This window comes from Epilithonimonas lactis (genome assembly GCF_900110605.1).
Taxonomy (GTDB): Bacteria; Bacteroidota; Bacteroidia; order Flavobacteriales; family Weeksellaceae; genus Epilithonimonas; species Epilithonimonas lactis.
This window is the reverse complement of the sequence record NZ_FOFI01000001.1, coordinates 1-115,343: the sequence shown is the minus strand read 5'-3', so window position 1 is coordinate 115,343 and position 115,343 is coordinate 1. Positions and strand designations below refer to the sequence as shown.

The 115,343-nt window shown below is 36.5% G+C and carries 100 protein-coding genes, 1 rRNA gene and 1 other RNA gene (1 of these 102 running past the window's edge); 43 read left to right on the top strand and 59 right to left on the bottom strand.

Going from position 1 to position 115,343, the window contains the following annotated elements:
- The 4 genes in view from BMW39_RS00520 to BMW39_RS00505 are tightly spaced (at most 15 nt apart) and all read left to right on the top strand, a layout consistent with a single transcriptional unit that may run on beyond the window.
- Window positions 1-958: the 3' portion of a glycosyltransferase family 2 protein gene (locus BMW39_RS00520; protein ID WP_034976358.1), read on the top strand. The gene continues 107 nt to the left of window position 1, outside the view; 958 of the gene's 1,065 nt are visible here — the last part of the coding sequence; the start codon falls outside the window, past its left edge; it ends in the stop codon at window positions 956-958.
- A 15-nt stretch (window positions 959-973) separates the two neighbouring features.
- Window positions 974-1,951, top strand: a complete 978-nt coding sequence (locus BMW39_RS00515) for a hypothetical protein (RefSeq protein WP_034976356.1) — start codon at window positions 974-976, stop codon at window positions 1,949-1,951.
- Window positions 1,952-1,963: 12 nt separating this feature from the next.
- Window positions 1,964-2,974: a hypothetical protein gene (locus BMW39_RS00510; RefSeq protein WP_131474325.1), complete on the top strand. Its 1,011-nt coding sequence runs from the start codon at window positions 1,964-1,966 to the stop codon at window positions 2,972-2,974.
- Between the two features lie 15 nt (window positions 2,975-2,989).
- The gene (locus BMW39_RS00505) at window positions 2,990-3,952 is read left to right on the top strand and encodes a glycosyltransferase family 2 protein (RefSeq protein WP_034976353.1); all 963 of its coding nucleotides are present in this window, start codon (window positions 2,990-2,992) and stop codon (window positions 3,950-3,952) included.
- 63 nt (window positions 3,953-4,015) lie between these two features.
- On the opposite strand, the gene BMW39_RS00500 is transcribed toward BMW39_RS00505, so the two are convergent.
- Window positions 4,016-4,360 (bottom strand): phosphomannose isomerase type II C-terminal cupin domain, encoded by a 345-nt coding sequence (locus tag BMW39_RS00500; protein WP_034976352.1) that lies wholly within the window; start codon window positions 4,358-4,360, stop codon window positions 4,016-4,018.
- A 104-nt stretch (window positions 4,361-4,464) separates the two neighbouring features.
- Here BMW39_RS00500 and gltX point away from each other — a divergent pair, with 104 nt between their 5' ends.
- Together gltX and BMW39_RS00490 are read left to right on the top strand one after the other, a co-directional pair.
- Window positions 4,465-5,973, top strand: coding sequence for a glutamate--tRNA ligase (gene gltX / locus BMW39_RS00495; RefSeq protein WP_034976351.1), 1,509 nt, complete (start codon window positions 4,465-4,467; stop codon window positions 5,971-5,973).
- Window positions 5,974-6,203: 230 nt separating this feature from the next.
- Complete coding sequence (locus tag BMW39_RS00490) at window positions 6,204-7,160, top strand: acetyl-CoA carboxylase carboxyltransferase subunit alpha (RefSeq protein WP_034969728.1); 957 nt, start codon at window positions 6,204-6,206, stop codon at window positions 7,158-7,160.
- Between the two features lie 331 nt (window positions 7,161-7,491).
- Here BMW39_RS00490 and rpsB read toward each other — a convergent pair whose 3' ends face one another.
- From rpsB to rplM, 3 genes are all read right to left on the bottom strand, one after another.
- On the bottom strand, window positions 7,492-8,253 hold the full coding sequence (gene rpsB, locus BMW39_RS00485; RefSeq protein ID WP_028121230.1) for a 30S ribosomal protein S2: 762 nt from the start codon (window positions 8,251-8,253) through the stop codon (window positions 7,492-7,494).
- Between the two features lie 179 nt (window positions 8,254-8,432).
- On the bottom strand, window positions 8,433-8,819 hold the full coding sequence (rpsI, locus tag BMW39_RS00480; protein ID WP_034969720.1) for a 30S ribosomal protein S9: 387 nt from the start codon (window positions 8,817-8,819) through the stop codon (window positions 8,433-8,435).
- 5 nt (window positions 8,820-8,824) lie between these two features.
- Window positions 8,825-9,280, bottom strand: a complete 456-nt coding sequence (rplM, locus tag BMW39_RS00475; protein WP_034969716.1) for a 50S ribosomal protein L13 — start codon at window positions 9,278-9,280, stop codon at window positions 8,825-8,827.
- Between the two features lie 214 nt (window positions 9,281-9,494).
- On the opposite strand from rplM, the gene BMW39_RS00470 reads away from it, so the two are divergent.
- Window positions 9,495-10,541 carry a DUF3667 domain-containing protein gene (locus BMW39_RS00470; protein WP_034976350.1) on the top strand — a complete coding sequence of 349 codons (1,047 nt, stop codon included), beginning with the start codon at window positions 9,495-9,497 and terminating at the stop codon, window positions 10,539-10,541.
- 96 nt (window positions 10,542-10,637) lie between these two features.
- Here the strand turns inward: BMW39_RS00470 and BMW39_RS00465 are convergent, their stop codons facing one another.
- Window positions 10,638-10,970, bottom strand: a complete 333-nt coding sequence (locus BMW39_RS00465; protein WP_034976349.1) for a hypothetical protein — start codon at window positions 10,968-10,970, stop codon at window positions 10,638-10,640.
- A gap of 260 nt (window positions 10,971-11,230) precedes the next feature.
- Between BMW39_RS00465 and pncB the strand changes: the two genes are divergently transcribed.
- The 7 genes from pncB to BMW39_RS00425 all read left to right on the top strand — a co-directional run bounded on the left by pncB (window position 11,231) and on the right by BMW39_RS00425 (window position 20,423).
- Window positions 11,231-12,406 carry a nicotinate phosphoribosyltransferase gene (gene pncB / locus BMW39_RS00455; protein ID WP_034976347.1) on the top strand — a complete coding sequence of 392 codons (1,176 nt, stop codon included), beginning with the start codon at window positions 11,231-11,233 and terminating at the stop codon, window positions 12,404-12,406.
- Window positions 12,407-12,421: 15 nt separating this feature from the next.
- Window positions 12,422-13,150 carry a DUF4304 domain-containing protein gene (locus BMW39_RS00450; protein ID WP_034976345.1) on the top strand — a complete coding sequence of 243 codons (729 nt, stop codon included), beginning with the start codon at window positions 12,422-12,424 and terminating at the stop codon, window positions 13,148-13,150.
- A gap of 180 nt (window positions 13,151-13,330) precedes the next feature.
- The gene (locus tag BMW39_RS00445) at window positions 13,331-13,822 is read left to right on the top strand and encodes a T9SS type A sorting domain-containing protein (protein WP_074719273.1); all 492 of its coding nucleotides are present in this window, start codon (window positions 13,331-13,333) and stop codon (window positions 13,820-13,822) included.
- Window positions 13,819-16,455 carry a carbohydrate-binding domain-containing protein gene (locus BMW39_RS00440; RefSeq protein WP_083391856.1) on the top strand — a complete coding sequence of 879 codons (2,637 nt, stop codon included), beginning with the start codon at window positions 13,819-13,821 and terminating at the stop codon, window positions 16,453-16,455. The genes BMW39_RS00445 and BMW39_RS00440 overlap by 4 nt, the downstream gene beginning before the upstream one ends.
- A gap of 234 nt (window positions 16,456-16,689) precedes the next feature.
- A complete protein-coding gene (locus BMW39_RS00435) occupies window positions 16,690-17,169 on the top strand; it encodes a BON domain-containing protein (protein WP_034976341.1) in 480 nt (159 codons plus the stop codon).
- A gap of 2 nt (window positions 17,170-17,171) precedes the next feature.
- Window positions 17,172-17,588: an SH3 domain-containing protein gene (locus BMW39_RS00430; RefSeq protein ID WP_034976339.1), complete on the top strand. Its 417-nt coding sequence runs from the start codon at window positions 17,172-17,174 to the stop codon at window positions 17,586-17,588.
- A 123-nt stretch (window positions 17,589-17,711) separates the two neighbouring features.
- Complete coding sequence (locus BMW39_RS00425; protein WP_034976336.1) at window positions 17,712-20,423, top strand: TonB-dependent receptor; 2,712 nt, start codon at window positions 17,712-17,714, stop codon at window positions 20,421-20,423.
- A 123-nt stretch (window positions 20,424-20,546) separates the two neighbouring features.
- Here BMW39_RS00425 and BMW39_RS00420 read toward each other — a convergent pair whose 3' ends face one another.
- Both BMW39_RS00420 and BMW39_RS00415 read right to left on the bottom strand, forming a co-directional pair.
- Window positions 20,547-21,515 (bottom strand): glycosyltransferase family protein, encoded by a 969-nt coding sequence (locus tag BMW39_RS00420; protein ID WP_034977744.1) that lies wholly within the window; start codon window positions 21,513-21,515, stop codon window positions 20,547-20,549.
- A gap of 123 nt (window positions 21,516-21,638) precedes the next feature.
- Complete coding sequence (locus BMW39_RS00415) at window positions 21,639-22,463, bottom strand: UDP-2,3-diacylglucosamine diphosphatase (RefSeq protein WP_034977742.1); 825 nt, start codon at window positions 22,461-22,463, stop codon at window positions 21,639-21,641.
- A gap of 482 nt (window positions 22,464-22,945) precedes the next feature.
- Between BMW39_RS00415 and BMW39_RS00410 the strand changes: the two genes are divergently transcribed.
- From BMW39_RS00410 to BMW39_RS00390, 5 genes are all read left to right on the top strand, one after another.
- Window positions 22,946-24,181, top strand: a complete 1,236-nt coding sequence (locus tag BMW39_RS00410) for a dicarboxylate/amino acid:cation symporter (RefSeq protein ID WP_034976332.1) — start codon at window positions 22,946-22,948, stop codon at window positions 24,179-24,181.
- 11 nt (window positions 24,182-24,192) lie between these two features.
- Window positions 24,193-25,131: a hypothetical protein gene (locus tag BMW39_RS00405; protein WP_131474324.1), complete on the top strand. Its 939-nt coding sequence runs from the start codon at window positions 24,193-24,195 to the stop codon at window positions 25,129-25,131.
- Window positions 25,132-25,638: 507 nt separating this feature from the next.
- On the top strand, window positions 25,639-27,087 hold the full coding sequence (locus BMW39_RS00400) for a serine hydrolase (RefSeq protein ID WP_051879956.1): 1,449 nt from the start codon (window positions 25,639-25,641) through the stop codon (window positions 27,085-27,087).
- Window positions 27,088-27,576: 489 nt separating this feature from the next.
- Window positions 27,577-28,683 carry an Mrp/NBP35 family ATP-binding protein gene (locus BMW39_RS00395; RefSeq protein WP_034976324.1) on the top strand — a complete coding sequence of 369 codons (1,107 nt, stop codon included), beginning with the start codon at window positions 27,577-27,579 and terminating at the stop codon, window positions 28,681-28,683.
- A gap of 30 nt (window positions 28,684-28,713) precedes the next feature.
- On the top strand, window positions 28,714-28,965 hold the full coding sequence (locus tag BMW39_RS00390; RefSeq protein ID WP_034969612.1) for a NifU family protein: 252 nt from the start codon (window positions 28,714-28,716) through the stop codon (window positions 28,963-28,965).
- 39 nt (window positions 28,966-29,004) lie between these two features.
- Here BMW39_RS00390 and BMW39_RS00385 read toward each other — a convergent pair whose 3' ends face one another.
- On the bottom strand, window positions 29,005-29,343 hold the full coding sequence (locus BMW39_RS00385; protein ID WP_034969609.1) for a YkvA family protein: 339 nt from the start codon (window positions 29,341-29,343) through the stop codon (window positions 29,005-29,007).
- 102 nt (window positions 29,344-29,445) lie between these two features.
- Window positions 29,446-30,462: an NAD(P)H-dependent glycerol-3-phosphate dehydrogenase gene (locus tag BMW39_RS00380; RefSeq protein ID WP_034976322.1), complete on the bottom strand. Its 1,017-nt coding sequence runs from the start codon at window positions 30,460-30,462 to the stop codon at window positions 29,446-29,448.
- Between the two features lie 209 nt (window positions 30,463-30,671).
- Between BMW39_RS00380 and BMW39_RS00375 the strand changes: the two genes are divergently transcribed.
- The gene (locus BMW39_RS00375) at window positions 30,672-31,559 is read left to right on the top strand and encodes a M23 family metallopeptidase (RefSeq protein WP_034976320.1); all 888 of its coding nucleotides are present in this window, start codon (window positions 30,672-30,674) and stop codon (window positions 31,557-31,559) included.
- A gap of 12 nt (window positions 31,560-31,571) precedes the next feature.
- Window positions 31,572-32,087 (top strand): DUF4269 domain-containing protein, encoded by a 516-nt coding sequence (locus BMW39_RS00370; protein ID WP_034976317.1) that lies wholly within the window; start codon window positions 31,572-31,574, stop codon window positions 32,085-32,087.
- Window positions 32,088-32,144: 57 nt separating this feature from the next.
- Here the strand turns inward: BMW39_RS00370 and BMW39_RS00365 are convergent, their stop codons facing one another.
- From BMW39_RS00365 to BMW39_RS00335, 7 genes are all read right to left on the bottom strand, one after another.
- Entirely contained in the window at window positions 32,145-33,479 is a 1,335-nt protein-coding gene (locus tag BMW39_RS00365) for a trigger factor (RefSeq protein WP_034976314.1), read from the bottom strand.
- 158 nt (window positions 33,480-33,637) lie between these two features.
- A complete protein-coding gene (locus BMW39_RS00360) occupies window positions 33,638-34,195 on the bottom strand; it encodes a hypothetical protein (protein ID WP_034976310.1) in 558 nt (185 codons plus the stop codon).
- A gap of 24 nt (window positions 34,196-34,219) precedes the next feature.
- Window positions 34,220-36,604 carry a TonB-dependent receptor gene (locus tag BMW39_RS00355; RefSeq protein WP_175459316.1) on the bottom strand — a complete coding sequence of 795 codons (2,385 nt, stop codon included), beginning with the start codon at window positions 36,602-36,604 and terminating at the stop codon, window positions 34,220-34,222.
- A 431-nt stretch (window positions 36,605-37,035) separates the two neighbouring features.
- Window positions 37,036-37,395: a hypothetical protein gene (locus tag BMW39_RS00350; protein WP_034976309.1), complete on the bottom strand. Its 360-nt coding sequence runs from the start codon at window positions 37,393-37,395 to the stop codon at window positions 37,036-37,038.
- Window positions 37,396-37,446: 51 nt separating this feature from the next.
- Entirely contained in the window at window positions 37,447-38,475 is a 1,029-nt protein-coding gene (locus BMW39_RS00345; protein ID WP_034977733.1) for a nucleoid-associated protein, read from the bottom strand.
- Between the two features lie 55 nt (window positions 38,476-38,530).
- Window positions 38,531-39,199: a response regulator transcription factor gene (locus BMW39_RS00340; protein ID WP_051879955.1), complete on the bottom strand. Its 669-nt coding sequence runs from the start codon at window positions 39,197-39,199 to the stop codon at window positions 38,531-38,533.
- Between the two features lie 221 nt (window positions 39,200-39,420).
- The gene (locus BMW39_RS00335; protein WP_221406041.1) at window positions 39,421-39,900 is read right to left on the bottom strand and encodes a cupin domain-containing protein; all 480 of its coding nucleotides are present in this window, start codon (window positions 39,898-39,900) and stop codon (window positions 39,421-39,423) included.
- 123 nt (window positions 39,901-40,023) lie between these two features.
- Here BMW39_RS00335 and BMW39_RS00330 point away from each other — a divergent pair, with 123 nt between their 5' ends.
- Window positions 40,024-40,338, top strand: a complete 315-nt coding sequence (locus BMW39_RS00330; RefSeq protein ID WP_131474323.1) for a hypothetical protein — start codon at window positions 40,024-40,026, stop codon at window positions 40,336-40,338.
- A 29-nt stretch (window positions 40,339-40,367) separates the two neighbouring features.
- Here the strand turns inward: BMW39_RS00330 and BMW39_RS00325 are convergent, their stop codons facing one another.
- The 14 genes from BMW39_RS00325 to BMW39_RS00260 all read right to left on the bottom strand — a co-directional run bounded on the left by BMW39_RS00325 (window position 40,368) and on the right by BMW39_RS00260 (window position 64,276).
- Entirely contained in the window at window positions 40,368-40,871 is a 504-nt protein-coding gene (locus BMW39_RS00325) for an SgcJ/EcaC family oxidoreductase (RefSeq protein WP_034976306.1), read from the bottom strand.
- Window positions 40,872-40,965: 94 nt separating this feature from the next.
- Window positions 40,966-41,481 (bottom strand): thioredoxin family protein, encoded by a 516-nt coding sequence (locus BMW39_RS00320; protein WP_034976304.1) that lies wholly within the window; start codon window positions 41,479-41,481, stop codon window positions 40,966-40,968.
- Between the two features lie 276 nt (window positions 41,482-41,757).
- Window positions 41,758-42,756, bottom strand: a complete 999-nt coding sequence (locus BMW39_RS00315; protein WP_034976302.1) for a nucleotidyl transferase AbiEii/AbiGii toxin family protein — start codon at window positions 42,754-42,756, stop codon at window positions 41,758-41,760.
- Window position 42,757: 1 nt separating this feature from the next.
- Window positions 42,758-43,357: a DUF6088 family protein gene (locus BMW39_RS00310; RefSeq protein ID WP_034976299.1), complete on the bottom strand. Its 600-nt coding sequence runs from the start codon at window positions 43,355-43,357 to the stop codon at window positions 42,758-42,760.
- A gap of 156 nt (window positions 43,358-43,513) precedes the next feature.
- On the bottom strand, window positions 43,514-44,452 hold the full coding sequence (gene cap12 / locus BMW39_RS00305) for a CBASS system CD-NTase-associated NAD(+) hydrolase Cap12 (RefSeq protein WP_034976296.1): 939 nt from the start codon (window positions 44,450-44,452) through the stop codon (window positions 43,514-43,516).
- Window positions 44,452-45,531, bottom strand: coding sequence for a nucleotidyltransferase domain-containing protein (locus tag BMW39_RS00300; protein ID WP_034976293.1), 1,080 nt, complete (start codon window positions 45,529-45,531; stop codon window positions 44,452-44,454). The genes cap12 and BMW39_RS00300 overlap by 1 nt, the downstream gene beginning before the upstream one ends.
- 290 nt (window positions 45,532-45,821) lie before the next feature.
- The gene (locus BMW39_RS00295) at window positions 45,822-49,304 is read right to left on the bottom strand and encodes a DEAD/DEAH box helicase family protein (protein ID WP_034976290.1); all 3,483 of its coding nucleotides are present in this window, start codon (window positions 49,302-49,304) and stop codon (window positions 45,822-45,824) included.
- Between the two features lie 323 nt (window positions 49,305-49,627).
- Complete coding sequence (locus BMW39_RS00290) at window positions 49,628-50,755, bottom strand: restriction endonuclease subunit S (protein ID WP_051879954.1); 1,128 nt, start codon at window positions 50,753-50,755, stop codon at window positions 49,628-49,630.
- 2 nt (window positions 50,756-50,757) lie between these two features.
- Window positions 50,758-52,392: a type I restriction-modification system subunit M gene (locus BMW39_RS00285; RefSeq protein ID WP_034976287.1), complete on the bottom strand. Its 1,635-nt coding sequence runs from the start codon at window positions 52,390-52,392 to the stop codon at window positions 50,758-50,760.
- A 255-nt stretch (window positions 52,393-52,647) separates the two neighbouring features.
- On the bottom strand, window positions 52,648-53,754 hold the full coding sequence (locus tag BMW39_RS00280; protein WP_051879953.1) for a DUF2130 domain-containing protein: 1,107 nt from the start codon (window positions 53,752-53,754) through the stop codon (window positions 52,648-52,650).
- An 81-nt stretch (window positions 53,755-53,835) separates the two neighbouring features.
- Window positions 53,836-59,688: a DEAD/DEAH box helicase gene (locus tag BMW39_RS00275; RefSeq protein ID WP_034976286.1), complete on the bottom strand. Its 5,853-nt coding sequence runs from the start codon at window positions 59,686-59,688 to the stop codon at window positions 53,836-53,838.
- A 4-nt stretch (window positions 59,689-59,692) separates the two neighbouring features.
- Window positions 59,693-62,716 carry a hypothetical protein gene (locus tag BMW39_RS00270; protein ID WP_034976284.1) on the bottom strand — a complete coding sequence of 1,008 codons (3,024 nt, stop codon included), beginning with the start codon at window positions 62,714-62,716 and terminating at the stop codon, window positions 59,693-59,695.
- 46 nt (window positions 62,717-62,762) lie between these two features.
- Window positions 62,763-63,752, bottom strand: a complete 990-nt coding sequence (locus tag BMW39_RS00265) for a helix-turn-helix transcriptional regulator (RefSeq protein WP_034976282.1) — start codon at window positions 63,750-63,752, stop codon at window positions 62,763-62,765.
- A gap of 287 nt (window positions 63,753-64,039) precedes the next feature.
- A complete protein-coding gene (locus BMW39_RS00260) occupies window positions 64,040-64,276 on the bottom strand; it encodes a helix-turn-helix transcriptional regulator (RefSeq protein ID WP_034976278.1) in 237 nt (78 codons plus the stop codon).
- A gap of 364 nt (window positions 64,277-64,640) precedes the next feature.
- On the opposite strand from BMW39_RS00260, the gene BMW39_RS00255 reads away from it, so the two are divergent.
- Together BMW39_RS00255 and BMW39_RS00250 are read left to right on the top strand one after the other, a co-directional pair.
- Window positions 64,641-65,456 (top strand): RNA polymerase sigma factor, encoded by an 816-nt coding sequence (locus BMW39_RS00255; protein WP_051879952.1) that lies wholly within the window; start codon window positions 64,641-64,643, stop codon window positions 65,454-65,456.
- Between the two features lies 1 nt (window position 65,457).
- A complete protein-coding gene (locus BMW39_RS00250) occupies window positions 65,458-66,552 on the top strand; it encodes a hypothetical protein (RefSeq protein ID WP_034976275.1) in 1,095 nt (364 codons plus the stop codon).
- Window positions 66,553-66,898: 346 nt separating this feature from the next.
- On the opposite strand, the gene BMW39_RS00245 is transcribed toward BMW39_RS00250, so the two are convergent.
- The 12 genes from BMW39_RS00245 to BMW39_RS00190 all read right to left on the bottom strand — a co-directional run bounded on the left by BMW39_RS00245 (window position 66,899) and on the right by BMW39_RS00190 (window position 79,509).
- Complete coding sequence (locus tag BMW39_RS00245) at window positions 66,899-68,002, bottom strand: Fic family protein (protein WP_074719272.1); 1,104 nt, start codon at window positions 68,000-68,002, stop codon at window positions 66,899-66,901.
- A gap of 157 nt (window positions 68,003-68,159) precedes the next feature.
- Complete coding sequence (locus BMW39_RS00240) at window positions 68,160-68,771, bottom strand: hypothetical protein (protein WP_034976270.1); 612 nt, start codon at window positions 68,769-68,771, stop codon at window positions 68,160-68,162.
- 18 nt (window positions 68,772-68,789) lie between these two features.
- A complete protein-coding gene (locus BMW39_RS00235; protein ID WP_074719271.1) occupies window positions 68,790-69,938 on the bottom strand; it encodes a relaxase/mobilization nuclease domain-containing protein in 1,149 nt (382 codons plus the stop codon).
- A complete protein-coding gene (locus BMW39_RS00230; RefSeq protein WP_034976268.1) occupies window positions 69,931-70,380 on the bottom strand; it encodes a plasmid mobilization protein in 450 nt (149 codons plus the stop codon). Before BMW39_RS00230 ends, BMW39_RS00235 begins: the two co-directional genes overlap by 8 nt.
- 218 nt (window positions 70,381-70,598) lie before the next feature.
- Window positions 70,599-71,477 carry a toprim domain-containing protein gene (locus BMW39_RS00225; protein WP_051879951.1) on the bottom strand — a complete coding sequence of 293 codons (879 nt, stop codon included), beginning with the start codon at window positions 71,475-71,477 and terminating at the stop codon, window positions 70,599-70,601.
- 221 nt (window positions 71,478-71,698) lie between these two features.
- Complete coding sequence (locus BMW39_RS00220) at window positions 71,699-72,928, bottom strand: primase-helicase family protein (RefSeq protein ID WP_034980150.1); 1,230 nt, start codon at window positions 72,926-72,928, stop codon at window positions 71,699-71,701.
- Window positions 72,925-73,302, bottom strand: a complete 378-nt coding sequence (locus BMW39_RS00215; protein ID WP_034980153.1) for a helix-turn-helix domain-containing protein — start codon at window positions 73,300-73,302, stop codon at window positions 72,925-72,927. The genes BMW39_RS00220 and BMW39_RS00215 overlap by 4 nt, the downstream gene beginning before the upstream one ends.
- Before the next feature lie 112 nt (window positions 73,303-73,414).
- Entirely contained in the window at window positions 73,415-74,206 is a 792-nt protein-coding gene (locus tag BMW39_RS00210) for a DUF2214 family protein (RefSeq protein WP_034980156.1), read from the bottom strand.
- A 1-nt stretch (window position 74,207) separates the two neighbouring features.
- A complete protein-coding gene (locus tag BMW39_RS00205) occupies window positions 74,208-75,449 on the bottom strand; it encodes a site-specific integrase (protein WP_074719270.1) in 1,242 nt (413 codons plus the stop codon).
- Window positions 75,446-76,015 carry a helix-turn-helix transcriptional regulator gene (locus BMW39_RS00200; protein ID WP_034979888.1) on the bottom strand — a complete coding sequence of 190 codons (570 nt, stop codon included), beginning with the start codon at window positions 76,013-76,015 and terminating at the stop codon, window positions 75,446-75,448. The genes BMW39_RS00205 and BMW39_RS00200 overlap by 4 nt, the downstream gene beginning before the upstream one ends.
- Before the next feature lie 230 nt (window positions 76,016-76,245).
- The gene (gene dnaK / locus BMW39_RS00195) at window positions 76,246-78,135 is read right to left on the bottom strand and encodes a molecular chaperone DnaK (RefSeq protein WP_034979885.1); all 1,890 of its coding nucleotides are present in this window, start codon (window positions 78,133-78,135) and stop codon (window positions 76,246-76,248) included.
- 147 nt (window positions 78,136-78,282) lie between these two features.
- Window positions 78,283-79,509 carry a M43 family zinc metalloprotease gene (locus BMW39_RS00190; RefSeq protein WP_051880105.1) on the bottom strand — a complete coding sequence of 409 codons (1,227 nt, stop codon included), beginning with the start codon at window positions 79,507-79,509 and terminating at the stop codon, window positions 78,283-78,285.
- Between the two features lie 234 nt (window positions 79,510-79,743).
- Here BMW39_RS00190 and ppk1 point away from each other — a divergent pair, with 234 nt between their 5' ends.
- The 5 genes from ppk1 (at window position 79,744) to BMW39_RS00165 (ending at window position 88,327) form a co-directional block, all read left to right on the top strand.
- The gene (gene ppk1, locus BMW39_RS00185; RefSeq protein ID WP_034979907.1) at window positions 79,744-81,813 is read left to right on the top strand and encodes a polyphosphate kinase 1; all 2,070 of its coding nucleotides are present in this window, start codon (window positions 79,744-79,746) and stop codon (window positions 81,811-81,813) included.
- A gap of 40 nt (window positions 81,814-81,853) precedes the next feature.
- Complete coding sequence (locus tag BMW39_RS00180) at window positions 81,854-82,738, top strand: Ppx/GppA phosphatase family protein (RefSeq protein ID WP_034979882.1); 885 nt, start codon at window positions 81,854-81,856, stop codon at window positions 82,736-82,738.
- A gap of 190 nt (window positions 82,739-82,928) precedes the next feature.
- Window positions 82,929-85,982, top strand: coding sequence for a choice-of-anchor I family protein (locus BMW39_RS00175; protein ID WP_034979879.1), 3,054 nt, complete (start codon window positions 82,929-82,931; stop codon window positions 85,980-85,982).
- A 170-nt stretch (window positions 85,983-86,152) separates the two neighbouring features.
- Window positions 86,153-87,241: an acyltransferase family protein gene (locus tag BMW39_RS00170; RefSeq protein WP_034979876.1), complete on the top strand. Its 1,089-nt coding sequence runs from the start codon at window positions 86,153-86,155 to the stop codon at window positions 87,239-87,241.
- Between the two features lie 66 nt (window positions 87,242-87,307).
- Window positions 87,308-88,327 (top strand): LLM class flavin-dependent oxidoreductase, encoded by a 1,020-nt coding sequence (locus BMW39_RS00165; protein WP_034979874.1) that lies wholly within the window; start codon window positions 87,308-87,310, stop codon window positions 88,325-88,327.
- A 139-nt stretch (window positions 88,328-88,466) separates the two neighbouring features.
- Here BMW39_RS00165 and BMW39_RS00160 read toward each other — a convergent pair whose 3' ends face one another.
- The 5 genes from BMW39_RS00160 to lpxB all read right to left on the bottom strand — a co-directional run bounded on the left by BMW39_RS00160 (window position 88,467) and on the right by lpxB (window position 94,115).
- Window positions 88,467-90,014, bottom strand: coding sequence for a flotillin family protein (locus BMW39_RS00160; RefSeq protein WP_375600498.1), 1,548 nt, complete (start codon window positions 90,012-90,014; stop codon window positions 88,467-88,469).
- 14 nt (window positions 90,015-90,028) lie between these two features.
- A complete protein-coding gene (locus tag BMW39_RS00155) occupies window positions 90,029-90,595 on the bottom strand; it encodes an NfeD family protein (RefSeq protein WP_034979872.1) in 567 nt (188 codons plus the stop codon).
- 72 nt (window positions 90,596-90,667) lie between these two features.
- On the bottom strand, window positions 90,668-92,461 hold the full coding sequence (locus BMW39_RS00150; protein WP_034979870.1) for a ComEC/Rec2 family competence protein: 1,794 nt from the start codon (window positions 92,459-92,461) through the stop codon (window positions 90,668-90,670).
- 92 nt (window positions 92,462-92,553) lie between these two features.
- A complete protein-coding gene (locus tag BMW39_RS00145) occupies window positions 92,554-93,009 on the bottom strand; it encodes a DUF1569 domain-containing protein (protein WP_034979869.1) in 456 nt (151 codons plus the stop codon).
- A complete protein-coding gene (gene lpxB, locus BMW39_RS00140; RefSeq protein WP_034979868.1) occupies window positions 93,009-94,115 on the bottom strand; it encodes a lipid-A-disaccharide synthase in 1,107 nt (368 codons plus the stop codon). Before lpxB ends, BMW39_RS00145 begins: the two co-directional genes overlap by 1 nt.
- 285 nt (window positions 94,116-94,400) lie before the next feature.
- Between lpxB and BMW39_RS00135 the strand changes: the two genes are divergently transcribed.
- The 3 genes from BMW39_RS00135 to BMW39_RS00125 are packed head-to-tail and all read left to right on the top strand — an operon-like array spanning window position 94,401 to window position 96,877.
- Window positions 94,401-94,910 (top strand): DUF2480 family protein, encoded by a 510-nt coding sequence (locus tag BMW39_RS00135; protein WP_034979867.1) that lies wholly within the window; start codon window positions 94,401-94,403, stop codon window positions 94,908-94,910.
- Between the two features lie 6 nt (window positions 94,911-94,916).
- Complete coding sequence (locus BMW39_RS00130) at window positions 94,917-96,185, top strand: ArnT family glycosyltransferase (protein WP_034979866.1); 1,269 nt, start codon at window positions 94,917-94,919, stop codon at window positions 96,183-96,185.
- Window positions 96,186-96,226: 41 nt separating this feature from the next.
- Window positions 96,227-96,877: a DUF937 domain-containing protein gene (locus tag BMW39_RS00125; RefSeq protein WP_034979864.1), complete on the top strand. Its 651-nt coding sequence runs from the start codon at window positions 96,227-96,229 to the stop codon at window positions 96,875-96,877.
- A gap of 53 nt (window positions 96,878-96,930) precedes the next feature.
- On the opposite strand, the gene BMW39_RS00120 is transcribed toward BMW39_RS00125, so the two are convergent.
- Window positions 96,931-97,116, bottom strand: a complete 186-nt coding sequence (locus BMW39_RS00120) for a 30S ribosomal protein THX (RefSeq protein WP_034979863.1) — start codon at window positions 97,114-97,116, stop codon at window positions 96,931-96,933.
- A gap of 353 nt (window positions 97,117-97,469) precedes the next feature.
- Between BMW39_RS00120 and aspS the strand changes: the two genes are divergently transcribed.
- The 3 genes from aspS to BMW39_RS00105 are packed head-to-tail and all read left to right on the top strand — an operon-like array spanning window position 97,470 to window position 99,882.
- Window positions 97,470-99,224, top strand: coding sequence for an aspartate--tRNA ligase (gene aspS, locus BMW39_RS00115; protein WP_034979860.1), 1,755 nt, complete (start codon window positions 97,470-97,472; stop codon window positions 99,222-99,224).
- 58 nt (window positions 99,225-99,282) lie between these two features.
- The gene (locus tag BMW39_RS00110; RefSeq protein WP_245750430.1) at window positions 99,283-99,525 is read left to right on the top strand and encodes a type II toxin-antitoxin system HigB family toxin; all 243 of its coding nucleotides are present in this window, start codon (window positions 99,283-99,285) and stop codon (window positions 99,523-99,525) included.
- 3 nt (window positions 99,526-99,528) lie between these two features.
- Window positions 99,529-99,882 (top strand): helix-turn-helix domain-containing protein, encoded by a 354-nt coding sequence (locus BMW39_RS00105; RefSeq protein WP_034979856.1) that lies wholly within the window; start codon window positions 99,529-99,531, stop codon window positions 99,880-99,882.
- 3 nt (window positions 99,883-99,885) lie between these two features.
- On the opposite strand, the gene BMW39_RS00100 is transcribed toward BMW39_RS00105, so the two are convergent.
- The 3 genes from BMW39_RS00100 to BMW39_RS00090 form a co-directional block, all read right to left on the bottom strand.
- On the bottom strand, window positions 99,886-100,590 hold the full coding sequence (locus tag BMW39_RS00100) for a LytR/AlgR family response regulator transcription factor (RefSeq protein WP_034979853.1): 705 nt from the start codon (window positions 100,588-100,590) through the stop codon (window positions 99,886-99,888).
- Window positions 100,590-101,753 (bottom strand): sensor histidine kinase, encoded by a 1,164-nt coding sequence (locus BMW39_RS00095; protein ID WP_175459315.1) that lies wholly within the window; start codon window positions 101,751-101,753, stop codon window positions 100,590-100,592. Before BMW39_RS00095 ends, BMW39_RS00100 begins: the two co-directional genes overlap by 1 nt.
- A 62-nt stretch (window positions 101,754-101,815) precedes the next feature.
- A complete protein-coding gene (locus BMW39_RS00090; RefSeq protein WP_034979851.1) occupies window positions 101,816-102,553 on the bottom strand; it encodes a CPBP family intramembrane glutamic endopeptidase in 738 nt (245 codons plus the stop codon).
- Between the two features lie 150 nt (window positions 102,554-102,703).
- Here BMW39_RS00090 and recQ point away from each other — a divergent pair, with 150 nt between their 5' ends.
- The 3 genes from recQ to BMW39_RS00075 all read left to right on the top strand — a co-directional run bounded on the left by recQ (window position 102,704) and on the right by BMW39_RS00075 (window position 106,612).
- Window positions 102,704-104,878, top strand: a complete 2,175-nt coding sequence (gene recQ, locus BMW39_RS00085) for a DNA helicase RecQ (protein WP_034979849.1) — start codon at window positions 102,704-102,706, stop codon at window positions 104,876-104,878.
- Window positions 104,879-104,953: 75 nt separating this feature from the next.
- The gene (locus tag BMW39_RS00080) at window positions 104,954-105,436 is read left to right on the top strand and encodes a hypothetical protein (RefSeq protein ID WP_034979847.1); all 483 of its coding nucleotides are present in this window, start codon (window positions 104,954-104,956) and stop codon (window positions 105,434-105,436) included.
- Between the two features lie 117 nt (window positions 105,437-105,553).
- Window positions 105,554-106,612, top strand: coding sequence for an acyltransferase family protein (locus tag BMW39_RS00075; protein WP_083391855.1), 1,059 nt, complete (start codon window positions 105,554-105,556; stop codon window positions 106,610-106,612).
- Here BMW39_RS00075 and BMW39_RS00070 read toward each other — a convergent pair.
- Both BMW39_RS00070 and BMW39_RS00065 read right to left on the bottom strand, forming a co-directional pair.
- Entirely contained in the window at window positions 106,609-107,520 is a 912-nt protein-coding gene (locus tag BMW39_RS00070; RefSeq protein WP_051880101.1) for a cupin-like domain-containing protein, read from the bottom strand. The two genes, BMW39_RS00075 and BMW39_RS00070, sit on opposite strands and share 4 nt — an antisense overlap.
- 74 nt (window positions 107,521-107,594) lie before the next feature.
- Window positions 107,595-108,323, bottom strand: a complete 729-nt coding sequence (locus BMW39_RS00065; RefSeq protein ID WP_034979893.1) for an SDR family NAD(P)-dependent oxidoreductase — start codon at window positions 108,321-108,323, stop codon at window positions 107,595-107,597.
- 149 nt (window positions 108,324-108,472) lie between these two features.
- Here BMW39_RS00065 and aroC point away from each other — a divergent pair, with 149 nt between their 5' ends.
- The 4 genes from aroC to BMW39_RS00045 all read left to right on the top strand — a co-directional run bounded on the left by aroC (window position 108,473) and on the right by BMW39_RS00045 (window position 111,099).
- Window positions 108,473-109,534, top strand: a complete 1,062-nt coding sequence (aroC, locus tag BMW39_RS00060; protein ID WP_034979845.1) for a chorismate synthase — start codon at window positions 108,473-108,475, stop codon at window positions 109,532-109,534.
- A gap of 6 nt (window positions 109,535-109,540) precedes the next feature.
- A complete protein-coding gene (locus BMW39_RS00055) occupies window positions 109,541-109,816 on the top strand; it encodes a hypothetical protein (protein ID WP_034979843.1) in 276 nt (91 codons plus the stop codon).
- Window positions 109,817-109,819: 3 nt separating this feature from the next.
- Window positions 109,820-110,386: a thioredoxin family protein gene (locus tag BMW39_RS00050; protein ID WP_034979842.1), complete on the top strand. Its 567-nt coding sequence runs from the start codon at window positions 109,820-109,822 to the stop codon at window positions 110,384-110,386.
- A 155-nt stretch (window positions 110,387-110,541) separates the two neighbouring features.
- The gene (locus BMW39_RS00045; protein ID WP_034979840.1) at window positions 110,542-111,099 is read left to right on the top strand and encodes a TlpA family protein disulfide reductase; all 558 of its coding nucleotides are present in this window, start codon (window positions 110,542-110,544) and stop codon (window positions 111,097-111,099) included.
- A gap of 94 nt (window positions 111,100-111,193) precedes the next feature.
- Here the strand turns inward: BMW39_RS00045 and yajC are convergent, their stop codons facing one another.
- The 5 genes from yajC to BMW39_RS00020 form a co-directional block, all read right to left on the bottom strand.
- Complete coding sequence (gene yajC, locus BMW39_RS00040; protein ID WP_034979838.1) at window positions 111,194-111,523, bottom strand: preprotein translocase subunit YajC; 330 nt, start codon at window positions 111,521-111,523, stop codon at window positions 111,194-111,196.
- An 8-nt stretch (window positions 111,524-111,531) separates the two neighbouring features.
- Window positions 111,532-112,035 carry a DUF1573 domain-containing protein gene (locus BMW39_RS00035; protein WP_034979836.1) on the bottom strand — a complete coding sequence of 168 codons (504 nt, stop codon included), beginning with the start codon at window positions 112,033-112,035 and terminating at the stop codon, window positions 111,532-111,534.
- Between the two features lie 22 nt (window positions 112,036-112,057).
- Window positions 112,058-112,963: a transcription antitermination protein NusB gene (locus BMW39_RS00030; protein WP_034979833.1), complete on the bottom strand. Its 906-nt coding sequence runs from the start codon at window positions 112,961-112,963 to the stop codon at window positions 112,058-112,060.
- An 81-nt stretch (window positions 112,964-113,044) separates the two neighbouring features.
- Window positions 113,045-113,728, bottom strand: a complete 684-nt coding sequence (locus BMW39_RS00025; protein WP_034979831.1) for a hypothetical protein — start codon at window positions 113,726-113,728, stop codon at window positions 113,045-113,047.
- A complete protein-coding gene (locus BMW39_RS00020) occupies window positions 113,721-114,215 on the bottom strand; it encodes an RNA polymerase sigma factor (RefSeq protein ID WP_034979829.1) in 495 nt (164 codons plus the stop codon). The genes BMW39_RS00025 and BMW39_RS00020 overlap by 8 nt, the downstream gene beginning before the upstream one ends.
- 234 nt (window positions 114,216-114,449) lie before the next feature.
- On the opposite strand from BMW39_RS00020, the gene rnpB reads away from it, so the two are divergent.
- Window positions 114,450-114,745: RNase P RNA component class A (rnpB, locus tag BMW39_RS00015), an RNA gene on the top strand.
- A gap of 308 nt (window positions 114,746-115,053) precedes the next feature.
- On the opposite strand, the gene rrf is transcribed toward rnpB, so the two are convergent.
- A 5S ribosomal RNA gene (gene rrf, locus BMW39_RS00005) occupies window positions 115,054-115,161 on the bottom strand.
- Window positions 115,162-115,343 lie beyond the last annotated feature (182 nt).

Sequence of the window (115,343 nt, the reverse complement as noted above, 5' to 3'; positions counted from 1 at the left end):
CTGGGAATGTGTGTTGATAAACGATGGTAGCAAGGACAAAACTTTGGAGATCCTGGAAGAAGTTTCCTCGGGAGACCATCGTTTCAAGGTGCTTTCTCAGGAAAATCAGGGACTTTCTGCAACCCGCAATTTGGGCATCGAAAATGCAAAAGGCGATTATTTGTTCTTCCTCGATTCCGATGATCTCATCGCCGAAAATGCATTACAACTATTTATAGATGAACTTGATACAGAATCTGAAATTCTTACGGGAATTACATTAACTGTGAATGGGGAAAATCTTGAGAAGATCTCGCAACTGAAACATCCAAAAGAAGGAGATATTTTATTTGGGAATAATAAACAGGAAGTTCTCCTCCGAACCATGGAATCTGGTTTGGCTCCTGTTGCACAAAACCGTTTGTACAGTCGGTTGTTTCTGGAAAAATTTAATTTAAAATTTAAAGACGGAATTCTTCACGAAGATGAATTATGGTTCTTTGAAACGATGTTTCTGGCGACAAATGTGAAATTCATTGATCAGGAAACTTATCTTTACCGGACAGATAATGCGGAGTCGATTACCAAAAATATTGGCGAGAGAAATCTAAATTCTTACTTAGAGATTCTCGAAGTTGTTTTCCAAAAATACTATCAGAACAATTCAGATCCTTATAAAAAAGCGGTGGTCGAAAGATATTTGCAATATTTAAAAAAATTGATCATCGATTTTTCCATTCGAGAAAAAAGCAAACTTGGTCATGCTGCTCGACTAAGATTGGAAGGAACTTTGAAAAAGATCCATACCCATTCTGACGAATTTAAATTGCTTTCTGATAAAAATGAAAATTACTATAAAGCTTTGAACAAATTGTCATTGTTTTCTTTTGATATCATCGAAAAACATTTTTTCAAAAACCCGGTCAACAGTATTAGAAAACGTTATAAACTTTTTAAAATCAAATATTTACTCAAATAAAATTTCAGTAAAAATATGCGGAACGAAACATTTCTTTTGATGATGCCCGATTACTCCGATTTCCCTGATCTGTTTTTGGAAAATCTGAAGAAGGAAGGTTTTTCGCCACTTTTGATCACTGACAATCCTTCAAAATTTAAGTACCGAGCCAACGAAAAGTTCATCAACTTTATTCAGAAGACTTTTTTTAAAAATAAAAATTACAAGAGGGAACTTGTTGATAATCATAAGCTCCGAGAATACTATAAAAGAATATCGGAATTTGAAATGTTGGATTATGCTTTGGTGATCCGCCCCGATCTCTTTCCAATCGAGGTCATCCAGGAACTCAAGAAAAAAACCAAAAAACTAATTGCATATCAGTGGGATGGCATTGAAAAATTCCCAAAAGTAAAAGATTATTTTTCTTTATTCGATTCCTTTTTCTGTTTTGATTATGAAGATGAAAAGAATAATATAAAACCAATCACCAACTTTTATTTTGACTGCTTACCACCTGTTTACAAATCATATAATGTTCAAAGACCAAGGTTGTACTTTGTAGGATTGTATTGGGAAAATAGAGAAATGAAAATTGACCGTTTCATTGAAGAGATGTCTTCAAAAAATGTGGAATTATCCATATTCATTCAATATTACAATCAATCAGAAATCAAAAATCCGAAAATCAAATATATCAAAGAGAGAGTTACTTTTCGTGAAAATTTGAAAAATGTAGAAGACGCTGATATTCTTTTGGATTTTGTTGATCCAGTACATAACGGACTTTCCATCAGGTTTTTCGAAGCGCTTTATTATAAGAAAAAAGTGATCACTGATAATATAATGGTGAAAAATTACGATTTTTATCATCCAAACAATATATTTGCGTTAGAAAACGACAATTACAATGATATTGATGTTTTTTTACGAAGGTCTTACCACGAAATTTCGGAAGATATCGTAAAGAAATATGGATTCAGCAGTTGGATAAGGAAAATCATTACACATTAAACCAAACACCTTTTGAAGAAAACAATCATCTTGGTAATGCCTCATCATTTCAAGATCTATGAGGGTTTTAAGAAAAACTTAGAAAATCTGGATTTCGATATTAAATTGCTCTTTACCAGTGATAGCGAATTCCAATACGATCACGCCGCTCAGAAGATCACTAATTTTTTTAGAAAACTGGTGGGCGACAAAAATTACAAGAACACGCTTAAGGATCAATACAATGACAAATCATTGCGAAAAGCACTGTCTTCAATCAACCAAAAGGTAGAATATGCATTGGTGATCCGTCCGGATTATTTTTCAAAAGAGACGCTGGAAATCCTAAAGCAAAAAACAAATCAACTCATTGCTTATCAATGGGATGGATTGGACCGATATCCAAAAGCGAAGGAACTGATCAACATCTTTGACCGCTTTTTCCTTTTTGATGTGGATGATTATGAAAAGTATAAATCACAGTACGCCAACGTATTTCCGATAACTAATTTTTACTTTGATTTTGATTCTGAGATTGATCCGCACAAAACTGGAGAAGATCCAAAAGAAATATTTTTCATTGGAAGTTTTATAGAGAAAAGAATCGATGACATCAAATATCTAACCCGCATCTTTACAGAGCTGAAAATGAAAACCAATATCAATCTGCTCTACTTTGATGAAAGAACACCTTTGCTTCATCAACAGAATGGCATCAATTTTATTGAAAAACCCTTAACTTATCTTGAAACCTTGGAAATGGTGAAAAAAGCTGATATAGTTTTGGACGTTGCAGATCCGGTTCATAATGGTTTATCGTTCAGAATTTTCGAAACACTACACTACTCGAAAAAATTGATCACGACAAATCCGCTGGTCAAAGATTATGACTTTTATTCTCCAGACAATATTTTGGTTTGGGATAAAAGCGTTGATAAAAACAACATAAAAGATTTCCTTTCTAAGGATCATATCAAAATAGATGATGAGATCAGAAAAAATTACTCATTTACCAACTGGATCTGGACTATTTTGAAAAATTAAATTGAATAAGAATATATGAAAACGTCAGTTGCAATTTGCACCTATAATGGAGAAAGATTTTTAAAACAACAATTGGATTCTATTCTGAATCAATCACACCCAGTTGACGAGATTATCGTTTGTGACGATCGATCCACAGATTCTACGGTTTCCATCTTGAATGTCTACGCGGAAAAGCATCCTGGGATTTTTAAGATTCATATCAACGAACAAAATCTTCAAAGCGTCAAAAACTTTGAAAAAGCCATTTCACTTTGTGAGAACGAGATCATCTTTTTATGCGACCAAGATGATATTTGGGTTCCAAATAAAGTTGAAAGAATTCTCAAAACCTTCGAAGAAAACAAAGAAATCTCTGTAATATGCACCAATGGCTACGGAATCGATGCGGAAAATAAGGAACTGGACATTATAAGTCTTTGGGACATTCCAAAATCTGTGCGCGCAAAAGGATACCGATTTGATTATTTTAATATCCTTAATTTAATTGACAATTTTTGTACTGGCGCTACAATGGCAATCAAAAAAGATATTAAAAAAGACATCATGCCTTTTCCGATCATAGACAATGTGCATCACGATGGCTGGATTGCGCTGGTAGCTGTTTTGCAGGACAAACTTTTCTTCCTGGACGAAAAACTGATCTACTACAGAAGGCACGACTCGCAACAAGTAGGCAATGTATTTTTTAAAAATACAGAGAAAGAAAAAAAGGATATCACCAACTACTTTAGTATTGATAGAGAGGTAAAATCTTTCAAAGAATACAAAAGGTTCCTCAAGCGCTTTGCTATAAAGTATAAAGAAAACCTTATTCTATCAGAAAAATTACCACTTCAAAGCGCATATTTTGATGCTAATTTGAAAGAATTAAAAAAGAGGTTTGATAACAACTACAATGAAATGACATCTAAATTCCCTGTGAGATCGTTCTTTTTAGAAATTGCAGATTTTATCCTTAGAAAAAGAAAAATATAGAATATCAATTAAAAATGGCAGCTTAAAAATTAGGCTGCCATTATTTTATATAGAGTTGATGATCTATGCTCGTTCGTATTCATCCTCGATTCGCACGATATCATCTTCACCAAAGTAAGTTCCAGTTTGAACTTCGATAAAAACAACTGGCTGCTCCGATAGATTCATGATGCGATGTTTTGCACCTTGCGGGATAAAGATACTTTCGCCGTAAGAAAGCGGAATTTCCTTGTCGTCTAAAACTACAATGGCGTTGCCTGCCACGATGGTCCACTGTTCCTGTCTTTTGTAATGGAATTGATAAGACAATTTGTGTCCTGGATTCACCTCAATTCTTTTCAATTTATAATGTGGTTCATCTGCCAAAACATAATACGTTCCCCAAGGTCTTTCCCCTATTTCTAACATAACCATTATTTTAATTAACAAAAGTACTATTTCGGAAAAGATTAACCAAATTCAAAAGGCAAAACGCTCAGAATTTCTTAATTTTGCACCACAATTTTTTAGACATGGAAAAAGTAAGAGTGCGATTTGCACCCAGCCCAACAGGCGCTTTACATTTAGGTGGCGTACGTACTGCTTTGTATGATTATCTGTTTGCCAAAAATCAAGGTGGAGAATTTGTTCTTAGGATAGAAGATACAGACACCGCAAGATATGTGGAAGGTGCAGAGGATTACATCATGAATTCTTTGGAATGGTGCGGCATCATCCCAGACGAAAGTCCTAGAGTTGGTGGTCCATACGCTCCTTACAGACAATCTGAAAGAAGAGACATCTACGACAGATACAAAGAGCAAATCCTGAAAACAGATTATGCTTATTTGGCTTTTGATACACCGGAAGAATTGGATGCGATCCGTAAAGATTTCGAAGCTAAAGGCGACGTTTTCTCTTACAATCATCAGACAAGACAACAACTTAAAAATAGCATTTCCCTTTCTCAGGAAGAAGTTCAGAAATTATTGGATGCGAGCGTTCCGTATGTTGTTCGTTTCAAAATGCCGGTTGACAGAACTTTGAATCTTCAAGACATCATCAGAGGAAATTTTTCTGTCAACACAAATACTTTGGATGACAAGGTTTTGATCAAAAATGACGGAATGCCAACTTATCATTTCGCCAATGTGGTTGATGATTTTGAAATGAAGATCTCTCACGTGATCCGTGGTGAAGAGTGGTTGCCATCTATGCCTTTGCATGTTTTGCTTTATGAAGCAATGAATTGGGATGCACCTGAGTTCGCCCATTTATCATTGATTCTAAAACCAGAAGGCAAAGGAAAATTAAGCAAAAGAGATGGTGCAAAATTCGGTTTTCCGGTTTTCCCAATGAATTTCAAAGATCCTGAAAGTGATGAGATCTGGAAAGGTTATAAGGAATCAGGCTATTTCCCGGAAGCGTTCATTAATATGACTGCATTGCTAGGTTGGACGCCTGCAAACGATAAAGAAATTGTTTCTATGGACGAAATGATTGCGGAATTTGACCTTCATAAAGTTCATAAAGCGGGCGCAAGATTTGATCCGCAGAAAGCAAAATGGTTCAATCAGGAATATTTGAAGACCAAATCTAATGAAGAAGTTTTAGAATTATTGAAAGAAGTGGATGAAGTAAAAGCTTTTGATCTTTCTGATGACAAATTATTGAAAATCGTTTCGTTGATGAAAGAAAGAGCGACTTTCGTGGTTGATATTTACAACGATGGAAAATTCTTCTTCGAAGCGCCAACATCTTACGACGAAAAAGCCTTGAAGAAAGCCTGGAACGACACAACTTCTGCCATTTTAAAAGACTTTTCTACCAAACTCGAAACTGAAAACTTTGAATCGGAAACTCTCAAGGAAGCCATCCATCATTTTGCTGAAGAACATTCTTTGGGAATGGGAAAAGTGATGATGCCACTTCGATTGGCTTTAGTTGGTGAATTGAAAGGTCCTGATGTTCCTGATATTATGAACATTATCGGCAAAGAAAAAACTCTTGCAAGAATTGAAAAAGCAATTAGTATAAATTAATATTTTAAACGCAAAGTTTTAAAGAAAAACTGGTTTTTTTTAGCAAGCAAAGATTTCGACCTTGTCGATGAAGAAGCGTTTGAGTCAATATTCAAGCTTCCTCAGATCAATTTCAATTGATCAAAAACTTTGCTCTCTTAATAACCAGAATGAAAAAATAAACCTTTGCGATTAAATAAAAACCAATTCAAAAAAAAACATTATTTTTGAGGGTTTAATCCAAACAAAACATGGAATATTTAGAATTTGAACAACCTGTAAAGGAATTGATAGATCAGTACGAAAAATGTGTACAATTGGGTACAGAAAGCGGCATTGATGTGGATGAATCCTGCAAAAAGATCAAAACCAAAATAGAAGAAACTAAGAAAAAAATATACGAAAATCTGACGCCTTGGCAGAGAGTTCAGTTATCGAGACATCCGGACAGACCTTACACGCTTGATTACATCAACGGTTTGGCAGACGAAGGAAGTTTTGTGGAACTGCACGGTGACAGAAACTTCGGTGATGACCCTGCGATGATCGGCGGAATTGCCAGCATCAGCGGAAATACAGTTATGCTCATCGGAACCCAGAAAGGTAGAACGACCAAAGAACGTCAGCACAGACGTTTCGGAATGTCAAATCCTGAAGGTTACAGAAAGGCTCTTAGATTGATGAAACTGGCAGAGAAATTCAACATTCCTGTGGTAACTTTGATCGATACGCCAGGCGCTTATCCAGGATTGGAAGCTGAAGAACGTGGGCAAGGTGAAGCGATTGCTAGAAACATCTTCGAAATGTGCTCTCTAAAAGTGCCAATCATCACCATCATCATCGGTGAAGGTGCAAGTGGCGGTGCATTGGGAATTGGTGTTGGAAACAAGGTCTACATGATGGAAAACACTTGGTATTCTGTAATCTCTCCAGAAAACTGTTCTGCAATCCTTTGGAGAAGCTGGGAATATAAAGAAACCGCTGCAACGACAATGAAACTGACAGCAGAAGATATGCTAAAACAGGAATTGATCGACGGCATCATTCCAGAGCCTTTAGGAGGCGCGCATTATGATTCTGCGACTACGTTTGAGAATGTGAAGAAAGTCCTTTTAAAAGACATTAAAACGTTGTCTAAGCAAGCTTCTGAGAAATTGGTGAACGACCGTCAGGAGAAATTCATTGCGATGGGAGAATTCAAAGGGTAAGATTTTGTTTTTGGCAATTTGCTTTTGGCTTTACACCCTTTAACCTAATAAAATATAACCCTTTCAGAGTTTAAAACTTTGGAAGGGTTTTTTGTTTGTCTGAATTTCATTGTATGGCAAATCGTGAATTAATCGACAAAATTTCAATCTTGCGAAGCTGCAGCCCGACTTGAGTGGAGCTCTTTTTTGGATTGGGAAAAGCCTTGGCAAAAAAAGCGGGAACGGAAGGCGGAAAAGCTGCTCAAATAACTATAACGTAGAAATATTACAACAAAAAAAAGCGGTCTCAAATGTTTGAAACCGCTTTTCTATTTTTAGATAAATCCTTCGATTATTCAGCATCGAAATCAGCATCCGCGTCTGCAGAAACTTTTTCGCCTTCTTCTTTAGATTTTTCTTTGTCTGCTTTTCTTTGAGATAAACCTTCTTTGATAGATTCTGAAACTACGCTCAACAACATATCAATAGATTTTGAAGCATCATCATTTCCCGGGATCACGAAATCCACTTTTCTTGGATCTGAGTTAGTATCTACGATACCGAAAACAGGGATACCCAATTTTTTAGCTTCTGTTACTGCGATGTGCTCTCTCATAATGTCAACTACGAAAATAGCTGAAGGAAGACGAACCATGTCTGAGATAGAACCTAAGTTTTTCTCAAGATTTGCTCTTTGACGATCAACTTGTAGTCTTTCTTTTTTAGATAAAGTTTCGAAAGTACCGTCTTTCTTCATTTTATCGATAGAGTTCATTTTCTTCACAGCTTTTCTGATAGTTACAAAGTTTGTAAGCATACCACCTGGCCATCTTTCTGTAATATAAGGCATGTTAAGTTCAGCAGCGTGTTTTGCTACTACTTCTTTCGCTTGCTTTTTAGTTGCTACGAAAAGAACTTTTTTACCTGCAGAAGTTAATTTTTCCAAAGCTACGCAAGCCTCGTCCAATTTAACAGCTGTTTTATGTAAATCTACGATGTGAATACCGTTTTTCTCCATGAAAATGTATGGAGCCATATTTGGATTCCACTTTCTAGTCATGTGACCGAAGTGTACGCCAGCCTCTAAAAGGTCTTTTACATTTGCTTTTGCCATGTTTTCTTGTTTTTTGTTAGTTTACTTTCCGCTTTTCCGCAATCAACTTTACTTTAGATGGGAGTAAAGTTTGGATGCTAAACGTAACGGGCAATATTTAAGTGAGATTAAAAGACTTAAAGATTCGAGATATGAGATCAATGATCTCCCAACTCTTGTCTCTCCATCTCTTGTCTGGATTAACGTTTTGAGAACTGGAATCTCTTTCTTGCTTTTTTCTGACCGAATTTCTTTCTCTCAACCATTCTTGCATCTCTAGTAAGCAATCCGTGTGGCTTAAGAACCAAACGATATTCCTCATTGATAGCGCATAATGCTCTAGAAACTCCTAGTCTGATAGCCTCAGCTTGTCCAGTAATCCCTCCTCCGAAAACATTCACTTTAAGATCATATTGATCAACAGTTTCTGTCAACAAAAATGGCTGATTCACTTTATAAACCAAAACATCCGTACAGAAATAAGTTTTAGCATCTTTACCGTTTATGCTAATAACGCCAGTTCCTGGCTTAACAAAAACTCTTGCAACAGAAGTTTTTCTTCTTCCGATTTTGTGTACTGTAGACATATTAATTATTTGAATTCGTTAACATTGATTACTTTAGGCTGCTGAGCTTCGTGTTTGTGTTCTGTTCCTTCATATAAATAAAGGTTTTTGAACAAAGCAGAACCTAGTCTGTTTTTAGGAAGCATCCCTTTGATGGATCTTTCCAAAACTTTCAGTTCGTCTTTTTTCTTAAGCTCGTCTGCAGTCATAAACTTCTGACCACCAGGATATCCTGTATGCCAGATGTAAGTTTTATCTGCCCACTTGTTTCCGGAAAGTGTAACTTTCCCAGCGTTCAAAACGATCACATTGTCTCCGCAATCTGCGTGAGGTGTGAAGTTCGTTTTGTGCTTACCTCTCAAAATCTTTGCAACGGTAGAAGCTAATCTTCCCAACGGTTGCCCAGCAGCATCTACAACAACCCATTCTTTATTTGCTGTAGCCTTGTTTGCCGATACTGTTTTGTAACTTAATGTATTCACAATTTATCGTTTACGATTAAACATAATTTTCCCTTACGGGTGTGCAAAGGTAGCAAAATTTTTTCGCCTGAAAAATTAATCCGCAAAAAAGATTTTAAATTTCTAACTATTAATGAGTTATTAATTCGAATTCTTCTCGCACTGTTCAAAATTAATTAATATTAAGGCAATTATATAAGAGTGCTTTTTTATATTTTTGGTGAAAATTCTAAAAATGAGCCACGGAAAACTGAGAGAAGAAAAAGACTGTCTGAATTGCGGACATACGGTTGAGGAAAAATATTGTCCTAATTGTGGACAGCAAAACATCCAGACAAGACAGCCTTTCCATTATCTCTTCACTCATTTTGTAGAGGATTTCACACATTACGATGGACAATTCTGGGGAACTTTGAAAAATCTGTTCTTCAAACCAGGGAAACTTACGAGCACTTATCTTGAAGGAAAGCGACAAACTTTTGTCCCTCCTGTGAAGCTTTACATTTTTGTAAGTTTCGTTACATTTTTCCTGTTCGCTATATTTCCACCTTTCAATATCAATTTTGAGGGAAAGGGGAAATCAAAATTATTTTCTCAAAAGGACAAAATCTCCGAAATACAAAAAGCGCTTAACGATGCTAAAGCCAAAGAAAAGTGGACGAAAGAAGACAGCATAATTATTGCCAAGTACACTCCTATTATTACAGACTCTTCAAAAATCGACGAAATTGAACAGACGTTCGATATGGACAAGAAACTAGACGAGGATGAAATTACAATTTCTGATAATAATTTCTTTAATCGACCAATCCATAACAAACTAGCCGAATTACAGAAAAAAGGCTACAAAAAGAGTGAGATTTTAACAGGATTTATAGAGACGACCATTCATAATCTTCCAAAAGCACTTTTCATTTATCTCCCAATTTTCGCATTTATTTTATGGCTGTTTCATAACAAAAAGAGATGGTGGTATTTCGACCACGGTATTTTCACATTACATTACTTTTCATTTCTATTGTTGTCTTTATTACTTTCATTACTATTATACAAAGTTTCAGAATACTGCAGCGTACCATTTATCAACAAAATATTGTACTTAGGGATTTTCTGTATTTTCTTTTATGATATCATCTACTTTTTCATTGCCCACAAACGCGTTTATAATACTAAAAAAAGAGTCAGCATACTCATTGGATTTTTAACACTTTGGTTCAACTTCTTTGCTTTTACTTTTTTAATCATTGGATTAGCACTCATAAGTTTTCTGATGATTCATTAAACAAAATAAAAAAGCCAGATTTCCCAAGAAGTCTGGCTTTTTAATATATTATAAAGAACCGAAGCAAATTGACAAAAGCCAAATGCTATCAGCCAACTAATATCTCAACGATTTGCTTTCTCTAAAACTTGCTATCATATAATAAGCTACGAATACGGTCGAAAATTTCAGAATAGAAGAAACAGCAACTTCGAAGTCAAAACATAGCAAGCCTAAAACCACGAGGAAAATAATTCCTATAAACGAAATCCCCATTTTCTTTGGTAAAGGCCAATCAGGATGGTCAACGAAATAAGCCAATCCCCAACCAATCCCAAAAGCTGAAGCCACATAAAGTTCCACCCAGAAATCTACCGGACTTCCTGTAAGACGTCTCAAGAAAAAACTAATTAACGTTCCGACCACAAAATACATCAGCGCTTTTACCATTTCAAATCATTTTTGCAAAAGTAAGAATTGTAAATTTTATGATGTTTAAAAAAATAACACAAGGACACAAGGAGTTATTTTCTCTTCTTAATGCTTTAAGGCACAAGAAAATCTTTGATTTTTTTGTTTTTAATGACATTAAAACTTTGTGTCTTACAACAGAGCATTTTAAAAATAAATCCTTTGTGCCTTTGTGTTATTTTTTTCTTCATCAAAATCTCCTCAACAAAATTCCTTAGATTTGTGTAAACGATATTTTTATGCGCGAGGTTCGGCTGAATTCTATTCTGGATAATGACTTTTATAAAATCACAATGCAAAATGCAGTCGTGAAATTATTTACCAACGAAATTGTAAAATACGAATTCATCAACCGTGGCAAACACGAGTTTCCGGAAGGTTTTGCAGACGAACTCAGAAAATCTGTCAACGCAATGGCAGAACTGAAACTCACCAAAGACGAAAAAAAATATCTGAAAGTCACCTGTCCTTATCTCGCCCTTCCCTACCTCGATTTTCTGGAAGGTTTTCATTACGACCCATCTGAAGTGAAAATTGAGCAAATCGGGAACGAGCTTAAAGTTTCCGTCGAAGGACTTTGGTACAGAACAATTCTTTGGGAAGTTCCTTTGCTGGCGCTCATTAGTGAACTTCATTATGAAATGAATCATCTGGAAAGACAAACCAATGAAGAAGTCATTGACAAAACCGTTGAAAAAGCAGTTCATTTGACAGAACTCGGTGTTCCGTTTGCAGAGTTTGGGACGAGAAGAAGACATTCTTACAAAGTTCACAGATTGGTGATGGACGCTTTGATTCAGGATAAGAAATCCACTTTCACTGGAACTTCGAATGTTCATCTAGCGATGCTTTACAATGTAAAACCAATTGGGACACACGCGCACGAATGGTTTATGTTCCACGCGGCGGAATTTGGTTTCAAGATGGCGAATTCTATCGCGTTGGAAAATTGGGTGGATGTTTATCGCGGTGATTTGGGCGTTGCACTTTCCGACACTTACACGACGGAAGTGTTCTTCCAGCAGTTTGACAAGAAATTTGCAAAGTTGTTTGACGGCGTTCGTCACGACAGCGGCGACCCGTTGGAATTTGCGGACAAAACGATTGCGCATTATCAGAAGCAAGGCATCAATCCTTTGTTCAAATATATTATTTTCTCAGACGGTTTGAATCTTGAAAAAGTGGAGGAAATCACCAATTACTGCAAAGGAAGAATCGGAATTTCTTTCGGAATCGGGACTAATCTGACAAATGATGTTGGACTGAAACCAATGAACATCGTTATGAAACTCATCAGTGTAAAAGGCATTAATAATGAATGGATTCCAACCGTAAAACTCTCCGACGAAAAAGGGAAATACACCGGCGACCCGAAAATGATTGAGTTGGCGAAGGAGTTTTTGAGGATAAAATGAGAAATCGCTTGAATTATGTTTCAGTTTTTATTTAAAAAAAAGAATAAGGTTGAACGGAACCTGCAATTAGAGTTCAATGAAATATTGAAAAATATTGTCTATCCATTTTTTAAAGAGTTAGAATTTAGAAAAAATGGAAATGGTTTTAATAAAAATATAAGCGAATTAACTCAAGTTGTAAATATCCAAAAAAGTAGATGGAATCATCAAGATAATGTTTCATTTACTTTCAACATTGGTTTTTTTGCGACGGAAATCTATACCGAGAATGGGAATAATGAAATCCCTAAATTTATTCGTGAATACGATTGTCAAATAAGCACTAGACTTGGACAATTAGTCAAAGGAAATGATTACTGGTATGAATTACACAAAAATACAACAAAAGAAAATTTAGAGATGGAGATTCATTCTCACCTCAATGATTACTTAAGACCATTTCTAGAAAAAAACATTGATTTAATATCATTAAAAGATTTAATCCTTAATGATGAAAATATTAATTTAACAACTAGTGAGATTTCTAAGATTCAAATATTAATAAAGGTTGGAGAAATTGAAAGAGCAAAAGAATTACTCAATACAGCTTTCTCAAATGCTTTGAATCCCAAAGATTACGTATCAAAAATAGTGTATCCTGACGGCACAGAAGAAATACAAACATCTACGGCAAAAATTAATACTGAATATGTTGAAAGATTAAAAAGGATTGGAAAAGAAAACAGCATCACAATCAAATATTAATTTCCTTAATAAAGATTTTGCTTAGCATATTAAAATTCTGTGATTCAAAATATCATTATACAACCATTTCCTCACTAATATTATCAATTACTCCAAAAACCGACACATTTTCCTAATTCTCCGCATTTATTTTCATCATTAATATAGTAAAGATATTTTTGTTCATTAAAATAATTAAAAATGAACAATAACTATCACTTTTTCAGTAAAGTGTCTTTTATTTTTCTAATGTTTGCCGGCGTTTTTGGATTCGCACAGACAGGCGTTAAAATAAAATATTACACGGGAACTGAGCAAGGCTTCAATGTTTCGGCATCGGGAAAACTTTATTTTTCGGGAGACAATCTCTTGGTTAAATCTGAAGCCAATTCTACGGAAACAAGTATTCCTGTTAGCATTATCCAGAAAATTATTTTTACTGATGAAGTTTTGGCAACTCAGAATGTCGGTCTTAATAAAAGCAATCTTCAACTTTATCCAAATCCTTCCACAGATTACATCAGAATCAAATCTGAGGCAAAATCTCTGGATGTCAAAATCTATAATCTCGAAGGGAAATTGGTGGTTTCAGGAACCTACAAATCTGATGAAGACATCAATGTTTCTAAACTGAACGCTGGTGTTTATTTGGTTCAGGCGAATGGTGTAACGATTAAATTTATTAAGAAATGAGAAAGTCTATCTTATTAATAGTAGTGCTACTTTTCTCTTTTTCGATGAAAGCTCAGCAAAAAGTGGTCATTCATAATTCCGGCAATACGATGTACGCGTCACCAATTGCTTCGGTGGACAGCATCAAATTGGACAATACCTATTCGAAATTCAAACTGAGTGGGCAGACCAACACTTTGGATATCAGAAAAAATGTGATTGACAGTTTGACATTCACCAATAACGCCGTCAATCTTGACAAAATCTACATCATCTACAACGGAACGGATAACGCAACGATTATCAATCCTTATTCTGCAAGCGGCGTAACCATCACTGCGACTGGCGGAACGGTAGCTGTAACCTCAACTTCTACGACAAGCAATTTAGAATACAATCTTTTGGGAGCAAGCACGAGCGGAAGTCTGACAATGAGTTCTACTTCACCCGCAAAATTTGTTCTTAATAATCTTAATCTGACGAATGCGGCAGGACCAGCAATTATCGTAACTGGCGCACAGACGAATACTTTTTCTTTGCAAGCTGGAACAACAAGTTCATTAACTGACGGTTCTACAAATACCAAGAACGGCGCTTTACAAACCGATGGAAAAATCATTTTCACCGGAACAGGAAATCTGAATATTAATGGCGTCAAAAAACACGGCGTTTCCACCTCAAAAGATATCGAAATTCAAAATGGAACAATCACAATAACTGGCGCAGCTTCTGACGGGCTGCACTCCGAAGGTTTCACGATGAGCAACGGAACTTTGATAATTACAGCAGTTGGCGACGCGGTTGACGCAGGCGATGCAGCAGTTTCGATTTCAGGCGGTTCGATAACCTCAACTTTGGCTTCGCCTGATGTGAAGGGAATCAAAACCGGAAGTAACACCATTAATATTTCCAGCGGAACCATTAATCTAATTTTAACTGGAGCGCAATCCAAAGCAATCAGCGCAAAAGGGAATATCACAATCAGTGGCGGAAATATTACGGCAAATCTTTCCGGAGCGGCAGTTCTTACGGCTTCAGGAACTGGATTTGACCCTTCCTACTCTACTGCAATTAAAACTGATGGCGTTTTGACTGTGAGCGACGCGACCATTAATTTAACTTTGGCTTCAACAGCAAACGGCGGAAAAGGAATTTCGACAGGTAAAGAAATTAACATCAACAGCGGAAGCATCACGATTTCAACGGCTGGAAACGGAGCAGCCTACACCAATACAACGGGCGTTGCAGATTCTTACTCATCTTCTGCGATTTCTTCTGACACTGATATCAACATTCTTGGCGGAACATTAATCTTAACCAATTCCGGAACTGCAAGCAAAGGCATCAAAGCGGATGGAAACGTAACCATCTCCGGCGGAAACACGACTGTGAATCTTTCAGGGGCCACCTTGCTTAATGCTTCTGGAAGCGGATTCGACCCATCTTACCCAACAGGAATCAAAGCAGATGGAAAAGTTACAATCTCAAGCGGAACTGTTACAGTGACCGGAACTACGACCGCGACCGGAACAAAAGGAATTTCTGCAGATGCTGATATCGAAATTTCTGGTGGAACAATTAATATCACTACAGCTGGAGCTGGTGCAAAATATACGAACGCAACCGGAGCAACAGATTCTTATTCTTCTGCTGCAATTTCGGGCGATGCAAACGTCATTATCAGCGGTGGCTCATTAACTACAAACAGTTCAGGAATTGCTGGTAAAGGAATTAAGTCTGACGGCCAAGTCACCATCGGAACAGCAACCGGAAATCCAACTTTGAAGATTACAACAACTGGCGCAAGATTATTGGTTTCCGGAACAGATTATTCTCACCCGAAAACTTTGGTTGCCGCAAAAGCGATTGTCATTAATAATGGAAACAACACGTTCACTTCTACGGATGACGGCATTCATTCTGATGTTTCTGTAACGATTAATGGCGGAACAAACACTGTTTCTGCAATCTCCGCAACTTCCGGCGTTGGAGAAGGTGTTGAAGCACCTTTGATTACTTTCGCTGGTGGCGTCAACAATATTACCGCATCAAACGACGGCATCAATGCGACTTACGGAACAGTTTCTGGCGGAACTGAAGGAAATGACGGAAGTCACTTATACATCACAGGCGGAATCAATATTGTGACAGGAAGCGATGCGATTGACAGCAATGGAAACATTACAATTTCCGGCGGAACAACCATCGTCAACGGACCTACAAGTCAGCCTGAGGAGGGCATTGATTACAACGGAACTTTTCTGATGAACGGCGGAACATTGATTTCTGCTGGTTCAAACGCCAATATGACCAAAGCAATGGGAACAGCTTCCAGCCAAGTGAGTATGTACATCAAATCTTCGGCGCAGTTGGCAGCTACTTCTTTGTTACACATCGAAAATGCAGCGGGAACAGAAATGGTGACCTTCAAACCGAAAAATGCCGTTTACTATTTCCACTTCTCAAGTCCGAATTTAGCCAAATCAACGCAGTATAAAATCTATTTCGGTGGAAGTTACACAGGTGGAAGTTTCGTAGGCGGCGCAACCGCTTGGGGATTGTACACTGGCGGAACCTATTCTACAACCGGAGCAACTTTGAAAAGCACGACTACAACGTCTGCTTCTGCAACAGTGAACACGATTTCTTTCTAATAACTTAACTACTTTTTATACAGATGGGAATGCAATTCATTTTGCGTTCTCATTTTTATTTTAAAAATCTTGTCCTCATAAAACTGTTAATTTTATTTAAAATTAATTTCCGTATCGAAAAAAAAATTAATTTTACAATAAGTGAAAGTTTAAAATTTAAATGACCGAAAAATCAACACAAATCCTTTTGGCATTAATTTTACTGCTTAAAAAACATAAATTAATTTAATCACTATGAGAAAAACAATTAAAATCGCTGCTCTTGCCCTGATGGTCTCAATGACGGCTGTTTCTTGTAAAAAGAAAGTCTCTGATGCAGAGTTGACATCACAGGCAACCACAACACTTACCGCTTACCCAGGAACTTCTGTGGAAGTGAAGGAAGGCAAAGCACACTTGAGCGGTGTTTTCGCAACCGAAGCTGACAAACAAGCTGCTATCGACGCTTTGAAAAAAGTAGAAGGTGTGAAAGATGTTCACGATATGGCAACTGTAGCTCCTGTAGCTGCGCCAGTAGAAGTAAACGTGGTGGACGCTGCGGTTCTAACAAAAGTAAACACAGCACTGAAAGACATCCCTGGCGTGAAAGCTGAAGATGTTGCAGGAACTTTGACATTGACAGGAACTACCACTGCTGCTAACGCAAGAAAAGTGAAAGAGTCTGTAGATGCTTTGAAAATTGGTAAATACGATAACAAAATAACAGTTAAATAATTATGAGCTTACAAGATAAATACGCAAGCGTAGTTTCTGCAGCTCAGTCTGCTGGACTTTCTGACCTTTCTGTACAAGAGCAGGATGGCGTTTTGTACATCACAGGAAAAGCGGCCAACAGCGCTTCAAAAGATTCAGTTTGGAATGCTTTAGGCGCTATCGACTCTTCTTATACGGCAACCGATATCAACATCGATGTTCAGGTTTCTGGATTGGCTGCTGGTGCGACTTTGACTGTTGCAACAGATGATTCTAACTTGAACATCCGTCAAGAGCCTTCAACTGACGCTTCTATTGTTGGAAAAGCTGCAAAAGGTGAAACCGTAACTTTGGTAGAGCAATCTTCCGATGACTGGTGGAAAATCAAAACAGCTGACGGCGAAGAAGGTTATGCTTATGCAAGATATTTGAAAGCTTAATTTTCAAAACGATTTAAAATCATATTAAAACCTCTGAATTTCAGGGGTTTTTTCTATTTTTAGCAATTGGCATTTAACATTGGTCTAATTTCCAATCTAACTTCTAACCATTAAAAACTATTGATGAGAAAATTCCTTTTCCTTTTGATTCTGATTTGCCTGAGGCTAAACGCCCAAACTTACAACGTAAGCGGAAAAGTGACCGACGACAATAACGCGCCATTGGAAAACGCGACGGTTTCAATCATCAAACAAAAAGATTCTTCCATCATCAATTTTACAGGAACCAATAAAAACGGGAATTTCAACTTTAAAGTTCCAACTCAAAACGAACCTTCATTTTTACAGATTACGGGCGATAAACTAAAAACTTATTCTAAAAAATTCGAGGTCATTAATAAAGATGAAGAACTTGGTAACATCAAATTAGTAAAAGATTTGGTAACGAGTATTGAAGAAGTTCAAATCACGGTTTCGCCTGTCAAAATCAAAAAAGATACGGTTGAATACACGGCTTCCTATCTGAAAGTAAAACCTGACGCAAAAATCGATGAATTATTAAAGGAAATTCCAGGCGTAGAAACCGATGAAGACGGAAAAATTACGATTAATGGAAAACCTGTGAATAAAATTCTTATCAACGGAAAACCATTTTTCAATAAGGACGGAACGATTGCTTTGCAGACTTTTCCTGCGGACATCATTAAGAAAATTCAATTCACAACGTCGAAAACAAGAGAAGAAGAATTCACCGGAAGAACGCCGAAATCTGACAGTATGACGGTCAACTTCAACATCGATGAAAAAAATAACAAGGGAAATCTCAGTAATCTGAGTCTGGGCTACGGAAGCAACAAACGTTATGAAGGCAATCTTTTTATGACGAGATTCCAGAAGAATAGAAATATTGCTTTGATTGCGGCTTCCAACAACATCAACACCACAGGATTTTCCGTCGATAGTTTTTTTGACAATGGTGGTACCAGAAGTAAAAACTCGGCAGTAAATGGCCGCGCTGTCAACAGCGGAATTATGCGAACTTCGATTATCGGAATCAATTACGCGGACAAAATCGGAGACAATCTGGATTTGGAAAAGCTCAGTCTGCAATACAACGACAGCAATCTGGAAACGTATTCCAAAACTTCGAGGACCACTTTTCTGCCGGATTATAAATTGGATAAAAACTCGGAGCGAAATGGGAATTCTGACACGCGGAAATTCAATGCGAATACGGACGCTAATCTTAAAATCGATTCTTTGACCAATGTTACGATTTCCGCCAATTTTGCGAACACTTCGGTTGATAATGTCAGCGACAGCAATACTTTTACACTTCGAGACGATGAGAATCTGAACAGCAGTAAAAGTTCTGTGAGGGGAAATTCTGAGAACAACAATTTCAGTCCAACGATTGGTTTGACAAGGCGATTCAAAAATGAAAGACGTTCGCTTTCGGCTTCCATCAATAATACGTTTGCGCAAAATGTGAACCGGAATTACAATCTTCAGGAAACTTTGTTTTTCCAAACGCCGGAAGATAATGATTACCGAAATCAGTTTTCTCAGACCAAAAATTCGAGAAATACATTCGGAGCGAACTTCAAATATTTTGAACCAATTTCTGACTCAGCGACAGTTTCTGTAGAAATGAATTTTGACCATCAGAATTTGAGCAACGAAAGAATTGTGAATGATTTTGACACTAATTCAAATGAATATTCAAATTACAATTCGCTGTTATCAAATACATTAATTCAAAATAATGATTTTCTGAATACTGAAATCAATTACAACCTCAACAAAGAAAAACTGACGTTCCGTGCTGGTGCGAATCTTAATTATTCGAAACTTGACCTCAATTCCATTTACAATCAGGAAAATATTCCACTCAAAAAGAATTTTGTGCTGCCAGAATATAGTTTGATGTTGCAATACAAATTCACGAAAAGCAAGAGTCTGAGAATTACAAACAATGCCAATTATACGATTCCATCGGCGATGGAACTGAATCCTTTTGTTGATATTTCAAATCCGCTAATCACCGTTCAGGGAAATAAAGATTTGAAAAGTACGTGGCAAAACTCGACGAATATTAATTATAATTCCAATGATGTTGCGAGAGGAATCAACTTTTTTGCGACGATGAATTTCAGTTATATCAATAATGACATTGTGGATTTTTCTTACTTTGATGAGTCCGGAAAACAGTTCAGCACATACGCGAACATCAGCGGAAACAAGCGTGCGAACTTCAACACGTCGTTTTCCAAAAGTTACAAATGGAACGGAAACCGATTGAGAATTGCACCGACTTTCTCCACAAGTTACAGCTACAGAAAAGGTTTTGTGGACGCGACACAATTCACGAATGATATTTACACGCTCTATCCAAGACTGAATGTTACGCTCAATTGGAAAGACATAATGGATGTTCGCTCGTCCTTCGGAATCAATTATTCTTACTCGCATTACACCAATTACAGCCTTGACAAAACGAAAATCGCCAACCAAACAGTCAACATCGGAACGACCAATTATTTCCTGAAGAAAGACCTTTTCTGGGAAAATGATTTCCGATACGCGAACAATTCCAACATTTCGGCAGGCTTCAACCGAGCGTCATATTTCTGGAATTCGAGTTTGACCTATCAGTTTTATAAGAAGCAGATGATGCTGAAATTCAAAGTTTATGATTTACTGAATCAGCGTCAAAATATCACGAGAACGATTGGCGATAATTATGTTGAAGATAAGGAAGAATTGATTTTGCGCCGTTATTTTATGTTGACTTTGATTTTTAAATTCAATAAAATCGGAGGAAGTAAATCTTAAAAAGTTTAAACCACATAGACACATAAGAACAAATTTGAAAAGGAAGTAATATTAAGTTCAAATAGCTATGTAATCTTAATATTATTTTTACTTACTTATATTTATGTGACTATGTGGTTTCAATCAATACAAAACCTCTTTCGTCAAAATACTTTCAATATTATCCGGATAATTGACCTCAATCAAATTCTCAGAATTAATCCAATTCCTGATTTTTGTTGAATCCAACTTGGTCGCATTCGCAACACCCATTTTGTCAAGCGCAAAAGCATTACATTCCTGTTCGTATTGATTTTCGATGGGAATTACGAATAATTTTTTGTCCATAAACATTGCTTCCGCCGGCGTTTCGAAACCAGCGTTGCAAAGAATGCCTTCACAAGATTCGAAAAGCTCAAGGTATTTTTTCTCATCAATCGGGAAAATCTCCACATTGTTGAACTTCTGATTTTGCTTGGCATATTTTGAAAACACTTTCCACTTGACATCAATTCTCGTCAGGAAATTAGTAATCACTTCATCCGAAAAACTCGGAAGATAAACCAAATAATGACCTTGATTTGATGGATTCAGATTTCGGATTTTTTGTCTTATGACCGGCTTTTTGATATGCGAATTGTAATTCTCGAAATGAAAACCGATTTTCTTTTTGCAAGGCACATAATTATTGAGAATCAAACTTCCCAACCAATCTCTTTTCTCAGGTTTCGGTGTTTCCTTAAAAGTCAAAGAAGCCTGATGACTTAGTTCCACAATTGGCAGATTTTTCAGTTTTGCCGCCCAACCTGTCAAAGGTTCAAAATCATTGATAATCAAATCATAAGCTGACAAATCCAAATCTTTGATAACCTTCGCCGCTTTGCAGAAATTGTTTTCCAAAAATGTCTTTTTATAAGACAAACCGCCGGTTTTGTTGTAAAGCAAAGACACACCTTTGAACCTGAAATCGATATCAAAATCTGACTTCAATTGTGTTTGATGTCCGCTAATCAAAGTGTCCACCAATGCGTGCTTTTTGAGAATCGGAATGATTTCCTGAGCTCTTGCGAGATGTCCATTTCCTGTGCCTTGGAAGGCGTATAATACTTTCATATTCCTTTGATTATTACATATTTGTGTTTTATTGATTTTGATTTTGATGAACACTTCGAGAGCCTCAGTGTGACAACTCTGATAATAGCAACACGAACTTGTCCGTCTGAGGTTCTCGAAGACTCATAAAATCGCTGTCACGATTTTCATCAATTCCTCACTATTTATTTCTTTTAATTCTTCTGGTTCATCGTCAGTTAAAGTATGCTTTTCATTTTCATAAACAAAAAGTTTCCATTCGCCATTTTGATATTCCAAAGCCGATAGATTTTCTACCCAATCTCCGGAATTCAAGTAAGTACATTTTCCTTTTTTGCCAATCACTTCTCGGATTTGAGGCTGATGAATGTGTCCGCAAATCACGTAATCGAAGTTATTTTCAATCGCCAGTTCCGAAGCAGTCAATTCAAAATCACCGATATATTTCACGGCTTTTTTGACATTATTTTTAATCTTCTTTGAGAATGAATATTTCTCCCTTCCCATTTTCTCAAGAAACCAATTCACGAGATTGTTGAACGCAATCAACAAATCATAACCTTGTCCGCCCAATTTCGCAATCCATTTCGAATGTTGAACCGATGCATCGAAAACATCACCGTGAAAAATCCACGCTTTCTTGTCGCCGAGTTTCAAAACGTGTTTGTTGCACAACTTCAATTTTCCCAATTCAAAATCTGTGAAGTTTCGGAACGCTTCATCGTGATTGCCTGTGATGTATAAAACTTCCGATTCCTTGGTTGCAAATGAGATTAATTTCTTGACCACTTTCAAATGTGATTTCGGGAAATATGATTTTTTGAATTGCCAAATATCAATGATGTCGCCATTCAGAATCAAAGTTTTTGGCCGAATGGAATTGAGATAGCGCAACAATTCCTTCGCCTTGCAACCGTAAGTTCCAAGATGCACATCGGAAATAATGACAATTTCGACATCTCTTTTCATATTTGGATTAAGGGCGATTTCATTCACAATCAGATTTATACAAAGAACGATTTCTAATTTTAACTGTGCGTGAATCGTATTTTATATTTATTGATGCGAAACGGATGAATTTCCTGAGTGTCTTAATATTAATTTAAAAAATAAGTGGATATTCTCTCAAAAATATTAGTTTTGTTCAGTTACAATTTACATTGAGTCTTGCGGTGCTGAGATTTGAACACAAAGCACACAAGGATTTTTTGAAATTGAAACTGCTTTACGGTCACAAAGTCGCTTCGCTTAAGATTGTTTGGTTGAAATCTTGGTGATTTTAACGCAAAGATGTTCGATTGCTGAAAACATTTTAGTGAGCAAAGATTTTGCTAAAGCAAATGATGAAGCGAGCGCTTAGAAAACGGATTTATTCGGTTCTTTGCTCTCTAAATCTTTAAGTTGAAAAAATAATCTTTGCGTTTAAGAAATTAAAAGTTATAATAAAAGTTATGAAAGGTCAGAATAAACTGTTTATCGCAATTATCGTCGCATTGATTTTGGGCGTTATTTTAGGAGGAATTGTCCACACCAGTTACCCCGAATCGAAAGAGGAATTCGCTAAGAATATCAAATTGCTGGGAACGGTTTTTATCCGATTAATTCAGATGATTATTGCGCCGTTGGTTTTCTCGACCTTGGTTGTGGGAATTGCGAAAATGGGCGACATCAAAATGGTGGGACGCGTTGGGACGAAGGCGATGCTTTGGTTTATCACGGCGTCTTTGGTTTCATTGTCGATTGGTTTGGTTTTGGTGAATTGGCTGGAGCCTGGCCACGTGACGCAACTTCCGATTCAGGATGTTTCGTCTGCCTCTGACATTGTGAGTAACAGCAAAGGATTTTCTATGGAAGACTTTGTGACGCACATCATTCCGAAAAGTTTGTTCGAAGCGTTTGCGACCAATGAGGTTCTTCAAATCGTGGTGTTTTCCGTAATGTTTGGGATTGCACTTTCTGCGATGGGTGAAGAATATACAAAACCCGTCATCAAAGGTCTGGACGTGATTGCCCACGCGATTTTGAAAATGGTAGGCTACATTATGTGGGTGGCGCCATTGGGTGTTTTCGGAGCGATTTCTGCCGTTGTGGCGACAAATGGTTTCGAGATTTTTAAAGTCTATGCCATTTACCTGAGAGATTTCTTTTTCGCGCTTGGCATTCTTTGGTTGGTACTTTTATTAGTTGGATATATGATTCTCGGTAACCGACTTTTCGAATTGTTGAGAAGAATCAAAGAGCCTTTGTTGATTGCATTTTCCACCACAAGTTCCGAAGCCGTTTTCCCGAAATTGGTAGAAGAGTTGGAAAGATTTGGTTGCAACAGCCGAATTGTTTCTTTCATCTTGCCTTTGGGATATTCCTTCAATCTGGACGGAAGTATGATGTATATGACCTTTGCCTCGATTTTCATTGCACAGATTTACGGCATCGATATGCCACTTGGACAACAAATCATAATGCTTTTGGTCTTGATGCTGACAAGTAAAGGAATTGCCGGCGTTCCAAGAGCGAGTCTCGTAATCATCGTGGCCGCGTGTGGAATGTTTGATATTCCGGTTGAGGGAATTGCGTTGATTTTACCAATCGACCACTTCTGCGATATGGGAAGAAGTATGACGAATGTTCTGGGTAATGCTTTGGCGACGTCTGCGGTGAGTAAGTGGGAAGGGCAATTGGAGAGTTAATGAACACAAGTATGAAGAATATCAAGAAATTACTATTTGCGTTAATATTTCTTTTCTCGTTTTCCAATTTAATTGCTGAAACCTGGAATGAACCTTGGCAAAAAGAAATTATACAAAAATCTGACAATTTTGTTTTCGGAAAAATAATAGAGAACAATGGTACAAATGTAAAAGTTCAAATCGTAAAAAGATTTGGAAATGAAACAATCCCAAGTGAAATAATAATTGACAATTATTTTCTTCTTGAGCTTATGAGTGGTTCAGGACAAATAATAACTACTGATTTAAAAAAAGAATCATCTTACTATTTATTTTTGAAGAGAAACAAAAATAACAATTACTCATTACCTACACCTACATCCGGTTTCGCCCTGCTTGACAATGAACAAGTCAGAGCAACTTACAGACACAGCTATCATCAAGCTTTGATTCCACAATCTATATATGAATTAACTTATGAAAATATCTGGAATTATTATAAAACGCGGAAATTTGATAAGGAAAAAATTACAAATTTTATAAATGAACAAATAAGCAAATCCCCAGCAGGATTTGAAGAAAATGAAATATCTTCATTCTATCTTCAACACTCAGCTTTGGAAACATCTTATCTTTTGGACTTGACTCCAGATGTAAAGCACATTTTAAAATTTGCCAAATCAGACAATTTTCATTCTAAAGTTTCTGCTCTACAACTTTTAGGTAATTATAAAACCAAAGAGAGCAATGATTTTTTAGTTTCAATTATTCTTGATAAAACCTCTTCAAATTTTGAAAAAGTAATTGGGATATGGTCTTTAAAAAAATCTGAAAGTAAAGAACATTTAGAAATTCTGAAGAAAAATATCTCTACGTTATCTGACAAAAGTGAAGGATTTGGAGGAAATATTATGGACCCCAGAGTCGGTACGCTATTTCCAAGTCCCAAAGAAGCAGTTGAAAGTTTATAAATGTTGATTAAATCTTCAACTTCCTCTGCTTCATTAAGCTTGATAGTTCTAATCTGTGTAATAATTATCAATTATAATATTTTAGACAATTACAATAATTCTGACGGCAAAACAAAAGCTTTTTATGACGCTGTAGTTTTTAGCAAATTTTCATTTAAATATTATCTGCTTATTTTTTCAATCGTCTCATTGATTTTAATTCGAGTAGGTTTTAGGAATAATGAAAAGATTTTAAGCTTGCGACTTTCAATCATTTTAGTAATCATTTCAACTGTATCTATATTTTTCAGCTTTTGGAAGTTATTCATTTAGGTAATGAAGAAACACTTCGACTCCGCTCAGTGTGACATCTTTAATATTAATTGGTTTATTCAGCATTGTCAGTCTGAGCGGAGTCGAAGACTTTCTATAAATAACAGTTTAGATTCTTTCAGAATGACAAAATTGTGTTTAAACGATGTAACAAATCAAAGGTCAGAATTGTCTTATGTTGTAAACCGATAACCAATGAAACAAATCTTCTTAATCCTATTCTTTTTAAATCTTTCATTTTTAGGATTTTGCCAAAAAACAGAGCAGACAAATTCAATCGACAATTACCTGAACGAAGTGATGAAAACTTATGAGATTCCAGGTTTGGCGGTTGGTGTTGTGAAGAACGATAAAATCATTTTTCAAAAATATTACGGCAGAGAAAACTTGGAGTCTGATAAAAACGTGGATTCGAATTCGCTTTTCAGGGTTTATTCTACAACGAAACTGATTACCAATGTTGCTATTTTCCAGTTAATTGAAAAAGGACAACTTTCGTTTGAAGACAAAATTTCGAAGTATGTTGACCATCTTCCAAAAGAATGGCAGGATGTGAAAATTAAGAATCTGTTGTCGCATTCATCTGGCATTCCGGATTTTGCCCGATATGAGGATATTTCTCCTGATGCTTCCAACGCTGAAGTTTTTGCAAGATTGGCAAAGGAAAAAATGGAATTCGAGACTGGAAATCAATTCAGTTATAATCAGACGAATTTTATGCTTTTAGCAATGATTATCGAAAAGATAAGCGGACAAAAGTTTGAAGATTATGTCTTGAAAAATCAACTTTCTGATGCCAAAAACAAAGTGATATTCTCCTCCAATTCTCTTGTGGAAATCCCGAATCGCGTTCAAAAATATGTTTTTAATGATTCTCTCAAACAGTACAAAAAATCGACGCACGTTGGCGGTTTGAGGTCACATCCCGGCAACGGATTGGCGATTTCGCTTCCTGATTTTCTGCAATGGAGCATTCATCTGGATAAAAACAAATTCCTGAAGGATGAGACGAAAAAGCTGATGTGGCAACCGTTTGATTACACCAACAAGCAAGATATTTTTGCTCACGGCTGGGAAATTACTAAAACTGGCAACGTCACGTCTTATGGTTTTTCCGGCGGAAACGTAAGTGCTTACAGTCTATTTACGGAGAATGATTTGTCTATCATTTTTATGTCAAATGGTTACAAATACAATTCTTTTCCGCCATTATATATTATAGTCAATCATATTGCAGGGTTGATTGATAAATATTTGGCCAATCCGTATTTATCCAGAGAAGAATCTGTTATTTCTGATTTAATTAATAAACCTGATGTCAAAAAGGAAATCTATGGTTATCGTATTGAGAATGACAAAGTGATTTTCACGTACAAAATTCCTAAAGATTTAAACGCCAAAGCGATAACAAAGATGGCTGTTGCTGGTTCATTCAATGATTGGAATCCTGGGAATACGGCTTATCAAATGGTTTTAAAGGACAACAATACATTTGAGTTGGCGTTGCCGAAATCTCAATTCGAAAGGAAAACGTATGAGTTTCGATTTGTGATGAACAAAAATGGCTGGCTCTCCACGCCTTACAGCGCACTCAACACCAATGGAAATTCTAATGATAATAATTTGACTTTGATGGTTGATTAATCTTTAGTGGAAACACTTCGACTCCGCTCAGTGTGACAATTTGATGCGAACGGTTCTATTTTCACGATTGTCAGTCTGAGGCTCTCGAAGACTTTATAAAACTCAAATTCCATTTTGTATAGATTCTTCGGAATAAGAAAATTTTTTTTAATTGACAAAACGTGATTTGGAGACAAAATCCCTAGCCCTGATGGCAGTGGAAATCCCACAGCAAGCGATGGGAAAAGCAAGGCGCGAGGAATTGTAGCGGACAGCAGGTTCCCGGCTACTGATGAGTTGGTGTGTGGGAGAGTTTGAGAGTTGATGAGTTCGTGAGTTCGTGAGTTGGTGAGTTTTTACGGTACACTTATTTCTCGAACACTAAAACGCTCCAACTCTCCCACCCAACACGCCTGCCAAAAATCATCAACATAGACAAAATCACAAATCGTATTGATTCTAAATTAATTTTAAAATCCGTAAATTTGCAAGATTAAGAATCAAATTTTTATGCTGACGAAATCAAAGGTTCAGGATTTCCTGAAAGAGATAGAAGTGGAAGACCTGGTAAGTAATTTTCAGGTGATGGGAGACGATATTTATATTGATATGACGGCGCATTCTCCGGCAATGCACGAGAAAAAGAAACTGGAGGTGGCTATGAAGCAGGCTTTTGCTTCGGAATTTGGAGAGCACGTGAATCTTAAATTGAAAATCACATCTCCGGAATTGCCTGCAACGCCGGTGACCAACGAAATCAAAGGAAAGCAAATTGCTGGAATTCAAAATATCATTGCCATCGCTTCCGGAAAAGGTGGCGTTGGGAAATCTACAGTTGCGGCGAACCTTGCGGTGACGTTGGCAAAAATGGGTTTCAAAGTTGGATTGCTGGATGCGGATATCTACGGACCATCGGTCCCGACAATGCTTGATACGGAAGGTCAAAAACCAATCTCTGTGGAAGTAAACGGTAGAAATCTGATGAAGCCAATTGAAAATTACGGCGTGAAAATGCTGTCTATCGGATATTTCTCAGGTGCAAACCAAGCGGTTGTCTGGAGAGGACCAATGGCTTCGAAAGCGTTGAATCAAATGATTCGTGATGCGGATTGGGGCGAACTGGATTTCTTGTTGATTGACCTTCCTCCGGGAACTGGCGACATTCATCTATCTATCATTCAGGAAGTTCCGGTGACTGGCGCGGTGATTGTGAGTACGCCTCAACACGTTGCTTTGGCGGATGTGAGAAAGGGAATCGCGATGTTCAATATGGAAAGTATCAACATTCCGGTTTTGGGATTGATAGAAAATATGGCTTATTTCACGCCAGAAGAGCTACCTGAGAATAAATATTATATCTTTGGCAAACAAGGTGCTCAGTTTATGGCCGAGGATTTGGGCATTCCGGTTTTGGGAGAGATTCCATTGATTCAGAGCATCAGAGAAGCGGGTGACGTCGGAAGACCAGCGGCGCTTCAGGAAAATTCTAAGATTTCTGAGATTTACGTGAAGACGGCTCAGAATATGGTAGAAAGTCTTGTTGAGAGAAACAAAAATCTACCTGCAACCGAAGCCGTGAAAATTACAACAATGGCGGGTTGTTCTCCGAAAAAATAATTCGGAGTCATTAAAAGGAAAATATATAAAATGGATAATAATACAAATCAAATTCAGGAAGAACTGGTAACCAAAGTGATGGATGCTTTGGAAAGCATTCGTCCGTTTTTGCAGAAAGACGGTGGCGATATTGAATTGGTTGACGTTCAGGAGAAGAAAGTGTTCGTAAAACTATTGGGAAGCTGTTCCAGCTGTGGTATCAGCAGTTCTACGATGAAGCTGGGTGTGGAAAGCACCATCAAGCAACACGCTCCGGAGATTGAAGAAGTCATCAGCGTTTAAAAATAAAAATCCCGACTCAGTTTTGAATCGGGATTTTTTTTATTCTACTATTTCAGCGTCCTGAATTTCGCGGTTGCCTTTTCTGAGTTGGCTTTCCCAAAGCAGGAATTTGTCCACTTCTTTCATCAGCATCGGAATGGCCAAAGCTAAGATTGCCAAATCATCCAAAGCACCTACAACAGGTACGAAATCCGGAATGATATCAATTGGCGAGATGACATAGATGAGTGCCAATGCGGGAATCAGGACATCGGTGAATTTCATTTTGTATTCGCCTCTGTACCACAATTTGAACATCCGAATCACAGAAGGAATCTTTTGTAGAAATCCTTTGTGTTTGATGGCCTCTTGAGCTAATTTTAATTTTGAATATTTCATTATTGTTTTTTGTGTTTGTTACTTTAACGGAGCAATATTTACAAATTCTATTCCAATCAATCCATAGAAAATTGTAATGTTTTGTTAATTAAATCATTAATGCTAAGTCAGTTTTTCCGTGAGTTTTGCAAATTGTTTCTCTGCATTTTTTCCTTCATAAAGAATATCATAAACGGCATTGATAATCGGCAATTTCAGCTTCTTTTCCTCGCAAATGGAGTAAATCCCTTTCGTTGCATAATAACCTTCCGCAACCATACTCATCGACTGGATGGCAGATTTCACCGTATAACCTTTACCAATTAAGTTTCCAAGGTTTCTATTTCTTGAGAATAATGAATAAGCGGTCACAATCAAATCGCCTAAATACGCGCTCTCATTCACATCTCTTTTCTCAGGATAAATGGACTCCAGGAAAATTTCCATTTCGCGAATGGCGTTGGAAACATAAACCGCAATGAAATTATCTCCGTAACCGAGACCGCTTGCAATCCCCGCTCCTATTGCGTAGATATTTTTCAGAATTGCAGAATATTCATTTCCGAGAATATCGCAACTCGTATTGACCTTAATATAATAAGACGACAAAATACTTTGCAAAACATCAGCGTCTTCTTTCCCTGCCACAGCAACGGTCAAATAAGACAATCGCTCCATCGCCACTTCCTCCGCGTGACAAGGTCCAGCAATCACCGCCTGATTTTTGAATCCGATTTTGAATTGGTCTTTTAGATAATGTGCAACGATGTCATTGTGCTTCGGAACAATCCCTTTGATGGCAGAACAGAATAATTTGTCCTGATAATCACAAGTCAGTTTCTCCATCGATTCTGCTAGATAGATGGACGGAACTGCCAAAATAATCACGTCACAATTGGAAACCAACTCGTTGATATCAGTTGTGATTTGAAGTTTTTTTAAGTTGAAGGAAACCGTTGTCAGGTAAGTTGGATTGTGTCCTCGCTGTTCTATGGCACCTTTCACGAATTCGTTTCGGACGCACCAGTTGACGGTTTTACAGTTTTCTGCAAGCATTTTTACAATGGCCGTCGCAAAACTTCCGCTTCCCAAAACGCCCACACGTACATTTTTAGATGATTTAGTCGATTTCTTAGTCATTCTTGATTTGCATTTTCATTTGTAAATATCTATAACTTTCCAAGATTACAAATCTAATGTAATTTGTGAATTTACCTAAATCTAAATTCCATTTTACAATATTTTAAGAATAATTAACTTTTATTAATCTATTTTACATTCATAATACCGATTAACATTGATAAAAATAAAATTTTCTTACTTTTGCAGTCCATTTTAAAAATAAATTAATGGTCCAATTTCTTAAATCGAAAAAGAAAAAAAACATAGTTCTTATCCTGCTATTGATTGCTTGCTTTGTTCAGGCTTTGATCATCGCCAAATTATACAATGGTGCCGACGATAAAGTTTACGAGGTCAACCTGGTGAAGATCAATAATGAGAAGGACAGCATCGATCACCTTCAGCTCAAAACGGATCTTGCAGTTGTAGACCAAAGCATCAGAAGCATCGATGGATTCTTGAAATCTAAAAATGTCTCAGACCTCAGAATTGAAAAACTAGCGCAAGACAGTCTTCAAAACGAGGTTTACCTTGCAAAGGTCAGCAACCGATACAGCCAATATCTGATCGACCTGGAACAAAAGTTACAGCAAGTTCCATTGGGAATCCCTACAGACGGCTACATCTCTTCGAATTTTGGAATCAGGAAAAATCCAATTCCACCGAAAGTTGACCCTTCAAAAACAGAAAACGCATCCAATATTTCCGAAGAAAAAGACAGCCTTGGAAATGTAATCAAAAGACAAGCGATTGTAAAAGAAGATAAAAATGCATCCAGCAACGCACCTGCCGAGAAAGACCAAATGCAGTTTCACAAAGGTCTGGACGTTGCGGTAGCTTACGGAAGTCCTGTAAAAGGTGCGGCATCTGGAAAAGTGATCTTCGCTGGCGTGAAAGGCGGTTATGGCAACTGTGTCATCATCGAACACGGCAATGGTTTGGCAACGCTTTACGGGCATCTTTCGGAGATATTAGTAGAAACCAATGATAGAGTAAAAGTTGGACAGATTATCGCAAAATCCGGCAATACCGGACGTTCTACAGGACCTCATCTTCATTATGAAGTTCATAAAAATAATCAGCCGATCAATCCGCGTTTGTTTTTGAATTTTTAAAATCATCAAATAATGAATTTTTTGAATTTGGAATATTTGAAAAATGGATCTGAGGTTCAGAAAAGAATATTTCAGGTTTTAGAAAACCATCAGATTTTTCAAAAACTTAAAACGTACAATCCGATTCTTGCGGGAACTTTTCCGATTGAAATTAATATTGAAGGAAGTGATCTTGATATTATTTTGGAAACAGATGATTTTGAAATTTTGAAGAAATTATTGATTATTGAATTTCAGGATCAAGAGCAATTCAGCATTAATTTGATTGAAATAAATGATGTAGAATCTCTGGTTTGCAAATTCCAACTGGAAGAATTTCTTGTAGAGCTATTTGCCCAAGACCGACCAACTCATCTTCAAAACGCTTATCTGCACATGATAAAGGAGTTTGAGATTTTGGAAAGGGAAGGTGATGAATTTCGAAGAAAAATTATTGAACTTAAAGAACAAGGTTTCAAAACCGAACCTGCATTCGCCAAATTGTTAGGGTTAAGCGGAGATCCTCACGTTGAACTTTTAAAATATTAGTCATAAAAAAAAGCGACCCAAATCTGGATCGCTTTTTTATTTATGATTGAGAATTGATTACTTTTTCAATTCTTCAAGAAACTCGTCGTGAGAGATCACAGTTTCTGTTTTCTTAGATTTTTCCAAGATCACATCTTTCAATTTTGCCATAGCAACTTCAGAAGAGATCTGTCTTACTTGGTTTTCGTCTTTCAACATTTCTGCTGCATATTTCTGAACCTCATCGTCACCCAAGTGGTGGATTCCGTAAATTGCCAATTGGTTTCTTACTAACTGCTCAGCTTGTCCAAGAACCTCAGCATAATCCAACTGGATATCATTATCGTTCATCAATTTTCCTTCTAGGATCTGACCTTTGATAATGCTTTTCTCGTTTTCAAGGATCTCTTTTGCTTGCTCTTCAGAAGTGATGTTTTGGTTAGAGAACAACAACCATTTGATCAAGAATGCCTCAGGTAATTTGATCTCTTCTTTCTCATTTACTTGCTGAAGGATCTTGTTTACGAAATGAACATCAGCATTTTGCTGGAAATATTCGTCCAATTCAGTTTTCACTCTTGCTTTCAATTCTTCTTCAGTAGTGATCACATCTTTACCGTAAACTTTGTCGAACAACTCTTGGTCAAGTTCAGCCAATTTCAATCCGTAGATATCTTTTACTGTCACTTCTACCTCGTTGTGGTGAAGGTGTTCTGCATCTTCTTTAGAGAATCCTAATTGAGTTGCCAATTCTTCTTTAGCTTGTAGGTCTTCTTTAGAAACATTTACAGACTCGTCTTTTTTCAATTTTTTCACCAAATCGTAAGCTTCTTTCTGATCTTTAGAAATCGTTACGTTTTTTGGAGCGTGGTTGTGCTCACCTTCTGCACCTTCTTCTACAACTTGAGCAATTTCCAAAGCTACGTAAGAATCTTTACCAATCTTATCTTCCGGCAATCTCTCTGCGAAACGCTTTTGCATGTTCTCAACACTTGTAGAGATTTCTTTGTCAGAAGCTTCTACTTTGTAATGAGGCGCTTCGTATTTAGCAAGATCAACAGTGAATTCCGGCTCGTATCCAACTTCAAAAGCTACAGACAAAGATTCTGCATTGTGATTGAAATCGTTTACTGGCTGAGGAACTGGCTGACCTACCAATCTAAGTTTGTTCTCACTTAAATAACCGTTCAACGCTTCAGAAACCTGTTTGTTGATCTCTTCGAAAGCGATGCCAGCTTCATATTGTTTTTTAACCATACTCAATGGCACTTTCCCTTTTCTGAATCCAGGAACTTGTGCATTCTTTGCATAGTTTAGTAGTTGTTTTTCAACTTTTTCTTTATAATCAGATTTTTCCAATGTTACCGTAAGCAATGCACTTACATCGTCATGGTTTGTAGCTGTAACGTTCATTAATTGAAATTTTTAGGTTGCAAAAGTAGTCAAATTCTAAGGAACTTCAAAATTAAATGCACGTGCGGCTTTTATAAAAAATCATAAAGTTTCATTAAAAAAATAAAGATGCCTTAGAAAAGACATCTTTATTTAAATATATCGATCAAAAAATCAGATTAATGACCAGTCACTGTAATGTCAACATCACTTTCACCACCAGTAGTTTGTCCTAATTGATTGGTTGCAGAAGGATAGTTTTGATTTACAGAAGTTGGTCCGTGCACCAATTTGATGTTTACCGCAGCATCGGAAACACTGTTGATCTTCCATTCTGTCTTAAGTCCTAGCTTTTGTCCGTCTGTTCTTACAACATCATCTGCAGCTCTGATCACATTGATATCCGCACCTGCAATGGCGTAAGTAATGAAGTGGTGGTCTTTCTCTTCCACAATCTCTTCAGAAGAATGGTAATGGTCCTCATGTGCCACCTGGAAGTCCAAAGTTGCAACATAAGTATCACCCTGATGAAAATGGAAATGACCATCTGGAACACCACCAATCACATTGACAGTCTGCACATCGCTGGCATCTGCTTTATTGGTAAGCGTCAAGATAACTTTACCAATCTCCTCGTGCTCGTGGATATCTTCTGGAATGGCATCGTCGTCATTTCTACAAGAAAAGATGAAAATTGAAACTAAAAGGACTAATGTAATATTGATGAATTTTTTCATTTTGATTTAAAATTTAAGTTGTTATTAAAAATTGTATTTCAGAGTCACGACGAAGTTCCTTCCGGGTTCGTTCATAAAATATCGGAGTCTGTTCAGATATTCTCGGTACTCTGTGTTAAAAAGGTTGTTGACCCTGAAATTAAGATTCAGGTTTTTGAACAGGTCTGCTCCTACAGAAGCATTGAAAACACTGTAAGCTGCAGGTGTGGAACTGAAATCGACCACATCACTGATCAACTCACCATCATCATTAATGAATGTGATTGGCGGATTTCTGATTGGAAAACGATTTTGTTTGAAAGCATTTTCGTTTTCCAGTGTGATGTAGAAATTTTTTGGTTTGTTTAAATTAAGTTCCAGTGTGTTTCTCAGTTTTGTTGGCATCATGAGGATCAAAGGTTCGTTGGTAGAAAGGTCGTCACCTTTCAAAATGCTGAAGTTAGACCTCCATTTCAGATTGTCCAAAATTGAAAGTTCGGCATCCGCATCCACACCCATGATCCTCGCTTTGATCTGTTGATAGGTCCATACCGGGAAAGTTCCCCTGTTTGTATATTTCACGCCGGTCGGAACTTGATTTATGAAACTATCAGAATACATCAAATAAGGACTGACCTCGATATGCAAACCTTTTAGAACATCGAATTTTCCAGCCAAAGAAACATTCAAATTATAGATCGTTTCTTTTTTGATGGTAAGATCGCCCTCTTCAATGATCGCAGCAGAATGATGCAGTCCGTCAGAGAAAAGCTCCGCCGCATTTGGCGTTCTTTCTGTCCTAGACAGGTTGATCCGGAAATCGTAGTTCTCTGTAGGTTTGTAATCTATTCCGATATTTGCAGACAGGTTATGATAATCCAAAATTGGTCTCGTCAAAGTCCTGCTGCCAGATTCCTGCACAAAGAATTGTGGAAATATTGCGGCAAAATTACTTTCCCACTTATCAGAATCATAATATTTGTAGGCATCATATCGACTGAAATCGTATCTCACAGCTGCTTCCGCATTCAACTTCGAATTAAATCGATATTTGAAAACGGAAAACGCACCAGCATCATACCTATAATAATCTGGTATCAAGCGCCTTGCCTGAGTTGCCGGATTCGGATAATTGTCCTGAAATGCGGCAGAGATTCCACTTTCCAAACTCCAGTTGGAGCGCTCCAGCAAATGAACCAAACTCGCCGAATGAGTAATAAGTCTCAAATCCAGTGATTGAATATTGGCCAGGTCACCTTTTCTGATGTCATATTCCTTTCTTCGGTTGATCTGGAAACTGTATTGAAAAGTCAATTTCCCAAAATCTTCAAATCGTCTATAAGCAGACAACTTCGCGATGTGATGGCTCACTTCCTGTTTTGGCTGATCGATATCATAACTGAACTGGTCCAAATAGTAAGGCTGTCCAAAATTGATCGCTTTGTAAAAATCCTGAAGACTCGACAAATGCGAACCTTTGTAGATCCCGAATTCCTGATTTGTGCCACTGTACGAAACATCAAAACCTTGCAAGAAACTGTGTTTCCCAAACGAGAAATTGAAGGAATTGAAGTCCATTCCTGTGTTCTGCAACGTGTGATGCGGAACATATTGGTCGCCCGTTTTTCTGTAACTCCCGCCAGCTTTTACAAACCATTGGTTTTCCCAAACTTTCGCGACGTTTGCACCAAGCTCGCCTCCTCTACCGTTGGAAATGCCAGAAAGCCGTACACTTCCCATCACTGTATCTTTCTTTGGTAAAATGGCCGGTTCTAGGACGACGACACCGCCGACACCTTCGTTCCCATATTTCAAAGCGGAAGCGCCTTTCACCACGTCAACGTGTTCGAAATCGTTGACATCCACATTTGGCGCGTGCTCTACGCCCCATTCCTGCTCGGCCATTTTCACACCGTTGTTCAAGATGGAAATTCGGCTTCCGTACAGACCACGAATGACAGGCTTTGAAATGTTATTACCAGTCTTCAAAGCGGTAACGCCAGAAATTTTCGATAAAAGATTTCCAAGGTTTTCTGTGGAGTTTCTTTCGATTTCGGTTTTGTCTAGCGTTTTCATGATCACAGAACCTTTTGTCTTGTGATTTCCGTGAAGATTTACGGTTTCTATTTCTCCGATATGATGTTCCAATGTGATTGCCAAATGCACATCTCTGTCGACTTTTACATTTTCAGTATAATCATCGCAGAGAGGATGCTTCGCAACGACCTGATATGAACCTGCGGGAATGTCTCGGAAAGAAAACTTCCCTTTTTTATCTGTTTTCGCCGTGAATGCTCCGATTTTGACAACGGCATTTTCCAGCATTGTCTTATCGTGAAAATCCTGAACCGTTCCTTCCACAGAATGGTTCTGCGCAGATACCAATGCCAGCCCGAAAAAGACCAGCATCAGATTTATAATGTTTTTCATTTTAAATTGATAAAGTAAAAAGTACGGTGTACCTATTGAAAATTTTGAATTAATCAGGGACTGTCTTTGGAACAGCGAATTGCTCGCAACCCGGCTTGAGCGGAAATCCTTTTTGCATTGGGAAAAGCCTAGGCAAAAAGATTGACTTCGTCGAACCACTTCGTTAGGTTTGGGAGCGGAAGACGGAATAGTTGCCATAAAAAAACATTACATATCGGAGCTTAGCACGTCAATGTCTTGGTTGATTATATTCTATCAGTATTTCAAGAATAACCGATTCGCCGAGGCTCCGCCTCTTTACAATCTTTTGGTTTTCAAATACGTTCGAATTCTATCAATTGTTCGAGACACTGTCTCTTGCCGAAAAACTTGTTTAATTAATTCAAGAAAAATCTCTCAAAAATCCTGATGAATATTGAGAAAAATGAAATTTATGAAATGGCGGGTGGACCGCGAAGTTGAAAAGTGAATTTGGTCGCTGACCATATTTTTTCCTGTACAGAGAAAGTTTGTTGTGTCTCGTGTGTGTGGTTCTCAAAATGGAAAGAAAACTGCTCCGGAACCAAAGAATTGCCCGTTGCCAAGAAATGACAAGCCAGACAATCGCCGGATTGACCTTTTGAAATGTCGGATGAAAAAGTTTTCTCTGTCTTTTTGAAACCAGAATCTCTGAAGAAAGATTCGCCTTCGTGGCTATGCAATTGGGAAGAAAACAAAGCCACAAAAAGATACAGCCCGGCGAAAAATACCGAAATGAAATTTTTGAAAGTTTTACTTCTCCTGTTCAACATAGCCACAAAGGTAGAACTTTTTGGTATTTTAATTATTATGTTAAATCAAAATTATTTTTCTTCTTCGAAATACAATCTGTAATATTTCCCTTTGTCGTCTTGTCCGGTTTCCAGTTTGTCTCGGTCGCCGTGGATGTAGATGTGGAAATTTTTATCGAGCTTGATGATGGATTTGAAATGTCTTTGCTGCTTCTTAACCGCTTGATTGTTAATCGGAAAATCTTCTGAAATCGAGATTTGCATATCGTTCTCATAATCGGATTTGAAGTTGGAAAAACTTTCTATCACTGTGTCGTCCTGCAACACTTCCTTCACAAAATCATCGTATTTGAACTCTTCTTTTTCTTTGAAGAAATTAATGGATTTGTTAAGAAAATCCGCCTGGTCTGCTTTTGAAACCTCAAATTCCTCAGGCAATTTCTGCGTGATGAAATCTTTGTAAACGGACAAAGTTTCCTGCGTGTGGAAATACTCGTTGTCGCGTTGTTTCACTTTCAAGAAATCCTCGAACCAATAGTAGATGTCACCGTTTTTGTTGTTGTCTATGACGGACAGAACGTAGCCACTTTCTTTTTCGCTGTTATAAATCAAAGCCGCTTTATCGATTTTTGACAGGCTAATTCCGAAATCTCTTTCGATTTCAAAAGATTCGTCCTGAGGATTGATTTTCAGGAAACCTTCTCTTTTCTCGGTTTTGAAAATCCCGATAGAATCCGTTTTTTCACTTTTCCCATCTGCGGACTCAAAAACTTCGCCTTCAAAATAAACAACGAACAGTTCGCCTGCCTGAACTCTCGGATTTTCTGCTGCTTCGTAAAGATGTTTGGCAATGTTTTCAGATTCCCACTGGAACTTGGCTTTGTCTTCAAAAATCTCGGAAACAGAACTGTAAACCGGATTGTTGACCAAATAAGAATCGCTGTAGAACTGAAATTGCTCCTCAGATTTGAAAGCATTGATGAAGTAATTCCCCAGCAATTCTGTCATATCCTCATCCAGCTGAAGCTCCTGCTGAGAAAGCGTTAAAGATTCTCCATTGATTTTATTCCCGACTCTGTGAACTGTGATTTTTGAAAACATTTTTTTATCTTTTGAGTTTGCAAAGATATTCATTGTAATAATTCTGCACTCTATTTTATTCCAAATAATCTTTGTACAAAATCATTAATTCCTGACTGCTGTTGATTTCCAATTTTCTGTAGATATTCCTGATATGGACCTTGGTCGTTTCCAGAGAAATGAACAGCTGGTTGGCGATCTCGTTTTGCTTTTTGCCTTTGCAGATCAACAGAATAATTTCCAGCTCTCTCTTTGTAAGGTTGTTTTGGGTGTTCTCTCGTTTTGTATCTTCCTTTTTTTTGAGCAACGACAATGCAAAAGCTGGCTTCTCATCAATAAAAATACTTTTGGTGACACCCAGGAATTGCTCAAACTTGCCGGCATTATTTTTCAGTTTGTACTCCAGCATCAGGTAACCTTCTCCACCTTTTTTGAAATGGACCACAGAATCCAGAAGTGTGTGATAAGAAGAAGGATGTATGGTGGTGAAATAGTAAAAATAATCGATATCCTGAAATGTGTTCTTCTCGAAACCATAGTAATTTTTCATTTTATCATTGATGAAGATCGGTTTTAATTTCTGCAGATCGTGAAGCGTGATGTACCAATCAAATTCATTGAAGAAGCTGGTAGAAGTAGGATTGATGAAGTTATCCATTTCCAAAATATGGCACATTTCTATCTGATTGAAAACAGCATCGATCGATTGTACAAGATCAGCAAATTTGAGTTGGTGATTTTTCATTGGTCATAAGTAGTTTCAGCCATTAAATTAATAATAATATTCTGATTTTCACAAAAAAAATACCCCAAAAGAGGTATTGATTTTCAAGATAAATGCTTCTATCTTCGATTTAAGTAATTGACCACTTAAAAAAACACATTTAGTCAAAAGATAATTAAAAAAAACCATTGAAAACTCACTACAAAAATCCCCGAGCTCTCTGTTCGGGGATTTTCTTGTCGTTATTTGATTGCATACTCTTCCTCACTCACAGGTTCAAACCATTGCGACGGATTTTTCTCGTGGTCTATGCTTACGGCGATGTGCGTCATCGCTTGGTCTGCACTTCCGCCGTGCCAGTGTTTTACGTTCTTTCCGATTTTGATGACATCGCCTTTTTTAATGACTTGGACAGGTTTCCCTTCTTCCTGATGATAGCCCACGCCATCGGTCACCAAAAGCGTTTGCCCGCCAGGGTGATTGTGCCAATTCGTGCGACCTTTCGGCTCGAAAGTGACATTGCTGACGCGAGTTCCTTCATCACTTAAAATCGCTTGATAGACATTGCCTACAAATTTGTCATTCGGAACTTTGTCGCCTTTTTCGAAAATCATTTCTGACCTCTCAGAATTTGCAATCTCAGAACTTTCGACTTTGCTTTCCTGACAAGAACATATTAAAACTCCTATTAATCCTAAAATTACTGCGTTTGCTTTCTTCATTTTTTAATTGATTTGATTGATTTGATTTGGTGTCACTGCAATTTAAGGATTTTGATTTAAAGTTAAAATTGCGGAATTGCTTCGAAAGAAATAATTATCTTCGCTATGAAAAGCTTTGAAACTATGATTTTCCATCTCTCAAAATATTGTGCCTTCTTTTTTTTATTAATGACATCGACGCTTGTAAATGCTCAAACCATCGAAGAAGAAGTTGCCAAAAAATCCTGCGAATGCATCCAGATGAAAGTTTCAACTTACGGACAAATCTCAAAATCGGAAACTCAAAAATGTGTCTCCAAAAGTGGCGATGAAGTTTTGAAATCAAAAGACCCACAAGAAGTGAAAAGACTCACGAAAAATATGGAAGAAGTTGTAGAGCGACTGAAAATCATCTATAAAATGGTGGAAAAATGCTTACCAAAAACCGATTCTAATTAAAAATCCCAAACCTAAGTTCGGGATTTATTTTATTTTTTAGCTGAATTATTATTCGCGGCTCTCGCATCAACCACTGTATTTTGTCCGGAAGCGATGAGCCATTTCCCGTTCTGTTTGACAAAAACCAACGTTAAAATATCGTCGCTCGCAGGCATCTTGTTGTTTCCGTGGTCGATGCCGTCTGGTGGGAAAAATTCGCCCACGCTGGAAACTAAAGTTGCAACAGCCACATCTTTTGTCAGAAATCTGGTTTTCAAACTTTTCTGCTTGAACGGAACACCCTTGAAAAATGCGCCAAAATTTCCCTGATGTGCGGCCTTCACTTCCGCTCTGCCTTTCCACCACATTCCTACGATATTCACCCACTCCACATCGTCTGTCATATAGGAATCCATATTTTTGAACTCGTGCGTGTTCCAGTCGGAAACCATTTGGGTCACTTGCGCTTGAATTGATTTTTCATCGGTTTGAGAAAAACCGAGAACGCTTGTCATTAACAATATAAAACTGAATATTACTTTGAAATTTTTCATTTTAACTTTGTTTAATTGATTATTAAAACAAAGCTAATCAATTTATTAGGACGTTGTTAAATAAAAATTCCCAAGTCAGCACTCGGAAGTTTCATTAATTTTTCTTGACAAAAACCTGTTGAATGGTTTGGAGTTCTGTCTTATTTAATTTGGAAGTTTTCTCTAATTTCACTAGAAATGAAGCTACTTCTTCCGGACTTGCAGGTGAACCGATATTTTCGCCTTTTGCATCGAAGGAATCGGCTAGGACTTCGCCTTTCGGACTTAGCATCAACCAAAAAGGAAGACCTGCTGTTTCACCTTTGTATTTGTTCATCAATTCTTGGCCGCCGGGATTTTCCAGACTTTTCTTTTCGCCACGTTCCTGGACATCGAGATAAGCAGTCACATAATTTTTATCGAAAAGCGGTTTTGTAGTTGGCAATTCCATATTTTTCTCCATCAGTTTGCACCAGCCACACCACGACGCGTGAAATATTAAAAGCACATTTTTGTTCTCTGCTTTTGCCTGAGTCAACGCTTTGTCCAAAACAGTTCCTGCCTTCTCCTGAGCGAATCCAAATTGCACTAACAATAATGCTGCGACTAAAAATATTTTTGAAAATTTCATTGATGATTTGTTTAATTATCAAACTAAATTAGGGATTATTCCTTTCACAAAAAAATCCCCAAGCTTTCACTCGGGGATTTTACTAATATTGATTGACTTTAAAGTCTTATTTTACTTCTTCAAAAATAACTAATACTGATAATGAATTAGTTATGTCTTTATGGTACAAATAAGAGACTGATAAAAAGACACTGAACATCTTCGCTTGTTGAATCAAAAATGGATTTCAGTAACGATGAACGTGCTTATTTATTGAACATTATCCATTGTAGCATCCTATTGGTGATTCAATTTTTTCAAGATGTCCTTCATTGTTTCAATTAAAACCGGAAAATTTGGACTTTCGCCAACAATCATATTGCTTTGCATAATCTTATAATCATTTTCCCAATCTCTAATTACTTCATCAGGTGGAATAATATTAATCAATCCTTTTTTGTGATTTTCATAATTAATCCATTTGGAGTGATTCATCTTTTCTCTAAAAATAACAATCCTATCAAAAAGCTCATCATCATTCAAAGCATTTTTGCCATATTCGGTTTGATAAAGTTGGTATAAATCAAACAAATGACGACTCATTCTTTCGCTTCTGATTCTGTCTTTAGGTTTTGAAAATTCTTCGTGTAGTAAAAGAATTTTTTCAAGAAAAGTTTTTGTAGGCACAGTAACCAAGACTTCAAACGGCGGTAAAGAGAAAGATACATCTTTGTAATGATTTTCAACAAAAGATTGAACTTCTTTTTTCTCCGAAGGTTCCGTCATTGCTCTTGCTCCCATTTCAATCAACACTTTTTGTTGCACATAACTTTCCTGCGGAATCACACTTTTATAGACCAACTCTAAATAATTGGGATCGCTAAGATCGTCTACAATTTCGGAATATTTAATTTCGTACTCATTTTCGGAAATTCCTAATTTGGTCAATTGATGAACTAATTCTTCTCTAAATTCGGAGATCACAAATTTTCCTGCGGTCTTCCGAAGTTTCTTCATTTGCGTTTTGGTTTCGGGATCATCTGAAAATCCCAAAAGACTTTTGTCAATAATTAAATCGACATCTTCTGAAAAACGTTCAATGATTTGATAAGCTTTGCTCAAGGATGTTCCGCCTTTAAAAATAATCTGGTCTTTGTATTTTGACTGAAAAACAGCTCTCAAAACCATACAAACCCACCAATCTTTTTCAATTGCAAATGGAGCATAACCAGTAGATAATGCTAATTGGTTTAGGGTTTCAATACGTTGTTCTATAGAAAGTTGTATATGCCACATTTTATGATTGGTATCTATTTTTAATTCTTTTCTGAATCCAAACCGGTGCAAATTTTAATTGAGAAACTATAACTTTATTTTCGATTTTTTTGATATAATGAGTGAGTTTTGTCTCAAAATCTTCTGAGATATTTTTTTCGCCCGTAATTTTATAGGCTTGAATGATAAGTTGAAGTAAATCATCTTTTACTGCTAAATTCCTTGGCGCCGTTTTTTTAAATTTAATTTTACTTTTTCCTATATTCATTTCTCTTTGTGCTCCATCTGTAAGATACACAACGTGAAGAGGAATTTGTGTAGAAAGCCCTAAAAGATACATTGCCATTGCTCCTGTGGGTACAATTCTGGCTTTATCTCTATTGGCAATTTCTTTGGCAATTTCCTCGATACTCGGATAAACAATTCCCAAAATATCATCATTTTTTGGAAACAAATAAATTCCGTGAGCCAAGCGAACTAAGATTCCCTGTTTCTCCAAACGTCGAAGAACCTGCCGAATATTCTCTGCAGTTCCAAATTTAAAAAAATCTTCAGCGAAAAATATTTTTCCTTTAGAAGATTTTTTAATCTTAATTTCTATCTGATTATGAGTGTTTTGCACGGAAATATTGAATGTTATTTGTCACAAATTTAGTGAATATTTGTGACAAACCTTAATTATATTTGATTATGTAAACTGTCTACGCTTTATATACAAATCAATTGATTAAAAGTTCCACATTTTCAAGCTTTTTAGAAACAAATTGATTCAAAAATATTATTCCTCAATTACCTTCACAAATGTTTTAGTAAATGAATTATTATTGATTAAATTGATAAGCGTTGTTTTAAAATTTCTCAATTCTCGTTCCTCAAGAAGTTGTTGCTGAGAAGTTTTTCCAATGTGACCTTTTTTCATGTACATCTCAATAGCTTTGTCAATTCCGCCTAGCGTGGTAGGCATGTCATATAGTACTGCCACATCTCCACTATTTTCTTCATCTATTTGTAAATAAAGAGGGAATGATCTACCATTAGTATCAATTTTCACCTCGTGAATATCCATTTTTTTAAAATAGATTTGTGCCCTCCTTTTAATATCAGCATCCAAATCGTTAGGTATAATTATATTAAATACAAAATCTTTGTATTCTATTCCATTTAATTTTATAGTAGGCAAGCTATGAAGTGCATCACAAACTGTGGAAACAAAATTTTCATAGTAACCTATCGCGAGAACTGTTGATGGCAACAACCCAAGCTCCCCCAATGAAATCTTTTCATTAATAATTTTGATAATATTATCAATTTCTGTATTTAAATTATAATTTGAAAAATAATCGTCTGTTTTTTCAAATTTTGGAATTGTGATGCCTAATAGATCAGACGGAAGCTTAGCTCCATTTTCTTGTAATGCAAATGCTCTGTTTTCTCCCAATCTGCCTAAGAAAAGCCCAAACTCAAATACCACATTATCACGAACTGTCTCAAATATATCATCACGAGATGCCGTAAAATCATCTTTAGTAGCTATCATAATACCAAAGTCAAATAAACTTGCAACATTTAAAAGAGTTTCTAATGTATTTTTATTTGGTTTAAAAATATCATCATTCCAAATAAAAACTTCAAAATTTGCTTTTTCCAATCTAGATTTTACGTAGTTTGCTTCTTTCAAACCTTCCTTTGATGAACCAATAAATATTCTTGTTCTCATTATATTGCTTTTTTAAAATTATAATAAATATCATTAATTAAGACACTTAACTCATTTTCAAGTTGTTTAACTTCATTAAACTTTTTGTCGTAAAAATTCCCGTTAGAATCATAAAATAATTTTTCTGATCCATCGATACTTGTTAGAGAAGACATATAAATAGAGTCCGTAATTATCTTTTTAAGTTGCTGTTGCATAATTAAAAGTAATTCAACATAATGCAATGTATTATATCTCGACACTTCGATATTGTAACAAATAATATTTACACCAAACGATTTCAATTCTTGATAATTATAAGATGAATCAAACATGAAATTTTTTAAAAAACGAATCATTTTTTTTAATCGTCCATGTGCCAAAGCGCTTTTCGTATTTATTGAGTCGATAGTGAAAAATGGATGATCAGTTTTTCCTGTTCCGACGTTCTTCTCGTAAATTTTTATTCCTCTATATTTCTTTTCTCTTAGATTTTTCAAAGAAAAAACATCATCATCATAACAGGCAATAACAGTGTCAACATACTTCCTTAAATCCGAATTATAAATTGTTACACATTTAGATTTTTTAGTATCGCAGGAAATATATTGCCTTTGTAATGTTTCCTCTGAAACCTTCCTATTTTGTAGTAGAACTGCATCTGAATCTTCAGTAAAACGGGGCGAATTTATAATATCTTGTACCAATGTTCTCTGAGATGTGTTTAATGAATAATCATTTATCAAAGATTGTAATTCAAAATTACTTGGAATATTATAGAATCGGTTTGAAATCACTAATAAATCAATATCACTATTTGCTTTGATATGAGTGTCAGTCATTACTGAGCCTTGATACTCGTAATCTACATTAGACAATGTTCTCTGCAAATGCATTTTAACATTATTTCCAGCTTTCTTAATATCGTCTGTAAATTTATCGTCAACCGCAGCCATAGCAAATCTAACATAATCATCTGATGAGCTATTATAAGACAATTTGGAAATATCTAAATCAGAAAATGCTTTAGATAAGAAAATGCCGTCAGGATTATACCTGTTTTTAAGATTAATTAATCTTTCCGAATAGTTGTTATTCATAATTTAATTTTTAAATTAATATTTACTTGATAATTCTTAGTTCCCTTTGTGAACCATGAAGCAAATCTACACACTACGTATGCAGCAGAACTGCACAGAAAAAAATTTGGCCTTATTTTTTTTCTACTTATTTCTAATTAGAATATTTTTTGAATAAAGAGATTATAATTAAAAGGAAATATATTTATTAATTATTTTCCGGCTGAAAATAATAGTCCTACTTAAGTTAACTTAAGCAGGACTGTTATGTATTAAATTTAATCATGAAAATTCGAAGCCTTTAATCTATTTTAATTCGCTTGGCTATGATTGAAATGTTCAATAATACTAAAAATATTATCTGCTTGTTCATTATTAAAAATCCCATCAATTCCTTGGTTATGGAAGTTTTTAAATGGAGAATCATAAAGTTTTAGCGGATCTATTTTTCCGTTTTTGGTAAGGAATAATTTTAGTGTATCAAGAAACTGAATCTGAACCGCCGAAAGCTGATATTGATTCATGAACTCTGAGAATGCTGTGTTTACTTTCTCTTCAGACAAACCGATTAGATTGACTATGAAATTCACGAGATTTAGCTGACTTCCCAATTCATTTTCAACCTGCTCTTTTTTTACTTTATCCGAGAATAGAATTTTTTCCAGCGACTGTAATTCGTCTTCGGTAATCACATCACCATTCTGGATTCTTTTGATTGTGATATTGTTTTTATTCTCCCTTACCAACTCTTCTAAACGGTGAAGATTGTTGGCGAAAATATTTCCATAGAAGGAACGTTCTTCATTAACACCAGTAATTAAAATTTCGTTTTCTAAAATTTCATCCTCAAAATTGGTCGTTACATATTTCTGATCTAGCGGATCAATGTATTTCACCAATTCTCTAATGCCTTGACGTATTTTTTCGAGATGTTTCAAGCCGTCGTTTTTCCAGAAATCTTCTTGTAATGGGAGTTTTACCAAATCCTCATTGTTTTTAATTTCAGGGATGCTTGTTTTTTTGAGCAGTTTTTTTGAGATCGTTGCCACTTTAGCAATCGGAACGCTCAATCTTGCCATAAACTCTTCTGTATTGGGAGTTTCAATGCGTTTCAGCATCAAAGCATAAATCATTTTATCATAAAAACGAGCGAGATCAGTATCAGATTGAGCGGGTCTTACCAATGGCGCCAATACATCATTAATCTTTTTCACTTCTCCTTTGTCGAGATGATTCCAGGTTTCACGGCTGTTGTAATCCATCACTGTTTCCAGTTTCATTTTTACATCGAAGCGATTTTTGTTGAGTTCTGCAATCGATTGATGCAATTCGTTGAGCAAACTCACGCTATAATCTTGAAGTTCAGGATCCTCACTGAAAGTTTCGCCTTTCAGATACAAAGCCAATTGTAATTTTAAGCCAAAGACAATCTCATTCAGGCTTTTTTGTGAACTCGCTTCCATGCCTTTTGGGTTTTCTCTGAAGAATTCAAAGTTTCCGTAGAGATCAAAAATCAAGAAGTGTTCTTTGTCTAAACCATCACCAAAAAGGTTTTTCCTCAATCGGGAACCACGACCAATCATCTGCCAGAATTTGGCATACGATTTTACAGGTTTGTAGAACATCAAATTTACGCAGCTCGGCGCATCAATTCCTGTATCCATCATATCTACCGAGATTACAATCTGGGGAAGCCTTTCTTTCTCCTCGTCGCAAAATCTTTCGATAAATTCTTCGGCTTTTGGCTCGCCATGGGTAATTACTTTTACATATTCGTTGCCATACAATTCCGGATCTAGCTCCAGAAACATATCTCTCAGAAATTGAGCATGCTTTCTGTTTCGGGCAAAAATAATTGTTTTTCCAAGTTCGCTGCCGTCTCTTTTTTTGATTCCTTTATCTACGAGATATTTAAGCGTTTTTATGGCGGTATCTTTATTAAAAAGCCAATTATTAAGTTCATTTGCCTCAATCACTTCTTCGCCAGATGCTTCTTCGCCATCTAAGATTTCTTCTTCAAATTCTTCTTTTTCTTCTTCCGATAATTCGTCGTAATGAATACCGCTTCTTAAAAATTTGGTAGGAACTTCTATGGAATGATAAGGAACTAAATGTTTGTTGAAAACCGCTTCTTCAAAGGTATAAGCATCTGTCGGCGATTTATCTGGCAAGCCAAACATTGAGTAAGTACTTCTGTCGATATTTTCAATCGGTGTTGCTGTTAAACCTAAAAACATTGCATCAAAATAATCGAAAATTGCTGCGTATTTTTTATAAATCGAGCGGTGAGCTTCGTCGATAATGATTAAATCAAAATGACCTACGCCATAAAAACGTTTGTCATTGTCTTTGGAACCATCGATCAATCCCATCATCGTCGGGTAAGTAGAAAACGCAATTCTGGCGTCGGGATTGTCTTTTTCTACGAGTAAATTCACGCAGGTGTGTTCTGGCATCAGCTTCACGAAATTATTTTTCGCTTGTCTTACCAAACTTCTACGGTCTGCAAGGAATAGTATTCTTTTTGCCCAATTGGCTTCCAACAACAATTTTGAAATAGCAATACTGATTCTGGTTTTTCCTGTACCTGTTGCCAAAACCAAAAGTGCAGCACGATGGGTGCCGATAAGTTTTTCTGAGGTTTTATCGTTGCCAGCGAAATGTTCTGCAACCGACCGAATGGCTCTCAACTGATACGCTCTGTCGGTGATAGTAGTGTCTATTGTTGTCGTTCTAATGTCTTGGCGATTTACTCTACGGAACATTAAAGTCTGTAGTTCTTTTTTGGTATAAAAACCGTGCACCAATCTAGATTTTTTGTAGAATTGATCGTCCCACAAATAGGTTTCAAAACCGTTGGTGTAGTACATTACAGGTCTTCGCCCAAACATTTTCTCCAGAGATTCTGCGTAGAGTTGCGCCTGATTCTCACCTTTGGACGCATTTTCCATGGTTTTTTTGGCTTCTACTACTGCCAATGGCAAACCATCATCGTCCCAAAGTACATAATCGATGTAGCCAGTTTCGGAAACGTTGGTAGAAGAAGGCATATATTGCACTTTGAATTCTTTGTCTTTGCTTCCTGCCAAATCCCAACCTGCTTCACGAAGCGAAACATCGATGAAGTATTTTCTGGTTTCGTACTCGTTTCTTGGGTGGGTGGTTTCTTCGGCTCTGTTGGCGAGTTGTTTGTTGGCTTCTATCTGCGCCTGCAACTCTTCTATTTGTCTTTTGTAGAGCGCATTGGTTTCTGCTAAAGCTGCATTTTTCTCAGCAAATTCTTTGAGTTTATTTTTAAATTGCTCGAGATCGTCATCAAATTTTTCCTGAAGTTTTTCTAGTTCTTTTTTAGATAAAACTTCGGCACCTTCTGTGGGAACAAAATCCCAATCGAAAAATCCTAAATCTCCTAAATCCTGTTCTGAGTAGGATTTTGTAAACCATTTTGCAAAATAAAAAAGATGATCGATAATTGTTCTAGAATCGTATTCAGAAACTTTTTTGTTGTGAATGGCGAGATTTCCTACTTTGCGAATTAAATCGATTTCGGTATAAAATTTTTGCTGAAACTGATCCTGAAAACTTCGTTGCTTCATCAAAGAGTTGAGCGAAGTATCGAAAGGTAAATCTAATTCTTCATCATTACTAAACATCCAATTCACAGCCAGTTCTAGCGCAGATCTGCTAATCATCAAAGAAGTGCGTGGATCGGTAATGACAAATTTTTCGGCTTTGGTACATCGGTCGAAAAATTCTGCCCATTCTGTGGCGAGGAGGTGAAAATTGGTATTCATAATTGATGATTGAAAAATGATGAATGATTTGACATTCAATTTACAAAAAAACTATTTTTTTTCTCTTAAATCATTAAGAGCCTGTTTAAAAATTATTAAAAAACAAATTTTCGAAGCTTTTTTCTTTTCCCCAACCCTAAAGGAAGGAAAAAAGCTTCTAAAATTTCATCAAAATTACATCCTTTAGGGTTGGGGAAATTAATTTTGATGAAATTTAAACAGGCTCTAAAACCTTATTCTCTATTGCATTTCTGTTTGTTTTTTTTTTTAATTCTCTTATATAAGCATTCTTCTGTCATTGCGAGGAGTTGCGAGGAATGACGTTATCCCAATTCTCCTTTAAACGCTTTCTGCAAAAGGCAATTAAACAAATCTTCACTTTCTTTGAGTTCCTGTTTTGCGAGTTCTTTTTGTTGCTTGATTAAGGTGATTTTTTCGGCGAATTGGTTTTGGAGGTCTATTGGAGGATAAGGAAAACTTAAAGTATTTAAGATTCCAGTATTCATGTGTGTAAAGCCATCATCTGAACCTTTTTTTAGCCTTCCAACCCTATCCTTAAAATGATTCATCATAAATGAAAAAAATAAAGGCAATAATTTATCACTATTAAGTCTTAATCTTATCAAATTTGTACTGATAATTGACTTTTTGAAATTTGAATTAACAACGCACATTTTACCTACTGTTCCAGCTCTCGAAATTATTATATCATTATTTTCGACTGAATAAGATTTTAGTTTTTCATATTTCTCTGGTGTAATCCATAGGTTGATAATTTCTATTAATTCTCCATTTTTAGAAATATTATCCATATTCCAAACTGCAATTCCACTTTCAACAAATTCTTCTTTCTTTAAAGCACCTCCAAATGGACCACATTTTGTTCCTTCTTTCATATTAAAATAAAAATCCTGTAGAATTCTTAATTCAAATCCCTTTTCATTTCTCACCGGATCCCCAAACATCTCCAAAAAAATAGATTGTGCGAGAACATCGTATTCTTTAATAAGTTGGCGGGTTTTGTCTCGCAAAGCAGCTGCATCATCTAAAATCTGGGCGATGTCTTTTTGGGTTTCGAGGGGCGGAAGTGGAATTTTAGCGTCGGTTAAATTACCAATTTTTATATATTTAATTACTCCTCCTATTGATTGCTCTCTCAGCTTTTCTATATAAGATTCAAGGAAATAAAATAAATACTTACCATCTAGTTTTGATTTAGCTTGAATTACATATGTTCTTTGATATGCATTAAACTTACCATTATAATATTTTACATTTAAATCACCATTACCTGCAACTAATACAAACTCTCCATCGAAAGCAAATTGATCAATGTATGTATGATTTTTAGAACAAGTAAAAAAAGGGTATTTTCCGGTTGGATTTTCTGCATTTACATCCAACCGTCCTGTTTTTATAGCAGTTAATTCTCCTAAATTTTCTTTCAGCATTACTATGAGAATTTAATTAGTTCAAGTAAAACTTTTTGTCTTTCAGCATCCAGTTGATTAATCCTCCCCAAAATCACACTCGGCGCATCAAATTCAACTTCCTCGTAAACAATTTCCTTGTATCGGTTGATAGAAAGATCCCAATCATTGGCTGCAATATCTTTAAACGGCACCAAGAAAGACTGCGAAGTTCTGTCGCTGTAATCGTGGGTAATGGTTTCGGGCATGAAATCATTAAAACCTAAATTCTCTGGTAGGTCTTTTACCTGCAACACTTCACCGTTTTCAGCATGATTTTTTTTGAAGAAATCGCTTTTGTAATAATGATAATGGTCTATGATCTGAGGCAGATTAAACTTGCTGTGCAGCTTTTGTTTGGTTTCTAAATCCATCGTTTCTAGTGCATTCCCAAAAGAGAAAGAGATAAACAGATCTTCGTCTACCAAGAGCGTGCGTTTGTCGTCCAGAGATTTTCCATCGGCCAACATATCATAGAACCATACATTGTTGGTACCTCCGTTTCCTGTTTTTGTAAAAATAATAATGGCGGTGCTTACTCCGGCGTAAGGTTTAAAAACACCACTTGGCATGGAAATCACGGCTTCTAATTTGTTGTTGGCAATAATTTCTTCACGAATGCTTTTGTAGGCTTTCCCGCTTCCGAAGAGTACGCCGTCGGGAACAATTACCGCAGCACGGCCACCAGTTTTCAGCTGACGAAGCATTAGTGCTAAAAATAACAATTCGGTTTTAGAAGTATCGGTTACGTTTTTCAGTCCAGGAGCAATACTTTCTTTGTCAATCGTTCCTTTAAAAGGTGGATTGGCTAAAATCAAAGTATGTTCGTTGGCAATGGTATTGTCTTTTGAAACGGCATCTACATCAATGATGTTGGGTTCTTCCACACCGTGCAAATAAAGATTCATAGAGGCGATACGCAACATAGTAGATGAAAACTCTGTCCCATTAAACATTTTTCGGTTGATGTGATCAGCATATTTGTCTAGCAAAGTAACATCGTTGTGCTTGTCAATATATTCTTTTGCGCCAACCAAAAAACCAGCAGTTCCCACGGAAGGATCGGAAATGGTATCCTCCAAAGTAGGCTGCATCAGCTCTACCATCATTTTTATAATGTGTCTTGGAGTACGGAATTGACCCGCAGTACCGCCACCTTCAAGCTTAGATAACATATATTCATAAATATCTCCCTTAGTATCTTGATGGGTCATGTCAATATTATCAAGCTTTTCTATCACTTGATCCAAAACGGAAGGTTTTGAGATTCCGAATGTTGCGCCTTTCATGTGTGTTGCAAAAAGGCTGGTTTCTTTTCCTAATGAACGGATGAACGGGAAAATTCCGTCAACAGTATTAGAGAAAATCTGATGTCTTGCGTTGACATCCATTTCCTTAAGGTTTTTCCAACGGAAATTCTGCTGGTCTTCTGTGAAAATGGGTGTATAAGTAAAACCACGTTTTGCTTTAAGCTCATTTCTGATTTCCTTTTCATCAAGATCTTTGATGAAGATAAGATAGGTAAGCTGCTCTACAATGGTTATTGTGTTCGGTTCACCTCCTGTCCAGAAGATGTTCCATATTTGGTCTATTTGGGATTTTAATTCTCCTGTAATCATTTATTATAGTTGTAATGGGTAAAAATAAGGATTAAGAAACAGCCTTCCAACAAAAGTTGTAATGAAAAGCTGTTCTTATAATTTGTCTTTAAGCTGACGAAATTTTTTCAGATTTTTATTTCAGCAGTAAGGAATCATACTCTTCTAAAAGATTAACTTCTTTGCCGGTGATTCCCGCAATATCGCCAGAAACGATGGATAGATTTTCTTTCATAATACTAATGTCTTTTTCGCGTTTTGCCCAAAGTTTTTGGGTTACTTTTTTTCTGCATCGAGTTGTGTAAGCATACCATCGTATATTTCTAGAATTCGTTTTGTTTTTTGAGAAAACTCTCCACTTGTGAAATAGCTGTACAAGATTTCCATTTTGTCGCCTCGGTTTTCGTTGGCTATTTTTATTTTTTGTGTTTCTATTAAAATCTGGCGAAGAACAACTACCAAAGATTTTACTTCCTGATAAGAACAAACCCAAATTCCATTAACTACATCAAATTTTTCAATGTTTTTGGGTAATGTCTCCGTAACAAGAACTGCGATTTCGGCTTTGGCATTCAGCTGATCCTGTTTTAATTTATCAAGCCATTTTTGGTCAAAATTCTTGGTCCGCTTGGTTTCGTAAATAATCTTACCGCAATTTTGAAGCATATCGTTATTTACCGTCTGCAAAACATCTGCTCCTAAAGTTCCTTTCTGCACTTCATCAATCTTGTCCCATCTGAAGTTTTCCTGAAGAAAATCTTCCAAAGCCAACTCCAAAACTTCTCCCTGCAACTGCATAGAGCCTTGTTCCTGTTTGCGTTTCATTTCTTCGGTGAGTTTCTTTTGATCTTCCAACTGTTTTCTGAGTGTCGCCAGTTTTAGTTCATTATCGTCTTCCAGTTGCTTTCTTATTCTTTCTTTTTCTTCACAAATTTTGACGTTCAGTTCTTTTTCAGTTTCTGCTTTGATGGCATCTCTCATTTCAGATTTTTCTCTTACGAGTGTTGAAATTTGAGCTTCCAATTTATTAAGAGCCTTCACTTTTTCTGATTTTTCAGCAAGTTCTTTTTGAAGCAGATCAATGCTTTCTCTGTTTTCTTCTTCAATAGACTTTTTCAGTTTTTCCGAAATCTCTTTCTCAGACTGCTTTTTAGCTTTTTCTAATCGTTCTGTGAAGAGTTCATTTTCTTCCTTTTTCTTTTTTTCGAACTCAAGTTTCTCTTTCTCAAATTTCTCTTTCTCAATTGCATCTTTTTCTTCCTTCCGCTTAGCTTTCTCCTGAAATTCGTGTCTGATGCTGTCTTCAATTTGGTGTTTAAGTACATCATTTACATCAATAGATTCTCCGCAATGCGGGCAAGGGATTGTAGTTGAATTTTTCATTATATTTACTTTTTACATTAATGAAGCAAAAGTAAAATCCAACTATGCAATAAAACTGCATAGTTGACTATTATTAAAAAATTATCCAATATTTATGGTGTAAATGATATCGTGAGTAATGTCTTTTTTGATCTTAAAAACAAGGTTTTCCAATTCCATATCTTCAGATTTCAGAAAACTTATAGGTTTCAGACCGTGGGAAATTCCACCGTCTATCCTTATGCTAAAAGACACCTCATCATTCTTAAATTGGAAAAATCTGTAATGAGGCAAACGATTTTCATTTACCAGATCTATATTAAAGTCAAAGTCTTGCGAGATGTGCTGTAAATGATTTTCATAATCGACAATAGTTTTGTAATTATCTATAATGTAATATGGTTCTCTGTTACTTCTAAAATCGTTCTCGGATAAATGAATTTTGAAATCATCAATTTTGATCTCACAAATCGTTTTAATCTGATCTATGAACTGCAAGACTAACCGCATAGAAAATTCAGACTGATTGTACTTATCAAAATAATCTACAGAAAAGTTTCTGTTCTTTATTTTGTCCATCAAATCCTCTTTGTTTTCAAGATTATTAAACATTGCTAATACAAGATCATTGCTATCGGAATTAAAAGGCAATGATCCCACTCTTGCTTCAAAGATATTGGCAGTGAAAGTAGGCAATATACAGTCTGCATAATTCGCTAACTGCTGACCTCCCACTTTATAATATGTAATGCTTCTACTTTTCAAAATATCGCCTACCAAGAAAGGATAATCAGCTTCAGCAATATAAGAAATCGACTGATTGTCATTCAATATTACAGAAAAGTGAACAGGATAATCTGCTATTTTGTCTTCGATTCCTTTTTTTAATTGATATCCTACTTCCAGCTTGTGGATAGAGAGTTTTTCCTGATGGTTATTGCAGTCTAAACTGCCTTCTATAATCAGATTTATTTTGATTCTGTTTCTCTTGAATTCTTCCAGATCGTATAATTTATCAATATCCCAACTAGAAACTTGGTTGTTGATATGGATGTTGATCTCTTTCACGCCCTGATGGTATTGCAGGCTGATGACTTCATTAGTCAATGTTCCAAAAATATTGGAAATAGAAAGTCCTGTATTTTGTAAATTTTTCGGCACCTGATTTTCATTAGCAAACCGAAGCCAGTCACGGGCAACATTTCTATCCAAATCTTCCAAATGCCATTGGGAAGATCTGTCTATCAAACATTTTGTGCAGGCTTTGTTACAATCACAACCCAAAGCCTGGTAAGCTTTCGTGAGTACTTCTTTGGTGTACATAGAAAACTGAGAAGAATAGCCTGCTCCACCTTTTGCTGTGTCGTAGATAAAAATGGTTTGATAGCCGCTGTAAGTTTTGATTCCGAATCCTAATTCACTTTCTTCTATGGCAAGAAATTCTGCCAAAGATTTTGTGAAGACGACTCCCAAAGTGTACATCAACGTCTTGTCATTTACTCTTTGTCCTTCTCTATTCAAAAGGCGAATTTCTGTAAAATCTGTTTTGAATCTGGCTCCTAAAATGATGTGGTCTTTTGACTTCCCATCGCAAAAACTTTCGCCATCGTTATTTTTACCACCACGCAGTCTGCTGTGACCAACTAACTTATCACTAGCAGTTTCTACCCTACCGCAACTGGTACAAAGGCTGTAACCTTCTCCATCTCCCATATTGTAAAACAAGATTTCTGATCTGTCATCATCTGTAGAACGTACATCTACAATACTGCTTTGATCCTGATTCCAAGGCTTGATATTCAACAGCAGTGGCTCTAAATATTGTGGTTTAGATTTTTCCGAGATCACGCGCGTAGGTTTTTTGAAAAGATCGACTGCAAATCCCACAGGCTCCACCAATTCTGTCAGCTTTCCACGATATTCTCCAAGGTCGATACCAATTAATGAATCTGTAGCGTAGCAATGATCGCAATTATCATTTAATTGATTACTTAAGGAAATGATTCTTTGGTAGCCACAATTTTTGCAAGCCTGTACTGCATTTCGTTCTCCCTCTTGTCCCCAATTATTCTTCATTATGATTCCGGCAGACATATAGCTGAGTCCGTCTATCAACACGCTGTTGCCGGGCGCAAACTCCGTCAATGCACTAGTAAGCGGATAACTTGGATTTTCTGTTACTTTCGAGTTATCATTTTTAATGTCATCATAAACTGTTTTTTCAAAATCTACGATGCCAGTTGGTAAACCAGCATTTGGTAAAAACCCATTTTCTGCTAGGTAGGTAAGAATATGTTTTTTCAGAAACTGGCTTTTGCGGTACTTTATGGCTTTATAGGCTGCACTATTTTCTCCATCAGTTTCCAACAAGATTCTAAGCTTTTCTTCAAAGCTTGTAAACTGTCCTGTAACCCCTCTTGCGGTTTTCATAAAATTATCGTAAACAGAGAACTTCAACTGGATGGGATCTGTATTTTCAAGTGATGTTCCTTTTATCAGATATACGAGGTCATCTTTGTAATTATCAACAGAAAGATCAGACAGCCAATTCAAAAAGTTCTGTCCAAGATTGGGTTGCTCTCCCAGAAAGAATTTTTCTATATTTTCTTTGATGTTCAATCCTCTGTTCGCATTGTTTCGGATGAAGAGCCCAAATAACAATGAATTGGTGTGTCTCAAAACAATATTCTTGCTGTCAAATTTCAAAATAGGTGGAGCGATGGGATGCTCCAAAGCCCATTTTGGCTGAGCCATCGTTCTCAGACCAATTGGATTGGGTGCGCAAAAAGTGAGCGCCAATGATTTGTTTTCTGCGCGCCGCCCGGCTCGTCCGGCTCTTTGCAAATAGTTGGCCGGCATTGGAGGAACATTGCTCATCACAACCGCCGAGATTCCGCCAATATCAACTCCCATTTCCATAGTTGTGGAACAGCTCAGAACATTGATCTCTCCCTTTTCAAACTGGTCTTCCAACTCTACCAATCGGGATTTTTTCTGCTGTGCAGAATGTTCTCCTGCTAGATATAGTTTTTCCTTATCAAATATCCTCTCGTGCAAATCATTCCACAAACCTTTGTTTCTGGCTTCTAGCCTATTTTCTTCAATCCAACTATTAATAATATCATCGTGTAAATCTTCATTCTGATCTGACAAATGAAATGGATACGGATAAATAGGCATCTGAATATCTGTCTGACTTTGGATTTTGTAATTCTGAATATTTTCTTCGCTCAGCGAACCTTTTATCCAAGGTGTATAATCTCTAAAAGTATTATCTAAAAGCCTGTTTGTGACAGGGCAAAGAACTTCTTTGCCAGCAATCTCAAGTTGCGTATGGGTAAAAAAATCCAGCTTATAACCGTCTCCATCTTTGGTAAGAATCTTTTCCTGCAAGGTTTTCCAGATTTTTTCTAGTAAATGATTTAGCTGACTTTCTCTTACCGCATCAATATCTTCAGGGTTGTACCATCCTAAACCAGCGCAAATCAATAGGACAAATCTTGGTTGCGTTTTTGAATCTGCTTTATATAATTTCCAGCTATTCTTCTGCGCGGATGCGCTTGGGTAGATTAATTTAGGATGGTATAATTTTGAATTAAATAGACGCATCCTGTCATCAAAAGTAAAGTTGAAACCATCACGAATAACATAATCCGCCGCAATTTTGAGTAAAGTTTTCCATTCTTGCAGATTGATGTTCAGCAACGATGCTTCCTCTGGTAAAATGACAGAATCCAATTCCGGATAAACAATATTGACCAATCCAAGATTCTCTAATGATCTTTCCCTACCGATTCTTCTTGCAAACTGACTGTACAACAAACCTTTGGCATATATTTTACCATCCAATTCAAAATCTTTTCCTTTTGCAGCCTTTATAAACAATGTTTTGAATCCGTTTTCTGTCATCATTTTATCGATGATATCCTGCCATTTCGTTCGGGTCAATGAATGATTCACGTTATTTTCATTCGATAATAAATTCTCTATTTCAGATAATCTGGCTCCCAATCCGGCTATTAAAAAAGGAGGAATATCAGTTTCCAATTGTCCTGTTATGTACGCCCTTTCTTGCAGGAGCTGATCATTAGAAAATCTATTTGTCTGCTGCGCAAGTTTTCTAATCATCAAATGATAAACTTGATACCTGATCCAATCTGTTTCCGCATCGATATTAATCAAGGCAGAAATTTTTGCAGTCCCTTGTCGGCTGTCTGTAAACGAAATGTATTTTCTGCCGTTGTAAAGAGTTTTATTTGTTAAACTTGAAGCAGGCTGCGTTTGATCTAAAACAATATCCGAAAGAATCCGATTGGTAAATGCAGAAGAAATCCTGAAATGAATTGAATTTTCAGTTTGATTACCGCAATGTGGGCATTTGAAGTCATCAATTTTTAAGAGATTTTCATTTTCATAGATTATCTTTCCTTCCTGATTAATTGAACATTGTATCAAGTTTCTATTAACCAATCTTTCTCTGCTATTATTTTTTATAAACCTTACAGTTTTAGAAGAATTGTTATTTGAAGTTTCATCTTCATTCTCCCCATCAATCTGAAAAGCTTCGTATCCGCTGCTTGCTTTTTGAGAGACAACACTGTTTTTCAGTTCTCCTTCCAGCATCATATTACCACAGCTGTTGCAGGCAATTAATTCCAGCATTGGAAAGCCACAATTGCAATGTGTTTCTGCTACGGTTGTCATTCTGCCCAAAGCTTTTATGGGAATATCCGGTTCTGTACAATTGTTATTGGTGCAAACATAAACACCACCAATTCCTCTTGTAAAAAAATGACCTCGCAATGGCAGAAGGTTTTTACCATTTATTTTTTGATCCGCAAGAATGTCCATCGCTTCAATCTGATCTGCTCTACTTTGAAGACCTAAACGATTTCCAATTTCTGAATTGGTCAATCCTGAAGTATTCAATAAAAGGTTTCTCAAATTTTTAATTTGAGTTTTGTTCAATATTTCAGAAATATTTGGAATATCTGTATCCGGAAAGTCATTTACTCTAGAGCCAGTGATCACTTGAATCTGATCTTCTGAGATACCGCATAAATTGGACATAAATTTCTTTAAAATGTCAGAATTTCCATTTCCGACTGTTGCAGAAGTAATGGCAAAACGAACATCCTTAATATTAACTTTGAAAGCTGAAATAACTCTTCTGATCAACAAAGCCATTTCAGCCGCTTTGGATCCCGTCAAGGTATGCGCTTCATCCAAAAGAATCCATCTTAATTTACCTTCAGATTTCTCGATAATTGGCACATCGGCATTACGTACCAGCATATATTCCAGCATTGTAGGATTTGTGAATAAAATCTGTGGTGGCGAATTTCTAATTTGTTCTCTGGAAATAAGCTGAGGCATTGCGCTGTCTTTCTTTTCAATACTTGACTCTCGATTGGCTGTACTTCCTGTAAGCAAGGCATAATTGATTCCGCCCAAAGCGTTACACCAAGCGTGCATTCTCTTTTGCTGGCTTGCAATAAGCGCATTCAAAGGATAAAGGAAAATAGCATTGACGCCTTCCTGATCTCGGTTATTTTCATATATATCCTGCAAAACGGGCAACATAAAGCATTCTGTTTTTCCAGATCCTGTTCCTGTAGTCACAGCTATAGACTTTTTGTCTAGCAACAAAGATTGCCAGCTTTCTATCTGGTGCTTGTACGGGAATCTGTCTTTAGGGAACTGAAATTCGGGATTTCTAATTGAATCCAAAGATTTTATAAAATTGGTACCATATAAGAAATTGGTATTTTGAAAATCTATATGAGACTGCTCCCAAGGAAACATTGCTTGGAAAACCGCATCTGCCATTATTGGTTCTTGGGATAAAATGGATTTAAAATAATCCTGCATTTCTTTGTCCCCAGTTGCCCAAAGAGAAAGGATTGCATCCGTCAAACGGTTTTCTGCTTTTGTGTAAAAATTTTTGAAGTTCATAGTTTTAGTTTTGCGATAATACTTGTAAAATTATTCTGTTGTAAAATTCTGGAGATAGATACTGCGCGTACTGAATATTCCTCCTAATCTGCTCCCGAAAATCATTTCCGCCCCAAATAGGAAATTCTTTCTGGACATTTTTTATAGATTCTGCCACGGCAATTGGTGCTTTGATCAGCAGAAAAAACTTACCATACTCATTGTTTGGAATATTATAATAATCATTTACATTAGGTTTCATATCTGGTAATTCTTTCAAAACACGCTCTCCTAAATCAGATCTTATTTGATTAATGAAAGGATTATAAACTTTATCTGTAAAAATTCTTTGACCATTCAAAAATTGAATCATCTCGCCCAAGTCATTTTCATTCATATAATTCGAAAATAATGCAATCACATTTCTGAAATATTCTTCTCCGATAAATTGAGCAACTTCATTAATTGCATCGTGCCAATCATCTTTTCTAATCCAGTGGAAGCAAAATCCCAAATCTGTTTCTAATTCTGGAATCATTTTCTGTATAAATTCATCTGTGTTAATTTGATTAATTCCTAAAAAGAAAAACGCTCTCGATGCGACAGCTGAACTCCGAGAAACAGCTCTCAACTGATCGAAAGTTGAAAATGGAATATTTTGATTGATACAGATATTGAAATAAGCCAATATCTCTTTCCAAATTTCAGATTTGAAGTCAGAAGTTTCAAGCTTATGATGGTACAACTCAATTCTTTCATTCTTTTGGAGACTTTTGAATTGATTATCTGTGCTCACAAATCTAGGCATCAGATGTCTGTTTTTTTCGTAAGAAGAAATAATGATGTATTGATTTGTAAAGTTAGTTTTCGGTATTTTGTAATCTTCCGATTCTTTTAACAAAGGAATTAGGCTAATATTTTCTGCCGAACAATTGAGCGGAACTGCATATAAGGACAAATCATCTTCGGAATTCCACAAGTTCAGTTTTCCCTGAAATTGATTTTCTACATTCAAAGTGTGTGTAAAGCCTTTCAGAAAATATTGTTTAGAGACGCCATTTTTTTCAAGCTCGATGCTCAACATATTTTCGTGGTTCATAGCATCTGCCAAGAAATACAGACGCAGAAGTTCATCTTTAAAATAAATCAAAGGTTGTATTTTTAGCCGTAATTCTTTGGATATTATAACCTCTGGTCTTAGAATATTTTTAAATTTTATAATAACAGATTCCTCACTCTCGCTCAAAATCCTGATGCCGTGCAAATGATTAAATGTAAGTTGTGATTCCTCAAGAATTATTTTCCCTTCTTGATCTATTAAAGTAATTCCAGTAAACGGACAAACAATCTCAAAATGCAGACTTTTGGAATTTCCTATTCTTAAACTCGCAAGTATGCTGTTTGGAATTTTGTTAAATTTCGTTTCTACAGAAAGCTTATACGCACGATTTTTACTTTGTTCAAAGACTTTCAAGATCGGTGTTTCTTTAATTTTGAAATCAAAATTGTTATTTGAACAAGATAATTCTGCTGAAGAAATATTCTGATTGGAGTAATCTATTCTGAGATTTCCAATATTATAGAAACAATCATAAGCTGTAGTTTGGTCATTTACAATTTTCACATCAATGCAGCCAAGCGGAAGATGATTCAATTCGTTGATAGTTTTCCAAATTTCGAATGATTTATGCTTGATAAAAACTTCATAATCGCTACTTTTTAAAGCTTCATTTTGATCATTATAAACAATTATTTTGGGTACATTTTGTACAACAACCATCTTGGCCTTAAACATCCATTTTGGCATTTGACTTACAATTGTCCAATCAAAAGAAGATACATTGCTGATAAAATGTCTTGTATAAAACTCATTGCTTATTTCTGTCTGACCTTCAAATTTTATCCAATTGAAGTTTGTGTCGAATAGATTAAACAATTCAGGCTCCTGTTTTGATTTCCAACTTTCGGGGGATAAAATTGCTGCAATTTCACTACTTGTAGAGTTACCTTTTATAAGCCGCCATTCATTATCAGAAAATGGCACCCACAAACTAGGTTCAGAAAAATCTGGAGCTGTGGTTATAAAATCTTTTACCTCAAATCTGTTATTATTGACTATTATGTAGCAATTTGGTAAAAGAGTATCCCTTGTCCATTCCTGAGCAAGGCGGTTGTTCCACTCTGTTTTGTAATTTCCGCTTAGCATCTTTTGAAAAACGCAAACCAATTGATCATTGATGAAAAAATGATTGCTTTTCTCAACAATTTCCAAACCTAAAATATGTTCCAATACCTCTTTTGTGTAACTATCTGCTAGACCCAGACGTAGACTTAGTTTTAGTTTTTTGGGATCAATGTTTAGAATCCAGTAATTCTGAATTTTAGAAGCTCGTTGCTTTTTTTGTAAATGCGTTTTTCTTTCCCTTAGCTCCTTGTTTATTTTTTTAATTGCAACATTAGAATTTAGAAGATCATCGTAAGTTGTTTCGTCATTCAGAATTGATTTTACAATTTCCAAACAGTTTTCATAAACAATATCATTTCTGCTGGAAGGGGGTAAAAGATTAATAATTTGTGGTTGAAACATAAAATCTTCAATCGATTCTGGTTGCTCTTCTAGCACTGCCAAAAGGAAATTTTTGTAACTTCCTTGATTTTCGGAAATATGCAAAATTGGAAGTCCACCCTGCAGAAGTAATGTTCTGAAAAATAAAATATTTTGCTTCTTCAACCATTTTACACCGAGTATTTCTGCGCCTATTTTGGCTTTTTTGTAGAATTCATCGCAGTCGATTACAGATTCGAGGTTGATTCCTAATGATTGAAAGATGATTTCCTTGCTTGGTTTTCCGCCGTTGTAGCAACGCTTCCACCATTCGGCAAAATACAATGCGCAATCTACCGGATTTATCTTATTTTTATTTTCACTGAGTGAAAAAGATGTTTTCAATTGACTAAACTCATTATTTGACAACTGAAATTTCCATAATGGATCTCCAGAATACTTTTGAATATTTCTGGACGTTAAGATCTTATCGAATTCGCTCATCTTTATTTTTTACAATATTATATTCTATCTATGCAGCAGATGTGCACTAATATTTCAAGTTCATTTGATGAATGCGGTTTTTGATTTTTCCCCTGAGAATCTCTGGCTCCAAAACTTTCATATATTCGCCGTAGGAAAGGATAAGTGACTCCAATTCATAATTGATTTTTACATTTAAGAAAAGAATATTTTCTTTAATCAATTGAGAACCGTGAACTGGTTTTGAGGCAATGTATGGGATAATATTATCAGAAAGTTCTATTGTGATTTTGACTGTTTCTTCTGCAAGATTATTACTTACGCCAATGATGTCTTCAAAATATTCATCAAAGTTTATTTCATTATCAATGAAAGTTTTTTCTGAATTTTCAACAGCAATGATTCTGTCTAAAGCTAAATTTTGAATGTTTAAATACTTATGATTCCACCCGAACAAAAACCAGCGATTATTGTATTGCTTTAAATAATAGGGCGAAATCGTAAATTGGGATTCTTTGTCAGATTTGAAACTTTTGTAGCTAATTTCTAATGATTGATTTTGAGAAATATATTGATACAAAACGTTCAAAAATTCTAAACCTTTTAAAAATTCATTCTCTTCAAAATTGATAATTTGATGATTTTCTTTGTCTAAATTCAATCCAGATCTCAATTTGGTCTGTAAAGAATTTATCCAATCAAAACCGGGAAGAGAATTCATCCTACCAAGTGTTTCAAGAGCTTCATTCAGTGTGTTTAGTTCCGAAGGGTTTAGTGGTTTTTTCAGAATAGAAAAATCTTTTTCTGAATATCGATAATATGTTTTTCTCCCTTCTTTGTATGATTCAATAGGAGCCTCATAGCCTGCTAAGCTTTTCATAAAATCTAAATCCATCAAAATCTGGCGACGGGAAACTGTAGTTTCATCTGCATAATGTTCTGACAAAATTTGAGAACAATATCCAATTAGATCATCAATAAAAAACTTCTTATATGGATTAGAAAAGCAATAATCTAGCGCTTTGTAACGGAGTTGTGCGTTTTTGTTGGTTGCCATGGGGTAGAATTTATGAGTTTATTGTAAATCTAAGAAAAACAGACTCCACTAAAATACGGGAAACCATAAATTGACAAAAAAAATAAAAGAAAGTACGAGATAGCGAAATTAAAAGGACTAAACTAAAATTTCGGTATTTTCATTGAATAATTAAAAAGATACTATATAAAAATGTCCAGTTTATTAATTAATAAACTGGACATTTTATTCGTTCTATTTTTGGGGCGTATCCTCCCTAATTTTTTTATTATACTTTTAAGTAAATATGTGAGAACAACATTTGCAACTTAAAAATCAAAAAAATCTTTTAAAGAAATTCCAACGAAATCACAAAATTTCGATATTGTATAAATAGTCAATCCTCTTTTATTGTTTTTACTTTCCCATCGATTTAATATCTGCCTATCGATTTCGAATTTTTTAGCAAATTCAGATTGTGACAAACCAGTTCTGGCCCTAAGAAACTTAATTCGATCAGCAATTTTATTTTTTAGCAATATATCTTCCTCGTTGAGTCCAGCCATAGTGCAATTTTGCAAAAAACCATAATTTAAATGTAATCCATTTGGATTACAATGATGTTTTTTTCTACATTTGCTAATAATAAAATTCAATTATTCCAATAGAATTAAAACATTGAAGCAATTGATTAGAATCTCGCATTAGAAAACTGGTAATTTTTATGTGTACGATAAGATAAATAAATTTGCCCGCGGCTTACGCTCACTGTACACGGGAACACCAGTGCCTCTAATGATGTGAGTTGAATTCCACGCCCTCTTTCTTTTGGGCGAGATTTAGTTAGATAATGTTTTGAATGGTACAAAGAATTCAACCTTATAGATTTCAACAGTTCCTTCTAGCAATAATTAGCTAAAACCGCTGCTTATGAAAAGAACAGACTCTTTGCCCCGAAAGCTGAGCAATCTTCAGTTGTACGAATTGCTGAAAAAAGGCAATCCGACCGCTCTGGAACACATTCATCTACGCCACAAAAGACTTCTTTTCTGGCTTGGATTGCAGGTATTGAAAGATGATTTTGTAGTAGACACGATTGTTCAGGATACCTTCCTAAAATTGTGGCTACACCGCGACACCATTGAATCGCCTGATCATATCATCGGCTTTCTACGCTTTGTGATGAAAAGGGATTGTATCGCATATGTGACTGCGCCAAGAAATAAATTCACCCGCCTGATGGCTTCTCTTGACAGTTTTGAGAATTATCAGGAGTATCTTGCAGGTTATGATCCTTTAAAAGATAAAGAGTTTTTACATAGCCATGAATCCGATCAAAAAAAATTTGATGAAATAACAAAGGTCCTACCCGTTCTAAACCCCAAAAGAAAACATCTGATAGAACTCTGTCTGGAATATGGTTTTCAGTACAAATCTATCGCAGAAGCTATGGGGAGCAGTGTGACCAGCATAAGCACGGAGGTGAGCAAAGCCATAAATGATCTTCGTAAAATTCTTAAAGTAACTTCTTTTGAGCAGTCACAGGAAAAAGTTTTTGATAAAGAAAAGCAGACAGAAAAACTCAGCAATCAGCAACTCGATATTATCAAAAGACGGTTTGAACAGAAATCTTCTTTTGCAGTGATTGCAAAAGAACTCAAACTACCGGAAAAAGAAGTCCATCGGGAATTTCTGTACGCCTATCAGCAACTGCAAAATCAAAACTGCTCTAAAATACCGCTTTAATATGGAAAAGTCTACGATAACCCTGACCCGAAAAATTCAGCTGGTGATTGATGTTCCATCTGATGATAAAAGCCAGATGTGGGAAAAGCTTTACCGGTATCAGAACCGCTGCTTCCGTGCGGCTAATTTAATTGTTTCCCATCTGTATCTACAGGAAATGATCAAGGATTTTTTTTACCTGACAGAAAAAATCCAATATAAATTAGCTGATGAAAAAAAAGATGAAATGGGAATCTTCGATCGTTCGAAAACAAACACGACGGCACGCCTAGTCTTTGACAAATTCAAGGGAGAAATTCCCACCGATATTCTGGGATGCCTGAACAATACAATTCAATCAACCTTTTCTAAAAACAAAGCCGACTATTGGCAGGGATCAAAATCTTTAATGAATTTTAAAAAAGACATTCCCATTCCGCTTCCGGTCAAGTGCATCAGCAAAATGAAGTATAATCCCGAAAAGAAAGCGTTTTGCTTCAATATGTTTGCTATTCCTGTTAAAACTTATTTAGGGAGAGATTTCTCGGATAAACATTTGGTACTGGAACGCCTTTTAAGAGAAGAGATCAAGCTGTGCAATTCACAGGTACAGCTGAAAGATGGTAAAATATTTTGGCTGGCTGTTTTTGAATTTGAGAAAGAAAACCACGGTTTAAAACCCGAAATAATTGCAGAAGCGTACCTATCATTAGAACATCCAATTGTTGTAAAAGCCAATAATGTGAGAATGAATATTGGCTCGAAAGAAGAATTTCTCTACCGCAGGCTGGCGATACAGGCCAGTAATAAAAGGATTCGAGCCGGAGTCGCCTATTCCCGTTCCGGAAATGGAACCAAACGGAAACAGAAGGCAATGCACAAGACCGAGAATCTGGAAAATCGTTTTGTCAGTCATCATCTTCATCTGTACAGCCGGATGCTCATTGATTTCTGCATCAGGCAACAGGCGGGCACCTTGATTCTTAAAGATCAGGAAGACAAAATAGGGATTGCAAAAGAACAGGAGTTTGTGCTTCGCAACTGGAGCTATTATGAATTGCAGACCAAAATAAAATACAAAGCAGAAAAGGCCGGTATCGAATTGATCATCGGATAGCTAAAAAATTGAGGGTGCTTGTAAACCCGTAGGGTGAGGTTTTGAACACTCACTAAATACTGGAAACTGAATATTTTTTCTGGTGTATACAACGGCGTGGGTTTCTTTTTTCATCAAAACTTCAGCACTGAAATCTTGAACATCTAATGTCTGTTCTTTCAAAAACCTGTAAGTCTGTGAATCTCACTCGCTTTCTTGCGAGCTTATATTTTATTCCCATTTGCTGTAACAGTTGTTTGAACTTCAGAAGGTTTATCTGTAGTTAATAATACGAATGATTGCTATTTCATACAAAAACATCTATTTTGATTGAAATAACGAACATCCGGAAATAACACTTGATTATTTACAAATTCAATTGATAGGAAATGGAACGTCCACCACCCGATTTTAGAAAAACTCCAATTTCGGAAAGATGTTGTAAATCTCTGGTTGCAGTGGCTTTAGAAATTTTGTTGATAGACATATACTTTTTTGCATTCATTCCGCCAACAAAAGAATTTTCTCCCATTTCTGTCATTTTCTGAATAGCCTTCAATTCTCTTTCATTAAGTTGGTTTTTAAATTGATCGAAAAACAAAGTTTTCTTCAAAGTAAAAAGTGCTTGATTTTTAGAATCGAGTAAAGCATCCTGCAATATTGAGCAAAAATAAAGCATCCAGCTGTTTACGTCAAGATTTCGCTGAGCTCGCTTTAATTCTTCGTAGTAACGGTTTTTGTCCTTTTCAATAGATTTTGAAATGCTAATAAAAACAGGTGTTTCAAGTTTCTCGGACAAAGCTTTTTCCGCTAAAGCACGTCCTATTCTCCCATTTCCATCTTCAAAAGGATGCAGAGTCTCAAAATATAGATGCGCTAATGCCGAAAGCACGACACCTTCTCCGATTTTCCCAATGTCGTTCATTTCAAAGTCATTATACCATTTCAAAAATTGCGGTATCATCAGTGGCAGATCCTCAGAAGGTGGCGCTTCATAATGGATGATGAAATCACCAAATTTACCTGACACCACTTGCATTGGCTCTATTCCTGTTCGAAATTGTCCGGCATTAATTCCTCTTTCATTTTCCATCAAGATATGGTGCCAGTCCAAAAGTATTTTTTCGGAAATTGGCTTGTGATAGCTGCTTTGAACTTCTATCATCAAATGTGCAATGGCATTTGCCTTTTTGTTCCGGTTGTTTTGATGGTAATCTTTGATACCTAAATTGGCTTTCAGTGAGGACATTACATCTTCCCGACTAAAATATTCGCCTTCAATTTCTGATGTTTTTAGTGCTTCAGAAAGCATAATTTCAGCAAATAAATCTTGTTTATTTGCTTCAGAAAAGCCCATCACAATTCCAGATATTTCGCCCAAATCGTGCGCAAACTGTTGAATCAGCGGAATGATTTCTCGCTTATTAAATATGAATTTCGGGAAATCTTCTGATTGCCAAATATATTCCATGAGCTGATTAAATAATTTATTTGGCTCAAATATACTAAAATATATGAGCCGATTAATGTTTTTAATCGGCTCATTATTTTGTTTTTTGAAAGAATCAGCATTTTTAAAAATATATTTCTTGAGATTTATTTGGATTAATTATCCACGTTTTATTAACTTATTTTGATTTCATACTCGCTTCATATCCATCTCTAAACCTCAAAAAATCTTCTGCTTTCTTTGGATTACTCTTAATCCATGACTGCATTATTTGAGTATTTTCGCTCAAGATTTTAATCTCATTTTCATCGTAGATATTTTTTCCTTCATTAGCAATTTCATTTAAAATATCCTGGCGTAGTTCACTTTTCGCTTTGATGCTTTCTCTGTACCAATTGGTAGAGAAGTTGATTGAGGCGATAAATACTAAAACTGAAAAGACAAAAACTCCAATTCCGCTCCAAATAAATATCTTCTTCCATTTTAGACCCTTTGCAAAACCTTCCAAATCATCTTTAGTTTCTTTTGAAAGAACTGTCTCTACCTGAGTAGGAATACTGGCAAGAAATTCAGTTCTCTTGGCTTCCTCTAATTTTGAAAATCGAACTGCATCATCATAGATCGAATGCATCTCTTGCAAACTCATTTGTACATCGTTCAGCAGATTAGTATGGTGTTCGATATCAGACTGAAGTTTGATATTTTGTTCGATATTCTCCATATTTGATTTGATGACATTTTCTAAAAGTTCCATTCCATTACTTTTAGATTCTTTATTTTCATTTTCCATAATTATTTTTTTTTTTAATTATCTTCTAAATTTTCGCTTCTTTTTCCAGAGTTCATCTTCGTCCTGAGAAACATAGGTCGGATTAAGAAAGTCACTTAGTAATCCACCTGCAATTTCTATTAGGCTTTCATTTGTTTCTGATCTCAGATGATTACTTGCATCATTTACAACACTATTTTGATTCAATGATTTTACTGCATCACCAAGACCCGGATCTATTGCCGACAGGGAGAACCCAACATTTTTCCGAAAAAAGAATCCGTTTTTCTCTTGGCTATCACCATTTTTATTTAACCAGAAATCTTGAATTTCATTTTTTTGACCGACTTTAAATTCTCCTTTATATTGAATCTTTACAGAAATTCCTTTTTGTTGTAGATTTTCCCGAAATTCCTTTAAATTGTCAGCGTGTTTTTGTGCTTCTCTAATTGCTTGTTTTATTTCAAAAAGAGATTTTATTTCAGAAATTTTCAGTTGATTTGAGATTTCAGACAATTTGTAACCAGCTTTATAGATCCTTTCGGTTTGAAAATTTTTGTCTTTTTCCATAACAATCCGCATTCCCGAAATCCCGTCTTTTACATTTGAAGACAATTGAATCTCAAAACCTCTTTTCTTCATTGCTGCAATCAAATCATCAAAATTATTTTCAGACCTAATAACTTCGGTTAAGGTTTTCAGCATTTCTTCTTTTTTCTGAATTCCAATTTCAACATCGGTCAATAATCCTTTCTCTTTGCAAACTTCTCTGACAGCTTCACCAAATCTCTTTCCGATATCGTGTGCTTTCACAGTGCACTTCCCCGAAATATCAATTCTGTTTACGATAAAATGAATATGCTTATGTTTCGTAATGTTGTGAATATCCAATCGGTACTGATTTTTGTTTGTCACTCCAATTTTTCCTAAAGCTCTGGTCGCGATTTCTGCAAATTCTTCATCCTTCAATTTTCTACCAATTTCGTCCGGTTGAGAAATATAACCTGTCAATGCCCATTTCTTCACTTTGGAATTTCGTTCAGCTACAGTTTTCATTTCTAAATACTGACCGTCCGGATTTGAACTTAAAAGACAATTTAACGAAATCATTTCCGCTGTTCCTTTGTCATTTCCATTATATTCCAAAGCGATTTTTGTAATGGTTCTTGTGGTCGCAGAATTATTCATTTTTTTGAATTTTTGAATATAAATATTGATGAATCAATTCGATCAGATTTTCAATTCTCAATAAAATTTCTTTCTTATTTTCAAAAACATTCCATTCTCGATTTCGTAAAAGATTGCTTATTTTTTTGAAATGAGATCCATATTGAAGTAAGACTTCATCGGTTTGAAATTCATTAATCTTGAGTTCTTTTTCGAACAAAACATTCCGTATATAAGTGGATAGTTTTAGCGGATATTTTTCTTGTTTTTGAACCAGAATTTCATATTCGGAATTGGTCATTCTGATCGAAATAACCTTATCCAATTTTTCATTTTGTTTGGTCTTCACACCTCCTTTCCGACCTAATTCCTGAAAGTGTTTTTTTCTCTTTTCCTGAGCAATATTTTCCGCATTTTCTTTGGCAGCTTGCTCTACGAATTCCTGTAAAAAGTCTTTTCCCATTGTGTTTTATTTAAGTGTATTTCAATACATTTCTGACGATAGGAAGAAATCAAAAATCCCAATTTTGCAATCAGCGGATACGCTTATTGTAAACTTTGGGTACTTTTTGCACTAACTACCCACCGTCTTGTACCTTTGCTTATTTTACCAAGGTTATTCTCTTAATACCTTTATCTATTTTACTCAGGTATTTAAAAGACAACCTTGTGTTATTTCACTCACCTTTTTCTAAGCTTTACCTGTCTTTCATTTGATGGATTTTTATGAATCAACCAATCATTCAGGTCTTTAAAATCTGAATACAAAACCCGACAATCTTCTGCGTTTTTATTTTCACTTTTAATCATTTCAACTGCACGATTTCCAGCTTCATCATTGTCAAAATAAAGTTCAATATTCTCGTAATCTTTGAGTGAATTCTTAATATTAGAAATCATCGAAACTGAATTCAAAATGATGTAATCGGAAGGTCTTTTTTCTAAAAAGATTTCTACATTTTTAAAGGAAAGAAAATCGAAAAAGCCCTCGAAAATCCGAAGCGATTCTGATCCGCTTTTTATAGTGGAAACATCTTTTTTACCCAAACAAATTTTGGAGTATTTATTGCGGATTTCATAACCGCCAGAATCGTTCTTAAAACCAATTCCGAAATAGTTTTTATCTTTCATTCGGTAATGAATTTCGTGTAAGAACTGAGTTTGATTTCCAACTTTTCTTTCTCTTAAATATTCCAAAAGTGCAGGATGCTGGATTTCATTTACGTCAATTATGTCATAATTTTTACTCGGGTTTTCGAACTTCTGTTCAGGAATATTTTGATTTAGAAAAGAAGAGAAATTCTGACCTTCTGCCCATACTAAAACTTCATTGACTGAAGCGTTAAGATATTTCTTCATAAAGTCGGTATTCGTTCCACCGATTCCTTCTGAAAATAAGTACCAATAGTTTAGGCTTTTATTGATTTTAAAAGAGGCTTGGGATTCGTTGGCAAAGGGGTTGAGATACCAAGCTTCTTTTTCCGATTGTTTCGTTGGAAGGTGTCCGAGAGAAAGGAGGACTTCTTCCAGCGGGATTGTATTAAATTGTTTGCAATTCATAGCTGTAAATTTTCCGTGTTTTGAGTGAGAAATTTTTTGTTGAATTGTTGAGAAAACCTTGTAACTTATTGATTTAATAATATTTAGCTACTCAACAAATGCTCAACAATTCAACAAACTAGAGTTTTTCCGCTCAACAAACATTCAACAAAAAGTGAAGTTTAAAAGTTTGTTGAGGATTTTGTTGAGTTTAAAGTGTTTGATTTTCTATTCATTATCAATCAATTCAACATTTCAACACGTTTATTAAGAATAAAATCCTTTTTTATGGTGAAATAGCGACCAACTGAATTGTTTTGGTAAAATATTCCTGCAAAATCAAGGTCGTATCTGATGTAAGTCAAACCATTATTTTGTGGATTTAATTTCCAAGTTTCCTTTAATAGAGTTCGAATATCATTTCTCGTCCAATAAGTAAGTCTAAACATTCTGATGATCATATTCAGCAAGTCTTGCGGAACGACATTAATTTCTTCATCGTCATTGGTTTCAAAAAACTCATAAAGCAATTCTATTATTTTAGATTCGAGTTTATTGTTGTTTTTGAAAACTAATTTTTGAAGTGCTTTCGTTCTGATCTCATCGGCTGAAAACCACATTCTTGTTTTCTTCTCCGTTGAAAATGGTCTTTCGATTAAAAACCGAAGAAAGTAGGGGATTTCGGAAATGAGGTTATTCAAAAATTCAGTGTTTTCGGTTTTGATCGGATTGATTTTCAGAATCCAAAATCGAATTTCGTTTTCATCAATTTGAATAAAATTCTCCTCATTATTGGAACAAAGAATAAACTTGGCGAAAAAATCGATTTCTTCTCTGTCTTTTCCTTTAGCTTCTAGTTTATCTTTATTAGTTGTCGATAGATATTTCAATCTTTCCGTGATTTCTTTTTTGTCGAAAAAAACTTCATCGATTGCCACCAACAACATTGCTGCCCAATCGCTGTTGAATTGACTTCCGAATGAATCTCCTTTGATGTAAGTCATATTCAACCCGAAAATCTCTCTCAGCCATTTGATAAATGTTGATTTTCCGGTAGCTCGTTCTTTGGACACCAAACATAAAATAGGTAGAATTTGCGTAGGAAATTGTAAGAGAATTTTCAAATAATCCAAACCCATTTCCAGTTGTTCACCGAAAATGTGCGCTACAAAATTCAAAGAAAATGGAATATTATTTTTTAAATTTTCCTTTTCGGATGAAGGAGCAAATGGGATTTCATTGTAAATATTATAGAAACCTTGAACGATTTGTTGATAATTTAAATGCTCCGGAATGCAACAGAAACCATCAAATTTTGGCACAGTTGAAACATAACTTTTTCCGTGATCGCTCACAATTGTTTCTCGATTCCAGCGAACCAAAACTGAAGTTTTATCGCCAGAAATCAATGGCTTTTCTATCACTTTATAATAGGTGGTTCCAACTCTGATGTAGGGAATTTTTTGGCTCATCTTTGTAGATTTTGGTTAGAATCTACATTTGCCTTTCTTGAATGTTTTCTGAAATTGACTTCCGCTTCAGATTGGATTTCTTCTAAGGTTTTTTTCTTTCCTTTCGAAATCCAATCCAATAATTCGTCTTCAAAGAAGTAAAGTTTCTTGCCATTTTTGTAACAAGGAATCAATCTTTTCCTCACTAGAGTATAAACAGTAGGTTTTGCCTTACCTATAATTTGGCAAGCTTCTGCAATATCAATCGGAATTCTTTTTACGGGAATTATCGGAGGTTCTTTCCTTTCTACCAGAAATTTAATTTCAGCTATTTCGCTAACCAGATGCGCTACTGCTCGTGGCAGATTTTCAAATGAAATGTCATTGCTATCCATAACTATTGTTTTTGATTGTTATGGTGCAAAGAAAAAAAGTGATTCCTCTGTGATCGTTATAAACACGCAATCACAGAGGAATCACTAAACATACACTTCACTTTGTGATTTTTTATGTTCTTTGGTAGCCTGTCAAGTCTTCTTGAATTTTAATATTACCTTTTTGAGGTTCATCTTTCAAATGTGACTTGATACTATCTAAATCTATATCATCAAGCGAAACAAATATAGTTTTTAATAATTTTGAAATTTCTTCCTGTTTTATTGGTCTAAAATAATTCCAAATATTCCAACCGAAATGATAAAGATCTAGATTAGTTAGTCCTTTGGTTTGGACAGAAATACCTTTAGGAATGCCTTCTTTTTTTGAGTATAAACTTACAGCATTACAAAGTGTATCAAGATCTTCATCTGTTACATATAATGCAAGTTGATTCCGAGTATAATCCAGAGCGATTTGTAGTTTTACACTTTCATTGTGTTGCTTTTGCTGGAGTTGAGCATTTCTTATAGATTCTAGATTTACGGATTCAGTAGTTTGATTCACACTGTTTTCCTCCGAATTTTCAACTAAATAGATTGGTGTATTTTCATCAATTATATGCTTTTGCTTTTCCCCTACATTCTCAAGATTTTCAGATGGGATCAAATCTTCAGTAGAATTTTCGGAACTGCCTTTTTTAGGGAAAATCTTTCTGTATAAGACTATTATACCATCGAGAAATAAAATAATAAGTGCATAAAATAATATACTTAATGCTGTGATTGACCAAAATACAATATTTGCGGTATATTCGTCACCACCTTTTCCAAGAAAAGAAATTCTTGCTATCGCTCCCCCTATTACACATACTAATAAAACGGAAAGGTAGATGACAATATATTCGAAATATTTCAAGTGCATTTTATAAGTTTTTTAAATGAATAGCGGTCGAAGCTTTATTTTTCTTTTCATCAACAACCTTTGCGTAAACCTGCGTAGTTTTTACGTTCGTATGACCAAGCATTTTACTCACTGTGTAAATATCAGTTCCACTCGAAAGTTGAAGCGTTGCAAAAGTGTGTCTAAAATTATGGAAAGTTATTTTTTTGGTAATTCCAGCTCTTTCAATCCACTTCTTAAGTGGTCGGGAAATCCAAGCCGGATTAGTCAAATTTTTAAAAATCAAATCAGTTGGAAGACCTACTTCACCACAAAGTTGTAATGCTTGTTTAGACATCGGCATATATTCTACACCTTTTGTCTTTTTTTGAGTAAAATTTATTTTTGCCTGATCGTTTTCAACACTTACTTCGTTCCACGTTAGTTTCTGAATATCGGAATGTCGCAGACCTGTTAATGCTGAAAAAAGTGCTGCTCGTTTAAGAACTTCAAGTTCGCAAGGCGTTTCAACTAAAGTATTAAGTTCATCAAGTGTTAAATATTCTCGTCTTGATTCCTCGTGCGGAATGGCTTTAATTTTAGCAGAAATGTCAGTCGTAAAATATCCATCAATAAAAGCTTGCTTTAATGCAGCTTTGAAAACAGAAAAATAAGTTGAAGCTGTATTTTGAGAAATAATATCTTCCTTATTGCTACCACTTTTTGCAGTCAACAAATATGATTTAAAGTGTTCACAGAATTTTGTATTGATCTGCGAAAACATAATTTTTTCGCCTCCAAAATCTTTTAAAAATTCTATCGAACGATACCAATTTATTTGAATAGATTCGGAATTGTTTTTATGTCTTTTATTAACCAGCAAATCAAAATATCTCACAAAATTCTCCTTCGATTTTTCCTTTTGTTCTACTTGAATTTTGTCGAGTTCGCTGTAAAGTTCTATATTATCATATTCTCTCTGACGTAATTTACGCATAGAATCCGCATAGAACATTGTCTCGCGGTCGTTTTCGCTTTTGCAAACGATAATACCATTGTCATCTCTTTTAGGTTTAAATGAAACGGATTCTTGGGTTGTTCTTGCAGGTCTTTTCTTATCAAAATCTACGGTTGTGACACTTCGGTTCAAATATTCCCGGATTCTTTGAACTTTATCTTTACCGGGAATCATCACAGGATAACTTTCCAAATAGATAAACCATTCTTTTCGGAATTCGGATTTTCGCAATCGTACGGTAACTTTGGTTTTTAATAACTCTTTCATTTTCCGTCAAAAATTTTATCAATTAAATTTTTAGGAACATACACGAAACTTCCAACTTTCTTTGTCGGAATTTTGTTTCTTTTAATTAGGTTTGTTACAGTTCCTGGATCAGCGTAGAATTTTGAACTAATTTCAGAAATTGTATAACAATTACCAACTTCAAAATTGGGTTTCTCAGGAATTTCCTCTGACTTAGCTGTTATTTCAACTGCTGTAAACATTTGTTCTATATCAATTTTGCTTACACGAGTGAGTCGCTCGCCCAAATTGATGGCAGGTATTTTTTTACTTTTAATTAATCTATGAATCGTGTTTTTTGAAATCCCAAAAAGCATTTCCGCTTCACTCACAGATATATAAGGTCGTGTTTGCAATTCAGCAATTTTAGAAACTGAGTTTTCTAACAGTGTTTTTTTTGCTTCGATTTCTTTTGCCAGTTGTTTTTGCCTTTTTCCCAATTTTTCCGAGCAATACTTACTACAGAATCTGGTGGCAACTGTTTTTGCTTCGAATGGCTTCTGACAAAATTCACAAAGTTTAGGTATTTTAAGATTGCTAAAGCCCATAATTCAACTTTTTTAAATTTAAAAATATGCATTAGCACATTTAAGACACAATAAGAACCACATTGTCCGTAATTAAGATGCGGTACAAATGAGATACAAACTTACAACAAAAATCGATTAAAATCAACTATTAAAAAAAAATACAAAAACAAAAAAAATCGCTGTAAACATTACGTTTACAGCGATTTGCTATTTTATTTCAATCGATATTAATCGATGATAATTGCTATTTATTTGACTTCTTCGAAATCTGCATCCTGAACATCTTCTGCTCCGCTTGCATTTCCTTGACCTTGTTGAGCGCCTGAATCAGCACCTTGACCTTGTGCATACATTTCTTCTGATGCTGCCATCCAAGCTGCGTCTAAAGCTTCGGTTTTAGCTTTTACATCGTCACCGTTTTTAGCTTCGAAAGCGGTTTTCAATTCTGCGTGAGCAGTTTCGATGGCTGCTTTTTTGTCAGCAGACAATTTATCACCGAATTCTTTCAATTGCTTTTCAGTTTGGAAGATCAATCCGTCAGCTTTGTTGAAAACCTCAACTTCTTCTTTTCTCTTCGCATCTGCTGCAGAGTTTTCCTGAGCTTCTTTTTTCATTCTTTCGATTTCCTCGTCAGAAAGTCCAGAAGATGCCTGGATCTTGATAGATTGCTCTTTTCCAGTTCCTTTATCTTTAGCAGAAACGCTCAAGATTCCGTTTGCATCGATATCGAAAGTCACTTCGATCTGAGGAACACCTCTTTGTGCTGGTGGAATATCTGTCAAATCAAATCTACCGATCTCTTTGTTATCGTTGAACATTGGTCTTTCACCTTGTCCTACTCTGATGCTTACAGCTGGCTGGTTGTCAGAAGCTGTAGAGAATACTTCAGATTTTTTAGTTGGGATGGTTGTGTTCGCTTCAATCAATTTAGTGAAAACAGATCCCATAGTTTCGATACCTAAAGAAAGTGGCGTAACGTCTAACAAAAGAACGTCTGTCACATCTCCAGTCAAAACGCCACCTTGAATCGCTGCACCAATTGCTACAACCTCATCGGGATTTACACCTTTTGAAGGTTTTTTACCGAAGAATTTCTCAACTTCTTCCTGGATAATTGGGATTCTTGTAGAACCACCAACCAAGATCACTTCGTCGATATCTGAGATAGAAAGACCTGCATCAGAAAGCGCTTTTTTACAAGGCTCCATAGAACGTCTTACCAAGTCAGCAGATAATTGCTCGAATTTAGCTTTAGTCAAAGTCTTCACCAAGTGTTTAGGACCTGTAGCTGTAGCTGTGATATATGGGAGGTTGATTTCAGTCTGAGGAGAAGAAGACAATTCGATTTTTGCTTTTTCAGCAGCTTCTTTCAATCTTTGTAATGCAATCGCATCACCTTTAAGATCTACACCTTCGTCAGATTTGAATTCGTCTGCCATCCAGTTGATGATCACATCATCAAAGTCATCACCACCTAAGTGTGTGTCACCATTTGTAGACAATACTTCGAAAACGCCGTCTCCTAGATCTAGGATTGAAACGTCAAAAGTACCACCACCTAAATCGTAAACTGCGATTTTCTGGTCTTTGTGAGATTTGTCCATTCCATAAGCCAAAGCTGCTGCTGTAGGCTCGTTGATGATTCTTTCTACTTTAAGACCAGCGATCTCTCCTGCTTCTTTAGTAGCTTGTCTTTGAGCATCGTTGAAGTAAGCCGGAACAGTGATCACCGCTCTTGTTACTTCTTGTCCAAGATAATCTTCAGCCGTTTTCTTCATTTTCTGAAGGATCATTGCAGAGATTTCTTGTGGCGTATATTCTCTGTCGTCGATTTTTACTTTTACAGTATCGTTTGGTCCGCTTACCACTGCGTAAGGCACTCTTGAAACTTCAGAAGCGTCATCTTTGAAATGTGTTCCGATGAATCTTTTGATAGAATATACAGTTTTTGTAGGGTTTGTAACTGCTTGTCTTTTTGCAGGATCTCCTACTTTTCTTTCGCCATCTTCTATGAACGCTACGATAGAAGGCGTCGTTCTTTTTCCTTCTGCATTAGGGATAACTACAGCATCTTTACCTTCCATTACTGCAACGCAAGAGTTGGTTGTACCTAAGTCAATTCCGATTATTTTACTCATTTTTTTATATGTTATTTTTTGTTATTATTAATATTTACAATGACCAATTCTCAATATTTGTACCACGTCAAAAAAAGTGACAAATTGTCATTAACCAAAAAAAACTCCGCCTATCGACAGAGTTTTAGATTTATAATTGTAATTGAATTATTTCTTGATAAACTTCAATGATTTCACAAAACCACTTTCATTGTAAGTTCTCACATAGTAAGTTCCCAAAGGAAGTTGTTTTACATCAATTTTGTCAGTTTCGTTTTTCACGTTTGCTTTTTTGACCAATTTTCCATCAGCCGCAAAGATCTCAACTTCATTAATCTTAACCAATGGTGAAGCGATAGAAATATAATTAACCGCAGGATTTGGGAATAAATTAATAGAATTAGATTTTTCCACATCATCAACTGCTAGAAAAGAACACGCATTAGAATTCAATAAGCTAGCTCTTGGACCAGCCATTGTATTTTGGGTGATGGTTTTTTGGTTGTTTGTAAACATCGCCATTTTATTATCGTTTACATAATCCATATAATTCATAAACATTGAGCCATTGGTAGTTGTGGTACAAGCGTATAGATTTGTTGGGAATGTTGGTGCTCCGTAATAAGGTTCTTTAGTTGCCGGCGTATCCGCACATCCATCATTACCTGCAGCAGTACCACAAGAGTTCTCCTCGTCTCCCCAGATGTGATTGAGTCCAAAATAATGCCCGATCTCGTGTGTTGCCGTTCTACCTTTATTATATGGAGACACTACCGTTCCGGTCGTTCCAAAATATTTGTAACCAATCGCAAGTCCATCATCTGTACCTCCAGCATTATCCGGAAGATAAGCCCATCCTAGATAGTCTGCGCTGATGTTGCCGACCCAGATGTTCAGATATTTTGTCGTGTCCCAAGATGGCAATCCTGAAGATTTATAATAATTATCATCGAAATTAAAATTGCTGCTTACCGATTTTCTTTCAACTCCGGTTGTTGTGGAACCATCTGGTTTTTTGGTAGCCAAACAGAAAGCCAATTCCATATCCGCGGCAACACCCTGGAAAACAGACGGAACCACTGTACTGAAATCCGCATTGAGTTTTCTGAAATCGTCATTCAAGACTTTGATCTGGGAAGCGATCTGAGCATCCGAAATGTTCATCGCTGTTGTAGAATACAAAACGTGAACAACAATAGGAATTGTGACAACACCTGCTTTTTTTGATTGTGTAAAATCATTGTGAATCAGGTAATCTTTCAAAGCTTCTCTGTTCGCTTGTGCCTGTGGATTTGCAGCAAAAAAAGCCGCCATCTTTTTCTCCGTTCCACAAGTTCTTTGTCCATAAGCGCTCAAGAAAAAAGCGCTTGACAGTAATAGTAAAAATTTCTTCATTTTTTTATAATCAATTAAAAGGGCTGCAAATCTATATTATTTTTTAATATATTTTATAAATATTATTAATTTTTTGAAAATAAATTATCTAATCTTCAATAAAACCTTCTTCCCGATTGATTTAAAAATTAGTTTACAGTTCCGAAACATACCGACACGAAAGAAGATTGTAGTTTTCAAACCCAAATTAATACAATGAATTTTACTACTTTTGAGATAATCAAAAACCCAATAATGCCACAAGAATTTAATCCACGCGACGTCACCTGGCTCGGCTTCAACGCCAGAGTTCTTCAGGAAGCTATGGACAAAAGTGTTCCTATCCATTTGAGAATCCGATTTTTAGGAATATTTTCCAACAATCTGGACGAGTTTTTCCGAGTGAGAGTTGCTGGACTAAAGCGTGCGATGGACTTCAAACAAAAGGTCATCAGCGAATCTTTTTATGATGCGCCATCTAAAATTCTGCAAAAGATAAACAAGCTCGTCATCCACCAACAGGAGGATTTCGACAAAACCTGGAAGGATGTTCAGCGCGAGATGGCGAAGGAAAAGGTTTTCATCAAGGACCACAAGCATCTGACCGCTGCTCAGAAAGAATTCGTGGTCAAATATTTTGACGAGGAAGTGGAAAGTAATGTCATTCCCGTTCTGCTTCACGACAACAAACCAATGCCTTATCTTCGTGAGAAGAGTCTTTTCATCGGCATTGCGATGCGCAGGAAAGAATGGCAGTACGAGAGTCAATATGCCATTATCGAATTGCCAGTGACAGCCAACGGAAGATTTGTCCTGCTTCCGACCGAGAATCCGGAACAAAAAGATGTGATGCTCTTGGAAGATGTCATCATCTATAATCTACCGCACATCTTCTCCTACTTTGGATATGATGATTTTACGGCGCATTGCTTCAAAGTGACAAAAGATGCAGAATTCGACCTGGACAATGACATTAAGACAACACTAGCGGACAAAATCGAAAAAGGAATCAAAAGCAGACGAAAAGGGAAACCGACGCGTTTTGTCTTCGACAAGGAAATCGATAAAGCTTTGTTGGAATTTCTTATCAAAAAACTGAATCTTACCAAGAAAGACAGCATCATTCCCGGACAGAAAATCCACAACTTCCGACATTTCATGGATTTCCCTGATGTCTTCAAAGCTTATCACAAGCCTGTTGAGAGAACTTCTTTCATCCATCCGGAATTTGCCAACAAACAAAGGGTGACAGATGTGATCATCAAAAAAGATGTGTTGCTGACCTTTCCATACCATTCTTATGATTCCGTGATCGATCTATTAAGAGAAGCTGCGATGGATCCGGATGTAAAATCCATTCAGATCACGGCTTACCGCTTGGCATCAAGTTCCAAAATTGTAAATGCTTTAATTAATGCTGTCAGAAACGGAAAAGAAGTCACAGTGATGCTGGAATTGAGAGCTAGATTTGATGAAGAATCCAATCTGATGTGGAAAGACAAACTGGAAATGGAAGGTGTAAAAGTGCTTCTCGGGATTCCCAACAGAAAGGTGCACGCCAAACTTTGTGTCATCAAAAAGAGAGTTCATAATAAAACCATTCAATACGGATTTGTCAGCACAGGAAACTTCAATGAGAAAACGGCCAAGATCTATGGCGACCATCTGGTGATGACATCCAACAGAGCAATAATGGCAGACATCAATAAAATCTTCTCTGCCCTCAACAAACCAAAAGTGGATCCAACCATCACATTGAAAAGTTGCAAAAGCCTGATGGTTTGTCCGGAGTTTATGCGAGAAAAGATCATAGCTCACATCGACAAAGAAATAGAGGAAGCCAAAGCTGGAAGGAAGGCCGAAATGATCATCAAAGTGAATTCCCTGAGTGACAGGACGCTTATCAAAAAATTATATGAAGCTGCAGAAGCAGGTGTAACAACAAAAATGATAGTCCGAGGAATCTATTGCGCTGTGAATCAGAAAGATTTTAAGAAAAAAATCTACGCGATCAGCATTGTGGATGAATATCTGGAGCACGCCAGAGTGATGTACTTCTACAACAAAGGTGCAGAGAATATGTACATCTCCTCCGCCGACTGGATGACGAGAAACTTGGATTACAGGATAGAAGCTGCTACGCCTATCTTGCAAAAAAATCTGAAGAAAGAATTGAAGACACTTTTGGACCTTCAGCTGGAAGATAATGTGAAAGCCAGACTTCTCGACAAAAATATGAGAAATGAATATGTGGAAACGAACAATCCAGTCGAGAAAAGATCACAGATCGAGACTTATAATTATCTCAAAAATCAGAAATACTAAAAATTTAGTTTAAATTTAATCTTTTAATTAAGCTCAAGAAATGATAATCGCCGCTATAGATATAGGAAGTAATGCCGCCCGACTGCTCATCAACGAAGTAAAGGAAACCAACGGCAAAGCAGAATTCACAAAACTGAATCTTCTGAGAATCCCGCTTAGACTGGGTTTTGATGTGTTCAGCAAAGGCGAAATTGGCGCAGAAAGAAAACAAATGGTGATCAAAACAATGACCATTTTCCGCGAATTGATGGAGATCTACAAAGTCGAGCATTACAGAGCCTGCGCTACAAGTGCGATGCGAGATGCGAAAAACGGACAGGAAATCATCGACATTGTAAAAGAACAATCTGACATTAACATCGAGATCATCACGGGCGACGAAGAAGCAACGCTCATCTATGAAAATCACGTTGCAGAAGGTCTGGACAAAGATTTTGCCTATCTCTATGTGGACGTTGGCGGCGGATCTACAGAACTGACTTTCTACGAAAACAACGAGATGCAATACGAGCATTCTTTCAATATTGGAACGATTCGTTTACTGAATGGATTGGTAACGCCAACAATTTGGGACGAGATGAAAGATGAGATCAAAGACAAGATCAAAAGCAAAAAAACAGTGGTCGCGATTGGATCTGGCGGGAACATCAACAAAATCTTCTCGATGAGCAAAACGAAAGACGGAAAACCAATGCCAGTTGCCATGATCAAGAAATATCTGAAAGAGATGGAAAAACTTTCCGTCGAAGAAAGAATGCAGCAATATCAGATCCGGGAAGACCGCGCAGACGTCATCGTTCCAGCCTTGACCATCTTCAACAATGTGATGACCTGGGCAGACATCAAACATATCTATGTTCCGAAGATCTCTGTGGCGGATGGATTGGTGCACAGCATTTACACCAAAGTTACAGAACAAAAATAAGGACTTGCAAGATGCGGAACTTTTGGCTCGACATCAATTATCTTAATGATAACTGTTGATTAACTTTCACTTAAAAACAACGGTAAAACAACCATCAACACAAGTTTTCTTAAACATTAATTAAGATTCATTTAAAGTATCTGGACAGGATTTTATTTCATCTTTACGCCAATCTAAAATAAAAGTAAACATGAAAAACAAATACCTTTTCAGAGGTCTTTTGCCGATTGCTGCGCTGTTTCACGGCCTTGCTTCGGGACAAACTTTGGTTCACTATTGGAACTTCAACAACAATGCTTCCGTTGCGAGCATCACTTCTCCTACTGTCTCATTATTAAATGGTTCTATCTCTGCCATATCTACAGGAACAGGGAACACAGATACTTTCATCGATTTTGCGGGAGGAACCGGACAGAACTTCAACGTAGAAAATTTGAATGCTAGAAACGGAGATCCTTCCGGAACGCATTTAAGATATAATTACCCGATCAATGGGAATGTGCAATTCAATTTGCCAACCACGGGTTACAATAATGTGGTTGTAAAATTCACGACAAGACGATCAGGATCTGGGGCAGGAACACAAACTTGGTCCTATTCTTTGGATGGGACCACTTTCACGCAGTACCAGACCGTCATTTCCCAAGACGCCAATCCGCAACTGATCACTTTTGATCTTTCCACGATCTCAGGTGTTGCCAACAATCCGAATTTTAAACTGAAGGTTGAATTCACCACAGGCGCAGGCGGAAATGTTGGAAACAATAGATTTGATAATTTCACTGTTGATGCGGATCCGATTGGAGGTGTCGATACAACCCCACCTAGTGCGACTTACGCTCCGGCTAATAATGTCAACAATGCTTCCACAACTGTAAATCCAAGCATTACCTTTAATGAAAATGTTAGACTAATTGACAATTCTGCAATCACTGATACCAATGCTCAGAATTTGGTTGAGTTGAGATCAAATAACGCTACGGGAAATACAGTGCCTTTCACCACAACATTTGCCGATAACAAAATTACAGTTATTCCGACTGGTGGTTTGATGCCAAATCAAATTTATTATTTAGCTTTAAAGCCAAATGTAGTTGAGGACACAAGTGACAATGCAATCACAACAAGCACCTCATCTATTTTCACCACCGCCGGAACAAACATTTCTTTGGATAAGAATTTCATTAAGGTCAATGAGAATGCGGGAACGTTAGCATTCAAAATTAATGTCACCAATCCTTCAGCAGCGACTGTAAATTTGGGGGTGAAACCTGCGCCATTCAGTACAGCAGACAGCAGTGACTTCATATTAGCAAATCAAACCATCAGCATAACACCTTCTACGACAAGTGTTACGATAAACATTCCAATTATTGATGACGCTTTGGAGGAACAACAGGCTGAATATTTTGTTTTAAGTTTAGAAAATCCAGTTGGCGCAACTCTTTCTGGTGACGCTTCATCTACAATTTATATCGTTGATAATGACAAACAAGCGCCAGTTGCATCCAAACAAATTGAACTAAATTATTTAGGATTCTTTGATCCTTCTGGCAACAATAATAGTTCTACGGAAATTGTGGTGCACGATCCAACAACTCAAAGACTTTTTACAATCAGTTCTTTGACGGATGTTTTTGATATTATTGATTTCAGTAATCCAACCAGTCCAAGCGTCATCAGAACTGTGAATATGCTTCCTTATGGCGGCATCACAAGTGTGGCTGTGAAAAATGGGATCATTGCCGTAGCTTCACCTAATGCAACCAATGCACAGGAGAATGGCTCTGTCGTTTTCTTTGATATCGATGGTAATTTCATTAAGCAAGTCAATGTTGGCGTTCTGCCAGATATGGTGACCTTCACGCCAGACGGAACGAAAGTGATGACCGCCAACGAAGGCGAACCAAATGATGCGTACACCGTGGATCCGGAAGGTTCTATCAGCATTATCGATATCACGGGAGGAATTCCAAATCTTTTGCAGTCGAATGTGACGACACTTTCTTTGCAGATTTTCAACGGTCAGGAAGCAGCGTTGGCAGCGACTGGCGGTAGAAAAGTAAAATCTACGAGCACTCTAGCGCAAGACTTGGAGCCAGAATATATCGCTATCAGCGCAGATAGCCAAAAAGCCTGGGTTTCTTGTCAAGAAAACAATGCCGTGATCGAGGTCAATTTAGCAACAAAAACCTTGGGTAACATCTGGGGATTGGGACAAAAAGATATGAGTCTCCCAGGAAACGGCTTCGATGCTTCAGATAACAATGGTGAGATCCTGATTGCCAACTGGCCTGTGAAAGCTTACTACAATCCTGATGCAATGGCTTACCTAAAAGTTGGAAATACCAATTACATCGTGACAGCCAACGAAGGTGATGAGAAGGACCTTGGCGGTTTCAGTGAGAGAACGACGGTTGGTGCAAACGGCTATACATTAGACCCATCTATTTTCCCAAATGCTTCTATTCTAAAGGCAACGCACAATCTAGGCAGATTCCGGGTGACAAATGTGAACGGAAATACAGACGGTGATAATGAATTTGAACAAATCAATGCTTTGGGTGCAAGATCATTCTCGATTTTCAATGCCGATTCAAAAGAGATTGTTTACGACAGCGGCGACCAGTTCGAAAGACACATTGCAGCCAATCATCCTTTGATCTTCAATGCAGATAACGAGGCCAATGGTGCTAAAAATCGCAGCCGTGCAAAGGGCCCAGAACCAGAAGGCGTAACACTTGGAACAATTAATGGACAGACTTTCGCATTCGTAACTTTAGAAAGAACAGGCGGCGTAATGGTTTATAATGTGACAGATCCTGGCAATGTGACATTCACAGACTACAAGCATTCCAGAATGACAACGTCCTACGGTGGCGACAATGGTCCAGAAGGCATTACTTACATCGCGCCAGAAAACTCCACGACAGGAAAAGGCTACGTGATTGTTGCCAATGAGATCAGCGGAACTTTGTCCATGTATGAAGTGCTTGTTTCGCCAAGTTTAGCAACAGGTGATGTGAAATCCGAGAAATCGACCTTCAACATTTTCCCGAATCCAGTGAACAAAGGCAATACTTTGTACTTCAACAGAACTCAAGGTTATAAATTGTATGACATGTCCGGAAAATTATTAGGCAAAGAAACCAATGCTTTAACAATTGATACCTCAAAACTTTCTACAGGCGTTTATCTGATCAAGACTTCAGAGGGCGACGTGAAGCGAGTGATTGTGAAATAATCCTTTTTATCTTTAAATTTTCTTTTTTAAGGCCTCGGAACTTTCTGAGGTCTTTTGTTTTGAATAGAATTGAATTAAAATTAATTTTACTTTGAAGGTCAATTTATTATGAAAGTAATTATTATGTAGTAATTTCGTGCGATTTAAAATTTTTATGTAGAAACATACAGATGAGCATTTTAAAAATAGACAGAGTACACTTTCACACATTTGACTCCCTGAGATTCTTATCTTTTCTATTGGTCTTCCTGTACCATTGCTCGATTCCTGAAAGTAACTTTCTACATTACTTTTCCAAGGCTGGCAATATTGGCGTCTCTTTCTTTTTTGTCTTGAGTGGTTTTCTGATCACTTACATATTACTGATTGAGAAGATCAACCATCAAAACAAAGTTCCTCTGAAACGATTTTTCCTGAGACGTATATTACGGATCTGGCCACTGTATTATTTGATGGTCATATTTGCATTTTGTACGCCTTTTATTTTATCGGTTTTAAAACTTCCATCCTCAAATGAAGGCTATTATCCCAATTGGTTTTTCACGATTACATTTCTGGAAAACTATGTCATGATGTACAAAAATATGCTGCCCAATGTTTCGCCGATCAGTGTGATGTGGTCGCTTTGTATCGAAGAGCATTTTTACATTATCTGGGGACTGATTTTCTATTTTATATCATTCAAAAATGTTCCTAGATTGATTGTCATCAGTATTCTGATTTCAGTGGTCTTTAGATTGATCTATGGAAACTATGGCATTTCCTACACCGATATTCTTACCAACATTCATTACTTTGCTTTCGGGGCTTTGCCTGCTTACATCTTTGTTTTCCGCAAAGACATGATCCAGAAACTCGAAAAAATTCCGGCAATCTATAAATACGTGTTCGCTCTTTTCGTTCTGCTAGCTATCGTAGTAACGACGAATTTTTTCATCATCAACAAAAATGTGAGTGCATTTGTTTTCGGCGCCTTATTTTCTATTTTAATTTTAATGACATTGGGCGAAAAGAATGTCTTCAAAATTTCTGACCAGAGCATCTTGGCTTGGTTGGGAAAATATACTTACGGCTTGTATTTGATCCACATCATCTGTGTTCAATTGTTCAATAAGATCGGAGCAAGGTTAGAACTTCATTGGTTTGTGGTGATTCTGTTATCATTCTCTGTAACAGTCGTTTTATCGTATTTGTCCTATCATCTTTTCGAGAAGCAATTCTTAAAACTAAAAAAGAGACACAACAGCGCCGATTCATAATTACCCTACATCAATGCCAGCCAGATCTTGAAGCTGTAAATTTGTTCTAACAAAAATGAGACTATTATGGAATTAGGAATAGGAATGTTCGGAGATGTTTCTTTGGACACAAAAACCGGAAAATATAGAGATGCAAGCGTAAAACTAAACGAGATCCTGGAGCAGGTAAAACTGATGGATGAGGTTGGCTTGGACGTTTTCGCAATGGGCGAACACCACCGTGAAGATTATGCCGTGTCATCACCCGAGATCTTGTTGGCAGCTGCAGCCAGCATTACGAAAAATATCAAATTAGCGAGTGGCGTAACAGTTCTAAGTTCATCCGAACCTGTAAAAGTATATCAGAACTTTTCAACCATTGACCTGATCTCCAAAGGACGCGCCGAGATCTTCGTTGGAAGAGGAAGCTTCATCGAATCTTTTCCTTTGTTTGGTTATGATCTATCAGATTACAATCAACTTTTCGAAGAGAAATTAGACCTGCTATTAAAAATAAATAATGAAGAAAATGTAACGTGGACCGGAAAACTTCGCCCATCGATGGAAAATCAAACCGTTTATCCAAGAGCTTATAATGGAGGCAAATTACCAATCTGGATTGCAGTTGGTGGAACGCCAGAATCTGTTTTGAGAGCCGCGAAACTTGGTTTACCATTGATTGTTGCCATCATCGGCGGAATGCCAAGACAGTTCAAAAACCTCATTGATTTTTACAAACAGGAATATTTGAGAGCGGGACACGACGAAAGCCAAATGCAGATCGCCATCCATTCTCACTCTTTTGTGAGTGATGACCAAAAAGCTATTGATCAATATTTTTTCAATTACAAATCCCAAATGGACAGAATTGGCAGACAACGCGGATGGGCGCCGTACACCAAAGACCAATACGAGGGTGGCCGAAGCAAAGACGGTGCACTCTTCATCGGAAGTCCAAATGAAGTAGCCGACAAAATAGCCGAAATGAAAGAATTATTTGGATTATCGAGATTCATCGGACACATGGATGTGGGTGATCCTGCGCACGATGTGATGATGAAATCGATAGAATTATTCGGCGAGAAAGTAGCGCCGGTAGTGAAATGATCCTTAGACTTTAGAAGTTAGATAAAGCTTTAAAGTTGAAGTTTGAAACAGTAAGAAAAATGATTTAAAAAGAAAAATCCTGAATTAGAAGTTCAGGATTTTTGTTGTTTTAAGTTAAATTTCAGGCAAGTTCAATGAATTAAGAATGTCCCGCGCCATCATCCGCTTTGGGTGGCGTTTCGGTTTTCACTTCTTTGACTTCCACCACTTGTTTTTCTTCGTCGCCTTTTAGATAACTCGGAAGATTCAAGCCAGCCATATTGAAAAGATCGTTGAGTGGCGGTACGGTTTTCATCATTCCGGAAACAAAATTCGCGGTGGAATTGTTACCATCTGCATTGTTGCCACTATCCCACACGGTTACTTTATCGATTTTGATATTCTTCACAGCCTCAACTTGGGTCTTCACCAATTCAGGTAATTTTTCAATTAATAACAACTGGAATGCGCTGTTCGTATCGCCGCCAGCCGCTTGGATGATCCTGTCGTAACCTTCAGCTTGCTTGGTCAAGATCTCATAAAGACCTTTTGCTTCCGCTTCCATTTTTGCAAAAATAGCGTCAGCTTCACCTTTGGCCTGAAGTCTAATTTTCTCCGCTTCGGCCTGTGCATCGATGATGGCTTTTTGTTTGGCAATCTCTGCCGGAACCACGATATTGGCTTGTTGTGTCGAGCGCTCTCTTTCCGCTCTGGCAGTTTCTGCTTTTTGCTCGGCAACGTAGGATTCTTCCAAAGATCTTGCAGATTGTACTTTCTCAGCAGCAGTCGCAATTCTTAAAGCTTCCGCTTCTTTTTCTCTTCTTTCGGCATCGGAGTTGGCGATGGTAATTTTCGCTTCATTCTCTCCTTTTACCGCAATCGAGTTGGCCAATGATGTGGCAATCCTCGCTTCTTTTGCCGCTTCCGCTTTTCCGATGGCTTCATCTTTTCCAGCAGCAGCAATACTTACTTCTCTGTCTTTTTGAGTGATGGCAATCTTCACATCACGATCTCTTTGCGTTTCTGCGATCTGCGTATCTTTTTCTCTGTCGGCAATCGCCTTCCCGGTTTCCCCAATTTTGGTTTGCTCAGCTACGGAAATAATCGCTTCGTTGATTGCTTTCGCTGCAGCTTCTTTACCCAAAGCCTCGATGTAGCCTGACTCATCTCTGATATCGGTCACATTGACGTTGATCAATTTTAGACCAATTTTCTTCAATTCTGTGTCAACGTTTTTTGAGATATTATCCAAGAATTTATCTCGGTCTGTATTGATCTCCTCAATCGTCATCGTTGCGATGACCAAACGAAGCTGACCAAACAAGATATCTTTTGAAAGCTCCTGGATTTGCTCTTGCGAAAGACCCAACAAACGTTCTGCGGCATTTCCCATCGTATCTGGTTCGGTAGAGATTGCGATTGTAAATCTACAAGGCACATCCACACGAATGTTTTGACGGGAAAGGGCATTGGTCAAATTGGCCTCGATAGAAATCGGTTTCAAATCGAGATAAGCAAAATCCTGGATCACAGGCCAAACAAACGCTCCACCTCCGTGAATACATTTTGCAGAACTGCCACCGGTTTTACCATAGATCACCAAGATCTTGTCAGACGGGCAACGTTTGTAGCGCGAGATCAGCGCCAAGAATGTTACAAATAATACGAATACTCCGACCAAAATCAGAATAAATGTTCCATTAATCATTTCCATATATGTTATTAAATTTTTTCTACAATTAGTACTTTTTCTTCCACACGGATGATTCTCACCAAAGACCCAGAAGCGATCTCTCCTGTTTCTGTGATGGCCAATAATTCGTGATTGGTTCCATTCAGAGAAACCTGTATCTTTCCGTTGCCAGATCTTGCTTCGGGAATTCTGAGATAGACTTCGGCCGTCTTGCCAATTAGTTTATCGATATTGAAAGTGTTGTCTTCGGTCAATTTTAAAATTTGTTTAATGACCACAAAGAAGATCACCACAAAAAGAATCCCGACAAGCGCTGCCAGAATAACTAAAAACATCTGATTCTGAATGCTGTGGAAGAAGGCTACACCAGTCCAGCCAAATCCCATCAGAAAATTGATCAAATTTCGGAAAGAAAACAATTGGAAAGGTCCGTGAACAGCATCCAAATTCCCATCGAAATCAGCGCCCAAGCCATCGCTGAGGTCGGTTCCGATGATTGTAAAAATAAGTTGAACCAGAAAAATGAGACTGGCGATAATGGCTACCCACCAGAAGGATTGCTGCAGAGTGCTCATCCCATCAAAAAAATCCATCATAGTTTATTTTGTTTTTTCTAAAAATACATATTTCTTATGAAAACCGCAAAACTTTATTTATAAAAACTATAATCATTCTAAATCATATTGCTTTCCTCCATACACAAAACCTTCTGAATCTTCAGGATAATATCTAATCTCGTAATTGGAAATGCGTCTGGAAACCAAATAAGGATTGATGACAAAATCTTTAATTTTCTCTTCATTCTTATTTTCCTTAAGCCAAAAAACAAGTTGATTTTTCTTCTTTATACTAATGATTTTTTCTTTATAAAACTGATGAACAAGAACTTCTTCTTTCTCAAAATTATAATAATTAAAACCGATTCTCAATCCGAAAAACAACAGAAGACAAAAGCTGAATCGAAGCAAATGTTTCAAATTAAAGAAGTCTTTGACTAAGAATTTCAAGAAATAAATTCCCAAAAGTAAAGCTCCGACTTCCAAAATATTTAACGGAATATTTTTATTCATCAACGATTCAAAGCTGGAAAACCAGTGAATGGTTTTCAAAACATAAAGAATAAACGCATCGAAAATCTGGAATATCAAGAGATATTTCATTCCAAAAGCGATGGCTATTACCATTATTAAGGACGAAATAATGATAATTTCCGAAAGTGGAATGATAAGCAAATTTGCAAAAATTGAAACTAATGAAAATTGATGGAAATAATAAATCGCCAATGGCAAAGTGGCAATCTGCGCAGAAAAAGTCATCGCCGTGATGCTGTAAATGAAATCTTCCAGCCAATATCTTGGTTTCCGAAATAGTTTTTTAATCGGTCCAGACAACCACCAAATCCCCAAAACCGCGACATAACTCAATTGAAAGCCGACATCGAAAAACTGATTAGAATCGACAATTAAAAGAATGAAAGCCGACAACGCCAAAGAATGCAACAAATCCGACTTCCGTTGCAACAAAACCATCACATAATAACACGAAATCATCAGACAACTCCGCATCACAGAGCTTCCGTAATCAATAAAAATAGCAAAAGCCCAAATCAAAGCTAGACTTAGAATAATTGAAAGCTTCCGAAACTTGACTGGAATAATTTGATTCAAAACAAACAAAGTCATCCAGAAGATAATCACCATATGCGAACCGGAAATCGCCAACAAATGCACCAAACCAGTTTGATTGAAATCGTTGACAGTTTCTTTGTCCATCTCGGTTCTGTCCGACAAAATAATACCTTTCAAAAATTCCTGAATCTTTGGAGAAAGTGGCGTTTGATTGATTTTGTTGAGAATCTCAAGACGCTTTTGCCGAATATTATCAGAAAAAGAAACTTCGGTTTTTGCAGTTTTCAGAATCTCATTTGGCAAATAAGCTTGCAGATAAACCTCTTGTCTTGCGAGATATTTCTTGTAATCAAACTGAAAATCATTATTGATTTTTTCCGGCTGATGAATGTAAACTTCGGAATTATAAAAATGGTCAAAATCCAATTGCTCCTGTTCTTTCGGAATGCTGAGAACTGTTTTGATTGGCGAGAAATCTTTTATATCGTTTGAAGGAATTGCTAAAATTTCAACGAAATATCTTCTGTTCTTTTCATTGGAATTCAGTTTTTTGCTGAGTTGAAAAACTATGTTTTCTTTTTCTTTTAAAGTTGGAATTATTGGTTTGTGAGAATTTTGAAAATGTAGGAAAATTCCAATTGAGAAAAAGAAAAACCCTAGAAAGAAATATTTTGCTTTCTGGAAAAATGAAGATTTGATGAGGATTGAAATTAATGAAATTCCGGAGAAAACCAACAAATTAAAAACAGTTAGTTCACTCAAAATCAAATACTCTTGGAGAAGAATTCCAAGTATGAGACAGATTACTAAAATGAGCAACGGTTGTTTGTTCATCTTTGATTTGTGTTTTTATAAATCTACAAATTAAATTTATAAAAATCTGATTGTCTCCGAAAATTTGCGGAAAATCTTAAACCAAAAAAGATTTACTTCAAAATATCATCCACAATTTTCAAATGGTGATTGCTGTGAAGCCACAAAAAACGCAAGGTTGTTTTCCTATCAAAATCGCCTAAAAAAGGATGTGTGATAAATGATTTTTCTGGAAGATTTTCAACAGCTTTCAATCTTTCTTTTGCCAAATTCATTAGTTTCAAAATACTTTCCTGAGTCGGGACGTCTAATGGAATGAATTGTTTTGGCGCTCGTATTTTTCCTCTCGGAATCATTCCAAAATTCAAAAAAACGAATTTTTTCAAACTAAATTTCGGATTGTAATCTTTCGGATTTGTCATCGTCAAACCTTTCAAACTGCTGTTCAGAATCAACAACAAATGTTCGAGGTGCCAACCAACCGAAGCTTTGGAAACCTTCTCATTTGTCACATCAATTTTGGATAAAAGTGATTCTATCTTTTGAAGTTGTATTTCGATTTTATCCATTATTTCAAGTTTACGATGATTTCCGATGCATTATTGCTCGCGCCACTTCCGCCTAATTTTGAACGTAAAATCTCATAGTCATTCAACACTTGTTCGCGTTTTTCTGTCTTCAGGATTTTATTGAGTTCTTTGACTAAGTTATGCGTATTCAATTCATTTTGAATCAATTCCGTGACCACTTCTTTTTCCATAATCAAATTGACCAGCGAAATATATTTGATATTTTTGATGAGACGTTTTCCAATTTCGTAGGAAATTCGGCTTCCTCGGTAGCAAACGACTTCTGGGATATTGAGCAAAGCCGTTTCCAAAGTTGCGGTTCCGGACGTTACCAAAGCGCCTTTGGAACATCTCAACAAATCGTAAGTTTTGTTGGAAACGAAATGAACATCAGCATCCACAAATTGCTCATAGAAATCTTTCTCCAAGCTCGGCGCACCAGCTATGACGAACTGATAATCAGCGAAATGACTTCTTACAGACAACATCAATTCCAGCATTTTTGTAACTTCCTGCTTCCTCGAACCAGGCAAAAGTGCGATGATTTCTTTTTCGTTTAAATTATTTTCTAATTTAAATTTTTGAATATCAACAGGTTGCAAGCCTTCAATCGCATCAAGCAACGGATGACCTACGAAATGTGTTTCTATGTCGTGCTTCTTGTAAAAATTCTTTTCGAATGGGAGAATGACAAGCATTTCGTCCACATACTTCCTGATGGTTTCTACGCGACCTTCCTTCCAAGCCCAAAGTTGTGGCGAAATATAATAAACCACTTTGATTCCCAAATCTTTGGCAAACTTTGCAATCCTCAAATTGAAACCTGGATAATCTACCAAAATCAACATATCGGGTTGATATTCCTGAATGTCTTTTTTGCAAATTTTGATATTGTTGAGAATGGTCCCCAGATTTTGAACCACTTCCAGAAAACCCATAAAAGCAAGGTCGCGGTAATGTTTGACCATAGTTCCGCCTTGCTTTTGCATCAAATCGCCACCCCAAAAACGGAAATCTGCGTTTGGGTCTTTCTGTTTGATGGCCTTCATCAGGTTGGAAGCGTGCAAATCGCCGGAAGCCTCGCCTGCAATAATGTAATATTTCAAGGGTTAGATTTTAGATTAATAGAGATTGGATGATAGATTTTTAAAATTAAGTTTTTTCTGTGAAATTCTTAACTTTGAACAAAAATAAATCATTTTGGTTTATTAGAATCGGGAAAGTGGAATTGTTGACAAAATTTGATTGGATGACAAAACCCATAGCCCCGATAGTAGCGACATCCTTTTTTGTCTTTTGGAAAAAAGTTCTATTAATGACAAATCGCCGAAGACAAAAAAGATATAGCGGATAGCGGGATTAAGCTCCTAAACATTATTAAATTAAAAGAAATGTCAGAAGAATTTGAAATTAAGAATAAGGTTGCAAATAGCGGATTGGTGAATTTTGATATTACCGACCTGTATCCGAAGGGGAAAAGGTTGGGAATCGATATCAAGGATTTCCTTTGGGAAGGGATGATTTTGAAGGAAAAAGACTTCCGTGAAAAAATTGCGAACATCGATGCGGAGGTTTATAGAGACGCTTATGTTTACATCTATTGCTCTGAGGATGTGATTATTCCGTTGTGGGCCTATTTCCTGATTACTTCCAAAGTGACTGACCCTGCGAAAAAAGTGGTTTTTGGAAACCGTGAGGATTTGGAAGTTTTGCTAATGCACAATGCGATTCAAACCTACGATTTTTCTGAACTGAGAGACAAACGTGTGTTGGTAAAGGGTTGTAGCGACGAATCGATTCCGAACAATGCTTACGTGGAATTGGTGGAACAACTGAAACCGCTTGTGAAATCATTGATGTTTGGCGAAGCGTGTAGCAATGTTCCGATTTTCAAAAATTAATTTTGGATGAAGCATCTTTACCGAGTCCTATTTTTTGGTTTTCTGTTTGTCTTCTACTGGTTTTTTAGTTTTGAGAAAGTGCCCTTTGGTGATGCTTTGGGCTTTGTGAATATCGCAGAACTCAATGAATTCACGGATAATACTACGGTTTTCGGTAAGTTTCTTTACACCAATTTATTGATTGGATTTAAGACTATTTTTGGATTGGATTCTATTCCTGCCACGCGGTTTTTCAATCTGATTTTCTCAGTATTGACTTTGGTGGTTTTATTTTTTGGATTGAAACTGAAGTTCAGAAAAGAGATTTGTGCTTATCTCGGCACTTTGATTTTTGCGTTGAGTTTCACATTTTGGAAGCAGACAGAGATTATTGAGGTTTATACGTTCAATAGTTTTTGGATTGCGCTGTACATCTATTTTACGATTAGATTTTTAGAAGATAAGAACTCTAGATTTCTCTTCCTTTCAAGTTTGGTACTTGGGATTTCCTTATTCGCTCATGTTCAAAACATCATGTTGATTCCAGGTTGGGCGATTTTGTGTTTTATTTCCTTTAGAAATTATAAAGTTAATGCCTTTCCTAGCATTTTTATTTTTATAGCGTTTGCATTCGGTTTGTATTTCATGGCTTACATTAATGGCTATAATACTTCCCACGTTTTCGGTTCTGGCAATTCTGATTGGGTGACGGGCAGTTTGGAGAAAGGATTTTCTGGCTTTGCAAAAGATATTGTCGTGGCAATCGGATATTTGATCTATAATTTCTGGATATTCGTGATTCCAGCAATTATCATTATTTTCAAGAAAATAAAGTCTTTCAGAGATTCTCAAAATCTGTTTTATCTTGTTAGTTTTTTAGTTCCATTTGGATTTGCTACAATTTATAATGTGTCAGACAGTTATGTTTTCTTCCTGAATGCTTATTTGTTTTTTGTATTTTTCATTATCGAAGGATTGATTGACATCAAAATCTCTCAGCCGAAAATTTATAAATCAATATCAATTTCAGTTTTCTGCGTTCCAATATTTTATATCTTAAGTTATTTAATTATTTCAAAAATTCCTCAAGGTCAAAATTTTGACAAAGAAAAATCAGAAAAAGGCGGTCTCTCCTATTATCTATTTCCTTGGATGAGAAATAATGTCGGTGTTTTGGAATTTTACCTGGATGGCAAAAAGCCTTTTGACAACAAGGATTTTATGAATATCAACTGCCATATCTTCCTCAAACACCGAAAAGGAAAAAATTCTTTGGAAGAAATTAGAAAGATGTAATCAAAATTTTTATCTTTGATTTCAACAAAAAAACATAAATTATGGGTTTATTAGACCTTATTACAGGAAGTACAGGCAACCAGGTTGCAGAACAAGCTGAGAACAAATTCGGGATCAGCAAAAATCAAATCATCGCACTTTTGATAGTTGCCGCGCCGTTGGTCATCAGCTATTTGAAGAAAAAATCAGAAAACGCTGACGAAGCAGACAAGCTGAATGCAACCCTAGACAAACACCACGACGGAAGCATCTTAAACAATCCTGCTCAAGCACTCGACAGAGAACAGGAAGGAGATTCTATCTTAAGTCACATCTTCGGAGGCGAAAAAGCAACCGTAGAAAACCAGCTTTCTCAAAACACCGGAATTTCTATGGACAAGATTGGTCCGATCTTGGCAATGTTGGCGCCCGTGATTATGGGCTACATCGGTCAGCAAAAGCAAGCCAACAACGTGACTTCTGGCGGTGGATTGGGAGATTTGCTTGGCGGAATTCTTGGTGGTTCAGCTCAGGAAGCGCAGGCATCCAACAATCCTTTGAGTGACATTTTAGGAAGCGTACTTGGTGGCGCAACGCAATCTTCAGGAGGCGGATTAGGCGACATTCTTGGAAGCGTTCTAGGCGGAGGTCAGCAAAAACAATCTCAGCAAGGCGGACTTGGTGGATTACTAGGCGGACTTTTCGGAAAATAAAAGATTACACCACAAATACAAATCGGGCCCGTAAAATTTACGAGCCCGATTTTTTATTTTTCTTCCGTTTCCTTTGGTTTTTCAGCCTTCGCTTTCGTCGCTTTCGGCTTTGCTTCTGCTTTTTCTTTTGCCGGCTTTTCCGCCACTACTACAGGTTTCGAGGCTTTTCTAAGTCTGGATTTTCCATAACTTCCTCGCGCGATTTTTCCTTTGGTAGATTTTTGGTCTCCTCTTCCCATAATAATTAAATATTTGATTTCCACTAAATTACAACAATTTTCCGAGACCACCAAGAATTAGGGCGTGTCCCTCGCCAACGCTTCTCCCACCGCTCGGGCCGGGCTATCCGTTACTATCTTTTTTCCCATCCGCAAATTCCATCCGCCAAAAAAAGGATATCCACTACTATCCCTCACGCGCTTCGCCTCGATTGACGATTTCTCAATCAAAAAAACCTTTCCATATCAATCAAATTAATTCCCATCAAAACATTATCTTTGCACTCGAAAATTCAAAGTTCTAAGTTCAACAATTCAAAGTTGACATCGCTGAACCTTAAACCTTGAATCTCTTAACTTTAAACCAAATTTTTATGTTCCGTACACACACAAACGGCGAACTGACGCTGAAAAATCTGAATGAAAAAGTAACACTTTCCGGCTGGGTACAAACCATCCGCGACAAAGGTTTTATGATTTGGATAGATTTGCGAGACCGTTACGGCATCACACAATTGGTTTTGGACGAGGACAGAACTTCCAAAGAACTTTTGGAAACTGCTAAGAAACTCGGCCGTGAATTCGTCATCAAAGTTGAAGGAACCATTATCGAACGTACTTCCAAAAACCCAAAGATTGCAACAGGCGACGTAGAAATCTTAGTTGAAAATCTAATCATATTAAATGAATCTCAATTGCCACCTTTCACCATCGAAGACGAAACCGACGGTGGCGAAGAATTGAGAATGAAATACAGATACCTCGACATCAGAAGAAATCCTGTGAAAGACAAACTGATTTTCCGTCACAAAATGGCGCAGAAAGTTAGAAATTATCTTTCAGACGAAGGCTTCATCGAGGTTGAAACGCCGGTTTTAATCAAATCTACTCCGGAAGGAGCGAGAGATTTCGTGGTTCCAAGCAGAATGAATCCGGGACAGTTTTACGCATTGCCACAGTCGCCACAAACTTTCAAACAATTATTGATGGTTGGCGGAATGGACAGATATTTCCAAATCGTGAAATGTTTCCGTGACGAAGATTTGAGAGCCGACAGACAGCCGGAATTCACCCAAATCGATTGTGAAATGGCATTTGTAGAGCAGGAAGACATTATGAATGTTTTTGAAGGAATGACCAAAGTTCTTTTGAAAGACATTACCGGAAACGAATTCGGAGATTTCCCAAGAATGACCTTCGCCGATGCGATGCAGAAATATGGGAACGACAAACCGGACATCCGTTTCGGAATGGAATTCCACGAACTGAATGACTTAACAAAAGGAAAAGATTTCAAAATATTCGACGATGCAGAACTGGTGGTCGGAATCAATGTTGAAGGCATTGCAGATTACACCAGAAAACAAATCGACGAATTGGTAGATTGGGTAAAACGCCCTCAAATCGGCGCAACAGGATTGGTTTGGATTAAATTCCAAAACGATGGGGTTGTAACTTCGTCTGTCAACAAATTCTATTCTGAAGAAGACTTGAAGAAAATCACAGAAGAATTCGGAGCAAAAGCTGGAGATTTAATTTTCATAATGTCCGGAAACGCAGACAAAGTGAGAACGCAACTTTCGGCATTGAGAATGGAACTCGGAAACCGTCTTGGTTTGAGAAAAGGAAATGAATTCGCACCACTTTGGGTTGTCGACTTCCCGTTGTTGGAATTTGATGAAGAAAGCGGACGTTACCACGCAATGCACCACCCTTTCACCTCTCCAAAAACCGAAGATTTCCACCTTTTGGAAACTGACCCGGGAAAAGCCAGAGCCAACGCATACGATTTGGTCTTGAACGGAAACGAAATTGGTGGCGGTTCTATCCGAATTTTTGATAAAGATTTGCAGTCGAAAATGTTTGACCTTTTAGGATTCTCAAAAGAAGAAGCAGAAGCGCAATTCGGATTCCTGATGAATGCCTTTAAATACGGCGCTCCGCCTCACGGAGGTTTGGCGTTCGGATTTGACCGATTGGTTGCAATTCTCGATGGAAATGAAGTGATTCGAGATTACATCGCTTTCCCGAAAAATAATTCCGGACGAGATGTGATGATTGATGCGCCGGCGCCGATTCATCAAGAACAGCTTACGGAACTGGAACTTAAATTAGATTTAAAATCATAAATTAAAAGCGAGAATTTTTTCTCGCTTTTTTATTTTAAAAAATAGTAACTTTTGTTTTTTGAAATATATCGCTTTAAGAGATTGGTACAAAAAAACTCAAAACTGCGAATGGAAAAGCTTTTCAGATATAAAAGAAACCTTTAATTCTGCAGATTATGTGGGAAATAATCGTTTCGTTTTTAATATTAAAGGAAACAATTATAGATTGATTGCCATTATTATTTTTGCTTCGCAAAAAGTGTACATTCGGTTTATCTGCACTCATAAAGATTACGACAAAATAGACGCTTCAAATATTTAAAAAATGACAGAGAAACAATACAAAGTCGCCTGCGAAAGAATAGAAGAGCTTCTGAAAACAGTAGGAAACGAAACTTCTGAGAATGATAAAAATTTCATTGAACTTGATTTTTTATCCGATGCTGTCGCTGATTACGAAGAAAAATATTTTCCTGTAGAAACTCCAAGTTTGCAGGAAGTAATTAAGTTAAGAATGTACGAAATGGGAATTTCACAAGTTAAACTTTCTGAAATTCTCAATGTTAGCCCATCAAGAGTCAGTGAATATCTTACTGGAAAATCTGAACCAACACTTAAAGTCGCACGAGAAATAAGCAAAAAACTAAAAATAGATGCTTCTGTGGTTTTAGGAGTTTAAAAATCACATTCCCAACAATCTGCAAAGTTCCTCCTTTTTATTCACAGAAACAGAAATAGATTTTCCGTTCAGCAATTCCACCATATTTCCGTGGATACTTCTTACAAAGTCGAGATTCAAGATAAAAGAACGCTGAACTCTAAAGAATTTTTTGTTTTGTAAACTCTCTTCCATCGATGTAAGAGTCATTTGGGTCGGATAGATTTCCGACGTCGTCATCACATTCAAATAATCGCCTTGGGCTTCGATATATAAAATTTCGGTCAACAAAATTTTGACAATTTTCCCTTCAGATTTAATAAAGATTTTGTCGTTGTGCTCTTGCGAGCTTGTAGAACTCCTCTTTAAATCTATTTGATTTTTAGCTTTTTGCACCGCTTTCAAAAACCTATCAAAACGAACCGGTTTCACCAAATAATCTGTCGCGCCAGTATCAAAACCATCTAAAGCAAATTCCCGATAAGCGGTAATAAAAATAAAAATGGGCGGATTTTCTAATGTTCGGAGGAAATCCAAACCATTGATTTTGGGCATTTCAATATCACTAAAAACAAGGTCGACGGGATTTTCTTCCAGAAAAGATAAAGCTGTCATAGGGTTTTCAAAAATCCTCAGAATGTTGAGATAAGAAACTTCTTTAGCGAAAGATTCTACGAGGTCTCTTCCAAGTGGTTCGTCATCGATAATGATGCAATTTATTTTTTCCATTATTTGATTAAATTAATTGTTAACTGCACTCTGAAAATATTTTGTGAATCGAAAATTTCTAATTGAAAATCATTCGGATATATCAATTGGAGCCGTTTTCTCACATTTTCTATTCCGATTCCGCTGTGAATATTTTTGGTTTTGTTTTCCTCGAAATCATTTTCTATCACAAAAATAAACTTTCCGTTTTCAATCCTTATTTTAAGATTCAAAAAAGCTGATTCTTTTGATTTTAAACCATATTTAAAAGCATTTTCTATGAAGGTGAAAGTCAAAAGCGGAGCAATCTTTAAACCGTTACAATCTCTCTCAGTAGGAAATTCGCAATGAATTTTCTTATCAGCAGAGTAGCGCATTTTTTCGAGCTCGAAATAGTTTTTAACGAATTCTACTTCTTTCCACAATTCTACTTTTTCACTGTTCGATTCGTACAAAGTATAACTCATTGTGTCGGAAAGATTGAGAATCACTTCGGGAACCGCATTGTCTTTCTTAAGGCTCAAACTGTATAAATTATTCAAAGTATTAAATAGAAAATGTGGATTGAGCTGAGATTTCAAAAAATCTTTTTCAATATTGATATTTTGGATTTCCAGCAGATTTTTCTGGTTTTGAATCTTAATGGTTCGGCTGTAAAGCTTGGAAATTTCAAATAAGATTTTAACAAAAAAGAAAGGCGATAAAAGTGAAATGAAGATAATTGACTGAGAAATTATTCTATTAATAGAAATAGCTTCCCAAAAAGTCTGGTCTGCACTCGCCGTAATCGCACCTTTCAATTCTCCTTCTAAAATTTCGAATCTTAAGTGGTGATAAATAATGGAAAACAGGTAAGTTGATAGCAACCAGACAATTACAAACACAGGAAAACTGATAATCAAATAAAAAATCGCCAATCCAAATGATTGTTTTAAAATTTTCGGCAGAAGTAGATAGAAGAAAGTATAGAACACAATCATATTCACAACGCACATCCGAAGTGTCAGAATGAAACTATTGAAATACGTGAGATGATAAGCTAAACGATAACTTAAGAATAACAAAAAAGCAAAACTCAACCACATTAAAGAATGGAATATCAATCGTTTCTGTTGAGTGTAAAATTGTTCAAAATCAAATTCACCAATGCGTTGTGTAAAATAATTTGAAGATATTTTTTGCATAATTTTTAATTGAAAAAAACAGCTCCAAAGATAGTTTTTTGAAGCTGTTTGATTGGTGCTTTTTACAAAATTCTAATGATGGCGTTTATCGTGTTGATGGCGTTATGTCCCAGAATTGGAAAAATAAGATTCCCTGAAAGTTTACGCAAAATCCCGACACTGAGCGAGGAAATAATAGTTAAATAAAGAATGGTGACGATGTCAAACTTAAATTCATAATTTTCTGTAAGCATCACGCCGTGCGCTTCTGCAAAAAGTATGGTGACAATCACAAATCCCCAACCGAATTTAACGCCTTTGAAGTTCCATTTCGGTTCGAAAGCTTTGTCCAATAGCCAGAATAAAATCCCTCTGAAAACCAATTCCTCCGTCAAACCAGGCATTGTCATTTGGAATGCAAACGTTTCCAAATCGAAATCACCGCCTTTTGGGAACAAAATCATTTTGAATATAAAATCAAAAGCTAAAAATCCCATAAAAATTAAAATTCCGGATTTCACTTGACTTTTTGAGTTCGTTTTCGTCGTAAATCCAATCTCTTCTCTGTCTTTTTTTGAAACAGAAAAAATAACAATCAAAGCGAAACACAAACTCAAAATTTTACCAATCCAGGCGAATTTCAATCCTATAAACTCCAAATCAAAATAGAGTTTCGACAAATGCTGAATGTAGGAATCCGTTAAAAAATAAAGGACGAACAATCCTAAATATTTTAGATTGACCTTTTCTGACCTAATAATGGCTAAAGCAATGAATGGAACGATGATGAGAATCCAAATAAGTGGTGTAAATAATGACATATCTATTAATTTTTTGTCAAAATTATCGTACGTTGCCACGCTTTGAAAACTTTACCGATAGAAACACTTCTTTTGCCGACGAAAATATTACAGAAATTATCATTTTTGATTCCAAGCCAAATTTATTATTTTTACTAAAACACAAATTCTATGAAATCTCCACTAGAAATACTCCAACAATATTTCGGCTACGATAATTTCCGTCTCGAACAAGCCAACGCCGTTGAAAATGTAATTGCAAAGAAAGACACTTTTGTTTTGATGCCAACTGGCGGTGGAAAATCGCTTTGTTACCAAGTTCCCGCGTTGATTTTGGACGGAACTGCGATTGTGATTTCGCCGTTGATTGCTTTGATGAAAGACCAAGTTGATGCGTTGCGCGTGAACGGAATTTCGGCTTCGTACATCAATTCTTCAATGAGTGTTTATGAGCAAAATGAAACTTTAAATCAATTAAAAAACGGTCAGCTCAAACTTTTATATGTTGCGCCCGAAAAATTGAGTTCGGATAATGGTGCGTTTTTAAAATTGCTGAATGAGGTCAATATTTCCCTGTTTGCGGTAGATGAGGCGCATTGCGTTTCGCATTGGGGTCACGATTTTCGTCCGGATTATTTGTTTTTAAATGGATTGAAAAAGCAATTTCCAGAAGTCCCAATCATCGCATTGACGGCAAGTGCAGACGAAATTACGAGGAAAGATATTATCAAACAATTGAACCTTCAAAATCCGCTGGTTTTGATTTCTTCTTTCGACAGAGCGAATATCAAATATTTTGTTCAACCGAAACAATCGGTCTTCCAAAACATCATTCAATACCTCAATGAACATCCGAACGATTCGGGAATTATCTATTGTTTATCGAGAAAAGGAACGGAAGAAATGTCCAATAATCTCAGAGAAAATGGTATCAATTCCGCTTTTTACCACGCTGGAATTTCTTCCTTGGAAAGAGCGAAAGTTCAGGAAGATTTTTTAAAGGATAAAACTCGGGTAATGGTTGCGACGATTGCCTTTGGAATGGGAATCGACAAGAGCAATGTCCGTTTTGTAATGCACGCAGATTTGCCCAAAAATATCGAAAGTTACTACCAAGAAACTGGGAGAGCTGGACGAGACGGTTTGCAGAGTGAAGCGATTTTATTTTATTCATTTGCTGATGTAATAAAATTGAGGAGATTTGCAATGATAGAAGGCAACGAAGAGCAATCTGAACTGATGTTGAAAAAGCTGAAACAAATGTCCGACTTTGCCGAAATGCAAAAATGCCGGCGACAATATTTGATGGAATATTTCGGTGAAAAACACGATGGAAACTGCAATTCCTGCGATTTTTGCTTGAGTGAATTTGAAACTTGGGACGCAACAACCGATTCTCAAAAATTATTGAGTGCGATTTTTAGGTTGAAAGAACGGTACGGAAAAAACTTAATCATCGATTTTCTGCGAGGTTCAAAAAGTGTGAAAATTACAGATTTTATGCGCAGTTTGCCGACTTACGGCATTGGAAATAATCAGGATAAAAATTATTGGCAAAACTTGATAAGACAATTATTGCTTAATGGTTTTTTGAGTGAATCGAATGAAGAATTTTCGGTTTTAAAACTGAATGAGGAGAGCAAATTGGTTTTATTTAAAGATAAGAAAGTCACCTTCCGAAAAGTAAAAGAACAAGCCAAAGCCGTGATTGTTGCAGAAGTTGAGAACGATTATTCAACGCCGGACTTTGATGCAAATGAAGATTTATTTGCGGAGCTAAGAACTTTAAGACGAGAAATTGCCGAAAGAGAAAATGTTCCGCCTTACGTTATTTTCTCTGATGCAACTTTGATGGAATTATCAACTTATCTTCCGAATAACAAAGAAGAACTGAGTCAGATAAGTGGTTTCGGCGCTTTTAAAATTGAAAAATATGGAGAAATATTTTTGACTCCGATTACAGATTATTGCAACATTCATAGTTTGGCTAGTAAAGTCATCGAAAAAAAACCGAAGAAGAAAAGAGAACCCAAAAAGACCAATCCCAAGACATCTGGAACTTTTGCGACAACGTTTGAGATGTACAAAGATGGAAACAATGTTGAAGAAATCGCTAAAATCAGAAATCTGTCTATCAACACCATTCAAAATCATCTAGCAAATTTTGTTGCGATTGGAAAAATAGAAGCCGACGAATTGATGGATATGAGCAAAATAGAACCGATTATCGAAATCGCAAAAGCCCAAAGCATCCCATCCTTAAAAGCAATCAAAGATGAATTAGGCGAAGGATTTTCTTATTTTGAAATTCATATTGCGATGGCTTATCACCAATCTCAGCAATAAAGAAGAGCGAAATATTTTTATCTCCTTTTATACTTTGAATATAAAATTTTGCTAATTTTATAAAAAAGACAAACTATGAAAAAAGCAATGATTTTTTTGATACCAATTCTTCTTTTGGTAGGTTGTAAAAAGGGCGACGAATTTGCGCTCAATGAAAAAGTAGCAAATGAATTTCTAGAGGAAATGAATGCGCTGGACGAATTCGAAGCGAAATATTTTTCAGATTCCAGTGCATTAGCCAAGGCTCCTTCTGCAGAAACTGCCGTCGAGGTCAAAGATGCGATCAAGCTATCGGAAGACGCAAGTGCCGGTTTGAAGAATATAGCAGGCACTTCGGTAAGTCCAGAGGCAATGCCTTTTTATAAGGGAGCTTTAGAATATATCGATGCTGTCAATGCTCAAGGTCAGGCTGCCAAAGACTTTTTCACCGAATCTGACCCTCGAATGAGAGAAGGTTATTATGAACTTGTAAAAGAGAATTTCAAAAAATTAAGGTCGAAGCCGGACAGTATTCTTGCCATCCAAAAAATTTATCTTGATGAAGTAGGGATCAAATGATCGTATCGTAACTGTTTCTCCTTCTACAAGGGAAATTTCAGATTTAAAATCATAAATTAGAAGCGAGAAAATTTTCTCGCTTTTTTATATTATAATTTCGACAAGACGCACCTTTAAATGAGTATGAAGTTAAAGCATTACAATGAATTGGACGGTATCAGAGCCATTGCTGTCATCATGGTCATGTTTTATCACTTTTTCAAGGATGTCACCGTTCAGAACGACATTTTATTAATAGTACAAAAATTGTCCCTGTTCGGGAAAACAGGAGTGTCGCTGTTTTTCGTTCTATCTGGATTTCTCATCACCAGAATATTACTGAACACAAAGCAAGACGACTCTTATTTCAAATCTTTCTACATCAAAAGATTTCTGAGGATCTTTCCTTTGTATTATTTCTTTTTGCTGATCTATTATTTTGTCGTTCCGCTTTTTCTGCATCAACCAGTTGCTGGTTTTTCGCAACAAGTCTGGTACTGGACCTTTATGCAGAATTTTGCTTTGACCTTTGACTGGAATAGTGTGGGGCCAATTCACTACTGGTCATTGTCCGTCGAGGAACATTTCTACCTGTTTTGGCCGTTGGTCATCTATTATTGTTCCGTAAAAAACATAAAATGGGCGATTCTATCTTTGTGTGTTATTTCTTTTTTTGTCAGACTTATCTTGATTGAAAATCACATTGAAGAATCACTGTTCACATTCGCAAGATTCGATGAGTTGGCAATTGGCTCATTTTTAGCCATTTTGGAATTAGAAAAGAAGTTGATGAAGGAAAATTTGAAAAAATTTGTCGCTGTTTTTATCATCTTCTTAATTCCATTGATTTATATTTCACTGAACAATGGTAATTATTCCTTGTTGGAAAGCTGTGCAAGATATTTGATTTTAGCAATGGTTTACGGCAGCTTTGTGGCAATCGCTATCATCATTGAGCCGGAAAACTGGATAAAGAAAATGCTGACCAATAACATTCTGAAATCCATTGGCAAAGTCAGTTTTGGACTTTACGTTTATCATCCAATCTGTTTTCATTTGATCATCAATGAACTTATAATCACCAATCTGACACTAAGTTTTCTACTAACTTTCGGCTTAGCTTATATTGTCTCGATTTTGAGTTTTAATCTATTGGAAAGAAAATTCCTCAAACTAAAAGAAAGGTTTTCCTATTAAAAATGAATCGGAATATCAGGAATATCTTCCAGAATATGTTTGCCTTCTATCCTGTCAATGGCAGTTTGCGCGCGTTTTTTGGCGATGTAAACTTTGTAGTTGAACCATTTTTCTTTGAAAATTTTTCGCATTAGATTATCGAAATGTTGAGTAATGACCAGATTTTTGAAGCCCCTCCATTTTTCTATCAATTGAAAAGGCAAAGCTCTCACCGAGATGGAGTAGCCTTCCGTTTCATATTGAATGAAATGCCACCAGCCAGACGGCATATAAAGTGTTTGCCCAGGTTTTAGAACCGCTTCGTAACCGTCAAGATATTTCAGTCCAGGAAATTCTTCTTGAGAAGACGTTTTCAAATTAGCGATGCTGTGAAAATTATACGGTAATTTATAAATCAAATCTGATTGACTGAGTGGGAACAGCCAAACTTTTTTAATGCCTTGATATTGAGTCAAAAAAACGTGTGACATATCGATATCGACGTGGTTTCGCGTATTGGAACCTTGTCCACCGAAGAACATAAAAGGCAGCCAAGACAAGACTTTGCCTTTCGTAATGTCTTTATAAATCACGTCTTTCTTGAGTTCCGGTTTTATCGTCAAAAGATTGAACAGGAACAATCTGTACTTCGTTTTTTCTCGGCTTATCAAATCCAGATATTCAGAAAATTTCATTCTTGCCAAAGGTTTACTCGCCGCTCTGTCAAGAGAATGGATCTCCTCACCATAGACATCCACTTCATTATTCCCTGCAATTTCTTTGAAATAATCATAATTCCAGTTTTTGAGAGCCGGACTTTCTGCGTCGATAAAGTCTTCTATAATGACCGGAATATTGGGTTTCATAAACTTCGAAGTAAATTCTTCGGAATTATAATTTCGAATTCTGCCTATCTCTTTTAACTTCATAATCGATGATTAAAGGGACAAAAGTAGAAATAAATTCAATTCATACCAAAAAAGTATGAGTTAAAGTTTGATTTCTAAGGCAACTTTGCTACGAGAAACTCGGGAGATAACTTCAAAATCCAATAGATGATTTTCCATTTCCAATTGGGAACGATGGTGAAAGAATTGCCAGCATTCACGATATGTTTCGCTACATAGTCAGGTTCCATCAATAACGATTGATTCAAATCCAAACCAGCATTGATTTTGGTATTGATGTAACCGCTCACCAGAACATTCACCGTAATTTTCCTTGAATTCAATTCCTGTCGAAGGCCAGCTAAATATTGTGTGAAGGCAGCTTTTGTACTTCCGTAAACGAAATTACTTTTCCGTCCACGAACACCAGAAAGTGAAGAAAGTCCGATGATTCTTTCCAGATTTTTATTATTAATGTCCGTTGCAATAATATTCAGAATAGAAACTGCGCCGATATAATTCGTTTTCATCATTTCAAAAGTTCCAGAAAAATTCCTTAAAGCTTTTTGATTCTCCACTAAAAAACCTGCTGAATAAACCACGATATTTGGTTTGATGGATAATTCATCATAAAATTTTTGGTGAGAAGAAAAATCTGTCGCATCAAAATACTTGATTTCAATTTTTGATTTGTCTAATTGATTTTCACTGATGAAATTTTCCAAGGAACCTAGATTTCTGGAAGATGCAATAATCGAAAAGCCTTTCACCAAATATTGCAAAATACATTGTTTCGCCACATCAGAATTGGCACCGAGAATCAGAACAGTTTTATTAGAATTCATATTGTAAAAATAGAGATTAGAAGTCATATTTTAGATATCAGTACATTTTAAAATCCGTAAATTTGTAGTTATTAAAGAAATCAGAGCAATTAGAAAATATATTTAGTTTAAAAATCTAACCTCTAATTTCTCACATCTAACTTCTATTTATGTTTAATGTTTTAGGAAACTTTTTGACGCTTTCTTCGTTCGGCGAAAGTCACGGAGAAGCTTACGGCGGAATTATCACCAATTTTCCGGCTGGACTGGAAATCGATATCGAGAAAGTTCAACTTGAGCTTGACCGCAGAAAACCAGGACAATCCGCAATTGTAACACAAAGAAAAGAAGGCGATAAAGTTCGATTTTTATCCGGGATTTTTGATGGAAAATCAACGGGAACGCCCATCGGTTTCATTGTTGAAAATGAAAACCAACGTTCAAAAGATTACGACCATATTGCTCAAGCTTATCGCCCGAGTCACGCCGATTATACTTATGACCAAAAATACGGCATCCGAGATTATCGTGGTGGCGGAAAATCTTCTGCTCGTGAAACTTTAAATTGGGTGGTTGCAGGCGCATTAGCCAAACAACTTCTTCCCGAGATTGAAATCAATGCTTACGTTTCTTCTGTTGGCGAAATCTTTTGCGAGAAACCTTATCAGGATTTGGATTTTTCTAAGACCGAAAACAACATCGTCCGTTGTCCCGATGAGAAAACAGCGGAGAGAATGATTGAGAGAATCAAGGAAATCAAGAAAGAAGGCAATACGATTGGCGGAACGGTAACTTGTATCATCAAAAATGTTCCGGTTGGATTGGGCGAGCCAATTTTCAATAAACTTCACGCTGAATTAGGCAAAGCAATGCTGAATATCAATGCCTGCAAAGGTTTTGAATATGGAAGTGGATTTTGTGGTGCGAAAATGACAGGAAAGGAACACAACGACCTTTTCAACCAAGATGGAACAACACAATCCAATCTTTCCGGCGGAATTCAGGGTGGGATTTCGAATGGAATGGACATCTATTTCCGAGCAGCTTTCAAACCTGTGGCAACGATTCTTCGTCCGCAGGAAAGCATCAACAAAGATGGCGAATCTGTGACGGTGGAAGGCAAAGGAAGACACGACCCGTGCGTTGTCCCAAGAGCTGTCCCGATTGTGGAAAGTCTTGCTGCTTTTGTTTTGGCAGATATGTATTTGATCAATAAAACCAGAAAACTCTAATTTTTAGTGGGCGATTTTATTGTTTCTGATGATTTTCCGGACTACAAATATTACAATGGCGAATTGGAAAATCCTTATTGTGGTCGAGGTGAAAATCCACTCGATTTCTCAAATCCTAAAGCGTTGTTCTGGCATTATGAAAAGCACTTTGATGAATGGGAAAATGAGCAAAAAGATTACAATGAATTCATGTCCAATCTTATCAATAACAAATTGAGCGAGTACTATAGAAACGAAAAGGAATTATGGGAAATGTATCATCATCATTCTATTAAAAAATAAAAAATGGATATAAAACAATTTTGGGACAATGCTGTTTCTTACACCGAATATCTTCGTGAAGCTGGAGAAAGACTGGGAAATCCAAAGAATACACAGGAATCTGATTACGCTGAATATTATAGATTGGGAATCCAAAGGATGAACAGAATGTGGGAAAAGTATCTTCCAAATTCTGAGCAGGTGGCGACTTTGGCCAATAAGAATTTCAATGGGAAAATATTGATCATTTCTGAGGCTTGGTGTGGCGATGCGAGTCAGGTAATTCCAGTTGTGGTCAAGTTTTTTGAGCAGTTTGAGATCAGGATCTCTTACCGTGACCAGGAACCAAGTTTGATCGATGACTATTTAGTAAACGGCGGAAAGTCGATTCCGATCGTGATCTTTCTTGATGAAGATTTTAATGAAATTGCACATTGGGGACCGAGACCAAAACACGGCACCGAACTTCTAAATAAACATAAAGCGAATCCGGAAGAATTCACGAGAGACCAATTCTATGTGGAATTGCAAACGTATTATGCGAAAAACAGAGGTTTCGATACGATAGAGGAACTTCTGGAATTGTTGTAAATTTCAATCGGAAGACGAATCCTGCGTAAGGGATAGTAACGGATATCCTTCTGCTTGCCTTGCCAGGCAAGTAGAAGATAGTAGTGGATAGCCCGACCCGAGCGGCTGGCCCAAGTGTTGGCGAGGGATACGCCCCAATTTTTAATATTATTGTTATGAATTTTCTAAGAAAAAATATTGTTTACTTCATTTTACTGATTGTCTTGCTGGCTTTTATGACCATCAAGCCACTTCGGGATTTTGTGTCGGAACAAATCGCAATGAGTCCGACGGTTTCGAAGATCGATAATGAAACTTTGCTTGCAGACGAGGTTTTGGACATCGATCTGAAAGGCATCAACACGAGTAGTACCAATCTGAAAAATCTGCGTGGAAAGGTTTTGTTCCTTAATTTTTGGGGAACCTGGTGTCCGCCGTGCAGAACGGAATGGCCGACGATACAGAAACTGTACGACCTGAAAAAAGATAAACTGGAATTTGCCCTGATCGCGATGCAGGACCAAGAGGAAGATGTGAAAAAATTTTTGAAGGAAAATAATTATACAGCGCCTGTTTACATTGCTGAAAGTCCTTTGGACCCGAAAGTTTTACCGGTTGCTTTTCCTACGACCTACTTGATCGGAAAAGATGGTAGGATTCTGAAAAAGGAAGATAGCTCGATGGATTGGAGCAAAGATTCTATCTTGGAGTTCATTGATAACGTGACGAAATAGCAATTGGCTTTTGGCTGTTAGCTTTTAAAATATAAGTCAAAAAAAGGGCATGAAATAATTAAATTTCGTGCCCTTTTTATACTTAGAAAAATATCTATTTTTTAACTTCTCCGAAAGTTTCCGGGAATCTTGCAGCAGTGAAATCTTTTGAGATGGCTGCTTTTTCGAACTTCAGTTTTCCACTGAGCGTTTCGATCACGACACCGTCATCAGCAATACTGAAAATCTTACCGTGCATTCCAGAAGTCGTCACTACTCTAGCACCTGGTTTCAAAGCTTCTTGGAAGTTCTTTTCCTGCTTTTGTTTTTTCATCTGAGGACGAATCATCAGGAAATAAAATCCAACCACCATCAAACCAATCATAATCAGTGTAGGCGTGAATGATTGTTGTGGTGCAGCTGCTTGTAAAAATACTGTTAGCATAATTTGTATTATTGAGTAATGTTAGCTGTGAAAGTCAATCTTACCGGCGCTTTTTCCACGTTTACAAAAACGTCTGCGGCTTTGCTGACTGCACCATCGAAGTTTGTAGAATCGAAATGTAAAGTGATCTTTCCTTTTTTACCTGGCAAGATCGGCTCTTTCGTAAAATCTGGAACTGTACATCCACAACCTGGTTTCACGTTTGAGATGATCAAAGGGTTCGTTCCTGTGTTGGTCACTTCGTAGATGTGCTCTACTTTTTCTCCTTTTTTGATATCACCGAAGCTGTGGTCAGTTTCGCTGAAGGCAATCGTTGTCAATGGTTTGCTTTGTGCCTCTTTTACCAATGCTGCGTCATCTGGATTCGCAGAATCTTGGGAAAGTGCTTCTACCACAGTACTCGCCTGAGCAGAATCTACTCCTGGAATATGGTCTAAGGTCTTCTCTTCTTTTTTGCAAGAAAAAGTTAGCGTGCAAAGTGCTGCGATAGCTAATATTTTGATTGATTTCATTTTTAATAATATTTATTTGAAATTATACTCGGTTTGTATCTTTTGTGTATTTGTCCAGAACACCGTTGATGAAAACGTTGGATTTCTCGGTTCCATAGACTTTAGAAATATCAATATATTCATTAATGATAATTCTGGAAGCTGTCAACGGGAAGTTGTCTAGCTCTGTGATGGCTGCGATGAGGACGATTCTGTCCAATAGAGAAATCCTGTCTAATTCCCAGTTCACCAAACGTTCTTGCAATTTCTTTTCAGAATCTTCCCAGTTGTTGAGCGAAGATCTTAGGAGTTTTCTTGCAAATTCTTCGTCCTCATCATCCTTCAGCATTTTGATCAGCGTGTGCGACGGTTCGTCCTGCTTCATAAAACCAATGGTCTTTTGGATCATGGAGTTTGAAATGTGCAGATCATCTGCCCAAGACATTTCTTTCTCTTCGAATCTATCGTGCAGATCACTATTCTCTGCAACATATCTCAAGAAAAGTTTGCCGATGAATTTTTGATCATCTTCGAAAGAGATCTCGCTATCTTCCATATAATCCTGATAACGTTTTCCCGCTTTGATGCGTTGGAATGTCTTTACCAAAATAGGATCATTGGAATCCCAAAGAAGGTCTTTGTGTTTGCTAGAGAAACTTCTTCTCTCTTCGTTATCTTCTAACTGAATGAGGATCTGGTTTCTAACTAATTTTTGATTTGGATTTTCGTTCTCCGTGGTCTTGATGTACTTGTTTTTCCCAATTTCTATCTGATCCTCTGTCAAACTCTTGAGACCAACCATAAAGTTGAGCGTATAGATGTACAGATTGTAGATTTTGTTGATTTCTGAGAACATATTTTTCTCAACAACTTCAAACCTGATCGGGTTTTGATAGTAAGCATAGAGCGATTCTACAACTTTTTCACGGATTTGTCTTCTTCCCAGCATTTCAAAGATCTTTTATGGGTGCAAAGATAAGGAAAATGTTACAAATAATAACTAATGAGAATCAATGATATATGACATCCATCAAGCTTTCTCAGAATCGATCTGTTCGAGCTGCGTCAGATTTTTTGAAAGTCTTTTCAATAAGATTCCGTACGCCAATTTGTAGTAGAGCAATATTAGAATGATACAGATCAACAAACTGAAAACGACACCTGTGATCAATCCCCAAAAAGTCGGATTATCAACATGGATCTTTTGCTTATTGATGGTAAACACTATAAAACTCGTAAAACTACCAATGAAGAGGATCAATAAAAATATATTACTAAAGATAAAAAGATTGACCGTTCTTTTGAAATGAATGATATGCGTGATGAACTTTTTGAGGTTCGATTCTACATTGATCTTTTTATAATTAATATAGAAAATGACCACGAAAACACCTGTTATCAGCAAACTGAAGATCTTCATCCAATAATAGATCCTATCCAAAGAAAACTCGACCTCGTCCTGATTTCTGATTTGAAGTTTATCCAGAATACTTGTAAAATCCGTATGGAAATTGCTGGAAAATAAAGCTAAGAAATTGATCAATCCAAAGATCACAAATTCTGCAATACTGATCCAAAGAATGTACTTGACGTAGTTCCTGGATTTTTTATTAAGCATAGATTCGATCTCATTCTGATCATATCCATCAGCGATCTCCTGATCTTGCCAGGTTCTCTTAAGAGAATCGATATCAAAATCTTCTTCGTTAGGCATGCTTTATCATTAATTCTTTTAATACTTTCTTTAGTCTATTCATTTTCACTCGGGCGTTCACTTCTGTGATACCCAATGTTTCAGCAATTTCTTTATAAGGCTCATCATCCAGATACATCATCACGATTGCTCTTTCCACATCAGGCAGAAGTTTGATCACTTTGTACAACAATGAGATCTGCTGCTGCTTTTCGTCATTATCTTCAAGGAAATCTTTACTGTGGAAATCCTGAAGTTCGTCCGTCTGTGGTTGTCTGGTTTTTTTTCGGAAGAGTGTGATAGCCGTATTCAAAGCTACACGGTACATCCACGTCGAAATTTTAGAATTACCTTGGAATGAGTCGTACGATTTCCAAAGTTGTAACACAATCTCCTGAAAAAGATCTTCCTGATCTTCCAAAGAATGGGTATAAAGGCGCGAGACTTTGATGATAAGTCCTTGGTTGTCCTTTATTAATTTAGAAAAAGCTTTCTGTTTATTCTCCATTCCGCGAACGAAGATAAGGATTTTACGAAAAATAATAGAAGATAATATCGATATGATAAAGATTTGGGCATCTTATCCGGCTCTCACTACTCGCTATCCTGAAAAGCCAAAGCTAATTCCAAAGCTATTTTCAGGATGAGCTCAGACAGGCCGTTCCATCCGGGATGCGCTTCGCCAACAAGAACATTTTTACCTTGTAGAAAACTACAACAATATTTTGTATTTTTGCACCTCAGAGAAGCGTGACTTGTTGATCCAGATTTATTCTGGGTAGGAAAGTCCGGACACCATAGGGCAGCATAGCGGATAACGTCCGTCACTTGCGAGAGTAGGACAAGTGCAACAGAAAGCAAGTACAGTTCGGCTGTAGTGAAACCAGGTAAACTCTATGCGGTGCAATGCTAAGTATATCATCAGTTAAGTTCGGCTCGGGCATTGATGAGGGGTAAGCAGCTAAAGTTTTGCAGCAATGCAAAGCGCAGATAAATAACAAGTCTCGACAGAATCCGGCTTACAGCGCTTCTCTTTTTTTCTAAATTACTTAAACTAAACATTTCATTTAATCTAATTCATCTAAATTTTTACAATTAAACTCATAATTATAATTCATATCCTATTCAATTTTTGAGAATAGAATATCCATGAGTATTGAATAAGGATTTCTCACCTTTCTGATTAAGCTAATGGCATTTAAATTTGGGGTTGATGTCAGGAGGTCCTCTAGTTGTTTGAATGAACCTCGCAAGTATGTCGTCTGCCTTGCCACTTTCAGTTGGTATTCCTTTGGGTATATATCAAAAAAAACGCCCATCAAGTGAATGATGAGCGTTTTGAAAAAAACTGGCGGCGACCTACTCTCCCGCTTTCGCAGTACCATCGGCGCTAGAGGGCTTAACTTCTGTGTTCGGAATGGGAACAGGTGAGCCCCTCTGCTAGAACCACCCTAAAGGCTGTTCGTACAAAAGGATGTACGCTATGTTTATATTATCAGATTTTGATTAATAGACATTTAGATTCAGGACCATTAAGGTCTATCATCTATCAGTCCATTATCCTATGGTCTAATAATTATCGATAAAAACGTTCACAAAGAGAGAACCTTGTCGTGCGATCGTGCACTATGCCAAT

Bases quoted from the DNA above. Each gene is read 5' to 3' on its own strand.
- BMW39_RS00515 (WP_034976356.1), top strand. From the start codon at position 974: ATGCGGAACGAAACATTTCTTTTGATGATGCCCGATTACTCCGATTTC.
- BMW39_RS00505 (WP_034976353.1), top strand. From the start codon at position 2,990: ATGAAAACGTCAGTTGCAATTTGCACCTATAATGGAGAAAGATTTTTA.
- BMW39_RS00500 (WP_034976352.1), bottom strand. From the start codon at position 4,360: ATGTTAGAAATAGGGGAAAGACCTTGGGGAACGTATTATGTTTTGGCA.
- gltX (WP_034976351.1), top strand. From the start codon at position 4,465: ATGGAAAAAGTAAGAGTGCGATTTGCACCCAGCCCAACAGGCGCTTTA.
- BMW39_RS00490 (WP_034969728.1), top strand. From the start codon at position 6,204: ATGGAATATTTAGAATTTGAACAACCTGTAAAGGAATTGATAGATCAG.
- rpsB (WP_028121230.1), bottom strand. From the start codon at position 8,253: ATGGCAAAAGCAAATGTAAAAGACCTTTTAGAGGCTGGCGTACACTTC.
- rpsI (WP_034969720.1), bottom strand. From the start codon at position 8,819: ATGTCTACAGTACACAAAATCGGAAGAAGAAAAACTTCTGTTGCAAGA.
- BMW39_RS00470 (WP_034976350.1), top strand. From the start codon at position 9,495: ATGAGCCACGGAAAACTGAGAGAAGAAAAAGACTGTCTGAATTGCGGA.
- BMW39_RS00465 (WP_034976349.1), bottom strand. From the start codon at position 10,970: ATGGTAAAAGCGCTGATGTATTTTGTGGTCGGAACGTTAATTAGTTTT.
- pncB (WP_034976347.1), top strand. From the start codon at position 11,231: ATGCGCGAGGTTCGGCTGAATTCTATTCTGGATAATGACTTTTATAAA.
- BMW39_RS00450 (WP_034976345.1), top strand. From the start codon at position 12,422: ATGTTTCAGTTTTTATTTAAAAAAAAGAATAAGGTTGAACGGAACCTG.
- BMW39_RS00445 (WP_074719273.1), top strand. From the start codon at position 13,331: ATGAACAATAACTATCACTTTTTCAGTAAAGTGTCTTTTATTTTTCTA.
- BMW39_RS00440 (WP_083391856.1), top strand. From the start codon at position 13,819: ATGAGAAAGTCTATCTTATTAATAGTAGTGCTACTTTTCTCTTTTTCG.
- BMW39_RS00435 (WP_034976341.1), top strand. From the start codon at position 16,690: ATGAGAAAAACAATTAAAATCGCTGCTCTTGCCCTGATGGTCTCAATG.
- BMW39_RS00430 (WP_034976339.1), top strand. From the start codon at position 17,172: ATGAGCTTACAAGATAAATACGCAAGCGTAGTTTCTGCAGCTCAGTCT.
- BMW39_RS00425 (WP_034976336.1), top strand. From the start codon at position 17,712: ATGAGAAAATTCCTTTTCCTTTTGATTCTGATTTGCCTGAGGCTAAAC.
- BMW39_RS00420 (WP_034977744.1), bottom strand. From the start codon at position 21,515: ATGAAAGTATTATACGCCTTCCAAGGCACAGGAAATGGACATCTCGCA.
- BMW39_RS00415 (WP_034977742.1), bottom strand. From the start codon at position 22,463: ATGAAAAGAGATGTCGAAATTGTCATTATTTCCGATGTGCATCTTGGA.
- BMW39_RS00410 (WP_034976332.1), top strand. From the start codon at position 22,946: ATGAAAGGTCAGAATAAACTGTTTATCGCAATTATCGTCGCATTGATT.
- BMW39_RS00405 (WP_131474324.1), top strand. From the start codon at position 24,193: ATGAAGAATATCAAGAAATTACTATTTGCGTTAATATTTCTTTTCTCG.
- BMW39_RS00400 (WP_051879956.1), top strand. From the start codon at position 25,639: ATGAAACAAATCTTCTTAATCCTATTCTTTTTAAATCTTTCATTTTTA.
- BMW39_RS00395 (WP_034976324.1), top strand. From the start codon at position 27,577: ATGCTGACGAAATCAAAGGTTCAGGATTTCCTGAAAGAGATAGAAGTG.
- BMW39_RS00390 (WP_034969612.1), top strand. From the start codon at position 28,714: ATGGATAATAATACAAATCAAATTCAGGAAGAACTGGTAACCAAAGTG.
- BMW39_RS00385 (WP_034969609.1), bottom strand. From the start codon at position 29,343: ATGAAATATTCAAAATTAAAATTAGCTCAAGAGGCCATCAAACACAAA.
- BMW39_RS00380 (WP_034976322.1), bottom strand. From the start codon at position 30,462: ATGACTAAGAAATCGACTAAATCATCTAAAAATGTACGTGTGGGCGTT.
- BMW39_RS00375 (WP_034976320.1), top strand. From the start codon at position 30,672: ATGGTCCAATTTCTTAAATCGAAAAAGAAAAAAAACATAGTTCTTATC.
- BMW39_RS00370 (WP_034976317.1), top strand. From the start codon at position 31,572: ATGAATTTTTTGAATTTGGAATATTTGAAAAATGGATCTGAGGTTCAG.
- BMW39_RS00365 (WP_034976314.1), bottom strand. From the start codon at position 33,479: ATGAACGTTACAGCTACAAACCATGACGATGTAAGTGCATTGCTTACG.
- BMW39_RS00360 (WP_034976310.1), bottom strand. From the start codon at position 34,195: ATGAAAAAATTCATCAATATTACATTAGTCCTTTTAGTTTCAATTTTC.
- BMW39_RS00355 (WP_175459316.1), bottom strand. From the start codon at position 36,604: ATGAAAAACATTATAAATCTGATGCTGGTCTTTTTCGGGCTGGCATTG.
- BMW39_RS00350 (WP_034976309.1), bottom strand. From the start codon at position 37,395: ATGTTGAACAGGAGAAGTAAAACTTTCAAAAATTTCATTTCGGTATTT.
- BMW39_RS00345 (WP_034977733.1), bottom strand. From the start codon at position 38,475: ATGTTTTCAAAAATCACAGTTCACAGAGTCGGGAATAAAATCAATGGA.
- BMW39_RS00340 (WP_051879955.1), bottom strand. From the start codon at position 39,199: ATGAAAAATCACCAACTCAAATTTGCTGATCTTGTACAATCGATCGAT.
- BMW39_RS00335 (WP_221406041.1), bottom strand. From the start codon at position 39,900: ATGAAGAAAGCAAACGCAGTAATTTTAGGATTAATAGGAGTTTTAATA.
- BMW39_RS00330 (WP_131474323.1), top strand. From the start codon at position 40,024: ATGATTTTCCATCTCTCAAAATATTGTGCCTTCTTTTTTTTATTAATG.
- BMW39_RS00325 (WP_034976306.1), bottom strand. From the start codon at position 40,871: ATGAAAAATTTCAAAGTAATATTCAGTTTTATATTGTTAATGACAAGC.
- BMW39_RS00320 (WP_034976304.1), bottom strand. From the start codon at position 41,481: ATGAAATTTTCAAAAATATTTTTAGTCGCAGCATTATTGTTAGTGCAA.
- BMW39_RS00315 (WP_034976302.1), bottom strand. From the start codon at position 42,756: ATGTGGCATATACAACTTTCTATAGAACAACGTATTGAAACCCTAAAC.
- cap12 (WP_034976296.1), bottom strand. From the start codon at position 44,452: ATGAGAACAAGAATATTTATTGGTTCATCAAAGGAAGGTTTGAAAGAA.
- BMW39_RS00300 (WP_034976293.1), bottom strand. From the start codon at position 45,531: ATGAATAACAACTATTCGGAAAGATTAATTAATCTTAAAAACAGGTAT.
- BMW39_RS00295 (WP_034976290.1), bottom strand. From the start codon at position 49,304: ATGAATACCAATTTTCACCTCCTCGCCACAGAATGGGCAGAATTTTTC.
- BMW39_RS00290 (WP_051879954.1), bottom strand. From the start codon at position 50,755: ATGCTGAAAGAAAATTTAGGAGAATTAACTGCTATAAAAACAGGACGG.
- BMW39_RS00285 (WP_034976287.1), bottom strand. From the start codon at position 52,392: ATGATTACAGGAGAATTAAAATCCCAAATAGACCAAATATGGAACATC.
- BMW39_RS00280 (WP_051879953.1), bottom strand. From the start codon at position 53,754: ATGAAAAATTCAACTACAATCCCTTGCCCGCATTGCGGAGAATCTATT.
- BMW39_RS00275 (WP_034976286.1), bottom strand. From the start codon at position 59,688: ATGAACTTCAAAAATTTTTACACAAAAGCAGAAAACCGTTTGACGGAT.
- BMW39_RS00270 (WP_034976284.1), bottom strand. From the start codon at position 62,716: ATGAGCGAATTCGATAAGATCTTAACGTCCAGAAATATTCAAAAGTAT.
- BMW39_RS00265 (WP_034976282.1), bottom strand. From the start codon at position 63,752: ATGGCAACCAACAAAAACGCACAACTCCGTTACAAAGCGCTAGATTAT.
- BMW39_RS00260 (WP_034976278.1), bottom strand. From the start codon at position 64,276: ATGGCTGGACTCAACGAGGAAGATATATTGCTAAAAAATAAAATTGCT.
- BMW39_RS00255 (WP_051879952.1), top strand. From the start codon at position 64,641: ATGAAAAGAACAGACTCTTTGCCCCGAAAGCTGAGCAATCTTCAGTTG.
- BMW39_RS00250 (WP_034976275.1), top strand. From the start codon at position 65,458: ATGGAAAAGTCTACGATAACCCTGACCCGAAAAATTCAGCTGGTGATT.
- BMW39_RS00245 (WP_074719272.1), bottom strand. From the start codon at position 68,002: ATGGAATATATTTGGCAATCAGAAGATTTCCCGAAATTCATATTTAAT.
- BMW39_RS00240 (WP_034976270.1), bottom strand. From the start codon at position 68,771: ATGGAAAATGAAAATAAAGAATCTAAAAGTAATGGAATGGAACTTTTA.
- BMW39_RS00235 (WP_074719271.1), bottom strand. From the start codon at position 69,938: ATGAATAATTCTGCGACCACAAGAACCATTACAAAAATCGCTTTGGAA.
- BMW39_RS00230 (WP_034976268.1), bottom strand. From the start codon at position 70,380: ATGGGAAAAGACTTTTTACAGGAATTCGTAGAGCAAGCTGCCAAAGAA.
- BMW39_RS00225 (WP_051879951.1), bottom strand. From the start codon at position 71,477: ATGAATTGCAAACAATTTAATACAATCCCGCTGGAAGAAGTCCTCCTT.
- BMW39_RS00220 (WP_034980150.1), bottom strand. From the start codon at position 72,928: ATGAGCCAAAAAATTCCCTACATCAGAGTTGGAACCACCTATTATAAA.
- BMW39_RS00215 (WP_034980153.1), bottom strand. From the start codon at position 73,302: ATGGATAGCAATGACATTTCATTTGAAAATCTGCCACGAGCAGTAGCG.
- BMW39_RS00210 (WP_034980156.1), bottom strand. From the start codon at position 74,206: ATGCACTTGAAATATTTCGAATATATTGTCATCTACCTTTCCGTTTTA.
- BMW39_RS00205 (WP_074719270.1), bottom strand. From the start codon at position 75,449: ATGAAAGAGTTATTAAAAACCAAAGTTACCGTACGATTGCGAAAATCC.
- BMW39_RS00200 (WP_034979888.1), bottom strand. From the start codon at position 76,015: ATGGGCTTTAGCAATCTTAAAATACCTAAACTTTGTGAATTTTGTCAG.
- dnaK (WP_034979885.1), bottom strand. From the start codon at position 78,135: ATGAGTAAAATAATCGGAATTGACTTAGGTACAACCAACTCTTGCGTT.
- BMW39_RS00190 (WP_051880105.1), bottom strand. From the start codon at position 79,509: ATGAAGAAATTTTTACTATTACTGTCAAGCGCTTTTTTCTTGAGCGCT.
- ppk1 (WP_034979907.1), top strand. From the start codon at position 79,744: ATGCCACAAGAATTTAATCCACGCGACGTCACCTGGCTCGGCTTCAAC.
- BMW39_RS00180 (WP_034979882.1), top strand. From the start codon at position 81,854: ATGATAATCGCCGCTATAGATATAGGAAGTAATGCCGCCCGACTGCTC.
- BMW39_RS00175 (WP_034979879.1), top strand. From the start codon at position 82,929: ATGAAAAACAAATACCTTTTCAGAGGTCTTTTGCCGATTGCTGCGCTG.
- BMW39_RS00170 (WP_034979876.1), top strand. From the start codon at position 86,153: ATGAGCATTTTAAAAATAGACAGAGTACACTTTCACACATTTGACTCC.
- BMW39_RS00165 (WP_034979874.1), top strand. From the start codon at position 87,308: ATGGAATTAGGAATAGGAATGTTCGGAGATGTTTCTTTGGACACAAAA.
- BMW39_RS00160 (WP_375600498.1), bottom strand. From the start codon at position 90,014: ATGATTAATGGAACATTTATTCTGATTTTGGTCGGAGTATTCGTATTA.
- BMW39_RS00155 (WP_034979872.1), bottom strand. From the start codon at position 90,595: ATGATGGATTTTTTTGATGGGATGAGCACTCTGCAGCAATCCTTCTGG.
- BMW39_RS00150 (WP_034979870.1), bottom strand. From the start codon at position 92,461: ATGAACAAACAACCGTTGCTCATTTTAGTAATCTGTCTCATACTTGGA.
- BMW39_RS00145 (WP_034979869.1), bottom strand. From the start codon at position 93,009: ATGGATAAAATCGAAATACAACTTCAAAAGATAGAATCACTTTTATCC.
- BMW39_RS00135 (WP_034979867.1), top strand. From the start codon at position 94,401: ATGTCAGAAGAATTTGAAATTAAGAATAAGGTTGCAAATAGCGGATTG.
- BMW39_RS00130 (WP_034979866.1), top strand. From the start codon at position 94,917: ATGAAGCATCTTTACCGAGTCCTATTTTTTGGTTTTCTGTTTGTCTTC.
- BMW39_RS00125 (WP_034979864.1), top strand. From the start codon at position 96,227: ATGGGTTTATTAGACCTTATTACAGGAAGTACAGGCAACCAGGTTGCA.
- BMW39_RS00120 (WP_034979863.1), bottom strand. From the start codon at position 97,116: ATGGGAAGAGGAGACCAAAAATCTACCAAAGGAAAAATCGCGCGAGGA.
- aspS (WP_034979860.1), top strand. From the start codon at position 97,470: ATGTTCCGTACACACACAAACGGCGAACTGACGCTGAAAAATCTGAAT.
- BMW39_RS00105 (WP_034979856.1), top strand. From the start codon at position 99,529: ATGACAGAGAAACAATACAAAGTCGCCTGCGAAAGAATAGAAGAGCTT.
- BMW39_RS00100 (WP_034979853.1), bottom strand. From the start codon at position 100,590: ATGGAAAAAATAAATTGCATCATTATCGATGACGAACCACTTGGAAGA.
- BMW39_RS00095 (WP_175459315.1), bottom strand. From the start codon at position 101,753: ATGCAAAAAATATCTTCAAATTATTTTACACAACGCATTGGTGAATTT.
- BMW39_RS00090 (WP_034979851.1), bottom strand. From the start codon at position 102,553: ATGTCATTATTTACACCACTTATTTGGATTCTCATCATCGTTCCATTC.
- recQ (WP_034979849.1), top strand. From the start codon at position 102,704: ATGAAATCTCCACTAGAAATACTCCAACAATATTTCGGCTACGATAAT.
- BMW39_RS00080 (WP_034979847.1), top strand. From the start codon at position 104,954: ATGAAAAAAGCAATGATTTTTTTGATACCAATTCTTCTTTTGGTAGGT.
- BMW39_RS00075 (WP_083391855.1), top strand. From the start codon at position 105,554: ATGAGTATGAAGTTAAAGCATTACAATGAATTGGACGGTATCAGAGCC.
- BMW39_RS00070 (WP_051880101.1), bottom strand. From the start codon at position 107,520: ATGAAGTTAAAAGAGATAGGCAGAATTCGAAATTATAATTCCGAAGAA.
- BMW39_RS00065 (WP_034979893.1), bottom strand. From the start codon at position 108,323: ATGAATTCTAATAAAACTGTTCTGATTCTCGGTGCCAATTCTGATGTG.
- aroC (WP_034979845.1), top strand. From the start codon at position 108,473: ATGTTTAATGTTTTAGGAAACTTTTTGACGCTTTCTTCGTTCGGCGAA.
- BMW39_RS00050 (WP_034979842.1), top strand. From the start codon at position 109,820: ATGGATATAAAACAATTTTGGGACAATGCTGTTTCTTACACCGAATAT.
- BMW39_RS00045 (WP_034979840.1), top strand. From the start codon at position 110,542: ATGAATTTTCTAAGAAAAAATATTGTTTACTTCATTTTACTGATTGTC.
- yajC (WP_034979838.1), bottom strand. From the start codon at position 111,523: ATGCTAACAGTATTTTTACAAGCAGCTGCACCACAACAATCATTCACG.
- BMW39_RS00035 (WP_034979836.1), bottom strand. From the start codon at position 112,035: ATGAAATCAATCAAAATATTAGCTATCGCAGCACTTTGCACGCTAACT.
- BMW39_RS00030 (WP_034979833.1), bottom strand. From the start codon at position 112,963: ATGCTGGGAAGAAGACAAATCCGTGAAAAAGTTGTAGAATCGCTCTAT.
- BMW39_RS00025 (WP_034979831.1), bottom strand. From the start codon at position 113,728: ATGCCTAACGAAGAAGATTTTGATATCGATTCTCTTAAGAGAACCTGG.
- BMW39_RS00020 (WP_034979829.1), bottom strand. From the start codon at position 114,215: ATGGAGAATAAACAGAAAGCTTTTTCTAAATTAATAAAGGACAACCAA.